Annotated in this window: 73 protein-coding genes and 6 pseudogenes; 46 read left to right on the forward strand and 33 right to left on the reverse strand. The window is 58.9% G+C overall.

Annotated features, from left to right (window positions below; translation table 11 throughout):
• Positions 1 to 962: 962 nt before the first annotated feature.
• A pseudogene (locus PYR71_RS27450) lies at positions 963 to 1,184 on the reverse strand (IS481 family transposase); the annotation flags it as partial.
• Positions 1,185 to 1,496: 312 nt separating this feature from the next.
• Here PYR71_RS27450 and PYR71_RS27455 point away from each other — a divergent pair.
• On the forward strand, positions 1,497 to 1,784 hold the full coding sequence (locus PYR71_RS27455; protein ID WP_275621624.1) for a DUF1236 domain-containing protein: 288 nt from the start codon (positions 1,497 to 1,499) through the stop codon (positions 1,782 to 1,784).
• 300 nt (positions 1,785 to 2,084) lie between these two features.
• Here PYR71_RS27455 and PYR71_RS27460 read toward each other — a convergent pair whose 3' ends face one another.
• Complete coding sequence (locus tag PYR71_RS27460; RefSeq protein WP_275621681.1) at positions 2,085 to 2,987, reverse strand: GNAT family N-acetyltransferase; 903 nt, start codon at positions 2,985 to 2,987, stop codon at positions 2,085 to 2,087.
• 350 nt (positions 2,988 to 3,337) lie between these two features.
• Here PYR71_RS27460 and PYR71_RS27465 point away from each other — a divergent pair, with 350 nt between their 5' ends.
• The gene (locus PYR71_RS27465) at positions 3,338 to 4,693 is read left to right on the forward strand and encodes a peptidoglycan L,D-endopeptidase MepK (RefSeq protein WP_275621625.1); all 1,356 of its coding nucleotides are present in this window, start codon (positions 3,338 to 3,340) and stop codon (positions 4,691 to 4,693) included.
• A gap of 188 nt (positions 4,694 to 4,881) precedes the next feature.
• Here PYR71_RS27465 and PYR71_RS30875 read toward each other — a convergent pair whose 3' ends face one another.
• Together PYR71_RS30875 and PYR71_RS27470 are read right to left on the reverse strand one after the other, a co-directional pair.
• Positions 4,882 to 5,190, reverse strand: a complete 309-nt coding sequence (locus tag PYR71_RS30875) for a DUF2314 domain-containing protein (RefSeq protein ID WP_323115756.1) — start codon at positions 5,188 to 5,190, stop codon at positions 4,882 to 4,884.
• Positions 5,106 to 5,546 carry a hypothetical protein gene (locus PYR71_RS27470; RefSeq protein ID WP_275621626.1) on the reverse strand — a complete coding sequence of 147 codons (441 nt, stop codon included), beginning with the start codon at positions 5,544 to 5,546 and terminating at the stop codon, positions 5,106 to 5,108. The genes PYR71_RS30875 and PYR71_RS27470 overlap by 85 nt, the downstream gene beginning before the upstream one ends.
• A gap of 217 nt (positions 5,547 to 5,763) precedes the next feature.
• On the opposite strand from PYR71_RS27470, the gene PYR71_RS27475 reads away from it, so the two are divergent.
• The gene (locus PYR71_RS27475; protein WP_275621627.1) at positions 5,764 to 6,090 is read left to right on the forward strand and encodes a GYD domain-containing protein; all 327 of its coding nucleotides are present in this window, start codon (positions 5,764 to 5,766) and stop codon (positions 6,088 to 6,090) included.
• Positions 6,091 to 6,157: 67 nt separating this feature from the next.
• Here the strand turns inward: PYR71_RS27475 and PYR71_RS27480 are convergent, their stop codons facing one another.
• Both PYR71_RS27480 and PYR71_RS27485 read right to left on the reverse strand, forming a co-directional pair.
• Positions 6,158 to 7,156, reverse strand: coding sequence for an ABC transporter permease (locus tag PYR71_RS27480; protein WP_183912184.1), 999 nt, complete (start codon positions 7,154 to 7,156; stop codon positions 6,158 to 6,160).
• A gap of 33 nt (positions 7,157 to 7,189) precedes the next feature.
• Positions 7,190 to 8,041, reverse strand: coding sequence for an ATP-binding cassette domain-containing protein (locus tag PYR71_RS27485; protein ID WP_183912182.1), 852 nt, complete (start codon positions 8,039 to 8,041; stop codon positions 7,190 to 7,192).
• Positions 8,042 to 8,175: 134 nt separating this feature from the next.
• Between PYR71_RS27485 and PYR71_RS27490 the strand changes: the two genes are divergently transcribed.
• Together PYR71_RS27490 and PYR71_RS27495 are read left to right on the forward strand one after the other, a co-directional pair.
• Complete coding sequence (locus tag PYR71_RS27490) at positions 8,176 to 9,156, forward strand: NAD-dependent epimerase/dehydratase family protein (RefSeq protein WP_275621628.1); 981 nt, start codon at positions 8,176 to 8,178, stop codon at positions 9,154 to 9,156.
• Between the two features lie 44 nt (positions 9,157 to 9,200).
• Entirely contained in the window at positions 9,201 to 10,193 is a 993-nt protein-coding gene (locus tag PYR71_RS27495; protein ID WP_275621629.1) for a sugar-binding protein, read from the forward strand.
• 39 nt (positions 10,194 to 10,232) lie between these two features.
• Here the strand turns inward: PYR71_RS27495 and PYR71_RS27500 are convergent, their stop codons facing one another.
• Positions 10,233 to 11,102 carry a LysR family transcriptional regulator gene (locus tag PYR71_RS27500; RefSeq protein ID WP_183912176.1) on the reverse strand — a complete coding sequence of 290 codons (870 nt, stop codon included), beginning with the start codon at positions 11,100 to 11,102 and terminating at the stop codon, positions 10,233 to 10,235.
• A 124-nt stretch (positions 11,103 to 11,226) separates the two neighbouring features.
• On the opposite strand from PYR71_RS27500, the gene ampC reads away from it, so the two are divergent.
• The 8 genes from ampC to PYR71_RS27540 all read left to right on the forward strand — a co-directional run bounded on the left by ampC (position 11,227) and on the right by PYR71_RS27540 (position 23,312).
• The gene (ampC, locus tag PYR71_RS27505) at positions 11,227 to 12,387 is read left to right on the forward strand and encodes a class C beta-lactamase (RefSeq protein ID WP_275621630.1); all 1,161 of its coding nucleotides are present in this window, start codon (positions 11,227 to 11,229) and stop codon (positions 12,385 to 12,387) included.
• A 386-nt stretch (positions 12,388 to 12,773) separates the two neighbouring features.
• A complete protein-coding gene (locus PYR71_RS27510) occupies positions 12,774 to 13,727 on the forward strand; it encodes an NAD-dependent epimerase/dehydratase family protein (protein WP_275621631.1) in 954 nt (317 codons plus the stop codon).
• Positions 13,728 to 13,812: 85 nt separating this feature from the next.
• Positions 13,813 to 14,991, forward strand: coding sequence for a glycosyltransferase family 2 protein (locus tag PYR71_RS27515; RefSeq protein WP_275621632.1), 1,179 nt, complete (start codon positions 13,813 to 13,815; stop codon positions 14,989 to 14,991).
• Positions 14,985 to 17,984, forward strand: coding sequence for a trifunctional glycosyltransferase/class I SAM-dependent methyltransferase/polysaccharide deacetylase (locus PYR71_RS27520; protein ID WP_275621633.1), 3,000 nt, complete (start codon positions 14,985 to 14,987; stop codon positions 17,982 to 17,984). The genes PYR71_RS27515 and PYR71_RS27520 overlap by 7 nt, the downstream gene beginning before the upstream one ends.
• On the forward strand, positions 17,981 to 19,063 hold the full coding sequence (locus tag PYR71_RS27525) for a glycosyltransferase family 2 protein (protein ID WP_275621634.1): 1,083 nt from the start codon (positions 17,981 to 17,983) through the stop codon (positions 19,061 to 19,063). The genes PYR71_RS27520 and PYR71_RS27525 overlap by 4 nt, the downstream gene beginning before the upstream one ends.
• The gene (locus PYR71_RS27530; protein ID WP_275621635.1) at positions 19,056 to 20,807 is read left to right on the forward strand and encodes an ABC transporter ATP-binding protein; all 1,752 of its coding nucleotides are present in this window, start codon (positions 19,056 to 19,058) and stop codon (positions 20,805 to 20,807) included. Before PYR71_RS27525 ends, PYR71_RS27530 begins: the two co-directional genes overlap by 8 nt.
• Positions 20,804 to 21,922, forward strand: a complete 1,119-nt coding sequence (locus PYR71_RS27535; protein WP_275621636.1) for a glycosyltransferase family 2 protein — start codon at positions 20,804 to 20,806, stop codon at positions 21,920 to 21,922. Before PYR71_RS27530 ends, PYR71_RS27535 begins: the two co-directional genes overlap by 4 nt.
• Before the next feature lie 1,183 nt (positions 21,923 to 23,105).
• Complete coding sequence (locus PYR71_RS27540; RefSeq protein ID WP_085738057.1) at positions 23,106 to 23,312, forward strand: hypothetical protein; 207 nt, start codon at positions 23,106 to 23,108, stop codon at positions 23,310 to 23,312.
• A gap of 355 nt (positions 23,313 to 23,667) precedes the next feature.
• Here the strand turns inward: PYR71_RS27540 and PYR71_RS27545 are convergent, their stop codons facing one another.
• From PYR71_RS27545 to PYR71_RS27580, 8 genes are all read right to left on the reverse strand, one after another.
• Positions 23,668 to 24,156, reverse strand: coding sequence for a hypothetical protein (locus PYR71_RS27545; RefSeq protein WP_275621637.1), 489 nt, complete (start codon positions 24,154 to 24,156; stop codon positions 23,668 to 23,670).
• Between the two features lie 206 nt (positions 24,157 to 24,362).
• Positions 24,363 to 24,611 (reverse strand): hypothetical protein, encoded by a 249-nt coding sequence (locus PYR71_RS27550; protein ID WP_275621638.1) that lies wholly within the window; start codon positions 24,609 to 24,611, stop codon positions 24,363 to 24,365.
• 102 nt (positions 24,612 to 24,713) lie between these two features.
• Complete coding sequence (locus tag PYR71_RS27555; RefSeq protein WP_275621639.1) at positions 24,714 to 25,421, reverse strand: TfuA-like protein; 708 nt, start codon at positions 25,419 to 25,421, stop codon at positions 24,714 to 24,716.
• Positions 25,418 to 26,593 carry a YcaO-like family protein gene (locus PYR71_RS27560; protein WP_275621682.1) on the reverse strand — a complete coding sequence of 392 codons (1,176 nt, stop codon included), beginning with the start codon at positions 26,591 to 26,593 and terminating at the stop codon, positions 25,418 to 25,420. The genes PYR71_RS27555 and PYR71_RS27560 overlap by 4 nt, the downstream gene beginning before the upstream one ends.
• A 41-nt stretch (positions 26,594 to 26,634) precedes the next feature.
• Positions 26,635 to 26,847, reverse strand: a complete 213-nt coding sequence (locus tag PYR71_RS27565; protein ID WP_275621640.1) for a hypothetical protein — start codon at positions 26,845 to 26,847, stop codon at positions 26,635 to 26,637.
• A gap of 20 nt (positions 26,848 to 26,867) precedes the next feature.
• A complete protein-coding gene (locus PYR71_RS27570; RefSeq protein WP_275621641.1) occupies positions 26,868 to 28,712 on the reverse strand; it encodes an AfsR/SARP family transcriptional regulator in 1,845 nt (614 codons plus the stop codon).
• Positions 28,713 to 28,721: 9 nt separating this feature from the next.
• Complete coding sequence (locus tag PYR71_RS27575; protein WP_183912151.1) at positions 28,722 to 29,147, reverse strand: helix-turn-helix domain-containing protein; 426 nt, start codon at positions 29,145 to 29,147, stop codon at positions 28,722 to 28,724.
• A gap of 225 nt (positions 29,148 to 29,372) precedes the next feature.
• Positions 29,373 to 30,005: a class I SAM-dependent methyltransferase gene (locus tag PYR71_RS27580; protein ID WP_275621642.1), complete on the reverse strand. Its 633-nt coding sequence runs from the start codon at positions 30,003 to 30,005 to the stop codon at positions 29,373 to 29,375.
• A 519-nt stretch (positions 30,006 to 30,524) separates the two neighbouring features.
• Between PYR71_RS27580 and PYR71_RS27585 the strand changes: the two genes are divergently transcribed.
• The 19 genes and pseudogenes from PYR71_RS27585 to PYR71_RS27675 all read left to right on the forward strand — a co-directional run bounded on the left by PYR71_RS27585 (position 30,525) and on the right by PYR71_RS27675 (position 48,472).
• Positions 30,525 to 31,373: a DUF6030 family protein gene (locus PYR71_RS27585; protein ID WP_275621683.1), complete on the forward strand. Its 849-nt coding sequence runs from the start codon at positions 30,525 to 30,527 to the stop codon at positions 31,371 to 31,373.
• A 42-nt stretch (positions 31,374 to 31,415) separates the two neighbouring features.
• On the forward strand, positions 31,416 to 31,574 hold the full coding sequence (locus PYR71_RS30880; protein ID WP_323115754.1) for a hypothetical protein: 159 nt from the start codon (positions 31,416 to 31,418) through the stop codon (positions 31,572 to 31,574).
• A 349-nt stretch (positions 31,575 to 31,923) separates the two neighbouring features.
• Entirely contained in the window at positions 31,924 to 32,997 is a 1,074-nt protein-coding gene (locus PYR71_RS27595) for an endo-1,4-beta-xylanase (protein WP_275621643.1), read from the forward strand.
• Between the two features lie 31 nt (positions 32,998 to 33,028).
• Positions 33,029 to 34,180, forward strand: coding sequence for a glycosyltransferase (locus tag PYR71_RS27600; RefSeq protein ID WP_275621644.1), 1,152 nt, complete (start codon positions 33,029 to 33,031; stop codon positions 34,178 to 34,180).
• Positions 34,180 to 34,668 (forward strand): acyltransferase, encoded by a 489-nt coding sequence (locus PYR71_RS27605; protein WP_275621645.1) that lies wholly within the window; start codon positions 34,180 to 34,182, stop codon positions 34,666 to 34,668. Before PYR71_RS27600 ends, PYR71_RS27605 begins: the two co-directional genes overlap by 1 nt.
• A 42-nt stretch (positions 34,669 to 34,710) precedes the next feature.
• Complete coding sequence (locus tag PYR71_RS27610) at positions 34,711 to 35,685, forward strand: glycosyltransferase (protein ID WP_275621646.1); 975 nt, start codon at positions 34,711 to 34,713, stop codon at positions 35,683 to 35,685.
• Between the two features lie 131 nt (positions 35,686 to 35,816).
• Positions 35,817 to 37,094: a glycosyltransferase gene (locus PYR71_RS27615; RefSeq protein WP_275621647.1), complete on the forward strand. Its 1,278-nt coding sequence runs from the start codon at positions 35,817 to 35,819 to the stop codon at positions 37,092 to 37,094.
• On the forward strand, positions 37,091 to 38,053 hold the full coding sequence (locus PYR71_RS27620; RefSeq protein WP_275621648.1) for a glycosyltransferase family 2 protein: 963 nt from the start codon (positions 37,091 to 37,093) through the stop codon (positions 38,051 to 38,053). The genes PYR71_RS27615 and PYR71_RS27620 overlap by 4 nt, the downstream gene beginning before the upstream one ends.
• 10 nt (positions 38,054 to 38,063) lie before the next feature.
• On the forward strand, positions 38,064 to 39,077 hold the full coding sequence (locus PYR71_RS27625) for a polysaccharide pyruvyl transferase family protein (RefSeq protein ID WP_275621649.1): 1,014 nt from the start codon (positions 38,064 to 38,066) through the stop codon (positions 39,075 to 39,077).
• Entirely contained in the window at positions 39,058 to 40,635 is a 1,578-nt protein-coding gene (locus PYR71_RS27630; protein ID WP_275621650.1) for a lipopolysaccharide biosynthesis protein, read from the forward strand. Before PYR71_RS27625 ends, PYR71_RS27630 begins: the two co-directional genes overlap by 20 nt.
• A gap of 74 nt (positions 40,636 to 40,709) precedes the next feature.
• Positions 40,710 to 40,937 (forward strand): annotated as a pseudogene (locus PYR71_RS27635) (glycosyltransferase family 2 protein); the annotation flags it as partial.
• A 92-nt stretch (positions 40,938 to 41,029) separates the two neighbouring features.
• Positions 41,030 to 42,001, forward strand: a complete 972-nt coding sequence (locus PYR71_RS27640; RefSeq protein WP_275621651.1) for a glycosyltransferase — start codon at positions 41,030 to 41,032, stop codon at positions 41,999 to 42,001.
• A 78-nt stretch (positions 42,002 to 42,079) separates the two neighbouring features.
• The gene (locus PYR71_RS27645) at positions 42,080 to 43,063 is read left to right on the forward strand and encodes a glycosyltransferase family 2 protein (RefSeq protein WP_275621652.1); all 984 of its coding nucleotides are present in this window, start codon (positions 42,080 to 42,082) and stop codon (positions 43,061 to 43,063) included.
• On the forward strand, positions 43,060 to 43,944 hold the full coding sequence (locus tag PYR71_RS27650; RefSeq protein WP_275621653.1) for a glycosyltransferase family 2 protein: 885 nt from the start codon (positions 43,060 to 43,062) through the stop codon (positions 43,942 to 43,944). Before PYR71_RS27645 ends, PYR71_RS27650 begins: the two co-directional genes overlap by 4 nt.
• A complete protein-coding gene (locus tag PYR71_RS27655) occupies positions 43,941 to 44,924 on the forward strand; it encodes a glycosyltransferase family A protein (protein ID WP_275621654.1) in 984 nt (327 codons plus the stop codon). The genes PYR71_RS27650 and PYR71_RS27655 overlap by 4 nt, the downstream gene beginning before the upstream one ends.
• A gap of 24 nt (positions 44,925 to 44,948) precedes the next feature.
• Positions 44,949 to 46,343 (forward strand): O-antigen ligase family protein, encoded by a 1,395-nt coding sequence (locus PYR71_RS27660; protein WP_275621655.1) that lies wholly within the window; start codon positions 44,949 to 44,951, stop codon positions 46,341 to 46,343.
• A gap of 3 nt (positions 46,344 to 46,346) precedes the next feature.
• The gene (locus PYR71_RS27665; RefSeq protein WP_275621656.1) at positions 46,347 to 47,387 is read left to right on the forward strand and encodes an acyltransferase family protein; all 1,041 of its coding nucleotides are present in this window, start codon (positions 46,347 to 46,349) and stop codon (positions 47,385 to 47,387) included.
• A gap of 153 nt (positions 47,388 to 47,540) precedes the next feature.
• Complete coding sequence (locus tag PYR71_RS27670) at positions 47,541 to 47,999, forward strand: glycosyltransferase family protein (protein WP_275621657.1); 459 nt, start codon at positions 47,541 to 47,543, stop codon at positions 47,997 to 47,999.
• Positions 47,996 to 48,472, forward strand: a complete 477-nt coding sequence (locus PYR71_RS27675; RefSeq protein WP_239791484.1) for a glycosyltransferase — start codon at positions 47,996 to 47,998, stop codon at positions 48,470 to 48,472. Before PYR71_RS27670 ends, PYR71_RS27675 begins: the two co-directional genes overlap by 4 nt.
• 32 nt (positions 48,473 to 48,504) lie before the next feature.
• On the opposite strand, the gene PYR71_RS27680 is transcribed toward PYR71_RS27675, so the two are convergent.
• From PYR71_RS27680 to PYR71_RS27695, 4 genes are all read right to left on the reverse strand, one after another.
• Positions 48,505 to 49,200, reverse strand: a complete 696-nt coding sequence (locus PYR71_RS27680) for an SGNH/GDSL hydrolase family protein (RefSeq protein ID WP_275621658.1) — start codon at positions 49,198 to 49,200, stop codon at positions 48,505 to 48,507.
• 133 nt (positions 49,201 to 49,333) lie between these two features.
• Positions 49,334 to 50,674, reverse strand: a complete 1,341-nt coding sequence (locus tag PYR71_RS27685; RefSeq protein WP_275621659.1) for an HlyD family type I secretion periplasmic adaptor subunit — start codon at positions 50,672 to 50,674, stop codon at positions 49,334 to 49,336.
• Between the two features lie 15 nt (positions 50,675 to 50,689).
• On the reverse strand, positions 50,690 to 52,453 hold the full coding sequence (locus PYR71_RS27690) for a type I secretion system permease/ATPase (RefSeq protein ID WP_183912114.1): 1,764 nt from the start codon (positions 52,451 to 52,453) through the stop codon (positions 50,690 to 50,692).
• A gap of 473 nt (positions 52,454 to 52,926) precedes the next feature.
• The gene (locus PYR71_RS27695; protein ID WP_275621660.1) at positions 52,927 to 54,480 is read right to left on the reverse strand and encodes a right-handed parallel beta-helix repeat-containing protein; all 1,554 of its coding nucleotides are present in this window, start codon (positions 54,478 to 54,480) and stop codon (positions 52,927 to 52,929) included.
• A 264-nt stretch (positions 54,481 to 54,744) separates the two neighbouring features.
• Here PYR71_RS27695 and rapA2 point away from each other — a divergent pair.
• Positions 54,745 to 55,444 (forward strand): annotated as a pseudogene (gene rapA2, locus PYR71_RS27700) (calcium-binding lectin RapA2).
• A 135-nt stretch (positions 55,445 to 55,579) separates the two neighbouring features.
• On the opposite strand, the pseudogene PYR71_RS27705 reads toward rapA2, so the two are convergent.
• From PYR71_RS27705 to PYR71_RS27725, 5 genes and pseudogenes are all read right to left on the reverse strand, one after another.
• A pseudogene (locus PYR71_RS27705) lies at positions 55,580 to 56,283 on the reverse strand (hypothetical protein).
• Positions 56,283 to 58,556: a polysaccharide biosynthesis tyrosine autokinase gene (locus PYR71_RS27710; protein WP_275621661.1), complete on the reverse strand. Its 2,274-nt coding sequence runs from the start codon at positions 58,554 to 58,556 to the stop codon at positions 56,283 to 56,285. The pseudogene PYR71_RS27705 and the gene PYR71_RS27710 overlap by 1 nt, the downstream one beginning before the upstream one ends.
• A 51-nt stretch (positions 58,557 to 58,607) precedes the next feature.
• The gene (locus PYR71_RS27715; protein WP_275621662.1) at positions 58,608 to 59,255 is read right to left on the reverse strand and encodes a sugar transporter; all 648 of its coding nucleotides are present in this window, start codon (positions 59,253 to 59,255) and stop codon (positions 58,608 to 58,610) included.
• Positions 59,256 to 59,334: 79 nt separating this feature from the next.
• Positions 59,335 to 60,546: a polysaccharide biosynthesis/export family protein gene (locus PYR71_RS27720; RefSeq protein ID WP_323115755.1), complete on the reverse strand. Its 1,212-nt coding sequence runs from the start codon at positions 60,544 to 60,546 to the stop codon at positions 59,335 to 59,337.
• Positions 60,547 to 60,826: 280 nt separating this feature from the next.
• A complete protein-coding gene (locus PYR71_RS27725; RefSeq protein ID WP_275621664.1) occupies positions 60,827 to 62,260 on the reverse strand; it encodes an O-antigen ligase family protein in 1,434 nt (477 codons plus the stop codon).
• 302 nt (positions 62,261 to 62,562) lie between these two features.
• Here PYR71_RS27725 and PYR71_RS27730 point away from each other — a divergent pair, with 302 nt between their 5' ends.
• Positions 62,563 to 63,162 carry a transglutaminase-like cysteine peptidase gene (locus PYR71_RS27730; RefSeq protein ID WP_275621665.1) on the forward strand — a complete coding sequence of 200 codons (600 nt, stop codon included), beginning with the start codon at positions 62,563 to 62,565 and terminating at the stop codon, positions 63,160 to 63,162.
• Between the two features lie 321 nt (positions 63,163 to 63,483).
• Complete coding sequence (locus tag PYR71_RS27735) at positions 63,484 to 64,812, forward strand: UDP-glucose dehydrogenase family protein (protein WP_183912105.1); 1,329 nt, start codon at positions 63,484 to 63,486, stop codon at positions 64,810 to 64,812.
• Positions 64,813 to 64,981: 169 nt separating this feature from the next.
• Here PYR71_RS27735 and PYR71_RS27740 read toward each other — a convergent pair whose 3' ends face one another.
• The gene (locus PYR71_RS27740) at positions 64,982 to 65,773 is read right to left on the reverse strand and encodes a metallophosphoesterase (RefSeq protein ID WP_275621666.1); all 792 of its coding nucleotides are present in this window, start codon (positions 65,771 to 65,773) and stop codon (positions 64,982 to 64,984) included.
• Positions 65,774 to 66,523: 750 nt separating this feature from the next.
• Between PYR71_RS27740 and PYR71_RS27745 the strand changes: the two genes are divergently transcribed.
• On the forward strand, positions 66,524 to 66,775 hold the full coding sequence (locus PYR71_RS27745; RefSeq protein WP_416340343.1) for a KTSC domain-containing protein: 252 nt from the start codon (positions 66,524 to 66,526) through the stop codon (positions 66,773 to 66,775).
• A gap of 173 nt (positions 66,776 to 66,948) precedes the next feature.
• Here the strand turns inward: PYR71_RS27745 and PYR71_RS27750 are convergent, their stop codons facing one another.
• The 3 genes from PYR71_RS27750 to ung form a co-directional block, all read right to left on the reverse strand.
• The gene (locus tag PYR71_RS27750; RefSeq protein WP_275621668.1) at positions 66,949 to 67,554 is read right to left on the reverse strand and encodes an alpha/beta hydrolase; all 606 of its coding nucleotides are present in this window, start codon (positions 67,552 to 67,554) and stop codon (positions 66,949 to 66,951) included.
• A gap of 10 nt (positions 67,555 to 67,564) precedes the next feature.
• Positions 67,565 to 68,497, reverse strand: a complete 933-nt coding sequence (locus PYR71_RS27755) for a VOC family protein (RefSeq protein WP_275621669.1) — start codon at positions 68,495 to 68,497, stop codon at positions 67,565 to 67,567.
• A 135-nt stretch (positions 68,498 to 68,632) separates the two neighbouring features.
• Positions 68,633 to 69,334, reverse strand: a complete 702-nt coding sequence (gene ung, locus PYR71_RS27760) for a uracil-DNA glycosylase (protein ID WP_183912095.1) — start codon at positions 69,332 to 69,334, stop codon at positions 68,633 to 68,635.
• 230 nt (positions 69,335 to 69,564) lie between these two features.
• Between ung and PYR71_RS27765 the strand changes: the two genes are divergently transcribed.
• From PYR71_RS27765 to PYR71_RS27775, 3 genes are all read left to right on the forward strand, one after another.
• Positions 69,565 to 70,989, forward strand: a complete 1,425-nt coding sequence (locus PYR71_RS27765; RefSeq protein WP_275621670.1) for a phosphomannomutase — start codon at positions 69,565 to 69,567, stop codon at positions 70,987 to 70,989.
• A gap of 39 nt (positions 70,990 to 71,028) precedes the next feature.
• The gene (locus PYR71_RS27770) at positions 71,029 to 72,456 is read left to right on the forward strand and encodes a mannose-1-phosphate guanylyltransferase/mannose-6-phosphate isomerase (RefSeq protein WP_176539245.1); all 1,428 of its coding nucleotides are present in this window, start codon (positions 71,029 to 71,031) and stop codon (positions 72,454 to 72,456) included.
• A 135-nt stretch (positions 72,457 to 72,591) separates the two neighbouring features.
• Complete coding sequence (locus tag PYR71_RS27775; protein WP_183912091.1) at positions 72,592 to 72,897, forward strand: hypothetical protein; 306 nt, start codon at positions 72,592 to 72,594, stop codon at positions 72,895 to 72,897.
• Positions 72,898 to 72,910: 13 nt separating this feature from the next.
• Here PYR71_RS27775 and PYR71_RS27780 read toward each other — a convergent pair whose 3' ends face one another.
• Positions 72,911 to 73,861 carry an endonuclease/exonuclease/phosphatase family protein gene (locus PYR71_RS27780; protein WP_275621671.1) on the reverse strand — a complete coding sequence of 317 codons (951 nt, stop codon included), beginning with the start codon at positions 73,859 to 73,861 and terminating at the stop codon, positions 72,911 to 72,913.
• 271 nt (positions 73,862 to 74,132) lie between these two features.
• Here PYR71_RS27780 and PYR71_RS27785 point away from each other — a divergent pair, with 271 nt between their 5' ends.
• Positions 74,133 to 75,149 (forward strand): NAD-dependent epimerase/dehydratase family protein, encoded by a 1,017-nt coding sequence (locus PYR71_RS27785; RefSeq protein ID WP_275621672.1) that lies wholly within the window; start codon positions 74,133 to 74,135, stop codon positions 75,147 to 75,149.
• 30 nt (positions 75,150 to 75,179) lie between these two features.
• Here PYR71_RS27785 and PYR71_RS27790 read toward each other — a convergent pair.
• Positions 75,180 to 75,564 (reverse strand): annotated as a pseudogene (locus PYR71_RS27790) (hypothetical protein).
• Between the two features lie 730 nt (positions 75,565 to 76,294).
• Here PYR71_RS27790 and PYR71_RS27795 point away from each other — a divergent pair.
• The 6 genes from PYR71_RS27795 to PYR71_RS27820 all read left to right on the forward strand — a co-directional run bounded on the left by PYR71_RS27795 (position 76,295) and on the right by PYR71_RS27820 (position 82,525).
• Positions 76,295 to 76,996 (forward strand): CerR family C-terminal domain-containing protein, encoded by a 702-nt coding sequence (locus PYR71_RS27795; protein ID WP_275621674.1) that lies wholly within the window; start codon positions 76,295 to 76,297, stop codon positions 76,994 to 76,996.
• Positions 76,993 to 78,006 carry a secretion protein HlyD gene (gene hlyD / locus PYR71_RS27800; protein ID WP_275621675.1) on the forward strand — a complete coding sequence of 338 codons (1,014 nt, stop codon included), beginning with the start codon at positions 76,993 to 76,995 and terminating at the stop codon, positions 78,004 to 78,006. Before PYR71_RS27795 ends, hlyD begins: the two co-directional genes overlap by 4 nt.
• Positions 78,003 to 79,760: an ATP-binding cassette domain-containing protein gene (locus PYR71_RS27805; protein ID WP_275621676.1), complete on the forward strand. Its 1,758-nt coding sequence runs from the start codon at positions 78,003 to 78,005 to the stop codon at positions 79,758 to 79,760. Before hlyD ends, PYR71_RS27805 begins: the two co-directional genes overlap by 4 nt.
• Entirely contained in the window at positions 79,757 to 80,884 is a 1,128-nt protein-coding gene (locus PYR71_RS27810) for an ABC transporter permease (RefSeq protein ID WP_275621677.1), read from the forward strand. The genes PYR71_RS27805 and PYR71_RS27810 overlap by 4 nt, the downstream gene beginning before the upstream one ends.
• A 1-nt stretch (position 80,885) precedes the next feature.
• Positions 80,886 to 81,998: an ABC transporter permease gene (locus tag PYR71_RS27815; RefSeq protein ID WP_275621678.1), complete on the forward strand. Its 1,113-nt coding sequence runs from the start codon at positions 80,886 to 80,888 to the stop codon at positions 81,996 to 81,998.
• A gap of 131 nt (positions 81,999 to 82,129) precedes the next feature.
• Positions 82,130 to 82,525: a DUF1236 domain-containing protein gene (locus tag PYR71_RS27820; protein WP_275621679.1), complete on the forward strand. Its 396-nt coding sequence runs from the start codon at positions 82,130 to 82,132 to the stop codon at positions 82,523 to 82,525.
• 101 nt (positions 82,526 to 82,626) lie between these two features.
• Here the strand turns inward: PYR71_RS27820 and PYR71_RS27825 are convergent, their stop codons facing one another.
• From PYR71_RS27825 to PYR71_RS27835, 3 genes and pseudogenes are all read right to left on the reverse strand, one after another.
• Positions 82,627 to 83,064, reverse strand: coding sequence for an EamA family transporter (locus PYR71_RS27825; protein WP_275621680.1), 438 nt, complete (start codon positions 83,062 to 83,064; stop codon positions 82,627 to 82,629).
• Between the two features lie 36 nt (positions 83,065 to 83,100).
• Positions 83,101 to 84,144 carry a Gfo/Idh/MocA family protein gene (locus PYR71_RS27830; RefSeq protein WP_097578201.1) on the reverse strand — a complete coding sequence of 348 codons (1,044 nt, stop codon included), beginning with the start codon at positions 84,142 to 84,144 and terminating at the stop codon, positions 83,101 to 83,103.
• 9 nt (positions 84,145 to 84,153) lie between these two features.
• Positions 84,154 to 84,234: pseudogene (locus PYR71_RS27835) on the reverse strand (ThuA domain-containing protein); the annotation flags it as partial.

Genomic DNA, 84,234 nt, shown 5'->3' on the forward strand with positions numbered 1-84,234 from the left:
ATCGCGGAGACCATCCGCAAGACGGCGCTGGAGCGGCGGGGCGGGCCGCCGAAGGAATAATCAAAGCCTGATGACTGCGGCATTGCCGCGGCCGGTGGAGTTTGCGCCTTGACCGGCTCATAGCGCAGGATAACTGCGCCGGCCGCGGTCGTCGTGCTGTCGAGTAGCATTCAGTGGAAGCTGTCGGCCCCGCCGGTTTGAAGGCTTCGCTCGCAGCTGGAGCCCTGAGCAGCGCAACGATTGGTGTGGCTGACTGTGAGAGCGAGAGTGGCCGCCCAACGTACAGGAGATACAATGCTTGGGGTGAGCAAGTGATCGCTGAGCAGCCCTCCCCAATGATACGAATTATTACTGCAAGTAGAAGTCAATTTGTGTTTTCGTGCGAAATCCAAAAATAGATCCATTAGTTGAAAAATACATTTGTGGACGCCGAACTGTTAAAAGTAATATTATTGAAAAAATCTCCAGCTTGTGCAAAGTAGTCGTTGCGGCGCCCCAATGCGTTGTGCTCACAAACACCCCCATTCCTTGATCCCCGCTCTTGCGGGGTTTCTGTGCGGACGGAACTCGTTGCTTCGAGAGGAAATTATCTGTCCTAAATCGCACAGGAACTAGGATGGCCGCCAAACGTTATTGCATTGAGACCGCGCAAGATGCCTGCGCTCGCGGGCCTCTGACTTCCGACGCGCGGTTTCATCCTCAACTAATTGCCCCGTCTTGGCGGGGCTTTTTTTATCCAAAGCGCACGACACGGTTCAGTTGATCTTTGGCGAGTGCGCACCCAAGTCACCGCCCCGTCACTCATATATGGGACAATGCCGCCGATTGTGAGGCCGGCAAAGGCATACACGCGCAGCTCAGCTGGATACAGTGTTGGATTCCGATTCCAAAGGTCACAGGTTCGTATCGCGTCGGGTGCGCCACTCCTTCGTGGGGTCCATTGTGGACACATGGGTTACTGTTTATTCCTGAGACATAGGTAACACTTTCGCGCTGAAAGGGTTCGGCAGCGATTCGAGCCTGCATGTCTGGTCATCGAAGTATCCGAGATCGTAATCCATGAAGCTGGCGAGCCAGATATGGTCTTCGAGCTGTTTGATGCCGTCGGCCCGGCCGGCAAAGACGAGGCTGAGATTGATCTTCTTTCGCTTGTAGCAGATGCGGCCGCATGTTGTGGGAGGAACCGGTGAAGCCATGTGAAGGTGAACCGTAGGTACTATCGTCGTTGCCCATTGGCTCCCTCCCCTGCGGTTCCACCCAGACGTTGGCACGGGGATCCGCAAGAGAGCGTGCCCATGGCGCGGAAAAGCCTGCCGCCTCGGCATGACTATCTGAAAGCCGTCCCATTTTCAGGCTGAGGATTCCTGCCCATGCGGCATGCACGAGAGAGAACGCTAACGTCGCCTATTAAGCCTGCCCGCAGGCATTCCGTGTAGCGAGGAACCATATCTTGTCGGTGGAGTTTACCAGCACGTTCAAGATCCTGGGAGGATAACATGAAAACACTGGTCATCTCTGCGGCATGGCTCTCTCTGTCACTCGGAGGAGCGGCGGTCGCGCAGACGACGACGGTCGTCGTTCCTGGCGAGGTCAGGACCTATGTCGAAAAACAGGACACGCCATCCGTCACCTTTGAAGGTGACGTCGCAGTCGGTACGGCGCTTCCTGACACGGTCGAGATCCACACAATTCCCGATCAACCTGATTACGGTTATGTATTCGTCAACAAAAAACGTGTGCTCGTCAATCCGAAGACCCGCGCGGTGATTGAAGTCATCAAATAAGTTGGAAGCATCGCGGGCCTGCTTCCAAGGCCCGCGATTTTCCTATCATTCAACCTTCGTCCGCATTAGGTACCGTTCGCTCTGAGCGGGAGAGTTGAATTCAGCTTGGCATCCACCTCAGCCAGCCGCATCAACCCGACGTCGTAACCGCGGGGTCTCCTTTGGGCATTCCAGACACCAAGGAGCTAGTTGTTCGTGGAATTTCGATTTCATCATTCGCGGTTGATTTTCGCGGGTTGCTGTGGTCGTCCCGAGACGAAGACAGTGGTGTATTCGGAGCGATGATGAGATCCGTTCTGATCACATGAAACCCGGATTTCGCGGCAGATAATGCGTCCAGTCGCCATAGCCGGGTGATGCCATCAACAGCATCGGAAAGCTGATCCGCATGCCTTGATCGACGGCAAGGCTCAGGGCGCTGTCGCATGTCCCCGGCAGGAACGCCGAAATCTTCTCGGTAGGGCCATCCGCCGCCAGCGTCAAGGCCGTCGCAAAGGCATTGTGAAGAACGTCGGCTCGCTTCACGGCGAGCGGACCGATATGCCCATTAACGCCCACGTAGCAGTAACCGACCAGATCATTGTCGGCATAGAGCAAGCGCCCTGTTATCGCCGGGTCATCGAACAAATAGCGGTGATGTTTCTCGCGCGAGACGCCGATGGCACGGCCATCGATCGCGCCAATGCTGGCCATGGTCGCAGCACTGTTATCGATGGCGATGGCGCGGAACGGCGCTTGAGGCAATGTCCGTCTTAGTCGCTCGCGCTCGCCATTGAAGAAATAGACCGGCATCTTCGGAAAGAGCCCGTGCCTGATATACAGCCCCTGCGAGACGCGATTGAAGGTGAAGGTGATGAGCGCCTTATGCGCGGCGCCCGATTTTCGGGCGTGCTCGAGGGTTCGTTCCAACAGCGCATTGCCAATACCCTGCCCTTGCCGCGCGGGATCGACGAACAACTGAGCGAGGAACCAGACATCGCCGCAAACCCAGCTCCAGGCAAAGCCGACAATTTCACGGCCTTCTTCGGCGAGCCACAGGCCGCCCGGATCATCCTTGAGCGAAAACAGCTGAAAGTTTGGGGGGCTTGGCATCGCCATCGGCCCGAAGCCATGCCGGACAGTCAGCTCGTTGATGCTGGCGACCACCAGCGCATCGCTGGCGGCTAAGTCTTCCGGCCGGGCAGGCCTGTAGGCAAGCGGCATTGGATAACCCCGCAATCTTTCCGCGACTGAGCGCGAGGGAACGATGGTCGTCTCCACCGAAGCCTCTTCGCGTCTGGCGCTTTGGCCGCGCAGGGAGAACGCAGGCTCGATGCTTCAGCCACCGGCACGATCTTCCAACGCCAAGATCGTGACGATAACATAGGAGTTGTCAGTTTCGTCCTGCCGGCTGCGTCAATTTTCTTGATCGGGCGCCCGGCATCCAACATTGACGTTGACCGAACGTCCACATCCACATGTTAGCAATTTGTTGACCATAAACTGGCTTTACTAATCCCGATGGCTGCGGCGTTCCCGCCCGTCGTCGAGGGTTTGGTGTAGGACGGTTGGTGGTGTTGACGTATTCAGTGCAAGGATTGTCGGGCGGAATTGCCGTGCTTCTGTCGCGTGCAAAACGCGTTGCAACGCAGACCATTCTGCCGGCTCTGTTTGCGCTGCCCGCGCTTGTCGGTTCCGCATCATTGGCCTCAGCGGAAGATCGCGCCCTGAAGCTGTTCTTTACCCATACAGGCGAGAAGGCGACGATTACCTATAAGGGGGATGGAAAGTTCGATCCTAAAGGCCTTACGCAGATCAATCGGTTTCTGCGCGACTGGCGAAGGAACGAGCCTACCCGGATGGATCCCCGGCTGCTCGACCTGGTCTGGGAGGTGTATAAGCGCAGCGGCGGTAAGGATTACATCCACGTCGTTTCCGCCTATCGCTCCCCTGCCACCAACAACATGCTCCGCAACCGCTCGCGCAGCACGGGTGTCGCCAAGAAGAGCCAGCACATGCTGGGTAAGGCGCTGGATTTCTACGTTCCGGGCGTCAAACTTGCGACGCTGCGTGCGATTGCCATGCAGATGCAGGTCGGCGGTGTCGGATATTATCCAACCTCCGGATCGCCTTTCGTGCATCTCGACGTCGGCAATGTCAGGGCCTGGCCGCGCATGTCGCGGCAGGAACTCGCCCGGATATTCCCGAACGGGCAGACGATGCATCTTCCGGCCGATGGCCGGCCGCTGCCGGGATATAATCAGGCGGTTGCGAACTACAGAAAACGCGTAAGTTCCACCTCGATAGAGATCGCCAGCACCGCTGGGGACGACGAAGACGCTGGAGCATCGACCACGCCGGGCGGCGACGCCACCAACGGCAAGCTCGTGACGGCGCTTCTGCCGACGCCGAAAAGCCGGGCCTTGAATGCGCTTGCGCTGCAGATCGGCGCGGGCGAGCGGGATGAGGAAGGCGCGGTTCCGGATGTTTCATCCTTGCCGATTCCGATACCGGCGATGCGCCCGCCTGCCCTTGCGCATGATCCGGGCGCGGACGACGAACTCAAGACTGCCTCGATCGGCCCGATTGCCGCACTTCCGGAGAGACAGACGGCATTGCCGGCCCACGCCCGCTTCCATCCCCGCCTTGTTGCAGCGGAAACCGCCAGGACGGGCCCTGCTATGATCGCCTTTCTGCCCATGACCGCTTCCTGGGAAGAAGCCAATTTCCTCGGATCGACATCCGAGGCGGCGCTGATGAAATGGGCGCTGCATTCTCCCGGCGAGGCGATGGGATTAAGTACGCCTCGTGTCTCACCCCGCACGGTTCATCGTGAGGCTCATGTCGCGACGTCAGCTGAGGATTTTACCCCGGTCGCAGCCAGACGCCCGTTCGATGCCGGCCGGTTTACATTGCCCCCGGAGGGTTGACCGCATTCAGGTTGATGCGCTGCGCCCTTGACAAAAAACGTTTGAATTTCTCCCTCGCCAGCCGCGGACAGAAGGCTTTCGAAAAGGTGGCCGCGGGCGGCCAGTTTTGTTCGGGTGAGGTCGTGGCCGTCGCTGAATGCCCCTCGCTTCGTCTGATAGCGTACAGGAACCCGGCAGATCGCTCATCGTTATAGCCGTGGGATCGCAAAGGTGGCCCCATTTTTTGGGTCCGTCCGCTCTTCCTTCCTGCGCGATCCCGTCCTTTCCCCTGATTGCCCCGCTTCGGCGGGGCTTTCTTTTGCCGCGTCCAGCCGGCGTGCGGTCAGTACCGACAATGCCGTAGATTTCGCGATATTGGTCCAAGTGTTTTTTCGGGACGGCCAACAGCAGCGGGCAAGCGGTATAGTTCCCTTCACTTTCCCTTTCTCGACATAGAGCCAGTCGAAAATATCCGCCTTCCCGAACGCGACGCGATCCCCTTGCTTGGTGTTGTGGATGTATTCCGGCCTATCGCCAAGAGAGCGGGGAAATGGTCACTCGATGCCTCGATCTGGTAGACCCAAATGAATTCCACGTCGGGCGCCATCTGATCGGTGGTCAGCTCCACGCCCTTTATCCTTGTCCTTGAAACCAAGCTTGAGGCTGTAGGTTTCGGTTCCCGCCGGTGGGTTGCGAAGTTTCTCGAGAAAGCCGTCCAACTCCCTATCGATTTCTCATGGGCTTTGGCCATGGCCGGATCGCCGAACGCAATCAGCTGGACGTTTGGATTGTCTTGCGCGAGCGCGCGTTCGGCGGAAATGGAGGGAATGGAGAGCAACAGCATTGAGACAAGTGAAATGACGCTGCGCAACATTCGAACAGGCCCTATTGTCGTGACTATACGGCGCAACATAGCTATCTCAGGTTGATCTTAAATACCGGCTTGATGCACCGGCCTGGCCCCGGCGGAGATTATCAAGCCTTGTCTCGATTGCAGTCCATAGACGTTTGGCTAGTCCTACCCCCATCGAATGACTGGCGTTCCGTTCGGCTTGAGCGTTTACTGGATCGACCCGCGGAGGGGGCAAACCATGGCCATGTATCTAACGCGTTTCAGCTACACGCCCGAGACCTGGGCGCGCATGATCGAAAATCCCGAGGATCGCCGGAAGGCAGCCCGGAGCTACATCGAATCCGTCGGCGGAAAGCTGCATGGATTCTGGTACGCCTTCGGCGAGCATGACGGGTGGAGTTTGTGGGAGGCGCCCGACAATGTGTCGATGGCGGCTGTCGCACTTGCGATCGGCGCGGGAGGCGCGCTCAGCTCTGTTGAGACCACCGTTCTCCTCGACGTCGAGGACACGATCCGAGCCTTGGAAAAGGCGAAGTCGATCCGGTATCGCCCGCCGGGAGCGTAGGCGCGCGCACTCACCGACAGCCGGTTTCGCTTTCTGTAACGCAGCCGCCTGATCGGGGCGTCGCCGCCTACTCGCTCTGCCTGAAATTCCGTATCCGGTCGAACAGTACCGCCAGCACGATCGCGCCGCCGATAAACGTCCCCTGCCAGAAGGCGTTGATGCCAAGCAGGCCGAGGCTGTTGCGGATCACCTCGATTAGCGCAGCGCCCACCAGCGCGCCGAAGGCGGTGCCGATGCCGCCGGCCAGATTGGCGCCACCGATGACGGCGGCGGCGATGACCTGCAGTTCCATGCCGGCACCTATATTGGTGGTGACGGCGCCAAGCCAGCCGGTCTGGACGATGCCGGCAATGCCGGCCGAGAGCGCCGAGATCATGTAAACGGCGACCTTGATGCGGCGCACGGGAACGCCGGTGAGCGTGGCGGCATGTTCATTGCCGCCGATCGCGAAGATATAGCGGCCGAAACGCGTCCAACGCAGCACGAAGCCGGTCAAGAGCGCCAGGATGACCATGTAGAGAACAGGATTGGCGATGCCGAGGAACCAGGCGCCGCCGCCGAGCGCCAACAGCTTGTCGTGATCGGGTCCGAACTGGAAAACGACGGTGTTGTTGGAGGCGACCATGGCCAGGCTGCGGGCGACCGACAGCATGCCGAGGGTGACCACAAAGGGGGGAAAATCGAGATAGGCGATCATCACGCCATTGAAGGCGCCCACGACAAGCGCCGTGCCGATCGCGGCCGCTATGCCGGTTTCGATGCCGTAGCCGGCATGCATGGTGACCGCCAGCACCATGCTGCAGAGGCAGAGCACCGAGCCTACGGAGAGGTCGATGCCGCCGGTGATGATGACCAGCGTCATGCCGAGCGCGATGATGGCGACGAAGGTGACGTTGCGGGTGATGTTGTAGAGGTTCTTCGCCGTTGCGAAGGAATCGGTGGCGACGGACAGGAAGAGGCAGGCGAGAATGACGGCGATCAGCACCCAGAAAGTCTGACTGCCGACGAACTCGGAAATCCGGCTTCGCTCTCTCTGCGCAATCGTCTGATCGAGGGTAACTGCCATTGCTGACCTTCTTTCTGCCCCGTGCCGCGCCGCTCAAACCTGTTCGATAGCGCCTGTGATGAGACCCGTCACTTCCTCTGGCGAACTCGCCGCAATTGGTTTGTCGGCGACTTTCCGGCCGCGGCGCATGACGATGACCCGGTCGGCGACGGTGAAAACGTCGGGCATGCGGTGGCTGATCAGCACGACCGCGATGCCGCGATCGCGCAGCTCGCGGATCAGGTTCAAGACCTCAGCCACCTGGCGGACCGAAATGGCAGCCGTCGGCTCGTCCATCAGCACGATCTTCGCCTCCGATAGCATGGTGCGGGCAATCGCCACCGCCTGCCGCTGGCCGCCCGACATCTGCTTGACGAGGTCGCGCGGACGCGTCTCCGATTTCAGCTCCTTGAAGATCTCGCCGGCGCGCCGGTACATCGTCTTGTAATCGAGGATGCGGAAGGGACCGATGCCTCGGCGCAGCTCACGGCCGAGGAAGACGTTGGCGGCGGCCGTCAGATTGTTGCAGAGCGCCAGATCCTGATGGACGATTTCAATGCCGTGCTGGCGCGCCTCGATCGGCCGGTGCATGACGATTTCCTTGCCGTCGAGGCGCATGGTACCCTCGCTCGGCCGGAAGTTTCCGGCGATCATCTTGACCAGCGTGCTCTTTCCGGCGCCGTTATCACCCATCAGCCCGACGACTTGGCCGGCTTCGAGAGTAAACGATACGTCGTTCACCGCCTGGATGGCGCCGAAGTGCTTGGAAATATTGGTAAGTTCGAGAACCGCTCCCAGCCGACCACCCTCCCTTGATGTCGCAGACCTACAGTCGCTGCCAGCTGGCCGCCAGGCGTCTGCGATCTCGCTTTGCCAAGCTCCTCCCGGAAAAGCGATTATTTGCATTTACGCAAAAGCCTGAAGAATCGTCAATCAATTGTCCGCGCAAACACCCTACGTAGGCAAAAATCTACTTCACCGCGAAAATACAGATTGACGCCGCAAACGCTGGGATATTAGCTGTTGCTGGGAGAGAGACCATGCTGATCCTTGTCACCGGGGCTACGGGCAAGGTCGGGCGGCGCTTCATAACTGGGCTGCTTGACGAGCCGAGATTTTCCAATGCCCGCATTCGCGCGCTTTGTCACAATCGCGCGCTCGAAGAAACCGACCGCATCGAGGTCGTCAGGGGTTCGATCGCCGACGCCAATGTCGTTGCGGCGGCGGTGGAGGGTGTGACCCATGTGCTGCATCTCGCCACCTGCAAGGAAACGCCAGATGACGTCATGGATGTCACCGTCAAAGGGCTGTTCTGGCTGCTCGAGGCCTTCCGCACGAGCACGAGCGCCCGGCAGTTCATCCTGATCGGCGGCGATGCCGGCATTGGCCATTTCTTCTATCGCCATGACGGGCCGGTGACCGAAAAGACGCCGCATCGCGCCTATCCCGGCTGCTACGCGCTTTCCAAGGTGCTGGAAGAGGTGATGCTCGAGCAGTTCGCCATCCAATACGGCATCAATACCTGCTGCCTGCGCGCGCCCTGGATCATGGAGAAGGACGATTTCAAGTTCACGCTGTCCTTCGGCGACGATGTCTTCGGCGGGCCGGACTGGAAGACGTTCGTTCCGCCGCCCGAGGCCGAGCGCTACGCCCGCGAGGGCACGGTGCCGCTGCTGCGCGATGCCGACGGGCGGCCGCTGAAGCGCAATTTCGTGCATGTCGACGATCTTGTCTCGGCGATACTGGCGGCGATCGACAATCCGCGCGCCAAGGGAGAGCTCTTCAACATATCGATGGATCGTCCCGTCGATTATGAGGAAGTCACCGCTTACCTCGCCCGCACGCGCGGGCTCGGCTGCGTCGATATCGCAAGCCAGTTTCATTCCAACTGGATGGACAACAGCAAGGCGAAATACCTGCTGGACTGGCGCCCGGTCTACGATCTCGAAAAACTTGTCGATTCAGCCTGGGAATACCAGCGGTCAAGGGAGGAGCCTCGCATCGTCTGGTATCCCGGTTGACTAGAGGGCGGGCAATCAGGCCCGTCTTTCCATGGGAGGAAGCTATGAGGAAGGCATTATTGCTGACAGCTGCGGCAGTGCTGGCGTTTACCGCCGGCGAGGCCATGGCCGCCAAGAAGCAGCTGGTCATCGTCGTCAAGGGCCTCGACAACCCGTTCTTCGAGGCCATCAATCAGGGTTGCCAGAAGTGGAACAAGGAAAACGCCTCGGCCGAATATGAGTGCTTCTATACCGGCCCGGCATCGACCTCGGATGAGGCCGGCGAGGCGCAGATCGTCCAGGATATGCTTGGTAAGGCCGATACGGCGGCAATCGCCATCTCGCCCTCGAACGCCAAGCTGATCGCCCAGACGCTGAAGACGGCCAATCCGAGCGTGCCCGTGATGACGCTCGATGCCGATCTGGCGGCCGAGGATTCGGCCTTGCGCAAGACCTATCTCGGCACCGACAATTATCTGATGGGCGCCAAGATCGGCGAATACATCAAGAAGGCCAAGCCGAACGGCGGCAAGATCTGCACCATCGAAGGCAATCCCGGCGCTGACAACATCCTGCGCCGCGCCCAGGGCATGCGCGATACGCTGAGCGGCAAGAAGGGGCTCGACGCCCTGAAGGGCGAAGGCGGCTGGACGGAAGTGGCCGGGTGCCCGGTCTTTACCAATGACGACGGCGCCAAGGGCGTTCAGGCGATGACCGATATCCTCGCCGCCAATCCCGATCTCGACGCCTTCGGCATTATGGGCGGATGGCCGCTCTTCGGCGCCCCGCAGCCCTATCGCGATCTGTTCAAGCCGATGGCAGACAAGATTGCCAAGAACGACTTCGTCATCGGCGCCGCCGACACGATCGGCGACGAAGTGGCGATCGCCAAGGAAGGCCTGGTGACCGCGCTGGTCGGCCAGCGGCCGTTCGAAATGGGCTACAAGGCGCCGACCGTGATGATGGATCTGATATCGGGCAAGAAGGTCGACGATCCTGTCTTCACCGGGCTTGACGAGTGCACCAAGGATACGGTGGACACCTGCATTCAGAAGTGATGCGACTGGGAGCGTCCGCCCGAGCGGGCGCTCCGGACATCACGCCTGCGCAACGATCCAATCGGAAAAAGCGCGCATGGCCGGGGTGACCGGCCGTGACTGCAGACGCGTCAGCCAGTAGCTTCCGAGCGATATGGTGGTGGCAAAGGGCTGAACGACCGCACCTGACGAGAGATGCCTGGCGAACATCGAGGGCGGCGCCAGCGCCACGCCGAGCCCCTGGAGGGCGGCCTCCATCATGGCGACGGAGGAATCGAAGACGATGCCGGCATTCACCTGGTCGGCCGGCGGAACGCCGGCGGCCGCAAACCACGTGCTCCATTCATCCGTGCGGTAACTGCGCAGCAGCGTTGCGCCGGCGAGATCAGCCGGCGACCGCAGATCCTCCGCCAGTTTGGGAATGCAGAGAGCCGAGAGCGGCGCTTCCGACAGGCGCTGCGCCTCCGTCCCGTGCCATGAGCCGCTGCCGAAGCGGATGGCTAAGTCGAGCCCCTCGGCGGCGGGATCGACGCGGTTGTTGTTGGTAGAAACCCGTACGTCGATGAAGGGATGCCGGCGCTGGAAATCCGCAAGGCGCGGCAGGAGCCAACCGACGGCGAAAGTGCCGACGACGCCGAGGAACAGCAATTCGCGCACCTGCCCGGCCTCGATCCTGTCGAGCGTCGTCGCCATCTGGTCGAAGGAGGCGCTCACCGTCGGCAGCAGCGCCTCGCCTTCCGCGGTGATTTTCAAGCCGCGCGGCAGACGCTGGAACAGTGTGACCCCCAGACGCTTTTCCAGCCCCTTGACCTGCTGGCTGACGGCCGCCTGGGTGACGCAGAGCTCGATTGCGGCGCGGGTGAAGCTCAGATGCCGTGCCGAGGCTTCGAAGGCTCTGAGGCCGTTCAGCGGGAGGAATTGACGAACCATCTAAGCCCTAGAAATTCTTGCAGCTGCTGCGAGATATCATCGTTTGTCCCCAGAAAACAGAGCCGCTAAACGCCTCCCCGCGCGCGCATTTGCGCTCATGGCGACCGCCCTGGCGATTTGGAGGATGATTGTGAAAAACCTTGGCATAAAATTTTTATCGGCCGCGTTGATCACGGCATGCGCTTGCGCAAGCGCCTTTGCCGCCGACGAGGTTGAAGTGAGAGCAATCGCGGATGCGGCGATCAAGCCGATCATGGAAAAATACGCCATTCCGGGGGTGGCCGTCGGCATCACCGTCGACGGCCGGGATCACATCTTCACCTATGGCGTCGAATCGAAGGAGACCGACAGACCGGTGGCGCCGGCCACGCTCTTCGAACTGGGCTCGATCAGCAAAACCTTCACCGCGACGCTTGCCTCCTATGCCGAAGCGACGGGAGACCTCTCTTTGTCCGACCCGGTGGCCAAACATCTTCCCGCGATGAAGGGAAGGCCGTTCGGCGATGTCGCGCTGATCGATCTCGGCACCCATACGGCAGGCGGTTTTCCGCTGCAGGTGCCCGACGAGATCAAAAGCGAAGGCCAGCTGATGGAATATCTTGCGGCCTGGCACCCCTCCTACGCGGCCGGAACCCAACGCAGCTATGCCAATCCGAGCATCGGCATGCTCGGCTTCATCACGGCGAAAGCCATGCGCGGCGATTTCGCGGAGTTGATGGAAGGCAGGCTGTTTCCCGCGCTCGGCTTGAGCAGCACCTTCATCAACGTGCCGAAGTCGCGGCAGAGCGATTACGCCCAAGGCTATAAGCGCAGCGGCGAGCCGGCCCGGCTGACGCCTGGCCTGCTGTCCGCCGAGGCCTACGGCGTCAGATCCACCGCCGGCGACATGATCCGCTTCGTCGGCGCCAATATGGGCCTGGTCAAGCTCGACGGGAAACTGCAGCAGACGATCGACAAGACCCACACCGGCTATTTCAGCGTCGGGGCGATGACCCAGGATCTGATCTGGGAGCAATATGCCTATCCCGCCCCCCTGCAGAGCCTGGTCGAGGGCAATTCGGCGGCGATGCTGAAGACCATTCCTGTCGCTGCGCTGCAGCCGCCGATGAAGCCGCGTGGCGATGCCTGGATCAACAAGACCGGCTCGACCAACGGCTTCGGCGCCTATGTCGCCTTCATCCCCAGCAAGCGCCTCGGCATGGTCATCCTGGCCAACAAAAACTATCCCAACGAGGACCGGGTTGCCGCGGCCTACCGAGTATTGACGGCGCTTGAGGCCGATTGATCGAAAACAGCGTCACGGACGCGGGAGCAGGCTGGCGGCCGGGTCCTGCGTCCGTCCGAACCGATGCGCTATCCTTGAGAGTCGGACTTTAGCCCGATGCGCGCCTTCACCCGTGTGGTAGAGAATTGGCCGGCGAGGAATATGTTGCGGTGCAACAGGGCCACAATATTGCCAAATGCACCAGGAAAATCGAGCCGGGCCGCAGCAGGTACATACTCTGGGTCGCAGCCCTATCCCTCAATAGGGGCAATACTACCTGGGGTAATGTGAATTAACAATTAAGATTAATAGGCGAGCATTTTTTAGAATTATTCGAGGTAATTGCCAGTTCTTGCAGGTGATGCTAATGAATACTCACCTTTTCTTAAGTCAAGAGGCACAATCCAGTGAAAAGCGTGTTGATATCTGGCGGAGCAGGGTTCATCGGTTCTCATCTCTGCGATCGGCTTTTGCTTCGAAATGACGTTCAGAAGCTCGTCGTTGTTGATAATCTCTGGACAGGACTTTTCGAGAATATTTCGCATATCAGGGATCCCCGTTTTCACTTCGTGAAATCGGACGTCGAGACCCTGCAGACCTCGGAAAAATTCGACGAGATCTACCATCTCGCCTCGCCGGCATCACCGCCCTGGTACATGAAGGAACCGAAGAGAACGATTTCGGCGAACCTGCTCGGCGCCTTCCGGCTTCTCGACCTACTGAAGAAGGGCGGGCGTTTCGGTTACACCTCCTCCTCGGAAATCTATGGAGACCCACTGGTGTCGCCGCAGCCGGAAACCTACAAGGGCCAGGTCGACTGTACCGGGCCGCGCTCGTCCTATGACGAGAGCAAGAGATGCACGGAGGCGCTGCTGTTCGAAATGCAGCGCACCAAGGGGCTGAACGTCAAGGTCATCCGCCCCTTCAATATTTATGGACCCCGCACCCGGCCCGACGACGGCCGCGCCGTCTCCAACTTCGTCACCCAGGCGCTTTCGGGCCGCCCGATTACCGTGTTCGGCGACGGCAAGCAGTCGCGCAGCTGGGGCTATGTCGATGACATCGTCGACGGTTTCGCCCGCTATTTCTGGATCAATGAAACCGACTACAAGGGGCCGCTGAATATCGGCAACGACCGCGAGATCACCGTTCTCGAAGTCGCGAAATATGTTTCCAAGCTGGTCGGCGGCGTGCCGATCGTCTTCGAGCCATCGCCGCCGCAGGATCCCACCAACAGGCGGCCGGACCTGACGAGAGCCTACGCCGTCATGCCCGAGTGGTCGTGCAAGGTCAGCTACGAACAGGGCGTGGCGATGACGCTCGATTGGTTCAGAGAAAAGATAAAAGTGGGGGCGGCGTAATAGCCACCCGGATTTCAAGCCCCTTCCCGCATTCCGGGCGCGGCTTTGCGCCGGCCTGTGCTCGTGATGCGTTGAGAGAGTAACGATGCAGGAAATCATTCCGTCCGATCTGGCGACTGTCAATTTTCCCGTACCGATTCACTATCTCGATCTCGCATCGCATCAGCTGGATGCCGACGCGGCGCCGATATCGGCCGGGCTCGTAGTCTTTCTCGCCGACGGCCTCCCGGTCGGACAGGCCTACGTCGACAGGCCCGAGGCCGCGGCCGAGCTTGCCGGACGTGTCGTGCAGCCGGATACGCTCGCGCATGCGCGTCAGGTCGCGCAGACAGCTCTTCAAAATCGCGAGGTCAGCATTCTGATCTGCTCCAAGGACCGGCCGGAAGAGCTGCGCCGGTGCCTCGCCTCGATCCCCGAACAGTCGGTGAAGCCGGCCGAGATCATCGTGGTCGACAATGCCTCTTCTGGCAATGCGACCCGCCGGGTGGTCGAAGAAGCGGGCGCCACCTATGTGCGCGAAGACCGGGTCGGGCTGGATTTTGCCCGCAACGCCGCCATCCGCGCGGCGAAAACCGAATTCGTCGCCTTTACCGATGACGACGTCGTTCTCCACCAGCGATGGTTGGAGAACCTAATGAAGGCATTCGACCGGCCGGAGATCGGCTGCGTCACCGGGCTGATCCTACCCGGAGAGCTCGCAACGCCGGCGCAGTTCATCTTCGAAAAGCACTGGGGTTTCGGCCGCGGTTACATCAGACAGGATTTCGGCCGGGATTTCTACGACAGTCACAGGCGCTACGGCGCGCCGGTCTGGACGATCGGCGCCGGCGCAAGCCAGGCCTTCCGCCGCTCGGTGTTCGACGAGATCGGGCTGTTCGACGTCCGCCTCGATATGGGTGCGGCCGGCTGTTCGGGCGACTCCGAATATTGGAACCGGCTGCTGCATCACGGCCATGTCTGCCGCTACGAGCCGACAGCGGTTTCCTGGCACTTTCATCGCAAGGATATGCAGGGGCTCGCCAGGCAGATCCAGCAATATATGAGCGGCCATATCGCTGCACTGCTGGTGCAGTATCAGAACACCGGCAACGGCGGCAACCTTCGGCGCATCCTCATCTCCTTCCCGAAATATTTCGCCAATAGGTTGCGCAAACGCCTGCGCAAGGGCGCCACTTCGCATGACTTCTTCCTGAAGCAGGAGATGCTCGGCAGCGTCAGCGGCGCGCTCTACGTTCTGCGCCGCTGGAAGATGCGCGCATGGTGACAGCTGTGGCGCCGGCCATTTCCTTCCTCATTCCTGCTTATAACGCCGAGGACACGCTTGCCGAAGCGCTTGCCAGCCTGCAGCGGCAGACGCGGCCGAACTGGCAGGCGGTTGTGGTCGACGACGGTTCGAGCGACCGCACCTGGGAACGGCTTGAAGCGATTGCCGCAGCGGACAGCCGCATTGTCGCCGCCCGCCAGGCCAATGCCGGCGCTGCGGCGTCAAGAAACCATGCCGCCCGGCTGGCCGCCGCCCCCCTGCTCTGCATGCTCGATGCCGACGACTGGCTGGATCCGACCTTCATCGAAACCATGCTGCCGATCGCGGAGGATAGATCGCCGCCCGGCATTGCCTATTGCTCCTACCGCCGGGTCGCCCCGGACGGCCGGCTGATGCCGGTGGAACAGGCGCCGGTGCTTGCCGGCGATGCCGCCAGGCGCGAATTCTCGTCCTTCTGTGCGCTCGCCATTCATACGGTGGTCTTTCCCAAAAGCCTTTTCGAGCGGGTCGGCGGCATGGATGAGAGCCTGCAGACCTGCGAGGAGTGGGATCTCTGGTTGCGCATGGCCTTTGCAGGTGCGGAATTTCGCCGTGTCGACGCCTGCCTGGCTTTCTATCGCATGAAGCCGGGCTCGCTTTCCGGCGATCCGACGAAACTGGTGCGTGACGCCATTTGCGTGACGACGAAGGCCGAGGCGCTGCGCAAGCAGCACGGCTTGCCGGCCGAAGGTCGGGAGAGCGGCTGGATCACGCCCGCCATCAGCCGATTGCGCATGCTCGTCTGGGTCATCGCGGCCAAGCACGATCCGAGCCTGGATATAGCAGCCCTCGCCGCACTGCTGCCGGACATCCCGGATGCCGCAGGCTATGAGAGCTTTTTTGCCGGCGTGATCCTTCACGGCTTGCAGACCGGCCTCCTGCCCGACCGGGCCGACGATCTCATCGATGCGCCCGAGCGATGGTGGCCGACTTTCCGTCTGCTCGTCGAGCTGATCCAGCGGCATTCGCTGCCCGGCACCGGCCGCAAGATCCTCGAAGCCGCCGCCTGGCAGCTCTCCGCCGGCAACCTTCGGCGATCCTTCAGCCTCGGCGCTACCCAGGTAGTGAGCGTCGAGCTCGGCGCCCTTTCCAGGATCGCCCGGGCCAAGCAGGCCGATACGCTGATCATGCACGGCTTTTCCGGCGACGAACATGTCGGCACCTTCGTCGGGCCGCTCTGGGGTGATCTGTCGATCCGGGCGCAGATCCGACTGATCCTGCAGGAGATGCAGGCGGGAGAACATCTTGAGCGGCAGCCCACCCTCGCTTATGCGGCTGCCTGGACAAGGGAGGCGCTCCGCGGCTACCGAGCCTTCGGCGGCCTCATCATCCGCAGCGGCCGGCGGCGCGGACGGCTCGAAAGGCTTCTGGCGCGGACCGGCCGCAATGCCGTCCTGGCCCGGGCGCCAGGCGACGGACAGGATAATGACGCCCGCCTGTCCGACATCCTGCGCGATCTCGAAGGCGGCCTGCCGCCGGTGCGACGTACAGCCGCCGCAGCGCCGGCGAAGGAAATGCAGGCCCCCCGGGCTCAGTCGGCAGAAGACTATTGGGAGCACATTTTCGAACGCCCGGATCCGTGGAATTACCTGTCGGTCTACGAGCAGGTCAAATATGCGCAGACATTGAGCCTGATCCCGCAAGGGACCGAAACGGCCCTGGAACTTGCCTGCGCCGAGGGGATCTTCACCGAGAAGCTTGCACGCGCAGTCGGCCGGGTGACGGCCACCGATATTTCGCAGCGGGCGATCGATAGGGCGGCAAAGCGCTGTCTCGATCTCTCCAATGTCGAGCTTCGGGTTCTCGACTTCGTCGGACAAGAGCTTCCACCCGATCAGGATCTCATCCTCTGCTCGGAAGTGCTTTACTACATGAAGGATGAGGAGATGCTTGCCAGTGTCTGCCGCAAGATGGCGGCGGCGCTGAAGCCGGGGGGCTGTCTGATCACCGCCCACGCGCATCTGCGCCAGGACGAGCCCGGGCGAACCGGTTTCGATTGGGGCCATCCTTTCGGGGTCGGGACGATCAGACGGGTTCTGGCCGAACAGGCGGGGCTTGCCCTCGAAGAGACGATCGACACGGCGCTTTACGCCATCCACCGCTTCCGCAAAGCCACCGTGGTCGATCCCGTCCTGCGGGTCGAGACACATGGAACACCGATGGACGTCGATGTGGCAAAGCACATCATCTCGGGACCGGCGGGCGTCGCGCGCGAGGTGGCATGGGCAACCGAGGTGACGACCTCGGTCCCCATCCTGATGTATCATCGGATCGCCGAGGATGGCCCCGCCGCGCTGCGGCGCTTCCGCACGCCGCCGGAGATGTTCCGCAAGCAAATGCAATTCCTGCGCCGGCATGGCTACTACGCCGTGACGGCGCCGTCGCTCGCCAATCATTTGCGCAGCGGCAAGCCGATCCAGGGCCGGCCGGTCATGCTGACCTTCGACGACGCCTATCTGGATTTCCGCGCCAACGCCTTCCCGATCCTGGCCGAGAATGATTTCAGCGCCGATGTCTTCGTCGTCACCGACAAGGTCGGCGGCCGCTCGGATTGGGATTGTGCCTATGGCGAGCCGGCGGCGCTGATGGCGTGGCCGGATATTCTGGAACTGCAGCAGAAAGGCATCAGCTTCGGTTCCCATCTCGCCTCCCATACGCCGGCGAGTGCGATGGAGAACGATGTCTTGCTCGCCGAAGCCCTGCGGTCGCGCCATGCGCTGGAAAGCCGACTCGGCGGCTCCGTGGTTTCGATCGCACTGCCCTACGGCGCCACCGACTTCAGGGTGCCGGGCATTCTTTCCGTTGCCGGTTACACGATCGGCTTCACCACACGCGCCGCAACAGCCGCTTTTTCCGACAATGTCTTCGGCCTGCCGCGCCTCGAAGTCCGCGGCGACCGGCCGCTTGAAGCCTTCCCCGCACTGATGGGCCTGCCGGGAGCCTTTATCGGATGACAATCATCACCACCGCAGCGCCCCCTCTGATCACCGTCGTCATCCCGGCCTACAACGCCGAAAAGACGCTTCTCGAAACCTTGCACAGCGTCTCGAAGCAAACCTACGACAAGCTCGAAATCCTTGTGGTCGACGACGGATCGCGGGACGGCACCTTCGCGCTTGCGAGCGACTATAGCCTCATCGATCGCCGTGTCCGGGTTCTCCGGCAGGCCAACGGCGGCGTTGCCCGTGCCCGCAACCACGGCATCGGCGAGGCGCGGGGCGCCTATGTGGCGCCTATCGATGCCGACGACGTGTGGCATCCCGAGAAGATCGAGCGCCAGCTGCAGTCGCTGCGAAAATTTCCCGGCAGCCATGGCGTCGCCTACAACTGGTATGCGGCGATCGACGAAAACGGCGTCATTTTCGGCAATTCACGCCCGGTCCTTCATGAAGGCAATATCTTCGAACCATTGCTGCGAGAAAACTTCATCGGCAATGGCAGCACGCCGCTGATGCCGCGCGCAGAGGTTCTGCGCTGCGGCGGTTACGACGCCGGGCTGCGCGACAGCGGCGCCGAGGGCTGCGAGGATCTGAAGCTCTATCTCGCCTTGGCCGAGACCCTTCCCTTCGCGCTGGTTCCTGATTTCCTCACCGGTTATCGCTTCACCCGGGGAAACATGTCGAGCAACGCCCTTCGGATGCTGAAATCCCACGCCCTGGTGATGGCGCCGATCATCGACCGCTACCCGCATCTGCGGCGCGATATCGAGACCGCAAAATTCAATACGACGCACTGGTATTTCAACAAGGCCCTTGCAAACCGCGATTACGCCCAGCTCAGGAACCTGGCGCCGATGATGGCGGGACAATATGGCCCGCAGTTGATCGTCCATAGCCTGCGGCAGAGCTTTCGTCTGGCAAAACGCCATGGCGTGCGCATTGCAAGACAGATTCTGCGAAAGCCTTCGGCCCGATCGAAGACCCGCGTTGCCGGTGCGGCCATTCCGCAAGCCGGCACGCCGTTCAGCGATCGTTTCGTGCCGCTTGGCGGCGTGCTCAGCCCGACATCGTCGCGGATGGTCGACAATGAATAGGTTTCGCACATCCGCCTCCCGGCCGGCCAGCGCTTACAATATGGTTATCGCGGCCCGCTACCGCGAGCTTCTGCAGCTCGTGCCGGCGCTGCGGCTGAAGATGACGGTGATGATCGTCCTCGGCATTCTCACCGGTTTTTCGGAGATGGTCGGCATCACCTTTCTGGTGAGCCTGGTCTTTATCCTCGGCCAGCAGGACACAGGTTCCGGCTCCGCCGTTGCCGGGCTTCCGGCGATTTTCGGCGGCGTCGACCTCAGTCTTTCCAAACCGGTGCTGATCGGCATCCTCATCGCCTCCATCCTGCTGCGCATTCTCCTCGGATTCGTCAACTCGCTGATCACAAGCGCGATCAACCACAAGATCAGCGATCGCATGCGCGACCGTCTCTACGCCAAGATCCTGACCATCCCGTTCCAGCGCTTTCAGCACTATGAGCGCAGCGATCTGATCAATGTGATCGCCACTGAAGCCTATGCGGTATCCTCGGCCCATGCGAGCCTGGTGCGTCTCGGTGTCAATTTCGGCACGATCGTCATCTTCGGCATCGGCATGCTTGTCATGGCCTGGCCGATCGCCTTGCTCGGGCTTGTCTTCGGCTTTATCCATAACTTCGCCTTGGGGTTCTTTGCCGGCGCCTATCGGCGTCTCGGCGCTTCGGCGCTGGCCGCCGTCGAAGCCTTGACGCAGCTGAGCTGGACCACGCTGCAGACCTTGAAGGCGGTCAAAAGCTTCGGCCTCGAGCAGCGCCACCAGCAGATCTTCGTAACACTATCCAGCGAAGTCGGCCGGACCTGGCGCCACTCGGACTGGATGGGGGCGGCGACCTCTCTGTTGAGCGAAATCCTGACCTTCGGGGTCATCCTGACGATCATCCTGTCTTCGGAATTCCTGCCGGTGGATTTCAAGGCCGCGCTTTCGGCCACCATCCTTCTTTACAGGCTACAGCCGCACATCAAGGGATTCGACTCTCAGATCCTGCGCCTTTACGAGATGGAAGCGTCGCTGCAGAACGTCCTGGCGCTGCTTGCCGAAAAGGACGACGCCAAGCAGGCCGCGCAAGGGGTGCCGGTCCCCCGCCTGGCGGAAGCCATCGTCTTCCACGACGTCTCTTTCACCTATGAGCAGTCGACCGCCCCGGCCGTCGAAAACCTCAATTTTTCGATCAAGGCAGGCGAAACGACGGCTCTGACCGGACCAAGCGGCTCCGGCAAAACGACAATCCTGAACATGATCCTTGATCTCACCCGGCCGACGCGAGGCCTGATCACGATCGACGGCAGGGACCTTGCCGATGTCGACCGCGCGAGCTGGCTGCACCTGCTCTCGGTCTCGGGCCAGGATGTCGAACTGATGGAGGGCACGGTTTTCGACAACATCCGCTTCCGTCGCGATATCTCCGATGAGGACGTCAGGTGGGCCGCCGATGTCGCCTGCGCCACGGAATTCATCGAAAATCTGCCGGAAGGCTTCGACGAATGGCTGGGCGACGAGGCAGTGCGGCTTTCAGGCGGACAGCGCCAGCGCATCGGTCTGGCCCGCGCGCTGGCCGGCCGGCCGCAGATCCTGCTCCTGGACGAAGCCACGAGCGCGCTCGATGAAAATACCGAAATGCGGGTGTTTTCGGCAATCAAGCAAGATGCCGGCCGAACGCTGATCGTCGTCAGCCATCGCCCTGCGGTCGCCAGGATGATGAAGAACCAGATCGATCTACGCCCACCAACACTCGCATCCAAACTCGGGTGACGGCGATGGAGATGTCGACCACGTCGGAAATTTTGGTAGCGGTCGTGATCCCCGCCTACAATGCCAGAGACTATATCGCAGAGACGCTTCAGTCCGTCATCGATCAGACCCATAGGGCGCTGGAGATCATTGTCGTCGACGACGGCTCGACCGACGAGACCGCCTCCATCTGCCGCCACTTCGCCGCCGCCGATCCGAGGATCCAGTTTCTGTCGACGGAAAACCGCGGCGTCGCCGCGGCGCGCAATACCGGGATCGCAGCATCGAAGGCCGGCTATCTCGCTTTCCTGGATGCGGACGACCTCTGGCATCCGACATATGTCGAAAGAATGCTGTCGGCGCTCCATCCCCTGCCCGACGACTGGGGTGCGGTCTATGCACTTCATCGTTTGGTCGATTCCCAGGGATATTGCACGCGGTCCGGCTCGTCGCTTAGCGCCCGGGAATCCATTCTCATCCGCCATCTCGTCTTCCGCTTCGTCGGCAATGGCAGCGGTTTCATGGTGCGCCGTGCCGTCATAGACAAGATCGGCGGCTACGATCCGAGCTATGCCAAGCAGGGAATCGGAGGATGCGAAGACTTCGATTTCGAACTCCGCACCGCCGAGCATTTCAAGATCGAGGCGGTGCCATTCGGCCTGGTGGGCTATCGAGTTCACGCCGCGGCCATGTCTGCCGACAGATCCCGAATGGCGCGATCGCTTCTGGCCGTCTATGAGCGATGCGTCGCCCGCAATCCGCAGCTTCCTGATTTCGTCGTCAGTTGCGCCCGCGCCTCGGCCCACCTCTATGCATTCTCGAAATTTGCGGCTTTGAAAGATTGGCGCAGCGCCGCAGCCTCGCTCAAGCACGTCTATCGTCATAGTCCATTGCTTGCTGCCAGCGTCATCATCAAGCTGATCTTTTCAAAAGCCGCCAGAGCCGCAAACAGGGCGTTGTCGAAAGCCCGGCCGCTCTGGCGGCAGAAGCAGCAGAAATTCAAAAAATTCGAAGAAATAGACCCTGTTATCCCACTGGTTGGCGGATGGTCTCGTTTCCGAACGAAAGCCTTGTTCCGGCGCTTGTCGAAGATCGACCGTCGCGACGGAGATTGCACTGCGACCTCGAAGAGATAGAGCATTTCCGGTCCTGAAGGACGGTACCTCCACTCCGTTGTCAACTATTTCTCAATTATTCAGTACAAATCGAGCACGACGTAAAATATTTGTAGTCTCGACCATGACAAAACTGTGGGAAACTATAACCTTCCGATTATGGGCTGTGACAATATCAAGTTTAAGCGCAATCATAGCTACGCACTGTGCAAGAAATCCTACCAGAGGACCCGTCACCACCCCGGCGGGTCCTCAACTTTGCGGGAACAAGTTGCCGCGGGGCACCGTTTTGATCGCTGCATCGGATAGAGAAATGCTGCTTCGACAGCGATATTTCCTGTTGCGATGGTCTTGGCCAAAACCAGTATATCCGAAAGCAATGACCTGTCTCACGCTCAACGGCAAATGCTTCCGCTTCGCAACGAAATTACCGGAGCAAATGCGCCCCTATAGAGATAATGTCTTTATTATAAAGTGATAGACGAGGTCATCTTTATTATTGAAATAAGCACATCTTGCGGATATTAACTATAAACAGTTCAGTCATCACAAAACCCAATTTTAAATACAACCAATATCTGAAATAGATATTTTTACCTTTTGATAAAATTTTAGCTTTATCTCATTTATTATTCGAAGTTGTCGCAGATGCCGCTTAACGGCGCCGCCTTACATTCTTGTCGGAAAAACATAAGAGATCCTCACATTCTTTCCTTCCTTTCCTTCGTCGCAACGGCGCGGCAAGGCAACACTTAAGAAGTAGCAGCCAGGACCAAATCCGATAATCCCGGCATGAGCCGGCATCGACAATGCGCAACACAATTCAACTTCGGAGAATGACGATCGTGAAGGCGAAGAGAGGTTTAACATCTTGACAAATCAAAGGATTATGGCAGGTCATCGCGCTGCGGATAGACCGGCATTGGCAAGCTTCGACCGGTCACTTCAAATCCGTCAGGCAGTCCGAGACCAACGAGCCGCAGGCTCAGAGACACCCACTCTCGTCGAGCGACTCCCGGCATGAACAGTCAATCCGCCTGCGCGAAAGACTTCACTCAATGCAACACACCGAAATGGCTTTCGACTGACCAAATGTGTGTCGAAATGGCCGCACCTCGTCGCTGAATTAACCTTTGATAAAGCATTTGCTTGCTCAACTTATAATTTGTGTCATGGTCACTGTAAGTAGTGAGGAGCCGCCCTGATGAGTGATTTAGCATCGCAGATTCCGGAATTTGGTTATGATGAACGCGTGATGATCTGCCGGAAACAGATTGAGAAGGCAGTTTATCAGTTCATTGCAAACACGAAGGTCGAGGGGTGCGATCCGGCGGAAGTCGCAATGGCCATCGCGGACATTGCCGATGATTACATTTTACTGCTGGCCCAGAAGCGCAATTTGACCCACTGAATGAGCGATCGGCCCGGCCGATCACTAGACGACCACCGAGACCCAACTCGCGCCGTCTCCCCGCCCGGAGACAACGTCAACGAAGCCGCTTACCGTTCGTTTTGAGTGTTTATTGTGCCCGGGTTCGAATACAGCCCCGAATGAGCGGCAGCCCAAGACCCACTCCGGATTTTTCCCAAGCTATAATCGAATCGATTCCGAATAGGTCGATTGCGCAGCTCCTATCCCGGCAGCACTCATCCATTGCCGCAGAAACACCAGTGGCCGGCCTCAACCCTCGAAGCCATGCAGGGCGCCTCAGGACGTGGGCGGAGAGTAGGGGCGGTGTTTTTCGCCAAGTGTGTGGTCGCCCCCATCAATCGGCCGGATCCAGCGCGCAAAGCAGACCATCGACGGGAATCGCGGCCAGCCTTTCGCGTTTGATATCGACCCTCCAGGCTTTGACGACGCTCTCCGATCGATAGGAGCCATCCGGCTGTTCCACCATCCTGCCGAGCGCAAAGACCATGTCCTGAGGAAACAGGCTCGACGAGCAATAGCTCGGTTGCAGAAGTTCGTGACGAGGGCTGGGCTTGACAATCGCCACCTCATCGATCGTGCTCCAGGCGGGAAGGTTCCCATTTCTGCCGGTCTGGCGCTGCAGCACCAGCGAGAGCTTTGTGCCGCATTTGACCTCGGCCGCCGAATAGGCTGGGCCTCCGGCCATTCCGGTCAACGCCGTTCCACTGACTTCCACACAGCCCTTCGCAGCAGGAGGCGTCGATTTTCCCCGCGCCTCGCTGGCATGGCCGGCGGCCGGGATCAGAGCGAGAAGAGCGGCGATCGCAGGAAAAGACCGTGACATGTTTTTCCCGCCACGCGCAAAGCAGCTGAATTTCACGCAGGCCCCCTCTACCCGGAAGAGAAGACCGTAGCCTTGCTCGGAGATGAGTCAATCCCCTACGGAGCGCGGAAGTCGCGTTGGTTGGTCGTCGACCTCGTCCTTCGAGGCGCCTACGGAACCTCGGCATGAGGCAGGAGAGAGGCCGCAGCTGTTCCTGGGAGGCCAGACTAATGTCTCTTTACGCTCACCTGCGGAACCGGGGAGCTCAATTCAGCCAGATCCCTGGTCAGTTCCTCCCCGACTTCCTGCTTCACCGCCTCAAGGGCAAGATCGAGGCAATTCGTCGCGAATTGCAGTTTGGCATCCTGAGCGACCTGTCGCGCATAGGCGATCATCCGCGCCAAAGCGAGCAGTTCGTCCAGACCCTCTTCCGCCCTGAGGTCTGCATTTATGTTAGCGGCCGATGTCACGCCCATGCCCATTTCTCCAACGAATTGAAGGAACAATACGCGGGCTGGCGTGGCCAAGCCCGTGAAAAAAGCGTGACACAACTCCCGGTGACGATTGCTGCATTCAATTCACAATGCGGGCCGTGTAGGAAATGCAGTCTCGTGCAATTTCCAGGACAAATCGGCATTCACGCGGATATCCGCGGCTGCCTGCACTGCTTTCAATAACTCCAGCACATCGATGCGCTTTTGATCGACGGAATGCGCGACAAGCGCTCTCAATAATCTCGGGCGATCCGGCGCGGCTATGCTGGCGCACTGCTCGACGATCGCCCGCCACGTCCGCCTCTTGAAGAAGACTGCGCTCGCAGCATTTTCAAGCTCCCGGCGCACCCCTCCTGGGAGCAATTCATTGCTTTCCATGGCATCGAGCGTGGCGCTGACATTGACGAGCGGGATTGTCAACGGCTTGCTGCCCAGCGCGCTCGGCGCGTGCACGAGCGCGACGGCGGCATCATCGACCAGCCGGCCCGAGCGATAGTCTTCGAAAATGCGGCCGATCCCGATCATGCCGAACGGCTGGCATTCTGCAGCCCGCAGCGCGCCCATGCTTGCCGCCCCCAGCACCATCACACCAAGCGAGAGAGCGCGGAGAATTTCCTTATGCCAGACCGGCGCGGCATATTCGAAGCCGCCGTCGACCAGGCCGATGACATTAGCACCCTGTTCCGCCGCAGCCAGAACATCTCCCTGTGTCGCAGGCGGCAGGACGCGTATCGCCTCGCCGGCAAGTGCGGCTGCGTCGGGAAGACTGGGACCTGCGAAAATGATCTTCAAAAGCCGATCGCTCTCGCCAGCGCCCTTGTTCCCAACCGCCGAGCGCGCTCCCCTTCCGGATTTTCGAGCGCGGGAATAACGACCTTGACGACGCTGAAGGGAAGCGTGCCCTCGCTGAGGCGTATGGCAATGACCGAACCGATCTCTTTTGTTCGCAAAGCCTCCAGCACATGCTGCAGCATCTGCGTGAGATTCCGTGGCCGATGTTGCGGCGCTGGGCCCGGCGATCCGGGAACTGCGTCGAAGGCTCGCCGCATCAGCGGCGGCAAGGATCTAGAGAAGGTGGCCGGGGAAATATCGTCCCGGGCTCCGCTGATATAGGTAAGCCGCGACTGCACGGCTTCCGTTATCGCCCGAATGGCCGCGCGCACGGGAGAGGGATGGGCGCCGGTGCCGCCGGTCACCTCGACAAGGCGGATGTCCCTGCCGCCGTGGCGATCCCGTGGGTCCGGAACGCAGTCCCCTGGGCCTAGCATAGCGGTGAAACAGGGGATGGTGATGTCGCTGGTGATATCGAAGAGCCTGAGCGCCAATCCCGACGCTTCGATTTTGTCGATCAACCCGTCCAAGGCGCCGTCCAGGAAACCGCGGGGATCGACGCAGCCGGCATAACGATCCGCTTCCGTGCTGACCTGCCACAGCACATGCGCGTCCCGCTCGATCCGCTCGAGCACACCGTGAAAAATCGCCTCCTCGAGGTTGTTTCCCGAGGCCAGGCCGTCCGATGACATCCAGTATCGGGCATCTCGCGTACGGTCGAGCACCACCGCCTCAAAGGGGATATAAATCGTCCCGCCAGTAAGAATATCGATGCCGGCCACCCAATCCGTCTCCTCGTCCGGCCCGAGGTCGGGTTTATGGATGGCGATCAGGCAGTCCAGCGTGTCGATCTTGTGCCCCATCGCCCGCAGGCCCGACGCGCTGCTGCGGAGCCGATCGACGAAAGGTTCGCCGGCAACGGCCCGTTCCAGGGCTTCCATGATGGTGGACACTTTGGCATCGACATCGGTCAGGCCCTTCCCCTGAGCGATCACGATGGATCGCGAATTCGGGGTATAGGCGCACCAGACGGGAATCCCGATATCGTCGAGCCCGGTATGTCGCGCCACCCTGGTCACCCCGAATCTGGCCAACAAGGGCTCGACGCGGGAAAGAGTTTCCCGCGGCGATATGATCCTGTCGGAATATGTCGACTGGTCCGTCAGATGTCGGCTCAGCCGTCGACGTGGCCGGAAAGAGCGACCTGCGCCGACGAAACGGCGACAGCCAGATCGACGCCCTTCACGAATATTCCGCCGGCTTTGCGCAGACTGCTCGCAGTTGCCAATTCCCCCGTCGGATTGAGCGGCTTGACCGTGCCCGCGTCGAGATCGGCGAGCCAAAGACCCGCCTCGTCCGGTATTCCTATGATGACAGCTTTCACCATGTAACGCCCCTCACCTATTGTTAAAACCCGGCCTTCAACAGGCCCTCCCGATATAGCTCTTTTTGCCAATGCTCCTTGAAGGGAACGATGGCGAGCCACTTCTCGACGTCGAACACCGGGTTGATGCTTTCGGCGCGTTGCCGATGGAAGAGTGCCCGTTTTCGATCGCCGATCATTGCGCAACTGGCCGCGGCGATACGATGGGCCGGCGCTTTGTCTTTCATCGCCTCGACGTAGGCGATGGCCTCCTCATACTGTTCCAGGAAGAAACTGGCTCCGGCGGCACACCACAGATAGGCGTCAGGCGCGATCGGATTGAGCGACATCGCTTTTCTGATCTTGGCGAGCGCGTCACCGGGCCTGGATGCATGCACGAGCGTGTCGGCATGGCTGTAGATGACATCGGCAAAATGCGGGCTGAGCTGTTCCGCCAGGTGAAGGGCTGCGACGCTGGCATCGACATCGCCGAGATAAAGCTTGGTGACGCCAAGCTCACGATGGCCTGCCGCCGATTCCGGATCCCGCTCGATTGCACGAAGCGCATGCTGTTCCGCCAGATGCAGCAGCTCGTCATTTCCCTGCGCTCTCACGAGCCACTCGCTGGTGAAGGTTCTTGCCAGCCCGGTAAACGAGGCGGAGAAATCCGACTTGTACGACAGCGACTGCTTGAACGCCTTCCTTGCCCGGCGGATGTGCGGCAATGTCAGCTTGCTCATCAGGCTCGAACCGACGAGGTAAGCGTGGTAGGCCCCGGGATCGGCCTCGAAACGTAACCGCTCCTCCTCGTTTTCGGCCAGCTCGCGGGCCACCGACTCGGTCAACTGCTGGGCGATCACCCGCCTGTGGCGCGGCAATGTAGCGCGCGTCATCGCAAAGCGGTTGGCCCAGATGATCTCGTCCGTGGGAAAATAGATCAGCTGCGCGAACAACCCCTCTTCGGAAAGTCGGGTGTCCAGAAGATAGGTGATCGAGTGCCTGGCGACCACGGCCGCCTTCTCGGAGTCGCGGCGGATCTGGCCGGCTGTATGCGGCGCGACGATGGAAACGTTTCGAAGTGCGCACAATTCTATTGTGACGTCTTCGATCAGAGCGTTTGCAAGGGCAAGTCCGGCATCGGCGTGCTTGGCTGTCGGGGGAAGCAACGCCAGGCGCGGCAGGATCAGCGGCGCCGCCGATATGCGTTCGATGTCGGTCGACTGGCTGCCGGGCTCCGAACGCTTCACCTCCACCCTTGGATGGCCGTCGCCATTTGCCAATCTCTCGGAAAACGGCGAGCCGCGGGATATCTGGTGCAGCAGCGCCCTCACCTGCTCGTCATTCGGATCCCGCTCGAGGATTTGCAGGGCGGCGCTCGAAATGATGCGCGCTGCGTCGGGCTTCTGCACCTCGGGCAGCGCCTCCAGCAATGCCTGACGCAATTGCAACGCCTGGGCGTCCCGCTGCGCCCTGATCCACGCGTCTATCGGCTTTGTCGCCGGCTTGATATTTCCTATGAAACCGCGCTGGGTCAATTCGGCGATCGCCTGCAGCCGATCCAGCGGCGCACCGCCGGCCCGAAAGACATCCAGATCGCTGGAAAGCGCCTGCGTGTTGAGGCGAACCGTCGTGGCGGTGAAATCGAAGGCTATCTCGGCGCGTCCGCCGTCCATCTCGCGGATGCGAGACAGCATTTTGCGTAGATTGAGCCGCGCCAGTTCCGGCTCGACGTCGCTCCATAGAAACTGTGCCAGTTCATAGCGGCTGAGCTCGTGGCTCGCGCCGACATAGATATGGGCCATCATCAACAGACCTTTGATCGGATAGCGAACCAACTCGCCATTCGTCTCGGTCAACCGCAGATCGCCAAATGTCTGCAGATGAAGCACGATCTATCCTCAATTGTGCACGACCGGATCCTGCAGCTCGCTGTCGATGTCGGGCAAGCCCTCAACCGCCAGGCTTTTGGCCAGCGCCACCAGTTTTTGCCTGATATTCGGATCCTCAATGGCGATAAACGCCTTGTTGAGCGCCAGTCCTTCCTTCGACGACAGGAATTTGTTCAACTCGCTCGTCTGCGCTTCGATCGGCCCGGAACCGCCGTTCTCGAAGAAAAAGCCGACGGGCACGCGAAGAATCTCGGAAATGCGCTGAAGACGGCTGGCGCCGATGCGATTCGTCCCCTTTTCGTATTTCTGAATCTGTTGAAAGGTAATGCCCAGAAGTTGAGCCAAACCATGCTGGGTCATCCCGAGCGTCTTTCGCCGAACTCTCACGCGGTTGCCAACATAGACGTCGATGGAATTCGGCGATTTGGCCTTCATGTGAATAAGTCTCCCGCTTTATCAGCACGCCCGCTGTATAATGGAGAATTTGAGCAAGAATGCAACTAAAAGTAAATATTTTGTAAGGATTTTTTTCAGCGCCGCGCACAGTAGAAGCACCTGTGGATTACTGCAGGCGCGTGTCATGACATATATATGAGGAGTAGCTTATGGAGAAAGTCGGAGCGGGGCGGATTGTCGAAATCGGCCCCCCGGCCCTGTCGTCTAGAGAGGCTTTTCAGCCACGGCGATCATCGACTTGGCAAAAGCAGGTATCCTTCCGACATATTCAAAACGAATACTGCGGAAACCGACATCATGCAGCAGCGTGCTGAGAGTGTTTCTCGACCAGAACTTGATATGTCCATGATCCTTCAGCGGCATGAAGTGATCATCCATTTTCCCAAGCGCCGCCAGGGCGACGTTCTTCAGATAGCCGTGATAGGGAGTCGATACCACGGCGATGCCGCCAGGCTTGACCAGATCATACATCGTCGAGGTGAAGGCCTTGGGATCATAGACATGCTCGACGACCTCCAGGCTGATCACAGCGTCGAAGGTGCCGTATTCCCCGGAAAGCTCGTCATAAGCCGAACCGACATTCAGCGGCAGCCCGGGGTATTTGACATTGGCTTTGGCGATGCCGTCGCTTGAAGGATCGACGCCGACGACGCAATATCCCTCTTTCGCAAGAACTGCGGCCGCCCCGCCCGTGCCGCATCCCAGATCGAAGACATCGGCCTTCGCCCAGCCGGCAAAATGGCCCTCCAGCACCCCAAGCACAGCCGGCAGAATGTAGGAATGCGCGGTGGTCGGTTTGGCGTGGATATAGGTGGTCGCGTCCAATTTGACGGACATATCCTTCTCCTTCTGCAAGTTCGCGGCAGACCCTATAGGAGAATACGTCGAAAATTGGGTAATACCCGGCAAAACAGGATGTAGACCAATAATATAACCTGTAGTTTTGCAATAAAAAGTTTAACCGTTGCGCGAAGATAAAACAAAGATGGCAGCATCAATGATGGCTGCACGCACTGAGATTGGACCGGATCCCGTCTCTCTAAATGTCATGAACATCAGCAAGAAAACCGGAAGGGGCCGAGAAGCATAGGAGACTGCGGTGACCCGGTTTGCCTGTCACGGCCGCGGATCATCCGCGATCTTCGCCGCGGCCATAGCGGCGGGTGCATTGGAAAGGATCAAGATCGGGGACTCCAGCCGCTTCCGGCAGATGTGAAGCGCGCGCTTCTTGCCGATAACACGCCCGACGCGGCAGAATGCCGAACAGCAAGCCAAAGATATTTAACGGATGGATGTATACTGCTGGATCTAGACAGCCCAATCGAAACCCTTCTCGCGTACTCGGAGAAGATAAGCTTGCCCGAGAATCCGTCGCCCGCATATGCGAAACAGCCAGTGGGAAAACCACGGATTCCCGTGGTCTTCTGGTTGCTGCTGACGATTTCCCTGTCGCTCATCATCGGAACCGTGCTTCTTTCCAACGACATGAAGCACTTGAGGACGATCGATCGCTATTTCGGCCTCGATCTCTTTTCATACGAGGTCAAGCCGCCGCCACCGAAGGCGCTTCCCCGCCCGGCACCACCGGCCGCCGTCAGGTTTCCCCTACATGCCATCGAACCGCCTATGGCGCAGACCGCATCAACCTTTCTCCGGACGTGGCGCATCTCAGGAGCGGAAATGTGCGCGGCCCTGCGCAACGCCGGCATCCAAACCAGCGAATGGGCGGCAGCGAGTTTCAACGCCGATACCTTCGAATGCTTTTTCGAACACAGCGGCAAACGTGAAAAGGATCAGCTTTCCAGCTCCATCTTCGTCATCGTTCGCGGTAACGCCGCCGGCACGATCAACAACATGCGCGTGAAGATCGTCAATCCAGAGACTGACCAATATGGCCAGCTCGACCCGAACATCCTGCGGATTTTCGAGGTCATGCTGAGCCAACCGCAATGGCTGGATTTTCATGAGGCGCTGAGCGCAATCAAGAATCTGAGGGACATCAAGGAAGATGGCTTCGGCGCCAGCATCACCTTCAGCCGCGAGGTGCTCAATCCGGACCGTTACAATTTTACGCTCTCGCTGGATGCGGCGTCCGGACCTCAAAAGAGAACGAGAGATTATTTTTCCGACAGAACCTGGCTTCCATCGCCGGAGCCGACGGCTGAAACCGACCCCGCGCAACCGGCGCCGGCATCAGGGCCATAAGACGGGAAGAAGTAGCTGCGGACGCTGGTCGAGGGCGCACGCGTGACCGGTCTGTCAGGCCATGCGACCTGCATCGTCGTGATGCCGCTCGACATTCAAATCCTCCGCGCCCTGGGCAAGGTCGTCGTTCAACAGGCGAATGGCATCCGCCGCGCGGGCGCAGCCGCCGTGACATTCCCACAAGAGCTGCAAGGAGGATAGGGAACACGCCGAAGACGCTGAAAACCACGGCTGCGAGCTGCAGGTCATCGAGACGAGAGAGCGCGTTTCGAAGGGGCGCCATAAAAAAACGGCATTTTGAAATGCCATATGAAAAAAGCTCATCACTCGTAGCTGAACCAATCTTCCTTCACGAGCGCCCTCCGGGAAGATCTATCTCTTGGCACAGACTGAAAAGTCTAGCGGATACAGTATTCGCTCCTGGGAAAGTATGTTTGAGGTTGCACTGCTCCACCAAAGTAAACGCAGATCGGAACGGAACCGCCGCAAACCGACCCGGCTGCAGCAAGTTCCGTCGTGGAGATGAGAAAAGCCCACAGCGAGGAATAGCATGAACAGAAGACGTTTCCTCGCTTCGGTTCCGCTCGCGCTGTCGTGTCTCCACGCGGGCGCGGTGCTGGCCAGGGTTCCGGCGCAACCAGGGCTGCGCGCCCTTGCCGACAGCAAATCGTTCCGGTTCGGATCGGCAATCGACCTGCAGAATATCAGCGACCCGGCCGCCTGCGAGCTCTATGTCGACAATGTCAATTCGATAACGCCGCGCAATGAATTGAAGTGGAAAGCGACGGAAAAGAGTCCCGGCGTTTTTTCCTTCGGGGGCGCCGACAGGATGGTTGCATTCGCGCGAAAAAACAACATGAGGGTTTATGGGCATACACTGATCTGGTATCGCGTTCCGAATTGGGTTTCAGAGATCACCGACGCGCGGGCCCTTCGGACGGTCATGGACCGTCATATAAAACAGGTTGTCGCTCGCTATAAGGGGTCGATCGATGCCTGGGATGTGGTGAACGAGCCGTTGGAGTATGATGCGCCCGACCTGCGGAATTGTGTTTTCCGACGCCTTCTTGGCGACGATTATATTCGCATGAGTTTCGATATGGCGCACGAGACCAATCCGGGTGCGACGCTGATTCTCAACGAAACGCATCTTGAGAAAAAATCCGCCACCTTCGAACAAAAGCGCGGGCACATTCTCAAGATCGTCGAGGATCTCGTCGCCAGGCAGACCCCGATCAACGCGGTCGGGCTGCAGGCGCATTTCCGCCCGGGCCTCGATCGGATAGATCCGGAAGGAATGGGGCGATTCTGCGCGGCTCTGAAGGATATGGGCATTGGTGTCTATATCACAGAACTCGATGCATCCTGCCACTTCCTGAAGCACGACCAAGGCTTCACGCAGGCCACCTACGCCGATATTTTCCGCGACGTGATCACCGTGGCGGCCGAACGCGGCGACTTGCAAGGCGTCACCGTATGGGGCATGTCGGAAAAATACGGCGAGCCTGATGAAACGGGGACCGATGCCGATGGAGCCTGCACAAAGCGCATTAATCTCTATGATGAAAACAACGCGCCGCGCAGTTCAGCTGATGGCATCAGGCAGGCAATAGAGGCGATGTGATGCGCAAGACAACGGAGACATCGGCAGATTCATGAAAAAGGCAGTTATTTATGTGGAAAAATTTCTGCCTGCCAGCCAGGCATTTGTTCTCAATCAGGCGGTAGCGTTTCGTTCGTTCGAGGCTGAAATTCTTGCCGGCACGCGAATTTCCTCGGCCCACACCAGAAAATCCACTGTTCCGGTTCACGACATCCGCCGGTCGCCGATCGCGCGGGCCGGCGAACTTCTGCTGAAAATTCCACAGATCGGCCTGCCTTTCCTCTTTCCCGCGATTGGCCAGGCCGACCTCGTTCACGCGCATTTCGGCAAGAACGGCTATGTCATCGGTCCCTTAGCGCGGGCCGCCGGCAAACCGCTCGTGACGACGTTTCACGGCTTCGACGCCACCTATCGCGGCGATCCGAAAAAACCGGGCGGCTTCAACCAGGTGCGCTTCTTCGCCAAGGGCCGCAGCGAAATGGCCGACTGGAACAGCTGGAACATCGCCGTTTCCGATTTCATCCGCGACCGGCTGCTGGCGCTCGGCTTCCGTGCCGACCGTGTCTATCGCCACCACATCGGCATCGATCTCGATCTCTTCAAAATGGAGCCTCGTCCCCGAAAAAAGGGGCTGGTGGTTTCCATCGCCCGTTTCGTCGACTATAAGGGCCACCGCTTCATGATCGACGCGCTGTCGCGCGTGGCGGCGACCGGCACGCCGGTCGAATTCGTCATGGTGGGTCAGGGACCGCTGAAAGAGGAAATCGAGGCGCTGGCGCGTCGTTCCTTGCCAAGCGTCACGATCCATGAAAATCTGTCGCAGACTGAGATAAGGGACCTGCTGGCCAGTGCAGAGCTTTATCTCCACGGCAGCGTGACCCTCGACAATGGTCACGCAGAAGCGTTCGGCCTCGCCAATCTCGAGGCCGAGGCCGTCGGCACTCCGGTCGTCGCCTTTCGCTCGGGAGGCGTGGGCGAAGCGATCGAGGAGGGGAAAACTGGCTATCTCGTGGAGGAGCGGGATGTCGCGGGAATGGCGGAAGCGGTCGGACGGCTGCTCAACGACCAGGCCCTGTGGACAGCCTTCAGCGCGCGGGCACCGCTTCTGGTGGCCGAGCGCTTCGACATACGTCGCCAAACGGGGATGCTCGAGGACTATTACAGTTCCGTGCTAGACGAATTTTCCAGCCGGGGTCGGACTTGATGGTGCAGACAGGAAAGAAGCCGAAGTGGGGACTGAACGTATTTCGGCCGCTGCGGAACGGAATCGTCAGGGCCAAGTGGCTCTACTATACGAAATTCTGGGGAATGGACATCGATCCGACGGCAAGCTTTTCCTTAAGCGTGCGGTTCGATAAGACCAACCCGAAAGGCCTGCACATCGGCGCGGAGACCTATGTCGCCTTCGAAGCCGCGATCCTGACCCACGACCTCACGCGCGGCCTCTATCTGCACACGAGGATCGGCAAACGCTGCTTCATCGGCGCCCGCAGCATCATTCTGCCCGGCATCGAAATCGGCGACGAATGCGTCATCGGCTCGGGATCGGTGGTAACCAAGAGCGTGCCGCCGCGCTCCCTCGTCGCCGGCAATCCGGCAAAAATAATCCGCAGCGACATCAAAATCATTTCGCGTTATGGCCGCATGGCGACGAATGAGGCATCGGATGCATTTAAGGCAGCAGGCGAATAATGGCAGGTTTCCAGGTTAGCCGCAGCGTCTCCGAGGAATGATATGACAGGTATTAAAATCACCGTGTTGTTTTCTACCTACAATGGTGCAAGGACGCTTCCGCGCATGCTGGATGCACTGTGCGCCTGTACACTTCCGCCAGGTCATTGGAAGATCGTCGCCGTCGACAACAACAGCACGGACGATACGGCCAAGATTCTGGACTCTTATAAGGACCGTCTCCCGCTTGAGGTGTATTTCGAGCCGAAGCAGGGGAAGGAAAACGCGTTGGCGCTGGGGTTTCGCCACCTGGAGGGGGAACTCGTCGTTTTAACGGACGACGACGTCATTCCGGATCCAGATTGGCTCGACCAATTCATCCGCCTCTCTGAAGAACAGCCGGAATTCAGCATATTCGGGGGACTTATTTTGCCCGAATGGGAACGCCCACCGAGATTTCCCTGGCTTCTCAAAGACAACCGAGCAGCCATCCTATATGCCCTGAATGAGAGTCTTGAAGAAGGCCCCACCTTGGCCGGATACATATTTGGGCCAAATTCGGCGTTTCGTCGCGCCGTCATCAAATCAGGGTATGTGGTGCACGATAATCTGGGACCAAATGCCTCGGTCAAACAATATCCAATGGGGCAGGATACCGCGTTCGCAATGCGGTTGGAGAGCGCAGGCGCAAAAGCCTATCATTCCCGGGGCCCGAAGGTCCGGCACATCGTCAAGTCAGCCTACGTCGAGGAAGATTGGGCGATAGCGCGCGCCGAGCGATATGGAATGGGAATGGTTGTACTCCGTCCGACGCTCTTTGATAGAAAGCGAAAAATCGCCGGTCTTCCGGCAAGCACTGCCCTACTCTGGCTCGCATTGGAACCTATCTGTTTGCTTTTTCGCAGGCTGCCTCCCGGGGAAACGCGTTTCAGATTGCTTTGGAAGCAGTCTCTGCGACGGGGAATCTTGCATCAATTTCTAAAGCAGCGTGGTGCTCGCGGCCGTACATCTGGGCAGAGGATTCACGCCGGCGGGTAAGCATATTGAACGCTCCAAAAGACTGTTGCCTGAATACAAACCGATCAACGCCGACCATGAGACGGAAATCAGGCTGAACGGCATGGCTGCAGACCCAAGACACAGAATCGATATCACAGACGAGGAATGATTTGAAAGTTACGTACTTCTCTTTGTCATTTCCTGAGCTTACGCAAACCTTCGTCTTTAACGAGATGAAAGGTCTCGGGAATCTTGGCACCGACATAGATGTTGTCGCTTTGAGTCGACCCACGGACAATGTGTCGAATTTGCCGGAAGATTACGGGTTTGGCGACCGCATTCGATATGTGACAGCGGATAAGAGGCGCTTCGCTCGGATGGCAGTCATGGCGAAGGGCGCGGCCCAGCTTCTTTCACGCGGCAACATACGCGCACTCTGGCGCCTTCTCACTTCTCGTGACGATGAGATCAAAATGCCGATCTCATTGAAATTAAGCATCGCGGCCAAACTTCGATCAGGCGACGCAACTGCAAAAGTCATTCATTGCCACTTCGGCCCGGCTGGGCGCGTTGTCGCACATCTGAAGAGATTAGGGCTTATTGACGCCCCGATAACGACCGTTTTCCATGGGTATGACCTCACACAATATATGGATGGCCGATCCCCTCAGGTCTATCGCGAGCTCTTTGAACAGGCCGACCTCTTAATACCTATCAGCGACCTCTGGCGCAGCCGCTTGATCGACCTTGGTGCCCCTCCCGAGAAAGTGACAACGATCCGGCTCGGGATCGATTGCGAGGCGTTCGACTTCAAAGTCAGAAGCGTTACTCCTGGTGAGAAAATACGCTTCATAACAATCGGGCGAATGACAGAGAAGAAAGGACATCGATTTACTATCGAGGCCTTTTCTCAGCTTGCTTCCCGTCGGCCAGATCTGGATCTGTCGCTCGACATCATCGGCAATGGACCGCTGCTCGAGGACATACGCAACCTCGCTCAGGATTTAGGGTGTGCAGACCGGATCCATTTTCACGGCGGCATGGCTCACCAAGAAATCAGACGCCTTTTGAGCCAAGCACATATCTTTGTGCTGCCAAGCGTTAAGGCCGCGGACGGAGATATGGAAGGCATACCCGTGTCAATCATGGAAGCTATGGCAATGGGAATTGTGGTTATCAGTACCCATCACAGCGGCATTCCAGAACTCGTCAGCCATAAGGAGTCAGGTCTGCTCGTACCAGAACGCGACACGGATGCTCTATCGGACGCAATGGAGCGATTGATCATGAATGCTCCCCTTATCCAGACAATGGGATTTCAGGGACGTCAAATTGTCGAAGAGCAGTTCAACGAGGAAAAGCAGACACGCGCACTTCTTCTATCATTCAAACGCATCACTGAGCATCCGGGGTCTCGTTCCTTGGACCGACCGTCGGTGCAAGAATGACGACGTCGGATGATTGTGTAGAGGTTTCTGTCATCATAGCTGCCTTCAATTGCGCCAGCTTTATCCGGCGCGCGATTATGTCAGTTTTAACTCAGGATCACCCCGCGCTTGAAGTCATTGTTGTGGACGATTGTTCCACCGATGATACAGTCGACGTCGTTCGGCAAATGATGGCTTCTGACAACCGCATTAGGATTACTCGTCTCCAAAAAAACAGCGGCCCCTCGGCCGCCCGCAACGAAGCTATTCGAGCTGCTAGCGGGAAATGGATAGCGGTCCTTGACGCCGATGATGCTTATGCGCCTGGACGGATAAATCGACTGGTTGAAGCTGCCGAAAGACACTCTGTGGACTTCGCAGCCGACAACTTCCTTTATTTTGATGCCCAATCTGAAGAGATGGGGAAGCCCGCCCTGTCCACGACTCCAAAAGAGGAACTGGTCGATCTTCATGCTTTCCTACGTCAAGCCCGCCCCTACGCAACAGAAGCTGACTATGGGCTTTTGAAACCACTCTATCGGCGTTCATTCCTCATCGAACACGATATAGCTTACCCAACAGAGCGGCGGCACGGAGAAGATTTTCTTATTTACGTCAACATTCTTCTGCACACGGGCCGCATGCTGCTTTTAAGGGAACCTGGCTATATCTACACGACAAGATCCTCAGGATGGAGCCGCACAGTGGTCGACTATCAGGATCAGGTTGAAGCGACAGCCCGCCTGATGAAGGACCGAAGGGTCGCAACCGACAAATCGGCAAGGCATCTTCTTTCAACGCGGAAAAAGGCACTCCTCCGCTTATCCACAGAGCGGGCATGTCACCACCATATGATATCAGGAAACCATCTCACTTTAGTTCGCGCTATATTTGGCGATTTTTCGAACGCGGATATTCCCCTGAGAATTCTAACCCGCTCGATCACTAAGAAAATCGCAAGCAAATTCAAGAAGGCATAGGAACCCATCCATGGACGTATTCTATTTCAAAGATCCGAAATTCAATTTTGGAGACGATCTGAATGCATATATCTGGAAAGAGGTTTTGCCGAAAAAAGTCTTGGAATCGCCGGATCTAACCCTTGTTGGCATTGGGAGTATTCTCACCTCAGAGCGCCTTGAGAAGTTTGTCGGCGGCGACAGGAAAATAGCGGTTTTAGGCACCGGGGTATCTTACGGAACGCCCCCGTCCGATATGTCGGCCTGGTGCTTGGCGGCGGTTAGAGGACCCTTATCAGCTGCGGTCTTGGGTCAGCCGCATCTCTCGGTTACTGACGGGGCAATCCTGTTGGCCCTGACTCAGAATCTTTACACAAAACAGGAGAAGCCTGAAAAAATCATATTCATGCCACATAGATCGTCAGTTCAAAGAGGTTCGTGGGAACCGATCGCGACGGAATTGGGCTTGGAATATGTCAGCCCTCAAACAGATACACTCGAAATTTTGAGGAAGTTCGGCGAGGCAAAGCTGGTCATAACTGAAGCCATGCATGGCGCTATCGTCGCAGACACGATGAGAATCCCGTGGATTCCTGTTACGATTCATCCTCACATTGATGAGTTCAAATGGAAAGACTGGACGTACTCAATGGACCTTGATTACAGACCGATATCGCTGCCGTCCATAAGCGCAGATGATTTTATTTATTATCAAGGCCTTCGCAGGAACCTGAAGAAGTTCGGCATCCACGGCACAGATACACTTCGGCCGGAACAAGATAGGAAAATGTACTTAGATTACCTAAGCCGTCGATTTTCGCCGAGCTACGAACAACTACATCACATTACGAAGAATATACAGTACACCCGAAAGGCCGCCTCAAAATTTGCTCGAATTACCAAACCGCTATGCAAGGCTAACGCCAGACGGGCGTTGAGAGAGGTTATGAAATCTCCTCAATACCTAAGTGCACAGGCTTTGTTCGACGAGAAGCTTCTAAGGATGCAAGAAGCGATCAGGACAGTTGAAAAATTTGTATCCTGAGCAAGGGCTCGTTGTTCAATTGGAGAATGCAAACTTGGCTGGCCAGAAGAACGAAAAAATCGGTGCAAAGGCGCTAAATGCATCAGCGATCTTGCTCTTTGGTGTGATTTATAATCGCACCATTTTCCTCGCAACAACCGTCGTCCTCGCTCGCCTTCTATCCCCGGAAGACTTCGGGCTGGTTGCATTGGGAACGAGCCTTTTAACAATTCTGCTTGCAATAACCGAATTATCCCTCGGCAGCGCACTTATCCATCAAAAGGAAATCACGGAAGATGATTTCCACACAGCCTTTACTTTAGGGGCGATCAGAGGCGTCTTGCTTGCTGCTGTTATGGTGGTGAGCGGCTACATAATGGCGGAAGCTTACGGTGATGAGCGGCTAATCGGTGTATGCGCAGGTTTGGCGGTCCGACCGTTGCTAACCGGCCTCGGAAGCCCGAAATATATCATATACTCTAAAGAATTGAGCTTCGGGACCGTCGCCTTTCAAGAGGGGCTGAATTTCACGATACAATTCGTCGTTTCCGTCGCATGGGCCTATCTGACCGACAGCTACTGGGCAATCGTTGCGGGGACTGTAGCAGCGAGCGTTGTCGGAACGGCCATGACGTATATGGCGTCCCCTTACGTCCCAAAAATTTCCTTCCGATCGCTATCAAAGCTTCTGCATTTTTCCATATGGCTGACCCTGAACCAAGCCGTCTCAGCTGTAGGCAATCGATTTGATAACTTCCTGGCCGGCGGGTGGCTCGGCATGGCGACCTTTGGCGCCTATAACGTTGGAAACAATACGGCAGGCTTGATAACCCAATCGGCTATTTTGCCCCTACAGCGCGTTCTATTCCCAAGTTTCGCGAAGATATCGGATGACAAGCAGCGCGTTCAAAGCGCATTTCAAAGGAGTCAGTCTTCGCTTTTTGCGATCGGTATGGCGGTCGGCGCCGGCCAAGCTTTGGTTGCCGAGCCGTTCGTGTATCTTGCTCTGGGACCTCATTGGCCCGTAGCGGTACTCGTGATTCAGGTGATCGCACCGATCTTGGGTTGGCAAATCGTCTTTGGCCCGGCAAATGCGCTCGCTTCCGCCCTTGGCGAGACAAAGATGCTCTTCAACAGGACGCTTCTTCTCCTGATCTTTAGGGTGCCAATTGTGTTTATCGGCTTATATTTCTATGGACTGCCAGGCTTGCTCATATCCAGAGCAATATCGGGTGGGGTCGTTGTTTCCATCGTCAATATCTACGTAGTTAAAAAGCTCACCGGATTGACATTGTGGGATCAACTTAGCGTCACTTGGCGTTCTTGGGTCAGTGGCCTTGCGATGGCGGCGGTCGTTCTGGGGTTGAGCGCGAACTCCGCGCCGATTTTCAGTCACGTTGATGCGGCGTATGCGTTGGCCTGGATGATTTCTGTTGGTGGAATTGTCTATTGCGGGGTCCACGCACTTCTATGGGTAATTGGGGGGCGTTCAGAAATCGGCATTGAAGCCGAGATCGCCAAGGTCCTTACGAAAATATACCACCGCTATAGGAAAATACCTCAAAGATTGCCGCTTTGATGTAGCGGCAGCGTTTCGGCGGGCAAAACATGAGGCTTTTTCTCTTTCGACCTCACCAAAAGGATTGGTAAATGATGTCGGATCTCTTCGTCAGCGTACTATTTTCATCCTACAACGGCGCCAGCCGCCGGCTGCGACACACTTTGGATTGCTTGTTGAGTCAGGAGCTCCCTCGGGATCAATGGGAGCTGATTGCGGTTGACAACAACAGCAATGACGACACGTTTGATGTTTTGAAATCCCATAGCGGCAGGCTTCCCATCACCGTCCTACAGCAGCGCAAGCCGAGTAAGCCGGGGGCGGCTACAGGCGCGAATTCTTCGGCAAGGCCCAAGCAATTTTTTTTCTAAAAGCGTGACTGCTGGTGGAATAGAACGGCGTTCGGAGCATTCAAATGAGCAAAGTCAAAGTAACGATACTCTTCTCGACTTATAACGGCGCGAAGACTCTGCCAACGATGCTCAATGCGTTATGCGCTTCGACCCTCCCAAAGGACGAATGGAAGATCGTTGCTGTTAACAACAACAGTAGCGACAACACTGCAGAAGTCTTGAAATCCTATCAACAGCGACTTCCGCTGGAGGTTTATTTTGAATCTAAACAAGGCAAGCAACACGCATTGACGTTAGGATTCAGCTATCTGGAGGGCGAACTGGTCATCTTAACAGATGACGACATCATTCCAGAGCCGAATTGGGTCGAGGAATTTCTCGCACTAGCCGATGACCAACCACAGTTCAGTATATTCGGGGGCTTGATCACGCCTGAATGGGAGGAAAAGCCTGAGCCGTGGTTGATGAAGCACGGGCACCTGGGAATCCTCTATGCGCTAAACGACGACCTTCCCGAGGGACCCATTTCCGCGGCACTGATATCAGGACCCAATTCGGCCTTCCGTCGTTCCATTTTAGGACCTGACTATATTGTTCACGATGGCCTCGGCCCTGACGCTACTGTCGCTCAGTTTCCGATGGGTGAGGATACCGCTTTCGCGCTCAGGCTGGAGAAAAACGGGGCAAGCGCCTTCCACTCCCGGCGCCCAAGGGTTCGCCACATTGTAAGAAAAAGCTATGTGAGAGAAGGCTGGGTTTTACGCCGCGGCGAGCGCTACGGCATGGGTTTGGTTATCATCCGGCCGAGCCTGTTCGACAGTAAAACTAAAATTGGTGGTCTGCCGATAGGTAGCGCCTTGAATTGGCTTCTAATGGCGCCGGTGAGCTTCTTTTTGAAGAGATTGCCGCTGAGTGGCCTGCGTTTCAAGTTGCTTTGGGCCCAGTCGGTGAGACAGGGAATCCTGCGCCAATTTCTCAAGCAGCGATCTGCGATGAATAAAGCGATCTATTCCCATGTTGGTGCCAAACAATGACAGCCCTAAACTGCGGCATCCACGGAAAATGCTCTTGCTACAGAGCCAGCGGCCGGATTTTCGTACCTCAGGAGGCGAGTGGATTTGACGACGGATCTAAGAATTAGTGTCATATTTTCGTCCTTCAACGGCGCTACCAGACGGCTGCAGCAGATGCTGGATTCGATGCTGGGCCAAAACCTTCCGGCCGAACAATGGGAATTGATTGCCGTCAATAACAACAGTGAAGACGAAACACAGCAGCTTCTCGATCAATATGCCAAGAAGCTTCCAATGCTTGTTGTCAATCATACCCGCCCAGGAAAATCAGGAGCTATGAACGCCGCTCTGGCGATAGCTCGAGGGGCGCTGATCGTTTTCACCGACGATGACGTCGAGGCAGATGTGAACTGGTTGAGTTCGGTTGCAGCATGCGCAGAGGCAAATCCCGATTACGGCATTATCGGCGGCCGGATTCTTCCGAATTGGGAGCATTATCCTCATGGAGATCCGCTGTTGGACTGGATTCCTATGGGGTCAACCTTCGCCATAGCCGACCAGGAATCGAGTGGCCCATGCGACCCGACGAAAATTTGGGGTCCGAACACGACCGTGCGTCGCGAACTGCTTGGCAACAACGTACGATTCCGTGAAGACATCGGCCCGCTTCCGGGAGGTCTGTTCGCCATGGGAGAGGACACGGAGATTGTCAATCGCCTATCCAGAAACGGCGTGAAAACATATCGCTGTGCCGAGGCGATCGTTCATCATTGGATTCCAGCCTCGAGCGTGACAGAGGCCTGGGTACAGAAACGTGGGGAACGTCTTGGCTATGGAATGCCAGCGCTCTTCGCTGAGGACGTTCCCAAAGGTCTAAGGATCGCGGGAGTGCCATTAAGAACCTGGATAGAGAGCACGAACTGGGCGGTTCGGGCAGCTCTTCTTTATCCTTTGCCACGATCAAAGAAGCGGTTCTGGGCCATCTGGAAGAACTACTATATGCGTGGCTACCGCGCCGGAATTCGCCGATACGCACCGTCGGGAAATCATTCTATTGGGCTGGGGCGGGAGGTCGTGCGGTGAAATTATCGGTGCTCATCAATAACTTCAATTACAGCCAGTATTTGCGCGCATGCATCGACAGCGTTCTCTCACAAGCATATCCCGACTTCGAAGTGATCGTGGTCGACGACGGCTCGACCGATGATTCCAGAGAGATTCTGGCTTCCTACAGCGAGCAGATCATGGCCGTCTTGAAGGAAAACGGCGGCCAAGCCTCGAGCTTCAACGCGGGCTTTGCGGTCGCAAGCGGCGATATCCTCTTTCTCCTCGACGCTGACGATGCGTTTCTACCCGGTAAACTTGCGCATATCGCCGAGATCTACGACCGAAACGACATCGACTGGTGTTTCGACCGCGTGACGACCAATGAAGGCGACCAGCCTGCGGCAGAGCTGCAAGTGACGCTATCCGACAAACGAGACACGTTGCGCAGGGGCGGCTTTCCCTCGCTTCCGGTACCGACCTCCGGTTTGAGCTTCCGCCGCAGTCTGCTGTCCCAGATCCTGCCGATGTCTGTCGCCAAGGATGTCGTCCTCAGCGACAATTACATCAAGTTCGCAGCCGCCTATCTCGGACGCGGCGCTATCGTCGAAACGCCTCTGACGTTTCAGCGCATTCATGCCTCGAACCGCTATACCGGCACGAGCAGAGCAAAGACACTGCGCCCCCGCATTATGATCGCGACGGGCTTGGAATTGGCGCGTCGCTACGACGGGCTGCATTCGCTCGGCAAAAGCCTGGTGGCCGGCGGTATTGCCGAAACGACTTCGCTCTTAAAGCTGAGGAGCGAAGCTAGGAACGCCGTGGTGGGTGGTCCATTCGGTGATGATGCCGTAAACGAAGTGGCATTGATGGCGGCGCGCAAGCGTTTGGGAAATATGCTGCGGAGAGGTCAGTCATGAACCAGCAAAACACCTTCCCGCGTGCACCTGCCTCGACTGACCGGCAAGTCCCTGCGCCGTTGAACATTGCCGTCGGCGTGCTGACGTATCGAAGGCTGGACGGAATCGCCAAGCTGCTTGACGTGATGACGCGCCAGACCCAGCATCCGGCTCGCCCCTATCATCTGACCATGGTAATCGTCGACAATGATGCGGCCGGCAGCGCAAGAGCCACCGTCGAAGGCTTTGGCCAGACGGGCGCCTATAATCTGATTTATGTCGTCGAGCCGAACCAGGGCATACCCTTTGCGCGTAACCGGGCCATGGATTCAGCCCCTGCCGACACCGACCTCTTCTGTTTTCTCGACGATGACGAATGGCCTGTCGACGGTTGGCTCGATGCGATGCTGGAGACCCGCGGGAAAAACCGCGCTGATTGCGTCTACGGCCCCGTCCAGCCCGTCTATCCCGACAACCCACCGGAATACTTCATCAAGGCGAAGGTTTTCGAGCGCAAGAAAAACAAGGACGGTCAACGCATTTCCTATGCGGCCTCGAACAACGTCATGTTCGATTATCCGTTGATCCGCTCGTGGAATCTGCGCTTCGAAGAGAAGATGCGCTTCACCGGCGGCACCGATTACCTCTTCTTCAATCAGGCCATTCGCCGCGGCATGCAGGTTTTCTGGGCTGACAAGGCGCTCGTCCATGATATCGTTCCCGCCAGCCGCATGACCTGGAAGTGGGTATTGCAGCGGCAATACCGGCTCGGCAATACTTTCGCAGTCAGCGACGTCCTGCACGGCAATCTCAAGCGCCGGCTCTATCGCGCGGCCTATGGCGCCTCGAGAGTGATACTCGGGCTGGCTATGCTGCCTGCGATCGTAATTTCACCCTATTGGGGCATGCGGGCGCTGACCCACGTGCTACGCGGCGCCGGCATGGTCAATGGTATCCTCGGACATGCATACCAGGAATATAAGCCCAATGCCGCCCTCTGATGCTATTTGCAGGAGCGTCCTCGGATGAGTTTCGGCCCCACCTATGTTCGAGACGGAGATATCGGCCTGCGGCCGGCCGTTCGCGCACGGCCGCGCCACGGCATCAGAAAGGAGACGCTCGTCCGTCTGCTCCTGACTGGGATATATTACCTTGCGCTGTTCCGGGCCACCGGCATGTGGTATGGTTATCCTTCAAATTTCGACGACGGCGTGTCTGTTGATCCGCTTCCTCAGAAGCTGATGCTTTATTCCCTGATGCCGTTGATCGGCCTCTATTTTTTTCTTGAGCCGAACCGCTTCCTCGCCTTTTTCCGCGGCATTTCGCCCCTCGTATGCGTCGTGATCTTTGCCATCGTGGCGTCTTTCGCCGGTTCGCTCGACTTCGGCGCCTCTGTTCGCGGCGCCGCGGCCGTCGGTCTGCTGGCGCTTGGCCCCCTGCTCTTTCGACTGCGCTACGGCAACGAGGAAACCTTGCGTCTCCTGGCCAATTTTGCCGTTTTCTCCGCCTTCGCCAATGTCCTCTATACGGCCGCCTTCCCGCGGTTCGGAATTATGGGGGGCTCGCTGGCGGGAGCCGTGAAGGGACTGTTTTATCACAAGAATACAATGGGACAGTTCTGTGCGATCTGCTTTATCGTGCTTATTTCCCATCGCCTGCCTTCCCCCAGGCTGCGCTACAGCGGTTTGCTGAGGACCTTCGCCATCCTGCTGACGCTGCTCCTTGTCGTGGTCTCCTTGTCGTCGACCGCCGTCGTCATGGTGGCGATCGGCCTCGCCACGATTTTCGGCCTCAAGATGATGGAGAACGTCAGGCATAGTATGGCCCGCGCTTTCATCGTCCTCTTCCTATGCCTGCTCATCGGCGTCGCCGGCTCGATCGCCTACATCGGCGTCGCCCAGGCCGTTGCGGAAGCTTTCGGCAAGGATCTGACGCTGTCGGGCCGCTCCGATATCTGGGAACAGGTGATCCCGCTGATTTACGACAGGCCGGTCTTCGGCTATGGCTTTGCTACGTTCCGGCAGGCCGACATTGTCGAGGAATATGTCCGTCTCGGCCATACCGTCCACTCCCTGCACAACACCTACCTCGAGATTTGTCTCAACATCGGTATTCCGGGTTTTCTCTGCTGGATCGCTTTCCTGTTGACGCGGATCTTCAAGAAGATCGCCGCAGTCTACAGGAGCCATCAGCTTCAGACCGTTCAGGCGAAAGAGGTCGCCCTAATCCTGCTTGTCATGATCGGCGCGATGACCGAAGCGGGAATGATGCTCGCGCCGATCGGTCTATGGCCGGTCCTCGTCTCCGTCTTGCCCATGACGACGGAACCCATCGTCCCACCGCGTCGGCGGCGGCTTCTCTCGAGAAGATCGGCCGGGCGGCGGAGCTTCGACCATTCACAACCCGTTTCAGGAGAGTAGGCAATGACCCGCGCCCCAATGGCCGTGCCGGAATCGAAAACAGCCGCGGTCAGCGTTGAACGCGAAAAATTGCTGGATATTGAACGCGGCAAGGGCCTCGGCATCCTCTTGGTCGTCTACGGCCACCTCGTCATGCAGGGCACGCTTGGCGAACAGGCATGGTACCAGGCGACAAAAGCCGCGATCTACACGTTCCATATGCCGTTCTTCATGTATCTCAGCGGCTTCGTGTTCTTTTTTACCGGCGCGCATAACGCGCTGGACCGGAACTTCAGCGCGTTCTTTGCCAAGAGGTTTGACCGGCTGCTGATCCCGTTTATCGTGATGTGTCTGGTCAACGTCTTCGGCAAGCAGCTCGCCGAGATGTTCATTCACGTCGACGATGGCGTCAGCGGCTTCTGGCAGGGCCCATGGGCGGTGATTTCGAACAGCCCCAACAACCCGACCATTTCGATCTGGTACCTTCTGGTGCTTTTCGTCTATTCGGTGCTGACACCCATCCTGTGGCGGCTGAGCGGCCGGCAGATCGGCATTCTTTTCCTGTTCTCGCTGGCGATCTTCTTCATTCCCGCTTCGGAGAGGTTTTATGTCGCGCGAATTCTGAGCTATTTCGTATTCTTCGCCGCCGGCATGGTGAGCTGCAAATACTCCGCCTATGTGCTGAACCTATTCTCCAAATATATTGTCGTCTGGCTAATCGTTTTCGCAGCCGCACTTTATATCGGCCGGAGTTTCCCCTATTGGCTTCTTCTATGCGGGGCAGCGTCGATTCCGTTCCTGCACGCTCTGGTGAGATTGCCGATTTTCCAAAATGACAAGATCCTTCTCTGGTTCGGCCAGAATTCGATGGTGATCTATCTGCTCAATACGATCTTCATAGGAATAGCCAAGGGTACCTATGTGAAGATCCTGCCATATCAAGGGCCATGGTTTGCATTCATGATCGTTATATTGATGATGTCCGGGACGTTATTGCCGATCTTGGCCAAGATGGCGCTTCAGGCAGTGCCTATGGCAGGACCCGTTTATAAGTATGTCAGGTGAGTCTGCTGCTCCCAATTGAGAATTTTCCCGATCCCTGCGCTCGACCTGCCGGCCAATGATGTTAGAATTCGATTAAACTGCCGTGCTACAGCCACGGCTTCGGTGGAATGGTCTTGCCTATAATCATCGGTCAAATATAGGAGATGCCTGTCTATGGCTGAGAAAAAATTGAGGGTTCTCGCTGCGTCGTCGGGGGGCGGCCATTGGGAACAGCTGATGACCATGCGCAGCGCCTTCGAGGGATGCGACATCACTTTCGCAACCACGATCCCGGGGCTGCTTTCCAAATACGACATCCGGGATGGACTGGTCCTTCCCGATTGCAGCCGCGACTCCATCATCATGTCGATCCGGTGTTTTTTCAGCGCTTTCGCGATCGTCATTAAGCACAGGCCCGACGTCATTATCTCCACGGGTGCCGCGCCCGGGCTTTTTTGCCTGCTCGCCGGCAAATTGACGGGCAAGCGCACGATCTGGATCGATAGCGTCGCCAATGTCGAGAAGCTGTCCCTTTCGGGAAAACTGGCCGGCCATATCGCGACGCTCTGGCTCACGCAATGGCAGCATCTGTCGCGGCCGGACGGCCCGCATTACGCAGGAGCTGTCCTTTGATCCTGGTCACCGTCGGAACGCAGCTGCCGTTCGATCGCCTTGTCAAGGCGGTCGACGCCTTCGCCAAAGAATTGACCCGGCCGGTTCTGGCGCAGATCGGCAAGGGCACCTACACGCCTGAAAACATGAAATGGATCAAGAATATCGAACCTGCCGACTTCGACAGGGTCTTTCGCGAGGCGAGCGTGATCGTTTCTCACGCGGGCATCGGCACCGTGCTCACGGCGAAACGTTTCGGCAAACCGATCATTCTCGTTCCCCGCAAGGCAGCCCTTGGCGAGCACCGGAACGATCACCAGCTTGCCACGGTAAGCCAGCTCATCGACCGGCCGGGCATCTATGTCGCGCATGACGATGACGAGCTCAAGGATTATCTCCTTCAGGACCTCAGCAGTCCCTCCCATGACGATCCGTCCGATGCCGGCCGGACGTCGCTGGTCAACTATTTGAAGGGTTATCTCGCGGCAGGCTGAGCCCGCGACCGGCCGCCGACACTTGCGGAGATTCAGTCTCCGCAATCGCGGCCGGCGATATGTCCGACGAGTGTGGGCACGATGATCCTGGCAGCAACTTCGGGCCGCGGATGCGCGCCGTCGGGAATTGCGGCAGCCAGATCGTCCGGGCTGAGGCGCTCCCAGCGGGGCCGGTGATCGACGAACTCCAGACCGCGCTTCCGTGCCTCCGCCTGATGAGCCGCAATATAGCTGCCGACGAACGGACGGATCAGTCCCCGCACGCCCGAAAACGGGTTCATTGCCATGAGGATGATCCGCGCCCGCGGCAGGCGGCGATGCAGCTGATCGAGGATCTCGCCGATATTCCTTTGGCTTTGCGCCAGCGACACGAACCGGTGCACGGTTGCGTCATTGGCATAGAGCTCGATCAGAATGATATCCGGCGCTTCGGCAACGACCCGGTCCAGCTGAGTCAAGGCCCAGGCCGATGTCTCGCCGCTCTTGGCGACGCTCTCGACCCTGACGGTTCTCTGCAGGCAGGCGGCAAGCTTTGCCTCAAGTCCGGCCTGCCATCCCCCGCGCGCTGTCAGCGATGTTCCGAAAGCCACGATTTTCACGGGCGGAAGGTTCTCGGCATTACTCTTCCCGGTCGTCGAAAACATGATGAGGCAGGCCAAGAAGAGAACCAGCGCCCATGCCAGTCGCTTCTCCGTCGGCACCGCTCGCCAAAGCCGCAAACATATCATGAAGGGACCATATCGCGGCGGGCGCTATCCGTCACCCGCCAGCATGGCGCAAGGCAAGCTTTGCCCCCAGCCGGATGGGCAAAGCTGACCTCAGAGGCTGCTATATGTAGCAGCGGCGCGGCGAAGCCGCCGATCATTCCTCACGAAAGACGTGCTGCATCTGATCGGTCAGCGGCTTGGTGAGATAGGAGATGACGGTACGATCGCCAATCTTGATAAAGACCTCGGCTGGCATGCCGGGATAGAGCTTGATCGACTTCAGCTTCGCGATGCTTTGCGCTTCCGGCTTGACGCGCAGCGGATAGTAGCTGATCCCCGTCCGCTCATCCTTGACGATATCAGGTGCAATCGAGGTGATCGTAGCCCGCACGTCGGGTGTCGTGCGCTGATCAAAGGCACTGAAACGCACATCGACGGATTGCCCGACATGGAGCTGGTCGATATCGCGGGTGGCGACCTTCGCCTGGACGGTCAGATCGTCGTTCTCGGGAACGACGAGCATCAGCGTCTGGCCCGGCTCAATGACGCCGTTGACCGTATGAACGGCAAGTTCGTGGACCCTGCCGCTCAAGGGCGCGGTGATATCCAGGCGGCGGAGCTGATCGAGCGCGGTTTCACGGCGCTCTTCATTTTCGGCTATCTTCGCCTCGACATCGGTCAGTTCCTTGGCAATTTCCGAACGACGATCCTCGTCCAGCTGGATCGACTGGCGGTCGATTTCGATCGCCTTGCCCTCGGCCTCCGCCTTGGCGGCGATTTCCTGGCCGCTACTGCCCTGAAGGTCGGCGCGTGCACGCTTGAGCGCATTCAAGCGCTGAAGTGTGACCAGTCCCTTCTTGTAGAGCGCATCGACGCCTTCCAGTTCCTGTTCGATCAGGCCGAGGGAATCGTTGGTGGCGTTGATTTGAACGACCAGACCCTTGATCTGTTCGGCCAGCTGATCCTTGCGCGACGCCAACTGGCTCTTCATTCCGACGAGCGCCGACTTTCGGCTGTCAAACAATTTCTGTTCGCCGTCGAGAAGGTCCTTTGCGGCATTTCTGGAGGCCGCCTTGTTGGAAGCGGCAGCACTGGATGTCATCAAATCGCTGATGTTTTCCTCGACCTCGAACGAATCGGCGCCGATCCGCTCAGCCTTGAGACGGGCACGACGCGCATAAAGCTGCGCCAGCGTGCTTTCGACGATCGAGAGCTGCGCTTTGGTCGTCGTCCCATCGAGCCGTATCAACACCTGTCCAGCCGAGACATGGTCGTTTTCGGCGACCAGGAGTTTCGACACGATGCCTCCGGTCGGGTGCTGGATCTTCTTGACATCGCCGTCGACGATGACGACGCCTTCGCCGATGACGGCGCTGGAAAGCTCGGTCGTCGCCGCCCAACCGCCGATGCCGCACACCAGCGCGATGGACAACGCGCCGACGACGGCGACGTGACGGTTCAGGGATCGTTTTGATTCAATAGTAACTTTGCTCATCATCGTCCTTCCGGCCTATTCGGCCGCATTGCCATCGACCACGACTTTGAGCTGAGCCACGCGCTCGGCAATCGGAGTACGCGTCGCTTCCGGCCGGCTGACCCGCGCCAGAACTTCTTCCTTCGGGCCGAATGCGATCATTCTGCCCTCCTGCATCATCAGCACGAAGTCGCACACGGCCAGAACGCCAGAGCGATGCGCGATGACGACGACAATGCCGCCGCGTGCCCGCACGCTCATGATCGCAGCGCTCAGCGCCCGCTCGCCTTCCTCATCGAGATTGGAATTCGGCTCGTCGAGCACGACCAGGAAGGGTTCACCGTAAAGCGCTCTCGCAAGGGCGATACGCTGTCTCTGACCGGCCGAAAGCGCCGCGCCGCCCTCGCCGATTTCGGTCTCGTAACCATTCGGCAGACGCAGAATAAGGTCATGAACGCGCGCCGCCCTCGCCGCCGCAACCACGGCCTCCGGCGACATCTCCTTGGCGAAGCGGCAGATATTCTGCGCGACAGTGCCCGAGAAAAGCTCCACGTCCTGCGGGAGGTAACCGATATGGCGGCCAAGGGCATCACCGTCCCATTGGTCGAGCGCCGCGCCATCCAGGCGAATGGATCCCCTGACTGTCGGCCAGATGCCCATCATCGCCCGCGCCAGCGACGACTTGCCCGAGGCGCTAAAACCGATGACGCCGAGCGCGCTGCCTGCGCGCAGGCCGAAGCTGACATCGGAAATGACCAGCCGCTGGCCGGCCGGCGGTCCGCTGGCCACACCCTCGACCGTGACCTGCTTGCTGGGCGCCGCAAGCGTGAGCGGAGCCGGCATCTCCGGAATTGTCTTCAGCAGGTTCGCAAGCCGCCCCCAGCTCTGCTGGGCGGATACGAAACCGCGCCAATTTCCGATCGCCGCTTCCACAGGCGCCAGAGCGCGGGATGTCAGGATGGAGCCGGCGATGATGATGCCCGAAGAGGCCTGTCCCTGAATGACGAGGATCGCGCCGGTCGCCAGCGTTCCCGATTGCAGGGCGATACGAAAAATCTTCGAAATCGTCGCATATCCGTTGCCGACATCGGATGCTTGCCGAGTGATATGCCGGTATTCGCTGTTCTTGCGATCCCAGATGTCGGCCATGGTGCCCGCCATGCCCATGGCGTGGATGACCTCGGAGTTGCGGATCGAGCTCTGCGCAAAAGCGTTGCGCATATTGGCGGCTTCGGATTGCCGTTTGGACAGCGTACGGGTGCCCTGGTTGGTTAGAAACGTCAGAATGGCGAGCACCAGCGATCCGCCGATGGCGATGTATCCGATCGCCGGATGGAACAGGAAACAGATGATGATATAGAAGGGAAGCCAGGGCAGATCGAACATCGCCGTCGGACCCATGCCCGACAGGAAGGTTCTGATCTGATCGAAATCACGCAGGGGCTGCAACCCGTCGCCGCCGATCTTGACCTTCAGCGGCGCCTTGATGAGCGCCCGAAACACTCGCCCGTTCACCATCTCGTCGAGCGCACCAGCAACGCGGACGAGCATTCTGCTCCTGAGAACCTCAAAGGCTCCCTGAAAGGCGTAAAGAGTTAATGCAAGTATCGCCAAGGCAGCCAGGGTCGGTATGCTTTTGCTGGGAATAACCCTGTCATACACCTCAAGCATAAAAAATGAACTTGTGAGATAGAGGATATTGATAAGCGCGCTGGCTATGCCAATGAAAATGAGCCCGCTTTTGCATTTCCGCAAGGCTTTGGACGGTTCATTAACGTCAGCTGTTGAACTCTGAAACACGAAGCAATCCTCTCCTGCCGCACTACGCACGCAGCGAATACGCTGGTCCGCACTGCAGTTGCAGGCCCCTCAGGCCCGATCATTGACATGGCTACCCTCGGACCCGGCACCCTCGCCGAACCCGTTGGCACGCTCCTACACTAGTACATGAATCCCACCGAAACGTGACCGAAAATACAAATTTATCACGAACAATTTCAGAGGCTCTAACTTTAACGGTACGATAATCATCCCGTCGGAAGCAAGTGAAAAGCGCAAGTCGCCCAATAACGGCCCAAAGCGGCGAAACCGTGGCACGTTAGCTTCGGCATCTACTACCGCGTTAACTATAATTGCAATCTATAGTTCGATTAATCTGACACCGGCGGAACATTTTGCCACCGCTCACCCGGCGTATTTCGGTCCGGCAGACGCTGCTCGTCCGAGATCGAAACGTAAATCGAACGGGGAAACATGCCGAAGCCGCTTCAACGTCAGGAAAGCAGGTGCGAGGCGTGGCTGCTGTGGAATGTGTCGACATTGATGGAAACGCTCAAGCTGTCGGTGTCAATATGGGAAGCGCCATCGGAGATTTTATATTGGAAGGATTCGCTGACTTTGCCGCTGAGACCGGCGAGCTTGGCGGCATCGACCGTGTAACTGTAGTCGCCATCGCGTTCCACGTGAATAACTCCGTATTTCCCCGCCAGCGTCAACCCGTGCTTGTCGACCGCGCTGTCGCCGAAGCGGCGAAGTAGTATCGTGCCGTTGCTCGCCTTGTCGTTCTCAAGCAGGTTGCCGTGATAGGCGCTGCCGGTATCTTCCGTGATCTTCAGGCTGTCATGGACGGCGACAATCTTTTGGGTGCCGGCAGGCAGGGGGGCGACCAGCGGTTCCGCGGCAGGCGCAGGAGAGCTGACCTGCGTATCGCCGGTCGTGCTGCCGGCGGCGCTGTCGATTTCGGCCTGCGCTTGCTCGAGCGTCTTGCTTCCGCCGATGGTGAACGTGTTCTGGGCGGCGATTGTGGCCGGCATCGTCAGCGTCGGCACGGCGCTGTCGATGATATTGTCGTAGAAGGAGCCCGATGCGGGCTTGTCGACCTTCAGCGCCGAGGAAGACAGATCGTCGAAAACATTGTCATGAATGACGATATTCTCGCGGATATAAGCGGGATTGCCGATGGCGCTGATCAGCACGCCGTATACGCCCCCGTGCAGATAATTCCCGCTGATATCGTAGTTTGTCGCGTTGCCCTGATCGCCGAGGCCGATGCCGTAGGACCAGCTGTAACCGCCATATCCCGAGATGTCATTGTCGTGGATGGCAATGTTCGTGCCTGCCTGCGCGCTCAGCCCGAAGCCGCCGCCCACCAGCGTATTGCCCTCGACCACGGCATTCTGCGCCCGGATCAGCACCAGCACACCTTTGGCGCTGTTGGTTTCGGTCTGTTCCAGATGGTTGTCCTTGACCAGGATATTGCTGCTGTCGTTGAGCTGAATGGCGTCGGCCGCGCTGCCCTGGCTGTTGGTGACCGTATTATTGACCAGCGTGATGCCCTTGACCTTGTCCATCCAGATGCCGTCGGAATGCACACCGGTCAATCTGCTGTTCTCGATCGTGATGTTCTGGCTGCTCTGGAAGCTGACCGACCCCGGCTTTCCAGACAGGCCGGTATTCGACACTTCGACATTGCGCACGGTCCAGTTCGAGACATTGCCCGCATAGATCGCGTTGGCGCAGGTATCGGCGATCTTGATGTTCTCGATGACGATATTCGACGCCTTGGAACCGTGGATCCCGTCATTGCTGCTGCGAATGACCGGTGCGTCACCAATGCCGTAGCTGCCGATTGTGATCGGAGCGCTGACACTGCCGGAATATTTCAGGTCGAACTGTTCGTTAAACACGCTTCCGGCGGCAAACAGCACGCTATCGCCCGGATTTAGCTTCAAGGCTTCAACAGCAGACAATGTCGCGAAGGCTGAACTCTCACCGGTTCCGTTGTTATTGTCGGATCCTGTCACTGAATTCACGTAATAGACGGTCATGCTGCGATCTCCCAAGGTAATGGAAAATCTTCTAACTGCCGACCTCTCTCCCGTTGCTAAAATGAAACACTAAAATGCGTGATATCTCGCAATAATTCTTGCGCCTTCAATATAAATAGATTGGTGTACTAATTATACTTCGTCGCGATAAGGTTGCAACCTCACGGCGGCAAGCGGGCTTACTTGGCCGGACGCAGTCGCCAATCTGGCGGCTCGCTCAAGTCAAAAATGACCGGCGAAGATCAATTTCAAGGAGAGAGGCAAGTGGCTATTCACGCAACCGACGATACTGCAACTTTTCTGGAAACCGACGTTATTTCCGGAAACCTGCGCAGCAACGACACATCTGACGGCAGCCTTTTCCTGCGCGCCTTCGACCAACAGAGCGTCGGCGCCAACAGCACGGCCAGGTCACCACGATCCAGGGGGATTACGGCACCTTCTACGTCAAGGCCGGCGGCAGCTATACCTATGTCCTGAGCGATACCGCCAAGATTGGCTTCACCAACGGCGAGCTGATTCAGGAGAAGGTTTCCTACAAGATCTCCGACGGCTCCGGCCATACCGATATGGGCCTGTTCACCCTCAGGGCGTAACCCAGGTCAAGCCGATCGCGGTCGACGACCATTACAGCTTTAACGAAGGCGATCTGATCAGCGGCAACGCGCTGGTCAACGACATTCCGGGTGATAATGGTCAACTCTTCCTCCGCCAGTTCGATGGCACGAACGTCAACGGCAATAGCGGCGCCATTACCGGCATTCTCGGTACCTATGGCACGTTCCACGTCAAGGCGAATGGCGACTTCACCTATGAACTGACGCAGGATATTGCGCCCGGCGATCACGTCACCGAATCCGTTCAGTACTACAAGATCTCCGATGGACAAGGCCACACCGATGCCGGCATTCTGACGCTCAACATTGCGGGCACCGACGTCCTTTCCGGCGGCGTCGACGTCTGATCATCGACAACCATGAAGCAACGCCCGCGGCAAGCAGCGGGCGTTATCGTGGTATGAAGGTCGATGGCGACGGAAGCTGATACCGTGTCATCAGATCCTTCGCCGACTTTAATCGTCGAAGCTTTGCAGCCGTAATCACCGGCTGCAGCGCTGTCGAAACCGCGCCGTCGCCCCTTCCCCGACACTCGCCCAGATCCGATCGAAGACCGGACGGAGCTGCGGGCTGATGGCTTTCATGGTGGCATTGACCCTACAGCGGTCGCCGAGTTTCAACATCGTCGTCAGATCGCCGTCAACGGCGCTGCTGGCCGCCGAAAGCGTTGCATTGGTGAAATCGTTCCAGAAATAAAACCGGGTCAGAACGATCGACTCGTCATAGGGCGCGAGAGCGACCGAACGTTTCATCATTTCTGCAATCGCAAGCGGTTCCTCTGCAATTGTCGACTGAACAGCGGCGAGACGAAGCCAGAAATTGCTGTGGTCGGCATGCAGGAGAGCGCGTGCCGGAGATAGCGGCGGGCATTCGAGGCCGCCGCAGCCCAGGCATCGTAATTGACATTGACGCTTTGTCGATCGAGCTTCGCCAGAACGAGCGTGACGCCGGCGGCGACGATGTCCGATCGGCAATAATGTCCGTCAACCACGGCGATGGCGCGCGCCGCATATCTGGCCGCGATGTCATTCGAGATGGTGTCACCGCGCTCGATCCTTTCGGCAACGATCGAGATGCTGGCCGTTCTTATCGAGGCATACAGCTCTCGGCCGGCCAGCACCGTAAAAACCGTGGTGACGACAAGGAAAACGATCCTTGCAGGCGAAACGGGCCAACCGCCGAGCATCACTCGGTATAGTAGCGCGAATAACGCTTATAGTAATATTCGCTGGAACCGAATGTCCGGTAGAGCTTCATCTGCGACGGATCGACCTTGGTCAATATCGCGCCGATACATTTGGTATAGAGATCCGGCTCGGACAACAGTGTCGACTGCACCACTTTGCGCGAGGTCTTGCCCCACTCGATCACGAATACGACGGCATCGAGCTTCGGGTTAATGGCGCGCGCGTCGACCACAGGAGCAAGTGGCGGCAAGTCGACGATAATGTAGTCGAAGCTCTGGCGCGCCATTTCAAGCAGTTGATCCATGCCGCGCGAGGCCAGCAGCTCCGAAGAGTGCGGAACGCGGTATCGCGCCACCGTCGGCAAGAATGCAAGCTTCGTTTTGGGATCGAGAAGGATGAGATCCTTGAGTGGGCGATTGTCGACGATTGCTTCAAGCAAGCCGGCTTCGGCATGGCGGCCGATCGCCCGGGTCGCTCCGGGATTTCGCATATCGCCGTCGATCAGCAGGCAACGCGCGCCCTGCATTGCCAAAAGCTTGGCAAAGTTGATGGCGGTCGTCGACTTGCCCTCGCCCGGCAGGCTCGACACGACGCCGATGACCTTGCAGCGTTGATCCGCCGCACTGATATCGATGGCGATCTTCGCGCTCCGAAGCGTCTCGGCGAATGCCGATAGCGGATGCTCCTCGACATAGGTCGTCGTCTTGCCGCCCCTGGCGATGCTGCGCGGATTACCCGGATCGACGAGGGTCGGATCCTCGACGTTGTTCTCAATCAGCGGCATGACGCCGAGAGATTCGACGTCGAGCATGTCCCTGACGTCGTCACCTGTACGGAAGAAGCGATCGCGGAATTCGCGGAAAGCGCCGATGCCGCTACCGAATGCACATCCCAGGAACATGGCAAAAGCGACAACGAGGCTTCTCTTCGGCGCGCTCGGCTTCGTCGGCGTCTCCGCGATTGTGATGATACGTGCGGCGGTAATTGGGAAGCTCTGCTGCTGGATCGCCTCCTGGTAGCGCGTCAGGAAGTTCTGATAGAGATTCTTATAGGTATCGCGCGTCCGCTCAAGCTCACGAAGCTGAACCTGCGTCTCGCCCGCCGTTGCAGCCACGCCCGTTGCCTGGTCAACGCTGTCGCGCAGCGATTTCTCGCGGGACTGCGCAACCTGCAGCTCGCTCTGGTAGCTCTCGGCGATACGATTGAGTTCGTCGAACATCAGCCGTTCATATTCGGCCATTTCAGCGCGAAGCCGGACAGCCTGGACGTGGTCCGGACCCAGCCGTGCCTCGATTTCGGCCTCGAGCTTCGACGCTTCCAGATATTTCTTGCGAAGATCGTTCGAAATCGAGCTGTCGAGCACATCGGTCACGATCGCATCGGTCTGCTTGGCCTGGATGATCGACTTGATGCGGGCGTATTTTGCCTCCGCCTGGGCCGTCGCGGCCTGAGCGGTGATCAACTGGCTGTTGAGCTCGGAGAGCTGCTGTTCGCTGAGCAGCGTGCCGGATCCTGACTCGACAAGCCCATGCTCGCTGCGGAATTTCTGCACCGCGAGATCGGTATCCAGCGCCTGCTGCCGAAGCTCTTCGATACGCTCCTGCAGCCACTCGCCGGCCCGCCGTGTCGCCTCATATTTGGAATTGAGCTTATCGACCATGTAAACGTCGGCGATGGCGGCTGCGATTTCGCGCGCCAGATCCGGCGACTGCGAGGTATAGCTGACATCGAGAACGTAGGATTTGCCAACCCGTTCGACATCGATATTGCCCGCGACCGTTTCAGCGGCATTTCGCCGCTTCATTGCTGGATCGGGTGCAACAGCCACGTCATCGGCAAACCAGGATCGAAAATCCACCAGCGATTTCAGCGTTGCGACAGAAAAAAGCGAATTCTTCGGCGCCGTGAACACCGGGTCGTCGACCAGTTTCAGCTTGTCGACGACCGCATAGGCGATCGTGTCCGACTTCAACAGCTCGACCTGGCTGAGAACGGTGCCTTCGTCGTCGTCCAACTGGCCGAAAGCGGCCAGCTGGTTGATGACCTGATTGTCGCTGCGGTCGATCAACACGCTCGTGTCGGCGGTGTAAACCGGCACGGATGTCAGGACATAGACGACGCCGAGAATGGCAAAAGCGAAAGCACAAGCTGCAACGATCCGCCACTGCCGACGAGCAATGGCGATGAGCTTGTCGAAATCGATGAAATCAGCTTCGTTTCCCGTATCGCGGGAGGTGTCGATACGCGGCGTAAGTTTATCTGGCGACAGCAATTTCGATCTCCAACAAAGGCGTCAAGCGCTAAGATCTACAGGCAATTCCAGCTATTGTGTGACGGGAACACTCTGACTCGTCGACTCCGACGTATCGGAGGACGACTGGCCTCTCGAAACCCTGAGCGTTCCGGCAGTCGTTGCGGCGCCTTCATAAGGCGTGCCATCGTCGGAACCAGGTCCGGTCTGCCCGATCGATCCGCTGTTGCCGATACCGGATGCTGCGGCAGCCGCGCTCGTGCCCGGACCGAGCGCCGCGGTGCCGCCTTCGGCGAGAACTTTTGCAAAGGCTGCCAGCAACGGCGCAAGGTTGGGATCGGCACTGGCCGCCTCGGCGACAGCTTTTTCGATCGCGAGCTTGAATTGCGGATCCGAGACCTGGCAGCTGTTGGCCGCCCGCCCAAGACCGGCGCCGATCGCCGCCATCTGGGTGGCATTGGCCTTCTTGGCCTGCTCGACCACTGGCGACAGGGCGTCGTTGCTGCTTCCGACCAATGCGCGTACACGCGACGACAAAACCAAGGGATCGGACATGTCGAGCAGAACGGCGGGACTGGCCGTAAATCCGCTGATGTCGACGGGTGTCAGATTTGCCGGCCCCAGGCAAGCAGCCGCAAAAGCACTGGACGTCATGCCGGCAAAGGCCGCGACGATAATTCCGCTATAAGCAAGTCTACGATAAACAGCTGACCTTGCCATACCCACAATTTCCTTCATGAAATCCGCTACAGACGTAGGCCGCGAGCGCCGATCGTTTGCGATCGGCGCCACTTATTCATCAACGCCCGAGCTCTCGTACCGCGCTACGCGTATCACGCGCGTCATCGGTCACGCCGGCGACAGTGGACGATACCGAATTTACGATGTCAAGGAACTTGACCAATTCGACCGAGTCCGAATTGGAGATATAGATAATGTCCTTGTCTTCCATCTTGAATTGCTGAGCAGCAAACAAGGTCGCCGGATCGCGAAGGTTGGCGCGAACGATCACCGGAACCGTATCACCCGCAAACCGCGTCGTATCCACGTGCATCGCGGCAACTGTCGTCTTCGGGACAAGGCGATAGAGCAGGACCTGAGCTGGATCCGCACGATCGTCGCGGAGCCCGCCCGCCTTGGCGATTGCCTCTCCAAGGGTCAGGTCGGACTCTTCGAAATCGAAACGGCCGCTAACGCCGGCCGCGCCGAGCGCAAGATAGGTGCGGCGCTCATGGTCAACCGAGATCGTATCGTCCGGCGCGACATAGATATTCTCCGCCGGGTTCTTCAACAGCGTGTTGTAGGCGACGGTTGCGGTTCTGCCGCGGCGCTGCAGCGTCACATTCGTTTCAATATTGTTGGTCGTCAAACCGCCCGCGGCAGAAATGACATCGAGGACGCGCTCACCGGCCGGGCTGATCGTGATGCGCTGAGGATTGTTGACGTCACCAAGCACGGCCACCTGGCTGGAGCGGCTGGTCGTTGTCGTAATAACCACCTGCGGTTCGATCGCGCGGCTGGCCAACCGATCTTCGACGTCCTGCTCCACGGTCTCCTTGAGACGGCCTGCAGCCGGAACGCGACCAGCATAGGGAATCGTGATCGTTCCGTTTCTATCGATGGTCTGCTCCGGCAGCGAGATGTAATTGCCGGGTCGGCTGCCGGCGTCCGAGGGAATGAACAGTCCACCGGACTGAGCTTCGAAGATAGCAACCTGAACTACGTCGCCATAACCAAGCGGAATCTCAGGCGCCTTGCCCCGACCGCCGCCAAACCCCTTGAAGGAGGTCGGCTGCGGAGATGTGAAAAATGACAGGACGTTTTTGCTAAGATCAATCAGGGCGTAGTCGATGCCGACGCGACGCTCCTTCGTTGTTACTTTCACAGCCGCACCTCGATCAACATCTGTGTGATCGGGACCGGACCTTGGCAACGACGTGCAGCTTGCCAATATACTCGTTAGCGCTACAACAATGGCGACGCGTGTACTACCGATAGGAAAACAACCCATAGAATAACCTGTGTTGACGCCCCTGGAGGTACTGCCCCGCAATTTTACGAAATACAAGACAATCCCCGATCAATAATGACTGTAGGCGGATTAACATTCCTCTAACTGTGGCAGGCTGGCAACGCCAAGCCTTCACGAAGGCGAATACGATCCAACCCGTCTTGTCTGGGGCCGGCAACGATCTAAAGGCTGCACCGCTATAAAATCTGTTGCGTTTCAGAGTCAACAGCGCGTTGCCGCGCAATCGGCATTTTCGAAAAACCTTCACGAACCCATTTGCTCAAACCGTCCGCTGTTGAGCAGCCCCCTCATATAGTCGTTTCGCGTCTCCATTATTGCGTCCAAGACTGATCGCGACCACGGCACTGAGGAAGGCGGCGAAAAATACCGCAAAGCCCGGTATTTGCAGCGAAAAATCAACCGCAGCATGAAGGGCGACCAAAACCGTCGCCGCCAGACCAAGAAGAACGTAATGTCTCAAGCGGCGCCGTTGAACGAGCCCCCGCCAAAACACACTTGCGAGCACCGAAAAGGCGATGAGCGCCGCGATCGGAAATAAAATTCCGAGGCCCAGAAATCCTTCGAGGTAGAAATTATGAGCGCGATCAAAGATTCCGAAAATGCCGCAGGCCGGATCGCGATAGGCGGAAAACACGGTGCGGAAGGTGCCGAGACCCGTCCCCGTCACCCAATGATCCGAAATGGCACGCCAGATGCCCGGCAGGATGCAAAAACGATCATCGTCCTCGAGACGCCGCTGTTGCGCACGCAAAATCGCCTGGCCGGCAAACATGCTCTGCAACAGGACAACGAAGATCATCGCCGAAAGAAGCTTTAATATCGACCGCCACCCTGGCGTCGGTCTCATATGGCGCCTGGAGTTGTTCCATGAGATGACAAGCCAGGGAAAGTAGATGAGAGCGGCAACAAAGGTCGCGAATATCCCAGCGCGTGATCGGCTCAGCATCAGCGCGGTGAAACATGCGCTCAAGAGCAGAATGTAGATCCACACCCTCAGGAGAAGAACGTTTCGGCCCGGCTCGCCGGGCGGATGGTTTGAATAGGAACGGGCAATATCCCTGACCAGGGTCAGCATGAGCAGCGTTCCCAGCCCGAGGAAGGTCGCGGCGGTATTGCGGTTGACGAACACGGCCGTCAGGCTGTCGAGGTAGGCGTGTTTTTCGATGACGATCAGAATGTTGGGAAACATCGAAAATTGTATCAGACTGAAAACCGCGATACCGCCCGCCGTCAGCCCGAGGCTGGCCAGCACTTTCCGCGCCCGTTGATCGGTATCGCACAAGACCAGGCCGGTCAGGAAGGTCACGAAAGGCAGAGCCAGCCAGAGAATCGAGGCGAGCGTATCGGCCGGCTCGACGGAGATCGCCGCGTATTGAACGCCCGCCAAGTCACGCGCAGCGCTCCAGGCAGGGTTTGCCAGCCAATTGGCTGGCAGTTCGATTGTCTGGACGAACGTCCACCCCGTCAGCACGACCAGCAGAAACAAGGCGATGTTGAACACCCATCCGGCCTGACTCGGCTCGCCAAGCAGCAGCCCAGCCATAATGGCCAGAGCAAACATCCCGATCGCAGCGAAGGCGAAGGGAAAGGGCGTGACGCTTCCGAACGGAATGAGCGTCAATATTACCAGGCCAATGAAGGCAAAGAGGATTGTCTCCCGCAAGACCTGCCCGTTGATGAGGTTGGATAACATTTGATTCGCTCATCAGTAGCAGCAACGAGAGAGATACAACCAATACGGTTAATATACTCGTACCAACATAAGTTGCATATCAAACGCTTGCGTGTTAAAGTGCAACAGAATTCCACATCGTTTAAAATTGTCCCGAAAGGCTTAAGCCAATCGAGACCGGCCCCGATTATGCTCCTTCAAGCGGCAGAAACGGGAAAGACGTTCTGTGCCCGATACTTGGCAGATCACTAATCCGCCATGCCATTGACTGAGAAAAAAGGCAAGCCTGATCTCAATCGGTTGCCCTGAACGGGGATGAAGAGATGAAGAAGACGTTCGTTACACTTCTGGCACTGGCTTTTACAGCAGCGAATGCCTGCTCTGCATTTGCCGCCGGCCCCGCCGGTTTCGCCCGCGGCCTGACCAGCGGTTCAGGAGTGAGCTATATCTCTGAAAAAGGAACGATCATTCCGCCCTTCGCCCAGGTGCTGTTCTGCGCCCAGAACCCTGCCGAATGCCGCGACAACCATGGTTTGTCGGTCGTGGCGCTGACAGACAAGGAAATGCTGCAGCTGAAGGATGTGAACAACTCCGTCAATCGTACGATGATCGGCAGGAACGATCCCCGCAATGAACTGAACGGCGATGTCTGGAAAGTGAACGTCCGCAGCGGCGACTGTGAGGATTTTGCGCTGACCAAGCGCAGCCGGTTGATGGCAATGGGCTGGTCGTCACGCGCTTTGCGAATTGCGACGGCGTACACGCCCTCCGGCGAAGGACACGCCGTCCTTGTGGTCAGAACCGACAAGGGCGACCTGGTGCTCGACAACAGGAAAAGCAGCATCAAGAACTGGCGCGATACCGATCTGCGCTGGGACAAGATTCAATCGGATACCGACCCTTACGTCTGGTATCGCCTGTAAAAACGGGCGCGGCTGGGGCAATTCCGGCAAAGCCGTGAAGTGCCTTAGCCTCCGCAATGCCCACATCTAACTAATTACATCCGCCCGTTCCGGGTTGAAGTCGAGCCGGCTCCGATGCGCGGTTCGACTTGTCATATCGCCCACACAAAACTATGTTTTTGCTGTCGACAGGGCAGCTGGCGCGGGTCGCAGCGCCCTGAGTTGGAATTCCGACTTGGGCCACAAGGCGATCTTCGATGTTGTCTTTTCGCCCAGATTAAGTATGACGGGGTCCATGCTGCGACGCAGCATGACGTTCTACTCTAATGATTTGAGGGAAATATGCGCATCACGATGATTGGATCAGGCTATGTCGGCCTCGTTTCAGGCGTTTGCTTTGCGGATTTCGGCCACGACGTCATCTGCGTCGACAAGGATCTGAGTAAGATCGAGGCCCTTCGCGAAGGCCGCATTCCGATTTACGAGCCAGGTCTCGATCAACTGGTCGCCGAAAACACCAGCACCGGCCGCCTGTCCTTTTCGACGGATGTCGGCGAAAGCGTTCGTGGCGCCGACGTCGTGTTCATCGCGGTCGGCACGCCCTCCCGGCGCGGCGACGGCCATGCGGATCTCTCCTACGTCTATGCGGCGGCGCGCGAGATCGCGACCTACGTAGAAGGCTTCACCGTCGTCGTCACCAAGTCGACCGTACCGGTTGGGACCGGGGATGAGGTTGAGCGCATCATCCGCGAAACCAATCCGACAGCCGATGTCGCTGTCGTTTCCAATCCCGAGTTCCTCCGCGAGGGCGCAGCGATCGAAGATTTCAAGCGCCCCGACCGCATCGTCGTCGGTCTGAACGACGACCGGGCGCGCGAAGCCATGACCGAGGTCTATCGTCCGCTTTATCTCAACCAGGCGCCGCTGGTCTTCACTTCCCGCCGTACCTCCGAACTGATCAAATATGCTGCCAACGCCTTCCTCGCAATGAAGATCACCTTCATCAACGAGATCGCCGATCTCTGCGAACGGGTTGATGCAAATGTCCAGGACGTTTCGCGCGGCATCGGTCTCGACGGCCGTATCGGCGCCAAGTTCCTGCACGCCGGCCCGGGTTACGGCGGCTCCTGCTTCCCCAAGGATACGCTGGCCCTTGCCAAGACCGCGCAGGATTTCGACGCGCCGGTTCGTCTCATCGAGACGACGATCTCCATCAACGACAACCGCAAGCGGGCGATGGGACGCAAGGTGATTTCTGCGGTCGGCGGCGACATTCGCGGCAAGAAGATCGCGATCCTCGGCCTGACCTTCAAGCCGAACACCGACGACATGCGCGACAGCCCGGCAATCGCCATCATCCAGACCCTGCAGGACAATGGAGCCCAGGTGATCGGCTACGATCCCGAAGGCATGGATAACGCCCGCAAGGTCATCGAAAATATCGAGTATGCGAGCGGCCCCTATGAAGCAGCCGCTGGCGCGGACGCGCTGGTCATCGTCACCGAATGGAACCAGTTCCGTGCGCTCGATTTCAATCGCCTGAAGCAGTCGATGCGGGCTCCGGTCCTGGTCGACCTGCGCAATATCTACCGCAGCGACGAGATCCGCAAACACGGCTTCACCTATACCGGCATCGGGACCAATCTCTTCCAGGAAACGACCAACTCCTGATACCGAGATCAAACATCCTGACGCCGCGGAATATAAATTCCGCGGCGTTTTTTATGCATGGCGTGCCGAAGCCTGCAGTGGCCCAGGGGCAACGGCATGGATGAAAAACCAGCAAAAGCGCGTCGTCGAACACCGCAAGCGATTGTCGCACGACACCGGCCCTACTGTTCTACAGGAGTCCGACCCGCGTCCCTTTGATCGTCAGCACGGTCAGGCGGCCCGTCGCCGAAACCGCGGTGTCGATCCCGATGCGTTGCGGACCGAAGGTCGGGATTCGCGCCGGGGTGTGTCCATGGATCACGAGGAAAGGAAGCTGCGGCCCTTCGTTCAGAAAGGGCTGGCGGATCCACATAAGGTCGCTGTCCTTTTGTCTCTTGAGATCGATGCCAGGTCTGATGCCCGCGTGGACAAAGACGACCCTTCCCATCTGCAGCATGATCGGCAGCGATTCCAGGAATTGGATATGCCGCTCCGGTATCATGTTGTGAATGACGCGGGCGATCATTTCGTTTCCAGCCGCCGATTGCAGTAGATGCTCGATGTCGATGCCGTATGAATTCAGCGTCTCCGTCCCGGCAAAACCAAGCCATTCAAGAAGGCGTGTCGGTTTGCGATAGAGCTTCACCAGCTCCGCATCGTGATTGCCGCACAGGGCGAGACGCTGAAATCCCGGCGGCGGCGGCTTGCTCAGGAATTCCAGCACCGCGCTCGAATCCGGCCCGCGATCGACATAATCGCCGAGCAGGAGAATGAGTTTCGGCCCCGGAATGCGCTCGGCATCCGCTTCGATGCGGCAATGCGCCTCGACGAGTTCGCTATAACATCCGTGGACATCGCTCATCGCATAGACCGCGGCGAAATCGCCTTCGGCAAATGTCAACCGAGCGCGCTTTCTATGGCTGCCAGTCAGTATCGGTATCTGTTGTCGCCACGGGACGAGATAGTTAAACATGTAACCCATTTATGAAACCCGGCCGGGTGGCGGGCTGTCGGAACTGATCCATTTCTCACCCATCGCCGCAACGGCACGAAGTTTAGTGATCATAAGAAGTTGGCCTGATCGCGACCGCGTCGACATTGTAGCCGGAACCTATTGCCACATTCAAAACGACGGACCCATCGCCATTTCGCTGAACCGCCCGCGCCAGCTCGCCTGACTTATTGAGGCCGAATGCTGCGCGTCCAGCACATCGGGCAATGACGATCGCCCATCCTCGTCGCGCCCGATGGAAAGCGCAAGAGTCTCCTGCGCGGTCACCATCTGGGCGCCAAGCGCTTGAACGATTTTCGCGTCGCAATGGATCGACGAAAATGCGAGGAATCTCGCCTGCCGGTCGGTTGTCGGCGGCACGTGGTCAGGGCACCTCACGCCGCTCCGCGGGCATAGCAAAACGGCTCCCACGAACAAGGGCACGTCGTATTAATACATAATCGAAAAGATGTTTCGATTAATATTTCCACGTCTCTTAATATACTCTTGTTAACGGATGGTTAAGCTTGCGTTTTTACCAGATTCTTCAAAACTCAGCTGCATCGTTCAATATATCCGTACCTGAAAGAACCGGAGACTGCCAATTTTCCACAGGCCGGACCTTCGAAAAAGCTGTATTAATCAACTAAAACGAGAGACGCCAAGAAAAAATGAACGTTAAAGCAGATCGCGCTTGACGACCTTGCGGCACCGCATAAAGATGGTGCGTTGCGAGCGCGAATGCCATTCTTGATCAAGAATCTCAGATCCAAAACTGCGGGGTGCAAAGTGGAAACTGCGGTTGATTCGAAACTTATCGAGGCGATTGCCTACGACGAAGACAGCCGGCATCTGCGGGTCTATCTGACCAACGGTCAGAGGCGAGAATATGAAGGGGTTCCCAAAGGCGTCGTCGTCGGCTTGACGATGGCGGAGTCACCCGGGGATTTTTATATGAAGGCAATCAGGGGCAAATATCCTCCTCGTCCCTAGAACAGGATGATTTCAGGCCCGTTGGCCTAACATCTGAATCCTGTTCTCAATGAAAGAGTTAGAGCACTTTTGGTGGCATCTCTGTTGGCGATGCCAAGTCGTCGTATGAACCAAGATGCGGGACCGGTTTTCACCGGCCCCGCAATTCGGCCGTCGCCGGTTGGCGCAATCGATCAATAGCCGCTGAAGAAATCGCGAACTGCATCGATTTCGAGCGACCCGATCTCATGGCCACCGGGATGCCAGACTGTGTCGACCTCGGCGCCGCGGCCTTTCAGGTGTTGCGACAATGCTTCGGTCACGGCCATCGGGGCGATCGGATCCCGCCGTCCGGCCGTCACCAGCACCTTTCTTCCCGCAAGCGTCGAATGGGCTTCCGGTTGAAACGGAATGAGCGGGTGCATCAGCACCGCCAGGTCGAAGATACCCTTCTCGATCAGCACATTGGCAAGAATATTGGCGCCGTTCGAAAAGCCCAAGCCGAAAATACGGGAAGCCTGGTACCCGTCAGCGAATGCTTTGACATAGGCGGCCATCTTCTCCGTCGCCCGTGAAAGGTCGGCCATGTCGTAGACCCCTTCACCGCTGCGCCGGAAGAACCGCGCAGCACCATATTCGGAAACATCGCCGCGCGGAGCAAGAACCGTCGCTTCCGGCAGCAGCTGTCGGCCGAAATCAAACAGCTGGTTTTCGTCGCCGCCGGTGCCATGCAACACGATCAGAATTGGTTTGCCAGGTGCGCCGGCATGCAGCCGGTGCACATATCCGGTTTCCGTCATGTCGCCCTCCTTACGCTTCTAGCGGCTGCAGATGCTGTTCAAGCAGCGCTCGAAGATGGGCGTGCTGCTGCGGCAGCTTCAGAGCTTCGCCGAGATGAGCCGTATCCTCGTCGCGGTCGAAGCCGGGTTCATTGGTCGCAACCTCGAACAGAACGCCACCCGGCGTACGGAAATAGATCGCCCAGAAATAATCGCGGTCGATCACCGGGGTCACCTGATAGCCGGTGTCCATCAGCGCCTTGCGCACTTCAAGCTGCTTTTCGCGGTTTTCGACCGAGAACGCGACATGGTGGACGGAGCCGGCGCCGGGAAGCGCGCGGGCAATATTCGGCATCGTCTCGAGATCGATGAGATGCGCACCGTTGCCGTCAGGCATGATCAGCCGTTTGACCCCGTCCCTTTCCTCGGCGACTTCATAGCCCATGAACTTCAGCAGTTCGGCCGTAGCGCCGTCATCCCGCAGCCGCATGGCGACGGAGTGAAAGCCGCGAATGGCATAATCCTCGCTGATGCCGCCATGCGTCCACGGCTGGCGGCCATCGTCCCTGACCTCGACGAGCGCAAAGCCGTCGCCATCGGGACCGGAGAAGTTCAACCGCTTTTCGCCGAAGCTTTCATCGGTCTTCAGGCCGCCGACGCCGAGTGCGGCAAAGCGATCGTTCCAGAAGCCGAGCGAACCTTGCGGAACCGAAAACACGGTCGTACCCACTTCACCGGTGCCGGGCCGGCCCTGTGCCATCTTCGGGAAGGGGAAATAGGTCATGATCGTGCCGGGCGCACCGGTCTCATCACCATAATAGAGATGATAGACATCCGGAGCGTCGAAATTCACCGTTTTCTTCACGCGACGAAGTCCGAGCGCATGGGTGAAGAACTGATTGTTGGTGCGGGCGTCCTCCGCCATCGACGTGACGTGGTGCAAACCCTTGATTTGATCGAGCATGTGAGACCCCTTTCTCGCCCGCCGCTTGCGGGCTTTCGATGGATCATAAATGCGCTCGGTCAGGCCTCCGGAATAGACGTGCAGACCAAAACGCATTGTCTCCTTTTTGTGAACACAGATCCATGTGTGTTCACTTCAGGACTTATGGGGATCGACCGGCAACTGCCAGTCGATCGGCGCGCGCCCGCGGGACTGCAGGAAGGCATTTGCCTTGGAAAAATGCTTGCAGCCAAAAAAGCCATTGTGGGCCGAAAGCGGCGACGGATGCGGCGCTTTGAGCACCATATGCCGCGCCGTATCGACAAAGGCGGCCTTGCGCTGCGCATAAGAACCCCAGAGCATGAAGACGACGGATTCGCATTCGTCGTTGACCTTGCGGATGACGGCATCGGTGAAGCGTTCCCAACCCTTGCCCTGATGGGCAGCCGCCTGCCCCTCCTCGACTGTCAGCACGCTGTTCAGCAGGAGCACGCCCTGCCGTGCCCAGTGCTCTAGAAAACCGTGACGCGCTGGCGCTATACCGAGATCCGTCTCCATCTCCTTGTAGATATTGACGAGCGAGGGCGGTATGCGCACGCCGGGCCGGACGCTGAAACATAATCCATGTGCCTGCCCTAGCCCGTGATACGGATCCTGACCGAGGATGACGGCCTTGACGTTGGCGATCGGTGTCAGGTCAAGAGCTCGGAAATACTCGCTACCTTTGGGAAATATCCGTTTTCCGACCTGCTTCTGCGCGACCAGGAAAGATTTGAGCTGCTGCATGTAGGGGCTTGAAAATTCCCCCTCGAGGGCGGACTTCCAGCTCTCGTCGAGACTGACGGATGTATCGCTCATCGGCAAACCTTCGAATAGGACGAAACAATGGACATACAGTTCTAACAAAATGGGCCGACGCCGCAATGCTCGTCGGTCTCGCGGCGGCTCCGCCCCATCGAAACCTGGCGGTGAGCGCAAACCTTGTTGGTTCTTCACCGCCCGTGTTTAACTATAAGCCCGCTTCGGTATTTACGCCGGCTGGCGAGCTGAGTAGAACTTTGATCGTGACAATCGGAGCTTGTCTTCACATGAAATTCGGCACGAGCGGCCTTCGCGGACTTTCAGTCGATCTCAAAGGACGCGCCTCCGCCCTCTACGCCACCGCATTCGGCAAATATCTGCTGGAGACCGGCAAGGCACGGGCCGGCGACATCATTCTGATCGGACGCGACTTTCGCGATTCCAGCCCTGAAATCTCGGCAAACTGCGCCGGTGCGCTGACGGCACTCGGATTCCGTGTCTTCGACTGCGGCAATGTGCCGACGCCGGCCCTCGCCCTTTATGGCCTCGAAAGCAAGGCCGCCTGCCTGATGGTCACGGGCTCGCATATCCCCGCAGACCGCAACGGCATAAAATTCTATCGCCCTGATGGCGAGATCGACAAAACGGACGAGTCGGCGATCACCGCACAGGCAGCCGAGATCGAACCAAGCGGCAAAGCGCTCATCGAGGCGCCGGCCAAGATGGAAGATCATGAGGCGATTTGCCGGCAGCTGTTTTTCGAACGCAATACGGCCCTACTTCCGCAAGGTGCGCTCTCCGGGCTGAAGATCGGCGTTTACCAGCACAGCACGGTCGCTCGCGACCTCCTGATCGACGTTCTCGCCCATTACGGTGCCGAGATCATCGCCCTCGGCCGCTCGGAGAGTTTCATACCGGTCGACACCGAAGCCGTTTCCGACGAGACGATCGCGCTGATGAGGCGCTGGGTCTCCGAGCACAAATTCGATGCAATCGTTTCGACCGACGGCGACGGCGACCGGCCCCTGGTTGCCGATGAAACCGGCACACCGTTGCGCGGCGACCTTCTCGGCCTTGTGGCCGCCAACTTCTTGCGAGCCCGCACGGTGGTGACGCCCGTGACCTCCAATTCCGGCATCGAATCCGCCGGCACTTTCACCGTCAGGCGCACGCGTGTCGGTTCGCCCTTCGTCATATCAGGCATGGAAGAGGCGGTGGCCGCCGGCGACGATCACGTCATGGGCTTTGAAGCCAATGGCGGCTTGCTGACGGCAACCACTTTCGAGATCAACGGCCGAAAACTGCGCGCATTGCCGACGCGTGACTGTTTTATTCCCATGCTCGCAATCCTGTCGCTGGCGGCCGCTCGCAGCCAGCCGCTTTCTGTCATTGCCGCCTCTTATAAGTTGCCGTTCGCCGCCGCCGATCGTCTGGAGAATTTCCCCGTCGAGACGAGCGCGGCATTGATGGAATTTCTGCGCGCCTCGGATGAAAACCTTGCCTCTTTCCTACAGCCGATCGGCGCGGTAGCGACAAAATCCGATATCGATGGGCTACGGGTGATACTGAGGGATGGCGGGATCATCCACTTCCGCCCGTCCGGCAATGCGCCGGAAATGCGCTGCTACGTCGAAGCCGGGAGCGAATCTGCCGCCCTCCACCTGCTGCACAGCGGGCTCGACAGAATAAGAGGCTGGGCAGCCGCCCGCTAACGTGCAACGAATAAGCCGTTTATTTCAAGGAACACGCCTATGACGCAGAAAATCGTTCCCGTGATCATGGCCGGCGGCAAAGGCACGCGGCTCTGGCCGCTTTCCCGCGCTACCGCGCCGAAACAATTCATTCAGTTCGTCGGCGACAAAACGCTGTTTCAGGAGACGCTTGAACGCGTTTCGGATCCCGAGCTCTACGAAGCCCCGATCGTCGTCACCAATGAAGAGTTCCGCTTTCTTGTCGCCGAGCAGGCGCGCGAGCTCGCCCGTCCGCTCGCCGCCGTCCTGCTCGAACCGGTCGCCCGCAATACTGCGGCAGCGGTCGCTGCCGCAGCGACGCTGGCCGCCGACCTGTTCGGCAAGAATGCCATCATCCAGATGCTCGCCTCGGATCACGAGATCCTCGCCGACAAGAGCTATTTCGATTGTATTCGCATCGCCCGCGAGGCGGCGGCCGACGGCAGGCTCGTCACATTCGGCATCAATCCGACCGAACCGGCCACAGGTTACGGCTATATCGAGATCGGCGATGCGCTGGAGAACGGCGCTCATAAGGTGAGCCGCTTCGTCGAGAAGCCGGCATTGCAGGAAGCCCAGCGGATGCTCGCCGATGGCGGCTTCTACTGGAATTCGGGCATCTTCATGTTCCCGGTGACGGAGCTTCTTGCCGAACTGCAGGAACATGCGCCTGAGGTGCTCAAAGCCGCAAGCAAGGCTGTTTCCAAGGCAAGCCGCGACCTCGACTTCACCCGCCTCGATGCCGATCATTTCGCCAAGAGCCCGGATATCTCGATCGATTATGCGATCATGGAAAAGACCTCGAAGGCCGCCGTCGTCCCCTCGCCGTTCCGGTGGTCGGACATGGGAAGCTGGGATGCCGTGTGGAAATCGGGAAAACGCGACGATAACGGCAATGTCGCTGCCGCGAACACGACCGTGGTCAACACCCGCAATTCGCTGGTCATGACCCATGGCGTGCATCTTGCCGTCCAGGGCATGGAGGATGTCGCCGTCATCGCCAGCGAGGACGCCGTCTACGTCGGACCGCTCAAGGACAGCCAGAATGTTGGACAATTGGTCAAGATGCTGGCCTCCACATCGGCGACAGCGAAGTTCACCGAAACGCATCCGACGTCCTACCGCCCGTGGGGCGGCTATACCTCCATCTTCAACGGCGATCGCTTTCAGGTGAAGCGCATCTTCGTCACGCCGGGCAAGAAGCTTTCGCTGCAAAAACACCATCACCGCTCCGAACATTGGGTCGTCGTCAAGGGAACGGCCGAAGTGACGGTTGGTGAGAATGTACGGATGCTGCGCGAGAACGAAAGCGTCTACATTCCGCTCGGCGAGGTCCATCGTCTCGCCAACCCCGGCAAGATCGTCCTCGAACTCATCGAGGTACAGACCGGATCCTATCTTGGCGAGGATGACATCATCCGCATCGTCGACGAGTTCGGTAGAACGTAGAGCGGCTTTCGGAACGGCTGGCGGGCTCGAGGCAACCCGCCGCCGGTTCCGTCGCGATCTGCATTGCTGTTGAATTTCCTCTCGGGGTTCTCGTAGAATGAAGGCGCCGACAGACATGACCGGAGATATTCCCTGATGCGTATCCTGCCCGCCCTCGCCGGATTTCTTTCACTGATGCTGCCGGCCATGGCGTTCGCCCAGCCAGCGAATATGCGCGCTGCAAGCGAGACCGAAATTCGCCAGCACCTGCCCGGCACCTCGGAACTGAAAGAAAGCAGCAATGGCTACGAATATCGCGAGGGCAACAAGAATGGCTACAAGATAGACAACGGCCAGGTCTGCGTTCTGTTTCCCAACAAGTCGAAGGATTGCGTCAGCGTGAAGACCGACGGCAAGACCTTCCAGATGATCGACCGCAAAGGCGGCCGAACGAGATTCTGACTTGCCGCAGGCGTTACCTCGCCGGTGCAGTTTCCTGGTCGAGCGCGAATTCTGCGATCAAGCCGGAATGGTTCGAGCCGAGATTGTCGTCGAGACGTTTGAGCGAGATCAGGTGAAGCGGCGCCCGCGCGAATATGTGGTCGATGGCGATCCCGAAGGCGCCGGCTGCAATCGGCCATGTCGCCGGTTCAGGTGCAAGCGTCTTCAGTTTCTGTTCGCGGAGAAGACCCTGGATGCTGGGTGCGATCGCCGACGAATTGAAGTCGCCGGACAGCACCAGAGGGCCGGAAATCGAACCGAGCGCCTTGCCGAGGTCATCCAGTTCGCCCATCTGGTAGTCGTCGTAATAGGGCTTGGACAGATGCGCCGACACGAGATTGATGGCTTGGCCGCCGAAGTCGACGCTTGAGACGACCAGCCTGTCTTTCCTGAGACTGCCGATGCTTGCGACCTGCCGCATCACGAACGGCCGTTTGGACAGGACCAGCGTATCACAGCTATCTTTGCCGTTGTCGCAGCCGATATGATAGGGGTAGGCCTTGAACAATCGCTGCAGATGAAATGTCAGCGGCTTGGCTTCGAGCAAATTGACGACATCGGCGTCCGAAGCGATCACCATTTCGGCAAGAGCCGTCGAGTTTTTCCAGTTGTCGATCGCGATGTTGAACGTCATCAGACGGAAAAGCGGCGTGGCACCCGTCTGCTGATCATCCTGCGCAAATTCGCGCAGCATGACGAAACCATGAGCAGTGAGAAAAAGCGAGGCGAGCAGAAGAACCAACCCGTAGATCTGCCTTTTGACTGCCAGAATGACGAGACTGGCGGCAACAAAGATGACCCCGAGATGGATCTGAAAGCTGCAGACAAAGGACAGCAGCCAGAAGTTCGTGACATACCGCAGCGACACGATGGCAATGGCAACGGTCAAAAATGCGCAAAGAATCCAATAGATTATATCTCGCATCGATCCTGATTTCGCTTGCCGACGTCTGGGCGGGCATAACATGCAGGCCAGCATGTTGCAACGCAACATAACGATCGGGCGCTCATCCCGGCAGATGAGCAATATCGATGGCATCCGCCAAGCAGGCGGCGCCGATGCCCGTGCAAGCAGCATAGGTGTCGCAGCCTTCTCCCCCAAGACCTATCGACTCGGCCTCTTCTTATCTTGTAAGGGGGGTCACGTGATACGGAATCGGCTCTTTGCCGTCGGCGGGGGCCAAGAAAAGGTGGGAATGCGCTACTTCATTACAGGGACGGCCGGTTTCATCGGTTTTCATCTGGCCAGGCGCCTGCTCCAGGAGGGGCATGAGGTAACGGGCTTCGACGGCCTCACGCCCTATTACAACGTCAAGCTCAAGGAGATGCGCCATGCGGCCCTCTCCCAGTTTCCGGCCTTCAATCCGGTCATCGCGATGCTCGAGGACCGGCCGGCGCTGGAGGCGGCTGTCCTCGCAGCCAAGCCCGACATCCTGATCCACCTCGCCGCACAGGCCGGCGTACGCTACAGCCTGGAAAATCCCGAAGCCTATATACATTCGAACGTCGAAGGCTCGTGGAATATCATGGAAATCGCCCGGCGGGTCGAAATCCGCCATCTGATGCTGGCCTCAACGTCATCGATCTATGGCGCCAATGCGACCGTTCCCTTCCGCGAGACCGATCGCGCCGACGAGCCGCTGACCATTTACGCCGCGACGAAAAAATCGATGGAGCTGATGGCGCACAGCTATGCCCATCTTCACAAGATTCCGACAACGGCCTTCCGCTTCTTCACCGTCTATGGCCCATGGGGCCGGCCCGATATGGCGCTGTTCAAATTCGCCAAGAACATGCTCGAGGGCCAACCGATCGAGATCTACGGCGAAGGCAATATGAGCCGCGATTTCACCTATATCGATGATCTCGTCGAAGCAGTCGTCAGGTTGTCGGCCATTGCGCCCGGCGAGGAAAATCGCCTCGACGACGCGGCGGTCGAAACGCTTTCGCGCCAGGCGCCCTTCCGCGTCGTCAATATCGGCGGCGGCCAGCCGGTCAGTCTGATGGATTTCGTCGAGACGGTGGAAAAGACGCTCTGCCGGCCTGCAATACGGCTGATGCTGGCGATGCAGAAGGGCGACGTGCCGCGCACTTTCGCTGCCCCCGACCTGCTCGTCGCCCTAACCGGCTACAAGCCGGATACGACCTTGGACGTCGGTGTCAAGGCTTTCGTCGACTGGTATCTCGACGCGCGCAGCGAACTTGACGCCTGACGCAGTTCGATCTCAAGTCCGCGACAGGCTTCAACGGAGAAGCGCGGCCGCCTGCACCGCCTCGACGGTCTTCGAAAACATATGGTCGACGGCGACGGTCAGGTTCTGTGCATAGGTCCTGAACTGGTAGCCTTCGCCTTCGACCGCTGCCGGATCGCGCAGCACGAAGGGAACACCCGGCGGTACGAATCCGGCGCGTGTCGTCAGCGGAACCTCGGGCGAATGGCCGATGGCGGAGGTGTACATCAGGTCGCGTGCAAGGCTGGCGGGGCCGATGGCGAAGGCCGGCCCGGCGGCAGCCGTGGCGGTCAAAGTCAAGGCGATGGCGGCAGCGTTCTATGCATGTCGAGTCCCCATTTGCGGATCGGCGGGTTTTCACTCCGCCAGGCTCCAAACGATCGACGCGTCTGTCCACGCCTCGGCCGCTTTCATGAGATCACTCTACACGCCAGGATTTGCAGTGCTTTTAAGCGGATCGGTCAAATTTTACGAAATTTGACTTTCTCCGGCGCCGCGCATTTTTCTCGGATCTGAGGACCGAGAAGCGCCCGCGTACATGGCAAACACATCCGCCGGCCGATACGCCTCGACCAAACGCGCAATTCCAATGATGTGAACGCTGGCCCGCAGTCTAGAGAATGCGATCCAGCTTCTTGTTGATATGCAAATTGGGCATCAATCCCGCACTCTGGGCAGCGTGATAGGATTCTCGCGCCGCGTCGAACGAGATCGACCACATAATGGCGCTCAGCAGGAGCGCGATAATATAGATCTGAATACGCATCGAACCGGCGATACGGACAGACCAAGGCGGTTTTGTGTCAAAACATGGCCGGGCAAGCAACGGAAAGCGGTAGGTGCCTGTTTTGCAACCGGCCGACGCCAGACATATCAGTGTCGTGAAAATTAGCGATAGTCGCATCGCTTCCCTGTTGGCAGCCAGACCGAGGCTTGGTTCCCCTTCTCACCCCGAGAACCCTAAGAGGTCCGTTCCCGCGGGCCTCTTTGCCTTGCTTATCTGCGTTGCCGTCGATCACCGAATGCGAAATCGATCATCTCCGCCCGTTGGGACCGCGGCGCGAAAGTCTCACACCGAAATTAATCAATCGATTGACTTATTTTTCCAACCATGTTACAAAGTCGTCATGAGCAAGGAAAAGGCCAATCCACCACCAGCCTCAGCACGCGCCGATGTCGCGCGGCAGAAAATGCTTTCCGCCGCCCTCGACGTCTTCGGCCGCTACGGCTTCGACGGCGCCTCGACCCGCCAGCTGACCGAGGCGGCCGGCGTCAACCTGCAGGCCATCCCCTATTATTTCGGAAGCAAGGAAGGCCTCTATATCGCCACCGCCGAATATCTGATGGCCCGCATCGACACCCATGTCGGCGACATGAGGGCGCGCATCGGCGCGCATCTGCTGGCCCTGGATGCTGCCGGCAAACCGCTCGGCGAAGCCGAAGCCCGGCGCTTCCTGACGGACGTTCTCCAGACCATGGTGACGCTTTTCGTCGGCAAGGAATCCGAATCCTGGGCGCGCTTTCTGATCCGCGAGCAGATGGAGCCGACAGAAGCCTTCACGAGGGTCTACCAAGGCATCATGCGGCCGATGATCGAGATCGGCCGGCGGCTGATCGCCGCCATCCTTGGCGAGGACCCCGACTCGGAACATGTGCGCCTGCGCACCTTCAGTCTTCTCGGCAGCATCCTCGTCTTTCGCGTCACTCATGCGGCTGTGCTCAGCCAGATGGAATGGGACGCGGTCGGCCCGGAGCAGGTGCAAATATTGCGCGGGCTCGCCGCCGAGCTGGTCGATGTCATCGGCTCGTCGAAAGGAGGTGCGGCATGAAACGCATTCTTCCGCTGGCCATCATTCTCCTCATCGCGGCAGGCGCCGCCGCCTGGTGGTACGGCCTGCCGGAAAAGTTCGGCTGGCTCCCCGAGACCCGCCGCGAATTCGTCCTCTACGGCAATGTCGACATCCGCCAGGTATCACTCGGTTTCCGTGTCAGCGGGCGCATCTCCGAACTCCGCGTCGACGAGGGCGATGTCGTCAAGAGCGGAACGGTTCTGGCAAAGCTCGACGCCACGCCCAATGAACTTGCCGTCCGTTCGGCGGAGGCCAATGCGGCCGCGCTTCGGGCCACGCTCGACAAGCTGAAGGCGGGCCCACGGCCGACCGAGATTGCCCAGGCACGCGCCGCCTATGACGAAAGCCTCGCCGATCTGCAGAATGCCAACCTCGCCTATGACCGCGCCCGCCAGCTTCGCCCGCAGGGCACCATTTCCGAGGCGAGCCTCGATCAGGCGACCGCAGCAAAGGCGATGGCCGCCGCCCGCTCCCAGTCCGCCAGGGAAGCGCTGAAGCTTTTGCAGGAAGGCTCGCGCAGCGAGGATATCGCCGCCGCCGACGCGCAACTGAAGGCAGCCGAGGCAACGCTAGCCTCGGCCCGCACCTCGCTGGAGGATACCGATCTCCGCGCCCCGAACGACGGTGTCATCCTCTCGCGTGTGCGGGAAAATGGCGCGATCGTCTCGCCGGCCGATACCGTCTTCGTGCTGTCGTTGACCGAGCCGGTCTGGGTGCGCAGCTACGTTGCGGAGCCCGATCTCGGCCGCATCCACCCCGGCATGAAGGTATCCGTCGCCTCCGATACGGCGCCCGACAAACCTTACGAGGGCACGATCGGCTTCATCTCGCCGGTGGCCGAATTTACCCCGAAATCGGTGGAAACGCCGGAACTCAGGACCGACCTCGTCTATCGCCTGAGGATCGTCATCGACAAGCCCGGCCCGGATCTGCGCCAGGGCATGCCGGTCACCGTCCGCCTTTCCACGCCTGCGGCAGGCGGACGATGACCACCGCCGACACCGCCCCCCAGACCGGTTGGAACGACAAGCCGCTCGTCCGGATCGACGCCGTCACCAAACGCTTCGGCGATGCTCCCCCTGCGCTCGATGCCGTTTCCGGCACGATCGCCCGCGGCGCGATCACCGGCCTCGTCGGCCCTGACGGCGCCGGCAAGACGACGCTGATCCGCCTGATAACCGGCCTGATGCTGCCGGACACGGGGATCGTAGAAGTTCTCGGCTTCGACACCAGAAATAATGCCGCCGGCATCCAGGCGGCGATCGGCTACATGCCGCAGCGCTTCGGTCTCTATGAAGACCTCTCAGTGCAGGAAAATCTCGATCTCTATGCCGATCTGCGCGGCCTGCCGAAGAGCGAACGCGCGAGCACGTTCGACGAATTGCTGAGCTTCAACGATCTCAAACGCTTCACCGGCCGGCTGGCCGGCAAACTCTCCGGCGGCATGAAGCAGAAGCTCGGCCTTGCCTGCGCGCTTCTGAAAAAGCCGCGCCTGCTGCTGCTCGACGAGCCGGGCGTCGGCGTCGACCCGATCTCGCGCCGCGACCTCTGGAAGATGGTCGAGAACCTGACGAAAGAGGGCATCGGCGTTCTCTGGTCGACCGCCTATCTGGACGAGGCGGAGGCCTGCGACCACGTGCTGCTCCTGAACCAGGGCAAGCTGCTCTTTTCGGGAAAACCCACGGAGATGACCGAGCGCGTCGACGACCGGGTCTTCAGGGTCTCCGGTGTCACGGGCCGCCGCCGGCAGGTGCTTGCCGAACTGCTGCAGGCCGATGGCGTCGTCGACGGCGTGATCCAGGGCGAGGCGATCCGCCTGGTGGCGGCCAAGGACAAGACGCCCGATATCGGCAAGGCCGGCGACGGCGCATCGCTTGCTCCTACCACGCCCCGCTTCGAGGATGCCTTCGTCGACATGCTGGGCGGCGGCCCGGGCGGCCGCTCCAGGCTGGCCGAAGCGCAGGCGCCGCTCACCGCTGAGGGCGACCGGCCGGTGATCGAGGCCAGGGGCCTGACCAAGCGCTTCAGCGACTTCACCGCCGCCGAAAATATCAGCTTCGATATCCGCCGCGGCGAGATCTTCGGCCTGCTCGGCCCGAACGGCGCCGGCAAATCCACCACCTTCAAGATGCTCTGCGGCCTGTTGAAGCCGACTGCCGGCGAGGGCCGCGTCGCCGGCTTCGATCTGCGCCGCGATGCCGCCGAAGCCCGCAACCAGCTCGGCTACATGGCGCAGAAATTCTCGCTCTACGGCGATCTGACGGTCACGCAGAACCTCGAATTCTTCGCCGGCGTGTACGGCCTTCGCGGGCAGCACAGACGCGAGCGCATTGCGCTCATGGCGGATATCTTCGATTTCGGACGGCATGCCCGCGAGCCCGCCAAGGATCTGCCACTCGGCTTGAAGCAGCGCCTGGCGCTGGCCTGCGCCGTCATGCACGAGCCGCGCGCCCTCTTCCTCGACGAACCGACCTCAGGCGTCGATCCGATCACCCGCCGCGAGTTCTGGACCCATATCAACGGGCTGGTCGAAAAGGGCGTCACCGTGCTCGTCACCACCCATTTCATGGATGAGGCGGAATATTGCGATCGCATCTCGCTGATCTATCGCGGCCGCTCGATCGCGCTGGGCTCGCCCGATGAATTGAAGGCTCGCGTCGCGACCAGCGAGCAGCCGGACCCGACGATGGAGGATGCCTTCATCGCGCTCGTGCAGCAATCGGAAGCGGAGGATCCCGCATGAGCCCCTCTTCCGGTCGGCTTCGGCGTCTTTTTGCCCTGGTGCGCAAGGAAAGCTTTCAGGCGATCCGCGATCCGAGCAGCATCCTCATCGCCTTCGTGCTGCCGCTGATCCTGCTCTTTCTCTTCGGCTACGGCGTCTCGCTCGATACCACCCGCACCCGCATCGGCCTGGTGACCGAGGAGATGACGCCGCTAACGCAGGATCTCGCCGCCAGCTTCCGCGCCTCGCGTTATTTCGATGTGGCGATCGGCCGCGACCGGCGCCTGTTTGAGGAAGACCTCGTGCTCGGCAAGGTCCGCGGCATCGTCGTCATCCCGGCCGATTTCACCACGCGCTACACCGCTGGCAACCGGCCCGACATCCAGGTGATCGTCGACGGCTCCGACCCGAACACCGCGAACTTCGTCCAGAATTACGCCCAGGGCGCCGTTGCCAACTGGGAGCAACAAAGGCAGGCGGATGTCGCCACCTCCAAGCCGGCCATCACGGTCGAGCAGCGCTTCTGGTTCAACCCGGAGCTGACCAGCCGCAATTTCCTCGTGCCGGGCTCGATCGCCATCGTCATGACGCTGGTCGGCACGCTTTTGACCTCCCTGGTCGTCGCCCGCGAGTGGGAGCGCGGCACGATGGAGGCGATGATGGCGACGCCGGTGACCGCCGTCGAGCTGCTCGCCGGCAAGATCCTGCCCTATTTCCTGCTCGGCCTGACCTCTATGACGCTCTGCGTGCTGCTTGCCGTCTTTCTCTTCGGCGTGCCCTTCCACGGCTCCGTCGCCGCACTCTACGCCCTGTCGGCCGCCTTTCTGATCCCGGCGCTCGGCCAGGGCTTGCTGATCTCGACGGCAACCAAGAACCAGTTCCTCGCCTCGCAGCTGGCGCTGATCTCCGCCTTCCTGCCGGCCTTCCTGCTGTCGGGCTTCCTGTTCGAGATCAATTCCATGCCTGAGATCATCCAGTGGATCACCTTCATCGTGCCGGCGCGTTACCTGATCCCCAGCCTGCAGACCGTATTCCTCGCCGGTGACATCTGGCCGATGTTCATTCAAGCCATCGCCGTCATGCTGACGATCGGCGCCATCATGTTCGTGCTGGCGGCGCGCAGCACCAGAAAGAGGATCGGTTGAGATGGGATGGACAAGGCTCTACGCCCTCATCGTCAAGGAACTGCTCGCCGTGCTGCGCGATCCCAAGGGCCGCGCCATCCTGATCGGCCCCCCGATCGTCCAGCTTCTGGTCTTTTCCTATGCCGCCACACTCGAGGTGCGCAATGTAGACGTCATGATCCTCAACCGCGACAGCGGCCATTGGGGCCAGGAACTGATCGAGCGCATCGATGGCGCGCCGACCTTCCGCCACATCGAGATCGCCGCCGATCAGGGCGAAGTCCAAGTAGCGATCGACAACCAGGCTGTCATCGCCGCAATCGAGATCGGCCCGGATTTCTCGCGTAATATCGAGGCGGGAGCGCCAGTTGACCTGCAGGTGATCCTCGACGGCCGCCGTTCCAACGCCTCGCAGATCGTCGCCGGTTACCTCCAGCAGATCAGCGCGGCCCTTGCCGCAGAGACGCCGGCAGGCATGCGCGCCGGCCCCGCGATGGTTTCGACCATGCCCCGCAATTGGTTCAACCCCAACCTCACCTACCAGTGGTTCATGGTGCCGAACCTGATCGCCAGCATCGCACTTCTGATCGGCCTGATCGTGACCGCTCTCTCCATTGCCCGCGAGCGCGAGCTCGGCACCTTCGATCAGCTGATGGTCTCGCCGCTGCGCCTGCACGAGATCCTGATCGGCAAGCTGATCCCGCCGATGATGATCGGCCTGTTCCACATCACCGTCTATATCCTGGCCGCCGTCTTCCTCTTCGAGGTGCCGTTGCGCGGTTCGCTCCTCCTGCTTTACGGAAGTGCCATCTTCTATCTCGGCTCGGTCGCCGGCCTTGGCCTGTTCATCTCGGCGCTGTCGATGACGCAGCAGCAGGCGATCCTCGGCGCCTTCCTATTCATGGTCCCGGCCATGCTGCTTTCCGGTTTCGCGACCCCGATCGAGAACATGCCGGGCTGGCTGCAGCCGATAACCTTCATCAATCCGCTGCGATATTTCCTGGTGATCGTCAAAGGCGTTTTCCTCAAGGATATCCCCTTGAGCGAGGTGATAAACCAGACGATCCCGCTGGCGCTGATCGCCACCGCCACGCTCAGCGCCGCCGCCTGGCTCTTCCGCCGGCGGCTGGAATAATCGACGTCCGGTCAGTGCTTCAGCGGCCTCACAGAATGTGAATCAGCCTTCCAAAGCGTGACTCTTTGCAGCGGGAACATCGAATAGATGGCGTCGTTAACGAGACGCAACCCCAGCAAAGGAGAAGCAAAATGTACAAGATTCTACTTGTCTCCAGCGCCCTTGCGCTGTCGTCTTTTGCCACCAATGCTCTGGCTGACGGAGCCGTCACCGGTGCTGCCGGTGGCGCTATCACTGGCGCGATTGTCGGTGGTCCCGTGGGTGCTGCCGTTGGCGGCGTGGCCGGCGGTGTTGCCGGCGCTGTTATCGATCCGCCCCCGCGCGAGGTCGTCAGCTATGTCGAACAGCAGCCGGCCCCGACCTCTCGCGTGGTCGTCGAACAACCGATCGTCGTCGGCAAGCCGCTTCCGGCTGATGTCGTCGTCACTCCGGTGCCTGACAACCCGAAATATGCCTATACCGTCGTCAATGATCGCCGTGTGATCGTCGAGCCCCGCACCCACCGCGTGGTGCAGGTGATTGAATAATAAGAGCGTCGAAGCCGCCTGCTGCGGCTCGGCTACCTACGGCCCCGCTTCGGCGGGGCCTTTTCGTTTGCTTGCGCCAACACATCCTTGCCTGCGCCGGTTCAAGCCCTGTAGGCGACGAGTATGGCGCCTCCGGCAACCATGATGACGCCGAGCCAGTTCGGCAGCGTCAGGCGTTCACCCAGACAGAGCACAGCAAAGACAGAGACGAAGACGACGGACAGCTTGTCGATCGGCGCCACCCGGGCGGCATCGCCGAGCTTCAAGGCCCGGAAATAACAAATCCAAGATGCGCCGGTGGCAAGACCGGAGAGCACCAGGAACAGCCAGCTCCTGCTCGACACCGAGGACGGCTCCTGCCAGCTGCCTGATATGGAGACCATGATTGCCGCCGCCAGCAGGATGACGATGGTGCGAATGAAGGTTGCGAAGTCGGAATTGACATTTTCGACGCCGACCTTGGCGAAAATCGCGGTGAGCGCTGCGAAGCAGGCGGAAAGAAGCGCCCAAAGCGGCCAGCTTGTGAGAAGACTTTTCATACGGCTTGTCCCCGCCCCTTCGCCTCTCCCGCAGGATCAGACCTTCAGCTCGCGCCGCTCACGCTCGGTGACCATGGCGAGGTCGAGAACCTTCTGCAGGTTGGCGGCGTGGCGGAAATTGGGATCCGGCTGGATGCGGCTTGCTACCGCCTCGGCGAAGCGCTGGTAGTTGGTCGGCACCGGCGTCACCTCGATCTCCCTCCAGGTGGCGGTCTCGGCATCCTCGCCGAGGCAGCCGCGCAATTCGGAACCGCCGGGGCGATGAATGACCTCGAGGCTGCCCTTCTCGCCGTAGATGCGCAGCTTCAGTTCATTCAGATGGCCCGTCGCCCAGCGGCTGGCATGGATGACGCCAAGCGCGCCGTTGGCGAAATCGACCGACATGGTGAAGCTGTCATTGGCGTCGAGCATATATTCGCCGATCTGGCCGCCCGGCGCCTTGTTGAAGGTCTTCAGCCGGGCAAAAACATGATCGATGTCGGTCGCGGCGCCATAGGCGGCGAAATCGAGGATGTGGATGCCGACATCGCCGAGTACACCGTTCGAGCCATGGCCGGTGGAAAGCCGCCACAGCCAGGTCGACTCCGTGCGCCAGTCGCCCCAGGCGCGCGAGACGAGCCAGCTCTGCAGATAGGATGCCTCGACATGTTTGATCGTTCCGAGTTCGCCGGCGAGCACCATCTCGCGGGCGCGCTGCAGTGGCGCGACATTGCGATAGGTGAGATTGACCATGTTGATGATGCCGGCCTTTTCGGCCGCTTCCGTCATCTCCAGCGCCTTCGGATAGTTTTCCGCCAGCGGCTTCTCGCAGAGCACATGTTTGCCGGCGGCGATCAGCGCCAGCGTCGTTGGGTGATGGATCCGATCGGGCGTGATGTTCGTCGCCGCATCGAATTCGCCCCAAGCGATCGCCTCGTCCAGCGACAGAAACCGCTTTTCGATGCCAAACTTGTCGGCGAAGGCGGAAAGCCGGTCGGGATCGGTGTCGACGGCGCCGACCACGGTTACGCCGTCGATTTTGCTGAAGTGGGTGAGCTGGTTTTTCGCCATCACACCCGTGCCAAGAACGAGTAGTCGCATGAATGCTCCTCAGCGGTAACCGGCTTCGCCGGCCTGGTGCAGTCTCGGGCCGCGTTCGACGATCGGCTCCAGCGCCTTTTCTACCGGCAC

This window comes from Rhizobium mulingense (assembly GCF_029194105.1).
Lineage (GTDB): Bacteria > Pseudomonadota > Alphaproteobacteria > Rhizobiales > Rhizobiaceae > Rhizobium > Rhizobium mulingense.

What these genes read in the sequence shown, in the direction of transcription:
- PYR71_RS27455 (WP_275621624.1), top strand. Translation starts at nt 1,497, where the DNA reads ATGAAAACACTGGTCATCTCTGCGGCATGGCTCTCTCTGTCACTCGGA.
- PYR71_RS27460 (WP_275621681.1), bottom strand. Translation starts at nt 2,987, where the DNA reads ATGCCGCTTGCCTACAGGCCTGCCCGGCCGGAAGACTTAGCCGCCAGC.
- PYR71_RS27470 (WP_275621626.1), bottom strand. Translation starts at nt 5,546, where the DNA reads ATGTTGCGCAGCGTCATTTCACTTGTCTCAATGCTGTTGCTCTCCATT.
- PYR71_RS27475 (WP_275621627.1), top strand. Translation starts at nt 5,764, where the DNA reads ATGGCCATGTATCTAACGCGTTTCAGCTACACGCCCGAGACCTGGGCG.
- PYR71_RS27480 (WP_183912184.1), bottom strand. Translation starts at nt 7,156, where the DNA reads ATGGCAGTTACCCTCGATCAGACGATTGCGCAGAGAGAGCGAAGCCGG.
- PYR71_RS27485 (WP_183912182.1), bottom strand. Translation starts at nt 8,041, where the DNA reads ATGCAAATAATCGCTTTTCCGGGAGGAGCTTGGCAAAGCGAGATCGCA.
- PYR71_RS27490 (WP_275621628.1), top strand. Translation starts at nt 8,176, where the DNA reads ATGCTGATCCTTGTCACCGGGGCTACGGGCAAGGTCGGGCGGCGCTTC.
- PYR71_RS27495 (WP_275621629.1), top strand. Translation starts at nt 9,201, where the DNA reads ATGAGGAAGGCATTATTGCTGACAGCTGCGGCAGTGCTGGCGTTTACC.
- PYR71_RS27500 (WP_183912176.1), bottom strand. Translation starts at nt 11,102, where the DNA reads ATGGTTCGTCAATTCCTCCCGCTGAACGGCCTCAGAGCCTTCGAAGCC.
- ampC (WP_275621630.1), top strand. Translation starts at nt 11,227, where the DNA reads ATGATTGTGAAAAACCTTGGCATAAAATTTTTATCGGCCGCGTTGATC.
- PYR71_RS27515 (WP_275621632.1), top strand. Translation starts at nt 13,813, where the DNA reads ATGCAGGAAATCATTCCGTCCGATCTGGCGACTGTCAATTTTCCCGTA.
- PYR71_RS27520 (WP_275621633.1), top strand. Translation starts at nt 14,985, where the DNA reads ATGGTGACAGCTGTGGCGCCGGCCATTTCCTTCCTCATTCCTGCTTAT.
- PYR71_RS27525 (WP_275621634.1), top strand. Translation starts at nt 17,981, where the DNA reads ATGACAATCATCACCACCGCAGCGCCCCCTCTGATCACCGTCGTCATC.
- PYR71_RS27530 (WP_275621635.1), top strand. Translation starts at nt 19,056, where the DNA reads ATGAATAGGTTTCGCACATCCGCCTCCCGGCCGGCCAGCGCTTACAAT.
- PYR71_RS27540 (WP_085738057.1), top strand. Translation starts at nt 23,106, where the DNA reads ATGAGTGATTTAGCATCGCAGATTCCGGAATTTGGTTATGATGAACGC.
- PYR71_RS27545 (WP_275621637.1), bottom strand. Translation starts at nt 24,156, where the DNA reads ATGTCACGGTCTTTTCCTGCGATCGCCGCTCTTCTCGCTCTGATCCCG.
- PYR71_RS27550 (WP_275621638.1), bottom strand. Translation starts at nt 24,611, where the DNA reads ATGGGCGTGACATCGGCCGCTAACATAAATGCAGACCTCAGGGCGGAA.
- PYR71_RS27565 (WP_275621640.1), bottom strand. Translation starts at nt 26,847, where the DNA reads ATGGTGAAAGCTGTCATCATAGGAATACCGGACGAGGCGGGTCTTTGG.
- PYR71_RS27575 (WP_183912151.1), bottom strand. Translation starts at nt 29,147, where the DNA reads ATGAAGGCCAAATCGCCGAATTCCATCGACGTCTATGTTGGCAACCGC.
- PYR71_RS27580 (WP_275621642.1), bottom strand. Translation starts at nt 30,005, where the DNA reads ATGTCCGTCAAATTGGACGCGACCACCTATATCCACGCCAAACCGACC.
- PYR71_RS27595 (WP_275621643.1), top strand. Translation starts at nt 31,924, where the DNA reads ATGAACAGAAGACGTTTCCTCGCTTCGGTTCCGCTCGCGCTGTCGTGT.
- PYR71_RS27600 (WP_275621644.1), top strand. Translation starts at nt 33,029, where the DNA reads ATGAAAAAGGCAGTTATTTATGTGGAAAAATTTCTGCCTGCCAGCCAG.
- PYR71_RS27605 (WP_275621645.1), top strand. Translation starts at nt 34,180, where the DNA reads ATGGTGCAGACAGGAAAGAAGCCGAAGTGGGGACTGAACGTATTTCGG.
- PYR71_RS27610 (WP_275621646.1), top strand. Translation starts at nt 34,711, where the DNA reads ATGACAGGTATTAAAATCACCGTGTTGTTTTCTACCTACAATGGTGCA.
- PYR71_RS27620 (WP_275621648.1), top strand. Translation starts at nt 37,091, where the DNA reads ATGACGACGTCGGATGATTGTGTAGAGGTTTCTGTCATCATAGCTGCC.
- PYR71_RS27625 (WP_275621649.1), top strand. Translation starts at nt 38,064, where the DNA reads ATGGACGTATTCTATTTCAAAGATCCGAAATTCAATTTTGGAGACGAT.
- PYR71_RS27640 (WP_275621651.1), top strand. Translation starts at nt 41,030, where the DNA reads ATGAGCAAAGTCAAAGTAACGATACTCTTCTCGACTTATAACGGCGCG.
- PYR71_RS27655 (WP_275621654.1), top strand. Translation starts at nt 43,941, where the DNA reads ATGAACCAGCAAAACACCTTCCCGCGTGCACCTGCCTCGACTGACCGG.
- PYR71_RS27660 (WP_275621655.1), top strand. Translation starts at nt 44,949, where the DNA reads ATGAGTTTCGGCCCCACCTATGTTCGAGACGGAGATATCGGCCTGCGG.
- PYR71_RS27665 (WP_275621656.1), top strand. Translation starts at nt 46,347, where the DNA reads ATGACCCGCGCCCCAATGGCCGTGCCGGAATCGAAAACAGCCGCGGTC.
- PYR71_RS27670 (WP_275621657.1), top strand. Translation starts at nt 47,541, where the DNA reads ATGGCTGAGAAAAAATTGAGGGTTCTCGCTGCGTCGTCGGGGGGCGGC.
- PYR71_RS27680 (WP_275621658.1), bottom strand. Translation starts at nt 49,200, where the DNA reads ATGATATGTTTGCGGCTTTGGCGAGCGGTGCCGACGGAGAAGCGACTG.
- PYR71_RS27685 (WP_275621659.1), bottom strand. Translation starts at nt 50,674, where the DNA reads ATGAGCAAAGTTACTATTGAATCAAAACGATCCCTGAACCGTCACGTC.
- PYR71_RS27695 (WP_275621660.1), bottom strand. Translation starts at nt 54,480, where the DNA reads ATGACCGTCTATTACGTGAATTCAGTGACAGGATCCGACAATAACAAC.
- PYR71_RS27715 (WP_275621662.1), bottom strand. Translation starts at nt 59,255, where the DNA reads ATGGCAAGGTCAGCTGTTTATCGTAGACTTGCTTATAGCGGAATTATC.
- PYR71_RS27720 (WP_323115755.1), bottom strand. Translation starts at nt 60,546, where the DNA reads ATGGGTTGTTTTCCTATCGGTAGTACACGCGTCGCCATTGTTGTAGCG.
- PYR71_RS27725 (WP_275621664.1), bottom strand. Translation starts at nt 62,260, where the DNA reads ATGTTATCCAACCTCATCAACGGGCAGGTCTTGCGGGAGACAATCCTC.
- PYR71_RS27730 (WP_275621665.1), top strand. Translation starts at nt 62,563, where the DNA reads ATGAAGAAGACGTTCGTTACACTTCTGGCACTGGCTTTTACAGCAGCG.
- PYR71_RS27735 (WP_183912105.1), top strand. Translation starts at nt 63,484, where the DNA reads ATGCGCATCACGATGATTGGATCAGGCTATGTCGGCCTCGTTTCAGGC.
- PYR71_RS27740 (WP_275621666.1), bottom strand. Translation starts at nt 65,773, where the DNA reads ATGGGTTACATGTTTAACTATCTCGTCCCGTGGCGACAACAGATACCG.
- PYR71_RS27745 (WP_416340343.1), top strand. Translation starts at nt 66,524, where the DNA reads ATGCCATTCTTGATCAAGAATCTCAGATCCAAAACTGCGGGGTGCAAA.
- PYR71_RS27750 (WP_275621668.1), bottom strand. Translation starts at nt 67,554, where the DNA reads ATGACGGAAACCGGATATGTGCACCGGCTGCATGCCGGCGCACCTGGC.
- PYR71_RS27755 (WP_275621669.1), bottom strand. Translation starts at nt 68,497, where the DNA reads ATGCTCGATCAAATCAAGGGTTTGCACCACGTCACGTCGATGGCGGAG.
- ung (WP_183912095.1), bottom strand. Translation starts at nt 69,334, where the DNA reads ATGAGCGATACATCCGTCAGTCTCGACGAGAGCTGGAAGTCCGCCCTC.
- PYR71_RS27765 (WP_275621670.1), top strand. Translation starts at nt 69,565, where the DNA reads ATGAAATTCGGCACGAGCGGCCTTCGCGGACTTTCAGTCGATCTCAAA.
- PYR71_RS27770 (WP_176539245.1), top strand. Translation starts at nt 71,029, where the DNA reads ATGACGCAGAAAATCGTTCCCGTGATCATGGCCGGCGGCAAAGGCACG.
- PYR71_RS27775 (WP_183912091.1), top strand. Translation starts at nt 72,592, where the DNA reads ATGCGTATCCTGCCCGCCCTCGCCGGATTTCTTTCACTGATGCTGCCG.
- PYR71_RS27780 (WP_275621671.1), bottom strand. Translation starts at nt 73,861, where the DNA reads ATGCGAGATATAATCTATTGGATTCTTTGCGCATTTTTGACCGTTGCC.
- PYR71_RS27785 (WP_275621672.1), top strand. Translation starts at nt 74,133, where the DNA reads ATGCGCTACTTCATTACAGGGACGGCCGGTTTCATCGGTTTTCATCTG.
- PYR71_RS27795 (WP_275621674.1), top strand. Translation starts at nt 76,295, where the DNA reads ATGAGCAAGGAAAAGGCCAATCCACCACCAGCCTCAGCACGCGCCGAT.
- hlyD (WP_275621675.1), top strand. Translation starts at nt 76,993, where the DNA reads ATGAAACGCATTCTTCCGCTGGCCATCATTCTCCTCATCGCGGCAGGC.
- PYR71_RS27805 (WP_275621676.1), top strand. Translation starts at nt 78,003, where the DNA reads ATGACCACCGCCGACACCGCCCCCCAGACCGGTTGGAACGACAAGCCG.
- PYR71_RS27810 (WP_275621677.1), top strand. Translation starts at nt 79,757, where the DNA reads ATGAGCCCCTCTTCCGGTCGGCTTCGGCGTCTTTTTGCCCTGGTGCGC.
- PYR71_RS27815 (WP_275621678.1), top strand. Translation starts at nt 80,886, where the DNA reads ATGGGATGGACAAGGCTCTACGCCCTCATCGTCAAGGAACTGCTCGCC.
- PYR71_RS27820 (WP_275621679.1), top strand. Translation starts at nt 82,130, where the DNA reads ATGTACAAGATTCTACTTGTCTCCAGCGCCCTTGCGCTGTCGTCTTTT.
- PYR71_RS27825 (WP_275621680.1), bottom strand. Translation starts at nt 83,064, where the DNA reads ATGAAAAGTCTTCTCACAAGCTGGCCGCTTTGGGCGCTTCTTTCCGCC.
- PYR71_RS27830 (WP_097578201.1), bottom strand. Translation starts at nt 84,144, where the DNA reads ATGCGACTACTCGTTCTTGGCACGGGTGTGATGGCGAAAAACCAGCTC.